Raw genomic sequence first — 108,892 nt, forward strand, 5'->3', positions numbered from 1 at the left:
CGGCGTCGTCGGCCTCAAGCTGTCGCACTGAGCGCTCGGCGCGTCGGGTAGACTTTCGCGGTTGCCCGGGCGCTTCGGCATGCCCGCGCAACGGTTCACACCCTCCTGCCGCGGAACGACCGCGGCCGTGCAGACCAGAGGAGGTGGGGTAGTGGCAGCAGAGCAGTACGAGCTGATGGTCATCCTTGACCCGAGCATCGACGAGCGGACCGTCGCGCCCAGTCTGGACCGGTTCCTCGGTGTCATCCGGAACGACGGCGGGTCCGTCGACAAGGTGGACATCTGGGGCCGTCGTCGACTGGCGTACGAGATCCAGAAGCACACCGAGGGCATCTACGCCGTGGTCAACCTGACCGCGACGAGCGCGTCCACCCAGGAGCTCAACCGGCAGCTGGGCCTGTCCGAGGCGGTGCTGCGCACCAAGGTGCTGCGCGCCGACGAGGTCAGCCAGTCCATCGGCAAGCCGAACGACAACGGCGGCGAGTACCGGCCCGAGCGCCCCGAGCGCTCCGAGCGCCGCGGCTCCCGTCCGCCCCGCACGCCCCGGAGCTGATCCGTGGCCGGCGAGACCATCATCACGGTCGTCGGGAACCTCACGAGCGACCCGGAGCTGCGGTACACCCAGAACGGGCTGGCCGTCGCGAACTTCACCATCGCCTCCACCCCCCGTTCGTTCGACCGCCAGTCGAACGAGTGGAAGGACGGCGAGGCGCTGTTCCTGCGCGCCAGCGTGTGGCGCGACTTCGCCGAGCACGTCGCCGGCTCGCTGACCAAGGGCTCCCGCGTCATCGCGTCGGGGCGCCTCAAGCAGCGCAGCTACCAGGACCGCGAGGGCAACAACCGCACCGCGATCGAGCTGGAGGTCGACGAGATCGGCCCCTCGCTGCGGTACGCGACCGCGCAGGTCACCCGCTCGAGCGGCGGTGGCGGTGGCGGTGGCGGTGGCGGCGGTTCGCGCGGCCAGGTCGGTGGCGGTGGCGGCGGCGGCGGCGGTCGTCCGCAGCAGCAGCAGGACGACCCGTGGGGCTCGCCCGGCGGCTCGTCGTCCTCGGGCGGCGGCAACGACGGCTGGAGCACCCCGGGCGCCTACGACGACGAGACCCCGTTCTGAGTTCATGGTCTTCGATCCGCGAGCGGATCGAAGACTGCCGTCGCGGCGCGCTGAGGCGCGCACCGCGGACGGCCTCGTGAATGGCAGGGGCGGAGTGATCGCCACGTCGGCGGCCTCCTGGTCCCGCTCGTCCCCCTCTTCTCAACTTCTCTCTACGTAAGGAATCCACATGGCTGGCAAGTCGCGCGGCGACAGCCGCAAGCCGCGGACGAAGGGCGGCAAGCCCGTCGCGCCCGCGAAGCGCATCAAGGTCGGGGTGATCGACTACAAGGACGTCGCCACCCTGCGCAAGTTCATCTCCGAGCGCGGCAAGATCCGCGCCCGCCGCATCACCGGCGTGTCCGTCCAGGAGCAGCGGCTGATCGCCCGTGCGGTCAAGAACGCGCGCGAGATGGCGCTGCTCCCCTACTCCGGCTCCGGCCGCTGATCGGGGGCTGAGCACATGAGCACCACCAAGGTGATCCTGACCCACGAGGTCGGCGGCCTCGGCAGCGCCGGCGACGTCGTCGAGGTGAAGGGCGGCTACGCCCGCAACTACCTCGTCCCGCAGGGCCTCGCGACCCAGTGGACGCGTGGCGGCCAGAAGCAGGTCGACGCCATCGCCAAGGCCCGCCGGGCCCGCGAGGCGGCCTCGATCGAGGAGGCCCAGGCGCACAAGCAGCGCCTGGAGGCCCAGCCGATCCGCATCGAGGTGCGCACCGGCCAGGCCGGCCGCCTGTTCGGCTCCGTGTCGACCGGCGACGTCGCGGACGCGGTGAGCGCCGCGGGCCTCGGGTCGATCGACCGCCGAGCGGTCGAGTTCTCCTCGCCCGTGCGCTCGACCGGCACGCACGAGGCCACCGTCCGCCTGCGCGACGACGTGCGCGCGACGCTGACCCTGGACGTCGCCAGCACTCGCTGAGCGACCTCCGCCCGAACGGCGCCGTCCCCTCCCGGGGGCGGCGCCGTTCGTCGTTCCCGGCCCGCCACCGACTCCTGCGGGCGACATCCGACCGCCCGGGCGCGAGGACGCGCCCGCATCGTCGGAAGCCGCCCGCCTCGGGGGAATCGGCCCGCGCTGCTCGGACCCGCCGCGCTGCGGAGCTCGGAGCGGCCCTTCAGGGCCCGCACGGGCGCGCTCCGACACCGCGGGCGGATCCGGGCGCCCGGGGTGTCGGAGCGCGCCCGTGGATCGTTCTTCAGGCTGCGGCGGCCCGTCGCCGCGGCGATGTCGGAGGCCGCGGGCACACTGATCCTGGGACGGCGCCGCGGGGTTCGACCATGCGTTGAGCCGACTTATCCCCATCTCGCCCTGTGAGTAGTCGAGCACCTGATCAGGTGCCACTCATATGTGTCGCTCAGGTTCGCCCACCGGCGGTTCTCCACAGGGACTCCACATGGGGAGAAGGGCTTCCCCCGCGCGTCCTCCACACGCCTGTGCACAGCGCCTCCCATAGTTTGCGCGGGTCGTTCGGAGCGGTCCGGCCGGGGCGCCCCGCGGAGCGCGCGGTGTCCGGGCGCGGTGGTACACCCGGGGTCGGCCCGGATCGGCCGAGCCGTGGGACGCGGGAGGGGGAGCAGCGCATGTCGATGACGGAGTGGGACACGGTCCCGCCGGAGTGGGACGAGCCCGGGCAGCAGCAGCGCAGGGAGCGCACGCCGCCGCACAACCTGCTCGCGGAGCAGAGCGCCCTCGGGGGCATGCTCCTGTCGACCGACGCGGTCGCGGACGTGCTCGAGGTCGTGATCGGCGCCGACTTCTACGTGCCGAAGCACGAGGTCGTCTTCCAGGCGATCCTGAGCCTGTACTCGCGGGGGGAGCCGACCGACGCGATCGCGGTCGGCGACGAGCTGGGGCGCACGGGCGACGTGCAGCGCGCCGGCGGCGAGGCCTACCTCCACACGCTGACGAACATCGTCCCCACGGCCGCGAACGCCGGCTACTACGCGCAGATCGTCGCCGAGCAGGCCGTGCTGCGCCGCCTCGTCGAGGCCGGCACGCACATCGCGCAGCTCGGCTACGGCGCCGAGGGCGACGCGATGGACCTGCTGAACCAGGCGCAGGCCGAGGTCTTCGCGATCGCCCGCGAGCAGGCCGCGGAGGACTACGCGCCGCTCTCCGAAGCCGTCACCATCGCCATCGACGAGATGGAGGCCGCGAGCGGCCGGGACGGCGAGCTGACAGGGGTCCCGACCGGCTTCCGCGGGCTCGACGAGCTGACGAACGGCCTGCACCCGGGCCAGATGATCATCATCGGCGCGCGACCCGCGATGGGGAAGTCGACGCTGGCGCTCGACTTCGCCCGGCACGCGAGCGTCAAGGCGAACATGCCGACGATCTTCTTCTCCCTGGAGATGGGGCGCAGCGAGATCGCCATGCGGCTCATGGCCGCCGAGGCGACGATCTCGATGCAGGACATGCGCAAGGGGCGCCTCGGCAGCGACGACTGGACGAAGATCGCGGCGACCCGCGGCCGGATCAACGACGCCCCGCTGTTCATCGACGACAGCCCGAACATGACGCTCGTCGAGATCCGTGCGAAGTGCCGGCGGCTGAAGCAGAAGGTCGGGCTCCGGCTGATCGTCATCGACTACCTGCAGCTGATGACGAGCGGCAAGCGGGTCGAGAGCCGGCAGCAGGAGATCAGCGAGTTCTCCCGCGCGCTGAAGCTGCTCGCGAAGGAGCTGGGCGTCCCGGTCATCGCCCTGTCGCAGCTGAACCGCGGATCGGAGCAGCGCGCCGACAAGCGCCCCGCGATCTCGGACCTGCGCGAGTCCGGCTCGATCGAGCAGGACGCGGACATCGTGATCCTGCTGCACCGCGAGAGCGCCTACGACCGCGACCAGCCGAACCCCGACGCCGACCTGATCGTCGCGAAGCACCGCGCCGGCCCCACGGACACGATCACCGTCGCCTTCCACGGCCGGTACAGCCGCTTCGCGGACATCGCGGTCGCCTGACCCGCGCCGCGGCGCTGTGCAGCGCGCAGCAGCACGGGCGGTGTCGCGCAACGCCGCCCGTGTCGCTCAGGGCTGCACAGCATGGCGCGGAGGCGTCGGGGAGCGCGCGGTGACACGGGCCGTGTTGCGCAACGGCGACCTCGTCGCTGGGCGCTGCACGGGCCGTTCAGCGGCGGGCGGGGCCCGGCGGGCGGGGCGGCGGGCACGTCGTACGCTGGGGAGTCGGCCGCGGGACCTGCGGGCGAGGAGGGGACCGTGACCACGACGACCGGCCGCACGGCCCGACGCACTCCCGTCGCCGCGCCCGCGAGCCGCGCGGTGATCCTCGCGGTGCTGGCAGCGGTGGTCACGTTCAGCACCGAGCACCGCCCCGCCTACCGCGTCGAGCTCGGCATCGTCGCCCTCGGCGTCTTCCTGCTCGGGCAGGCGGTGCTGCTCGCCGCCTGGTCGCCGCGCCTGGCGAGCACCCGCACGGGGCTCGCGCTGCTCGTGGCCCGCGCCTCGGTGTCCCTCCTCGGCGCGGTGCTGCTGCTGGCCGCGCCGGGCGGGGGCATCGACGTGCTGCGGCCCGTCCAGGTGCTCGTCTTCCTCGTCGTCGGCGGCCTCGAGGTGCTCGGCGCGCTGCTGCGGGCGGAGGGCCCTGACGCCTTCGGCGACGGGATCGTGATCGGCGGCCTGCAGGTCGTCGTCGGGCTGATGGTGGTCATCCTCGATCCCGACGTCGCGTTCTCCGTCGGCGTGCTCAGCGCATGGGCCGCGCTGTCCGCGGTCTACCTCGGCATCGCCGCCGCGAACCTCCATGTGAAGCGGAGCCGCGCATGAGCCGTCCAAGCCTCCGCGAACGCCTGAAGCCGGTCGAGCTGGTCGGGTTCGCCGCCGTGCTCGCCGTGTTCACCGGCGGCATCGCGCTGATCGGCACCCGCGACCTGCAGCTCTCGGTGATCCTCGCCGGCGTCGCCTTCATCGTCGCGCTGCTCGTGCTCGCGATGCTGGCGCTCGCCGCCGGCGAGCCCGCGGATCCGGAGGACACCCGTCCGCTGCAGGACCGCCGGGACGAGGAGCGCAACCGCGACGCCTGAGCGTCAGCGGACGTGGTCGACGAGCCGCTCCGCGAGCCCCGTGTAGCCGGCGGGCGTCAGCGCCGCGAGCCGCTCCGCCGCCGCCCGCTCGAGGCCGAGCCCCTCGACGAAGGCGCGCATCGTCGCGGCGTCCACCCGGCGCCCGCGCGTCAGCTCCTTGACCAGCTCGTAGGGGTTCTCGTGCGTGCTGCGTCCGGCGACGACCTCGGCGCGGACGACCGTCTGCACGGCCTCCCCCAGCACCTCCTGGTTCGCGTCGAGGTCGTCGAGCAGCCGCTGCCGGTCGAGGTCGATCTCGTCGAGGCCCCGGGCGATGTTGTCGAGGGCGACGAGCGCGTGGCCGATGCCGACGCCGATGTTGCGCTGGGTCGTCGAGTCGGTCAGGTCCCGCTGCCAGCGGGAGGTCACGAGCGTGCGGGCGAGGGTGCCGAGCACGCCGTCCGCGAGCTCGAGGTTCGCCTCGGCGTTCTCGAAGCGGATCGGGTTCACCTTGTGCGGCATGGTCGAGCTGCCGGTGGCGCCCGCCTGCGGCACCTGCTTCAGGTAGCCCTCCGCGATGTAGAGCCACACGTCGGTGCAGAGGTTGTGCAGGACCCCGTCCACGTGGGTGAGCCGGCCGTACAGCTCCACCTGCCAGTCGTGCGACTCGATCTGGGTGGTGAGCGGGTTCCAGGACAGCCCCAGGCCCTCGACGAAGCCCCGGGCGAGGCCCTGCCAGTCGATCTCCGGCGCCGCGACGACGTGGGCGGCGAAGTCCCCGGAGGCGCCGTTCGCCTTGCCCGTGATCTCCACCGCGAGCACCTGCGCCCGGAGCCGGGCGAGGCGGTGCACGAACACCGCGAGCTCCTTGCCCATCGTCGTCGGCGTCGCGGGCTGCCCGTGGGTGCGGGCGAGCATCGGCGCGTCCGCCCACCGCTCCGCGAGCCCGCGCAGGCGGGAGACGACCAGGTCGAACGCCGGCAGCCACACCTCGTGGAGCGCGTCCCGGACCGTGATCGCGACGGCGAGGTTGTTGATGTCCTCGCTGGTGCAGGCGAAGTGCACGAGCTCGGCGAGCCGCCCGAGGCCGAGCGCGTCGAGCCGGGCGCGCACGAGGTACTCCACGGCCTTCACGTCGTGCCGGGTCACCGCCTCGAGCCCGGCCAGCTCGGCGACCTCGGCGTCGCCGAAGGCGTCCGGCAGGCCGAGCAGGGCCGCGCGCTCGTCGGCACCGAGCGGAGCGGTGCCCGCGACGCCCGCGTCCGTCAGCGCGACGAGCCAGGCGACCTCGACCCGCACCCGGGCGCGGTTCAGCCCGGCCTCGGAGAGGTGGGACGAGAGCGCGGACGTGGCGGCGCGGTAGCGGCCGTCGAGCGGGGAGATCGGCTGGTCGGACAGCGGGGGCATCGGGTCCTCCTTCACGGCCTGCAGGGCCGGTCGATCCTCCCAGACCCTCGGGTTCCGCTCCTCCCCAGGCCGCTCCTCGGGCCGCAGGGGGGGTGCGGGTCGCGGTCCGGGCGCTGCGGGCCGCTCGGGCGCGGCACCCTCTCGGCATGCCCGACGACCTGCTCGACCGGATCCTCGGCACCGGAGGCGACCCGCGTGACGCCGCCGCGATCGAGGAGGCCCGGGCGATCGGCCGGGCGCTCGGGTCCGTCCCGCTGCCCGACCCGGTGCTGCCCGGATGGCAGTCGCTCTGCGCGGGCGAGTACGCCGAGGCCGTGCGGGTGCTGCAGCGGGTGATCGCGCTCGCCCACGACGCCCTCGCGGTGGCGCCCGCCGCGCGATGAGCGCGCCGCCGTCGGTCGGCGGTCCCGTCGCGGTCGACACGGGCGAGATGCTGCGCGCCGCCGCGGTGCTCGGCGGGGCCCGGAAGGGGCTGCGCGGCCTCGCCGCCCGGGCGCGGGCCGCTGCGCTCGGCGCCTCGCCGCACGTCTCGGGCGCCCTGCACGAGGCGGCCGACCGCCTGGACGACGCCGAGCGCCAGGCCGCGCTCGCGGCGGACGGGCTGCGGACCGCCGCGCAGCGCTACGGGTGGACCGAGCACGCGATCGCCCGCTCGCAGCAGACCGGCTTCGCCCTCGCCGGCGCGATCGAGGGGCTCGGGCTGCGGATCGCGCCGGCGCCGACGCTGCTCGCCGACGCGCTCGTCAGCGGCGGCTTCCTCGCCCAGCAGGCGCTCGACGAGTGGATCCGCACCGGCAGGATCGCCCCGCAGTCCGACCCCGAGGTCGTGCGGTGGCTGCAGCTGCGGCTGTCCTCGCTCGACGACACCGTGCGCGGCCTGCTCGGCGTCGAGACCCCGCGCGACCTCCTCGTGGACGACCCGGGGTCGCCCTTCGGCACCGAGGCGATCGGCGCGCTGCTCGCGGCGATGATCTGGCCGACGGCGCACCCGATCGCCGTGCGTCGGACCGCGTCCTCCCCGACGGCGCGACCGGGCTCGCTCGAGGAGCTGGGGCGGCGCCTGCCCGACGGGGCCTCGCCCGAGGGTCAGGTGCGGGTCGAGCGGTACGAGGACGGCGGCCGGGCGCGCTGGATCGTCTACAGCGCCGGCACCGTCACCTTCGACGTGCGCAGCGGCGAGGAGCCCTTCGATCTGGAGTCCGACGTGCGCGGGGTGGCGGGCACCCCGACCGACGCGCAGCGGGCGGTGCTGGACGCGATGCGGCAGGCGGGCGTCGGGCCGGACGACCCCGTCCTGCTCGTCGGGCACTCGCAGGGCGCGCTGAACGTGCTGCGCATCGCGGAGCGCGGCGACTACGCGGTCGAGGGCGTGGTGCAGTTCGGCGGCCCGACGGAGCAGATCCCGGCGCCGCCCGGCGTCGACGTGCTGCAGGTGACGCACGACCAGGACCTCGTGCCGGCGCTCGGCGGCGTGCCCGCGGCGGCGGGCGCGGGCACGGTGGTGGTGCGGCGATCGCTGCCGGACGCCGCCCTGCGGCCCGTCTACGGCAGCGGGGCGGCCGCGGCGTTCCCCGCGCACGACATGGTCGAGTACCGCCGCACCGTCGCCGCTGCGGAGGCGTCCGGCTCCACCCGGATCGCGGCGCTGCGGACGCGGTGGACGGGCTTCCTCGGCGGCGAGGAGGGCACCGCGACCCGCTACGCCGCGCGACGGATCGTCCCGGACGGCGGGGAGCCGGTCAGCGCTCCCGGTCGTCCCCGCTCAGCGGGCGCAGCACCAGCCCCACCAGCCAGCCGATGACGCCCAGCACCAGCGCGCCGAGCACGCCCCACCAGAACCCGTCCACGACCAGCCCGAAGCCGATGGCGTCGCTCAGCCAGGCGACGAGCAGGAACAGCAGCCCGTTCACCACGAGCGAGATCAGCCCGAGGGTGAGGAGGTACAGCGGGAACGCGACGATGCGGATCGCGGTGCCGAGCACGCCGTTCACCACGCCGAACAGCAGCCCGAGCAGCAGGAACGTCAGCACGCTCGCGACAGCGTCCCCGCGGTCGTAGGCGACCACCCGGACCCCGCTGCTCCAGCCGACGGCGGCGAACAGCAGCGTCGTCAGCCAGAGGGCGATGGCGTTCACGATCACCCGCACGACGAAGCGGCGCATCCCCCCACTATGGCGCACCGGACCCTGCGCCCGCCCTCCTGCATGCCCGCCGCGGCATGCAGGAGGGCGATCGCGCGCCCTGCGGATACAGTGACGGCCGGGCCGGAGCGCCCCGCGCCAGGTGCCCCGACCCGGGTCGCGCCCCGCGGGGGAGAGGAGCGGCATGGCAGCGGATCCCGAGACGGTGTCCGTGCTCGACGAGCACGGGGCCCTGCAGCCGACGGCGGCGGCGGAGCCCTATGCGGAGCGGGCGCTGGGGGTGCCGACCGAGACGAAGCTGCGGTTCCTCGAGGACATGGTGACGACGCGCGCCTTCGACGTCGCGGCGGCGAACCTGCAGCGCCAGGGCCACCTCGCGCTCTGGGTGCCGAGCTACGGCCAGGAGGCGGCGCAGGTCGGCTCGGGCCGGGCCGCCCGACCGCAGGACACCTTGTTCCCCGCGTACCGCGAGCACGCCGTCGCGATGGTCCGCGGCCTCGACCCCCTCGCGATCATCCGGCTCTACCGGGGCGCGACCCACGGCGGCTGGGACCCGGCGGCGAACGGGAACTTCCGCGTCTACTGCCTGGTGATCGGCTCCCAGACCCTGCACGCGACCGGGTACGCGATGGGCGTGCAGCTCGACGGGCTGGCCGGCACCGGCGACCCCGAGCGCGACGAGGCGGTGCTCGTCTACTTCGGCGACGGCGCGACCGCGCAGGGCGACACCAACGAGGCGCTGGTCTTCGCGGCGAGCTACGCGACCCCGCAGGTCTTCTTCATCCAGAACAACCACTGGGCGATCTCGGTCCCCGTCGAGCGCCAGTCCCGGGTCCCGCTCTACCGCCGCGCCTCGGGCTTCGGCATCCCGGGCGTCCGGGTCGACGGCAACGACGTGCTCGCCGTGCACGCGGTGACGGGCGCGCTGCTCGACGACGCGCGGGCCGGCCGCGGCCCCGCGCTGATCGAGGCGCTGACGTACCGCATCGGCGCGCACACGAGCAGCGACGACCCGACGAAGTACCGGTCGGAGGAGGAGCTGCAGCGCTGGACGCTGCGCGACCCGATCCTCCGGCTGCGCCGCCACCTCGAGCACGACGGCGTCGGCGCCGAGGTGCTCGACGAGATCGACGCGCGCGCCCAGGACGTCGCCGCGGACGTACGGCGGCGGGCGCTCGAGCTGACGGACCCCCCGCTCAGCCTGATGTTCGAGCACGTCTACAGCGAGGAGCACCCGCGCATGCGGGAGCAGCAGGCGTGGCTCGAGCGCTACGAGTCCTCGTTCGGAGGTGGCGCATGACCTCGATGCCGATGGTGAAGGCGCTGAACGCGGGGCTCCGCCGCGCGCTGGCCGAGGACGACCGGGTGCTCATGATGGGGGAGGACGTCGGCACGCTCGGCGGCGTGTTCCGCGTCACGGAGGGCCTGCAGGCGGAGTTCGGCGACAAGCGGGTCTTCGACACCCCGCTCGCCGAGTCAGGCATCGTCGGGGCGGCGATCGGGCTCGCGATGCGCGGCTACCGGCCGGTCTGCGAGATCCAGTTCGACGGCTTCATCTACCCGGGCTTCGACCAGATCACCTCGCAGCTCGCGAAGGTCACGAACCGGCACGAGGGCGCCCTGACGATGCCGGTCGTGATCCGGGTGCCCTACGGCGGCCACATCGGCGCTGTCGAGCACCACCAGGAGAGCCCGGAGACGCTGTTCGCGCACACCGCCGGCCTCCGCGTCGTCTCGCCGTCCACCCCGAACGACGCCTACTGGATGATCCAGCAGGCGATCGCCTCGGACGACCCGGTGCTGTTCTTCGAGCCGAAGGGCCGGTACTGGCCGAAGGGCGAGGTCGACACCGAATCCCCCGCCGTGCCGCTGCACGCGAGCCGGGTCGTGCGCACCGGCACCGACGCGACGCTGATCGGCTACGGGCCGATGGTCAGCGTGCTGCTCACCGCGGCGGAGATCGCGGCCGAGGAGGGGCGCAGCCTCGAGGTCGTCGACGTCCGCTCCCTCTCCCCGATCGACTGGGGCCCCGTCGTCGGCAGCGTCGAGAAGACGGGCCGCGCGGTCGTCGCCCACGAGGCGTCGGAGTTCCTCGGGATCGGCGCGGAGATCGCCGCCACCGTGACCGAGCGCGCCTTCTACGCCCTGGAGGCCCCGGTGCTGCGGGTCGCCGGGTTCGACATCCCCTTCCCGCCGGCGCGGCTCGAGAAGCTGCACCTGCCCGACGCGGACCGCGTGCTCGACGCCGTGGACCGCGCCTTCGCGTACTAGGAGGAACCGCCGTGACCACCTCCCGATTCGCCCTGCCCGACGTCGGCGAGGGCCTGACCGAGGCCGAGATCGTCAGCTGGAAGGTCGCGCCCGGCGACCAGGTCGGCGTGGACCAGGTGATCGTCGAGATCGAGACCGCGAAGTCGCTCGTCGAGCTGCCGTCGCCCTACGCCGGCACCGTCGACGCGCTGCTCGTGGCCGAGGGCGACACCGTCGCGGTCGGCACGGACATCATCGCCGTCGCCTCCGGCACCCCCGAGCAGCTCGCGGCGCCGCTGCGCACCCCCGCGCAGGCCGCGGCGCCGAACGAGGTGCAGGTGCGCGAGCCCGAGGAGCAGACGGAGGAGCGCAGCGGCGCCGTCCTCGTCGGCTACGGCGTGGACGCACGCGCGAAGAGCCGCCGCTCACAGCGGACCGCCTCGCACGGCTCGCAGGTGCCGCCGAAGGAGGCCGTCGCCGCCCCGGTGAAGCCCCCGATCCGGAAGCTCGCGAAGGACCTGGGCGTCGACCTCGCCCGCGTCGCGCCGTCCGGCCCGTCGGGGGAGGTCACCCGGGACGACGTGCTGCGCGCCAAGCAGCAGGTCAGCGTCTTCCGGAACGTCGAGACCCCGGAGTGGCCGGAGGACCGCGAGGAGCGCATCCCCGTGAAGGGCGTGCGCAAGGCCACCGCGGCCGCCATGGTGCGGAGCGCCTTCACCGCGCCGCACGTCAGCGTCTTCGTCGACGTGGACGCGACCCGGACGATGGAGTACGTGCGCCGCCTGAAGGCGTCGCCGGACTTCGCGAACGTGAAGATCTCGCCGCTGCTCGTCATGGCGAAGGCCGTGATCTGGGCGGTGCAGCGCAACCCGACGGTCAACTCGACCTGGACGGACAGCGAGATCGTCGTCCACCACTACGTGAACCTCGGGATCGCGGCCGCGACGCCGCGGGGGCTCATCGTGCCGAACGTGAAGGACGCGCAGTCGCTCTCGATGCGGGCGCTCGCGGGCTCGCTGGAGCAGCTGACGATCACCGCCCGCGACGGCCGGTCGACGCCGGCGGACATGGCGGACGGCACGATCACCATCACGAACCTCGGCAGCTTCGGCGTCGACACCGGCACGCCGATCCTGAACCCGGGGGAGGTGTCGATCGTCGCGCTGGGCACGATCCGGCAGAAGCCCTGGGTCGTCGACGGGCAGGTGGTCCCCCGCTACGTCACCACGGTCGCCGCGAGCTTCGACCACCGCGTCGTCGACGGCGACGTGGCGAGCCGCTTCGTCGCGGACCTCGCGAGCGTCGTGGAGGAGCCGGCGCTGCTGCTCGACTGAGCCGCAGCATGCGCCGCCGGTCGAGTCGAAGCGGCGCCGTCGGTCGAGGTGCGAGCGCAACGAGCCTCGAGACCACCCGCATCCGCGAGCGCGGGTGGTCTCGAGGCTCCTTCGTCGCACCTCGACCGGCGGTGGCGGCTCCTTCGTCGCACCTCGACCGGCGGTGGCGGCTCCCTGGTCGTGCCTCGACCGGCGGTGGAGGCTCCTTCGTGGCACGGCGGCCGGCGGAGGAGCGGATTCGATAACGGTTCTCAGTACCGCTAGGGTCGGAGCATGCGCCGCCTGCTCCCCCTCGCCCTGCTGCCCGCGCTCGTCCTCGCGGGGTGCTCCGGCACCGCCGGCTCGCCCGCCGCGTCGTCGTCGGCGAGCGACGGCCGGGTGTCCGTCGTGGCGTCGACCGACGTGTGGGGGGACGTCGTGAAGCAGGTCGGCGGCTCGGACGTCGCCGTCACCTCGATCATCGACGACCCGACGCAGGACCCGCACGAGTACCAGGCCACGACCCGCGACCAGCTCGCGGTGAGCCGCGCCGGGCTGGTCGTCGTGAACGGCGGCGGGTACGACGACTTCCTCTCGCAGCTGCTGAAGAACGCGCCGGGCTCGACGAAGACCCTGAACGCCGTCGACGCGTCCGGCCTCGACACCGAGCCCGCGGACGGGGAGTTCAACGAGCACGTCTGGTACGACCTGCCCGCCGTGTCGAAGGTCGCCGCCGCCGTCTCGGCGGAGCTGAGCCGCATCGATCCGAGCGGCGCCGCGACCTTCGAGTCGAACCTGCAGACCTTCCAGGGCAGGCTGAAGGACCTGGAGGCCACGGCGGCCGACATCAGGAGGACCGCGGAGGGCAAGGGCGTGGCGATCACCGAGCCCGTGCCGCTGTACATGACGGAGGCGCTCGGGCTCGTGAACAAGACGCCGGAGGCGTTCAGCGAGGCCGTCGAGGAGGGCGACGACGTCGCTCCCGCCGTGCTGAAGGAGGAGCTCGACCTGCTGCGCGAGCAGCAGGTGGCCGTGCTCGCCTACAACGAGCAGACGTCCGACAGCACGACCGAGCAGGTGCTCGCCGCCGCGAAGCGCGCGGGCGTGCCCGTGGTCGGCGTGCGCGAGACGCTGCCGTCCGGCAAGGACTACCTGGCCTGGATGCAGGACGACCTGCAGCAGTTCCGCAGCGCGGTCGCGTGACCGCTCCGCTGCAGCTGGAGGGTGCGGGTCTCGCGTTCGGGGCCCGCACCCTCTGGCGCGACGTCGACCTCGAGGTCCGACCGGGCGAGTTCATCGCCGTGCTCGGCCCGAACGGCTCGGGCAAGACCACCTTCCTCAAGGCGGTGCTCGGGCTGCAGCCGCTGTCGGCCGGCTCGGTGCGCGTCTTCGGCCGACGCCCTGCTCGGGGCGACCGGCGCATCGGCTACATCCCGCAGCAGCGGCTGCTCGACTCGTCGACCCCGGTGCGCGGCCGCGACCTCGTCGGCTTCGGCGTCGACGGCGCACGCTTCGGGCTGCCGCTCCGCCGGCGCGCGGACCGGCAGCGCATCGACCGGATCGTCGCGGACGTCGGCGCCGAGGGCTTCGCGGACCGCGCGGCCTGGCGGCTCTCCGGCGGCGAGCAGCAGCGCCTCCGCGTCGGGCAGGCGATCGCCGCCGACCCGGCGCTGCTGCTCTGCGACGAGCCGCTGATCTCGCTCGACCTCGCGAACCAGGCCGCCGTCAGCGCGCTCATCGAGCGGCAGCGGGTCGAGCACGGGGCCGCCGTGCTGTTCGTCACCCACGACGTGAACCCGGTGCTCGACCACGTCGACCGGGTGCTGTACGTCGTCGGCGGCCGGGTGCGCATCGGCCCGCCGGACGAGGTGCTCACGACCGAGGTGCTGAGCGACCTGTACCGCACGCGCGTCGACGTGGTCCACGTGCAGGACCGCATCCTCGTCGTGGGCGCCGGCCGCGAGCACGAGGACCACCACCACGCGGAGCCGCCCCGATGAGCGCCATCTTCGACTTCAGCGACTACGGGGCGCTGCTCGGGCTCGTCACCAACTCCCTCATCGCCGGAGCGCTGCTCGGGATCGTGGGCGGGCTGATCGGCTTCTTCGTGATGGCGCGGGACCTGCCGTTCGCGGTGCACGGGGTGAGCGAGCTCTCGTTCGCCGGCGCGGCGGGGGCGCTGCTGATCGGGTTCGACGTCGTCGCCGGCTCGACCGTCGGCGCGATCATCGCGGCCCTGCTGATCGGGGTGCTCGGCCCCCGGGCTCGGGAGCGCAACTCCGTGATCGGCGTGCTGATGCCGTTCGGCCTGGGGCTCGGGATCCTCTTCCTCGCGATCTACCCGGGACGGTCCGCGAACCGCTTCGGGCTGCTCACCGGGCAGGTCGTCTCCGTCGACGGCGGGCAGGTCGTCGAGCTGATCGCCGTGCTCGCCGTGGTCCTCGTGGCGCTGCTGGTCGTCTGGCGCCCCCTGCTGTTCGCGAGCGTCGACGAGGACGTCGCCATCGCCCGCGGCGTGCCGGTCCGTGCGCTCGGGATCGTCTTCATGGTGCTGCTCGCCCTGACCGTCTCGGTGGCCGTGCAGACGGTCGGCGCCCTGCTCGTGCTCGCCCTGCTCGTCACGCCCGCAGCCGCCGCGCTCCGGATCGCGTCCGGCCCGCTCGCGGTGAGCCTGCTCAGCATGGTCTTCGCGACCGTGTCGATCGTCGGCGGCATCCTGCTCGCGCTCGGCGCCGCGATCCCGATCAGCCCCTACGTGACGACGATCTCGTTCCTCATCTACCTCGTGTGCCGTCTCGCCGGGAGGAGCCGGTCGGGACGCGTACGCTCCGACGCATGAAGCGGCGGACCTGGCAGCGCACCGCGGTGCGGGAGGCCCTCGCCGAGCGCGAGCACTTCGTGAGCGCGCAGAGCCTGCACTCGCAGCTGCGCGAGGGCGGCTCCCCCATCGGGCTCGCCACGGTGTACCGCGCGCTCGCGGACCTCGCCGAGGAGGGCGAGGCGGACTCGCTGCAGGCCGAGGGCGAGCAGCTGTACCGCGCCTGCACCTCGCCGGGGCACCACCACCACCTGATCTGCCGGTCCTGCGGCCGCACCGTCGAGATCGAGGCGGACGACATCGAGGAGTGGGCCGCGCGGACCGCAGCCGCCCACGGCTTCCGCGACCCGCAGCACGTCGTCGACGTCTTCGGCACCTGCGAGGCCTGCCACGCGAGGGCCTGAGCCCCTCCGCGCTGACGGCTCAGCGGCGGCGCGCCGCGGATCTGGGCTAGACTCTCCGATCGGCCGCGTCGCGGCAGTGGTCCCGTCGCACCCGGCGGGGCTGCAGACAAGTGATCTTGGGTGCGCGTGCCGACGCACGCGCACGGTACAAGGAGGAACCCATGGCAGGAACCTGCCAGGTGACCGGCGCCGGCCCCGGCTTCGGCAACACCATCTCGCACTCGCACCGGCGCAACCGCCGCCGGTTCGACGTCAACGTCCAGAAGAAGACCTACTACGTGCCGTCCCTCAAGCGGAACGTCACGCTGACCGTCTCGGCCAAGGGCATCAAGGTGATCGACGCCCGCGGCATCGAGAGCGTGGTCGCGAGCATCATCGCGCGCGGGGAGAAGATCTGAGATGGCCAGGCAGCAGGACGTCCGTCCCATCATCAAGCTGAAGTCGACGGCCGGCACGGGCTACACGTACGTGACCCGGAAGAACCGCCGCAACAACCCCGACCGCATCGTGCTGAAGAAGTACGACCCGGTGATCCGAAAGCACGTCGACTTCCGCGAGGAGCGCTAATGGCCAAGAAGAGCAAGATCGCGCGCAACGAGCAGCGCGCCGTGGTGGTGGAGCGCTACCGCACGAAGCGCCTCGAGCTGAAGAAGCAGCTCGTGGACCCGAACGGGACGGACGAGTCCCGCGAGGAGGCCCGCGTGGCCCTGCAGAAGCTGCCGCGCGACGCGTCGCCGGTGCGCCTCCGCAGCCGCGACGCCGTCGACGGCCGTCCGCGCGGCGTGCTGTCGAAGTTCGGGATCTCCCGCGTCCGCTTCCGCGACATGGCGCATCGGGGCGAGCTCCCGGGCATCACGAAGTCCTCCTGGTAGGTTGCCGAGCGGCTTCACGCCGACACGCCGGAGGCCCGACCGGTACCGACTCACGCCGCACCCATGCGGCCGGACCGTCCGACACGAGGAGGACGACTTTCAGATGGCAGACAACACCGTGAACCGCACCGACCTGGTGGCGGCGATCGCCAGCGAGTCCGACCAGTCGCAGAGCGCCGTGAGCGGCGTGCTCGACGCGTTCTTCTCGACGGTCGCGAAGTCCGTCGCCGACGGCAAGAAGGTGACGATCCCCGGCTGGCTCGCGGTGGAGCAGACCGAGCGCGCCGCCCGCACGGGCCGCAACCCGCAGACGGGTGAGCCGATCGAGATCGCCGCGTCGAAGTCGGTCAAGATCAGCGCCGGCAGCAAGCTGAAGGCCGCCGTCAAGTAGCCCTCGTCCACGACGAGCACGAAGGGCCCGTCCTCCTCGCGGAGGACGGGCCCTTCGTCGTCCCCGGGGCGGAGCCGCTCCCCCGGCGCGCGTACCCTCGGGGGACGATGGTCCTCACGCGCTCCTCCAGCCGCCGGGACGCGGCCCCCGTCGGGTCCGGAGCCCGCGCCGTGCGGATCGGCTGGCCCGCGGCCGTCCTGCTCGTGGCGGTGCTCGCCCTCGCCGCCTCGCTCGCGATCGGCGGCGGGGCCGCCGGGCCGGACGCGCTGCTCGAGGCGGCGCGTCCGCTCGCCTCGCTGGTCCTCACCCTCGCCGCCAGCGTCACGCTCGGCGCGGTGCTGCTCGCCGCCTTCGCCTGGTCCCCCGAGCGGCCGGGCTGGTCCCGGCTGCTGGACGGCGCGGCGGCGGCGGCGGGCGTGTGGACGGTGGCGTCCGGCAGCAGCCTCCTGCTCGGCTACCTCGCGATCGGCCCGCGCATCGGCTCCCCCACCTTCGGGCCGAACCTCATGCTCTACCTGACCACGGTCGACGAGGGGCGCATCTGGCTCGGCGGCACCATCGGCGCCGCGCTGCTGACGACGCTGCTGATCGTGGTGCGCTCGCACACCGGCGTGGGCCTGATGGTGCCGCTCACCGCCGCCGGCCTCGTGCCGCTCGCCCTGCTCGGCCACGCGGCCACCGCCGCGGGCGACCACAACACCGCCATCACGGCGCTCGCGCTGCACGTCGTGGGCGCCGCCGCGTGGCTCGGCGGGCTCGGCGTGCTGCTCGTGGTCGGGCTCGGGCTGCGGGGAGCGCCGCTCGCCGACCTCGCCGAGCGCTACTCGGCGATCGCGCTCGTGGCGTTCGTCGTGGTCGGCTACTCGGGGATCGTGTCCGCCTCGATCCGGACGCCGGAGCCAGCGATGCTGCTGACGCCCTACGGCCAGCTGATCCTCGTGAAGTCGGCCGCGCTGATCGCCGCGGGGCTCTTCGGCGCGCTGCACCGCACCGTCACCATCCCCCGCCTGAAGTCGGGGCCGGGACGGGCGCCGTTCCTGCGGCTGATCGGCGTCGAGCTGCTGGTCCTCGGCATCGCGGCGGGCTTCGCCGCGGGGCTCGGCGCGACGGCGCCTCCCGACCAGGACCTCGCCCCGGTCACCACGCCCGCCGAGGTGCTGACCGAGTCGCCACTGCCGCCGCCCCTCACCGTCGGCTCGCTGCTGACGGAGTGGCGCTTCGACCCGCTCTGGGTCGTGGGCTGCCTGCTGATGGCGGCCTTCTACCTCGTCGGCGTCCGCCGCCTGCGCCTGCGCGGCGACGCCTGGCCGGTCGGCCGGACCGTGTGCTGGCTGGCGGGCACCGCCGTGCTGTTCTGGCTGACCAACGGCGGCCTGAACCGCTACCAGGAGGTGCTGTTCAGCGCCCACATGCTGCTGCACATGGCGCTGACGATGCTCGTGCCGCTGCTGCTCGTGCCGGCCGCGCCGGTCACCCTCGCGCTGCGCGCGATCCCCCGCCGCACCGACGGCACCCGCGGCGGTCGCGAGTGGCTGCTGCTCGGCGTCCACTCCCGCTTCGCCACCGTCGTCGCGAACCCCGTCGTCGCGGCCGTGCTCTTCGCCGGCTCCCTGGTGGCCTTCTACTGGTCGCCGCTGTTCTCCTGGGCGACCACGGACCACCTCGGGCACGAGTGGATGACGGTGCACTTCCTGATCACCGGCTTCCTGTTCGTGCAGTCCCTGATCGGGATCGACCCGGTGCCGTTCCGCTTCCCCTATCCGATCCGGCTGCTCGTGCTGCTCGCGACGATGGCGTTCCACGCGTTCTTCGGGCTGGCGCTGATCCTCGGCACCGGGCTGCTGCTGCCGGACTGGTACGGCGCGATGGGCTGGGGCACGAGCGCGCTGGCGGACCAGCGGCTGGGCGGCGGCATCGCGTGGAGCGTCGGGGAGATCCCGACGCTCGTGCTCGCGATCGTCGTCGCGGTGTCCTGGGCGCGGAGCGACGACCGGGAGGCGAGGCGCCGGGACCGCCACGCGGACCGCACCGGGGACGCGGACCTCGCCGCCTACAACGCGATGCTCGGCCGTCTCGGCGGCGGAGCGTGAGCGGCGCGGGCGCAGCCCTCGACGTCGCGCTCACCCCCGCGCAGCAGGCCGTGCTCGACGCGGTCGGCGGCGACGACCCGACCCCGCTGCTCGTGACCGGGCGGGCCGGGACGGGCAAGTCCACGGTGCTCCACCGGATCGTCGCGGCCGAGCGGCGCAAGGTGGCGGTGTGCGCCCCGACCGGCGTCGCGGCGCTGAACGTCGGCGGCCAGACGATCCACTCCCTGCTGCGGCTGCCGGTGGGGCTGATCGGCACCTCGCGGCTGCACCACGACCGCGAGCAGCGGAAGCTGCTGCAGGCCCTCGACGTGCTGATCGTGGACGAGGTGTCGATGGTCAGCGCCGACCTGCTCGACGGGATCGACCGGGCCCTGAAGGAGGCCCGCGGACGGCGTGACCCGTTCGGGGGAGTGCAGGTGGTGCTGTTCGGCGACCCGTTCCAGCTGGCCCCCGTCCCGGGGGGACCGGAGGAGCGCGCCTGGTACGAGCAGCGGTACCGCTCGCTCTGGTTCTTCGACGCGCACGTCTGGGAGCAGGTGGGGCTGCGGACGCTCCACCTGGACCTCATCCACCGGCAGCAGGACGAGGAGTTCCGCCGCCTGCTCACCGCCGTGCGGCACGGGTCGGTGACCCGCGAGATGGCCGCGAGGCTCAACGAGGTGGGCGCCCGCGCCGTGCCCGCCGACGCCCCGCTGACCCTCGCGACGCGCAACGACACCGTCACGGCGATCAACCGGGTGGCGCTCGACGCGCTGCCGGGCCGCGAGGCGGTGGCGCTGGCCGAGGTCGAGGGCGAGTTCGGCGGTCGCGCGTTCCCCGCGGACGAGGAGCTGCGCCTGAAGGTCGGCGCCCACGTGATGATGCTCCGGAACGACAGCGAGGGCCGGTGGGTGAACGGCTCGATGGGGATCGTGTCGAAGCTGGCGCGCGGGAACCTCGAGGTCGAGATCGACGGGGTGAGCCACGAGGTCGAGGCCGTCACCTGGGAGCGGCACCGCTACACCTACGCGGCCGGGTCGGACGAGCTGGAGCGCGAGGTGGTCGCGGAGTTCCGGCAGCTGCCGGTGCGCCTCGGCTGGGCCGTCACCATCCACAAGGCCCAGGGCGCGACCCTCGACGCGGCGCGCATCGACCTCGGGCGGAAGGCGTTCTCCCCCGGCCAGACGTACGTGGCGCTCAGCCGGCTGACCTCGCTGGAGGGGCTCTACCTCACCCGGCCGCTGATCCCCGGCGACGTCATCGTCGACCCCGACGTGCGGCGCTGGGTGCAGGAGCGACGGGCGGCCGCCGCCACCGCCTGAGGCGATCGGCCCGCCCCTCAGTGCACGTGGCCCGCCCCGACCGCGGTGCCGGCGAGGCTCGTCGCCGCGATCGCGGCGACGACGAGCGCGGCCGCGGCGGTGCCGACGAGGAACCGCGCCGGGCCCGGTTCGGCCCCGCTCCCCCGCCGCAGGCGCAGCGCCAGCGCCGCGGTCGCGATCAGGTCGAGCACCGCGGCGCCCGCCGTCGCCCCTGCGGGCGGCAGCACGGATCGCACGGGTGCGGCGGGTGCGACGGGTGCGGCGGTGACGGCGCCCGTCGCGTGAGCGTGCCCGACGGCGACGAGCAGCACGACCTGCGCCCCGACGAGCAGCGCCAGCACGCCGAGCGCTGCGGCACCCCGGGAGGCCTCCGGTCGGGCGAGGTCGACGATCCCCCACAGCACCTCGGCGGCGCCCGCGGCCGTCAGCAGCACGAGTGCCAGCGGGTCGGACCCGGCGGCGATCCCGAGGTGGACCAGGCCGGCTCCGATCGCGGCGAGGCCGGCCCAGGAGCGCACGGGGTCAGACGACCGAGGCGCCCTCGGGCTCCGGCTGCTCCCGGTCGCGGGTCGCGCCCTTGTCGGCGCCCAGCGAGGTCGCGAGCAGCAGCAGCGCGCTCGCGAGGTGCAGGATGTGGTCCGGGGTGTTCAGCGACAGGAAGTTGATCGCCGAGCGGCCGTCGTCGGGCGCAGCGAGGAAGAAGCCGACGATCCCCAGCAGCAGGTAGGCGGCGCCGATCACGCCGTTCGCCGCCTTGGCCGAGGCGGCGGTGCCCGTGCCCGCGATGATCAGCGCCACGCCGATCAGCAGGTGCACCACGTTGTGCAGCGGGTTCACCTCGAAGATGCCGAGGATCGCGTTCGAGCCGTCGCCGGGGCCGGCGAAGGGGACGCCGTTGGTCCAGAAGAAGCCGAGCAGCCCGACCAGCAGGTAGACCGTGCCGAACCCGACGGCGACGATCCGGTTCGGGGACTGGTGGAACGCCGTCCCCGGGTTGATCTGGTTCACCTGCACGACCGAACGCCTCCTGACCGGTCCCTGGGCGGGACGCGTCCACTGTGGCAGGCCAAGTCGAGTGTTCGCCACCGCCGGCGTGCCGGGACGCTCGCCCGCCGCGCCGTAGCGTGACGGGATGAGCGACGAGCCGACTCCCCAGCCCACGATCGCGGTGACCCTGCCGGAGGACGTCGAGCAGGGCGTGTTCGCCGACTTCGCAGCCATCTGGCACACGCCGAACACCTTCGTGCTCGACTTCCTGTCGTTGACCGGTCCGGGGCCGCAGGCCCAGCAGGGCCCGGACGGCGCGGTCGTGGGCGTGCTGCCGGCGCGGGTCGGCGCGCGCGTCCGGATCCCCGCCGACCAGGTCTTCCAGCTGATCCGCGCCCTGCAGGAGCAGGCGGACCAGTGGCTGGCGGAGACCGGCCGCTCCGAGCCCCCGGAGTCCTGGCTCCCCGCCGTCTGACTCCCCTACCCACCCGCGCCGGACGCTGCGGGAAACGCGAGCCCTCGAGCAGGACATCCGCCCTGCAGCAGGACATCCGCCCGTCGCTTCTCCTGCTGAGCGGCGGATGTCCTGCCGCAGGGAACGGGTCAGGGGAGGGTGCCGGCGCGCAGCTGCACGTGGCCGTGGTGCCAGGAGGCCGCGGAGACGTCGGTCGCGTCCTCCTCGACCGCCTGCCACGGGTGCGCGTCGAGCCGGCCGAGGCCGACCGCGGAGATCAGCGGGGCCCAGGCGCGGATCGCCGTGCCGCCGTCGGGCCGGCCGATGTCCGCCACCGCGATTCGGGCGCCCGGCCGCGCCGCCGCGACGCCGCGCGCCCAGGCGGCGCGCCAGTCCGGGATGAGGGACAGCGTGTTCACCGCGAGCACCGCGTCGACCGGGCCGACATCGGGCGGCAGCACGGAGCGCGCGCGGGTGAGGTCCGCCTGCACCAGGCGCACCTCGGGCCAGCCGCGCCGCTGCCGCCCCGCCGACCTGCGCAGCATGGCGGGGGAGTCGTCGACGGCGACGACGAGGCCCGAGGGGCCGAGCGCCCGCGCGAGCGGCGGCAGGTCGAGCCCGGTGCCGGCGCCGAGGACGACCACCGAGTCCCCGCGCCGGAGGCGCAGCCGCGCGATCGCCTCGAGCCGCGCGGGACGGTAGAGGGGGCGCTCGCCCGACAGCACGTCGTAGCCGATCGAGGTCAGGACTCCGTAGCGCCGCACGGTGCCGATCGTGGCGAGCGACGCTGGGAACCCGCGGGAACAGGTTTCCCACGCCTCGTTTCCCGAGGCGTCCCCGAACGGGGCGAGAGGGCCGATCTGGAGCGGGTGACGGGAATCGAACCCGCGCTACCAGCTTGGGAAGCTGGAGTTCTGCCATTGAACTACACCCGCGACGCACCCCGGAGGGCGCGGGCCCACTGTAGCAATAGGGTCGGGGCGTGCTCCTGTCGGACCGCGACATCGCCGCCCAGCTCGACTCTGGACGGGTGCGACTCGACCCCTACGACGCCGGGCTGCTGCAGCCCTCCAGCTTCGACGTGCGGCTCGACCGCTGGTTCCGGCTGTTCGACAACCACAAGTACGCGGTCATCGACCCCGCCGAGCACCAGCCGGAGCTGACCCGGCTGGTCGAGACGAAGCCGGGGGAGCCGTTCATCCTGCACCCCGGGGAGTTCGTTCTCGGCGCGACCTTCGAGTCGGTCACGCTGCCGGACGACATCGCGGCCCGGCTCGAGGGCAAGAGCTCCCTCGGGCGGCTCGGCCTGCTGACGCACTCCACGGCGGGCTTCGTCGACCCCGGGTTCACCGGCCACATCACGCTCGAGCTCTCGAACGTCGCGACGCTGCCGATCAAGCTGTGGCCCGGCATGAAGATCGGGCAGCTCTGCTTCTTCCGCCTCAGCTCGCCCGCCGAGAAGCCCTACGGGTCGGGGGAGTACGCGAGCCGGTACCAGGGGCAGCGGGGGCCGACGGCGTCCCGGTCCTACCTGAACTTCATGCGGACCGACGTGACGTCGAGCGACGCGGGTGCGGCCGGCGCCTGAGCCTCAGGCGCGCTGCGCCGCCATCGCCTCGAGCTGCAGGTTCAGCCACGGGCTGAACGCCCAGGGCGCCGCGGCGGTCGCGGCCTCGAGGTCGGCGCGGTCGATCCAGCGGAACTCGACGACCTCGTCCGGGTCCGGCAGCACGTCGTCGTCCGTCCGCGCCGAGAAGACGGGGCACACCTCGTTCTCGACCACGCCGGACGCGTCGGTCGCGCGGTAGCGGAAGTCGGGCAGCAGCGGCGCGACGTCGACGAGCACGACGCCCAGCTCGTCGAGCGCGCGACGCGCGATCGCCGACTCCATGGACTCGCCGGGCGCCGGGTGGCCGCAGAAGGAGTTCGTCCACACCCCGGGCCAGGTGCGCTTGGACAGCGCCCTGCGGGTCACGAGGAGGCGCCCGGCGCCATCGACCACGTGGCAGCTGAAGGCGAGGTGCAGCGGGGTGTCCGCGTCGTGGACGGTGGCCTTCGGGGCGGTTCCGATCGGCTCGCCGTCCTCGTCCACCAGCACGACCTGCTCGTCCGGTTCCGTCATCCGCTCCGCTGTACCCTTGCCTCGTGCCCGCCAGCGACGCCCCCGCGCGGGGGCGCCGGGGCGTCAGCGTAGCGGCCGGCCGCGGGATGCGGTGATGGCGGCGCTCACCTCCCTGCAGCGCTACGACCGCGCCGCGAGCCGCAGCGCGGCGGTCGTCATCGGCGAGTACTCGACGTCCTTCGGCCTCGCCGTCCGCCTGCTGCCGCGCGCGACGCGGGGCCACATCCGCGACGTCTACGCGCTCGTGCGCCTCGCCGACGAGGTCGTCGACGGCGTCGCGTCCGCCGCGGGGCTGCGGCAGGAGCAGATCGCCGAAGCGCTCGACGCGCTCGAGGCGGACACCTACCGCGCGATGTCGACCGGCTACTCGACGAACCTCGTGGTGCACGCGTTCGCGCAGACCGCCCGCGAGGTGCGGATCGAGCGGGAGATCGTCGCCCCGTTCTTCGCCTCGATGCGGATGGACCTCACCCGGGCCGCGCACACGGGCGACAGCTTCGCGGAGTACGTCGACGGGTCCGCGGAGGTCGTCGGCCTGATGTGCCTGCGCGCGTTCGTCGCCGCGGGGCCTTCCCGCAGCCCGGCGCAGCTCGAGGTGCTGGAGACCGGCGCGAGGCGGCTCGGCGCGGCGTTCCAGAAGGTGAACTTCCTGCGCGACCTCGCGGCGGACGCCGACGGCCTCGGCCGCGCGTACTTCCCCGGCGTCGACGTGCAGCACCTCGACGAGGGGACGAAGACGCGGCTGCTCGATGACATCGACGCCGACCTCGAGGCCGCCGCGCGCACGCTGCCGCTGCTCGAGCGCGGCCCCAGGCGCGCGGTCGCGCTCGCGCACGGGCTCTTCGCCGAGCTCTCCCGCCGCCTCCGCGCCACCCCCGCGGCGGCGCTGAAGACGACGCGGGTGCGGGTGCCCGACCCCGTGAAGGCGCAGCTCGCCGCGCTCGCCGTCGCCGACCGGCTGCCGAGGCGGTCGTGAGCGCGCCCTCCGGCGGGCGGGAGCCCGGGCGCGCGGTCGTCATCGGCGGCGGCATCGCCGGCCTGTCCTCCGCGGCGCTGCTGGCGGAGGAGGGCTGGCAGGTCGTGCTGCTCGAGGCGCGGGACGTGCTCGGCGGGCGGGCGGGGGAGTGGGACCACGCCGGCTACCGCTTCGAGACCGGACCGTCCTGGTACCTGATGCCCGAGGTCTTCGACCACTTCTTCCGGCTGCTCGGCACGAGCGCCGACGAGCAGCTCGAGCTGCAGCGGCTGTCGCCCGGCTACCGCGTGGTGTTCGAGCCGAAGGGCGGCGAGCCCGCCGAGGTCGTCGACATCGCCGCCGACCGGGCCGGCAACCTCGCGCTCGCCGAGCGGCTGGAGCCCGGGGCCGGGCCGCGGCTCGCGGCCTACCTCGACAGCGCGCGCTGGGTGTACGACACCGCGCTGCGCCGCTTCCTCTACACGACCTTCGCGTCGCTGCGCCCGCTGCTCGTGCCCGAGGTGCTGCGCGGGCTGCCGCGCCTCGTGCCGATGCTGACGGAGTCGTTGCACCGGTACGTCTCCCGCCGGTTCCGGGACCGACGGCTCGGGCAGATCCTCGAGTACCCGGCGGTCTTCCTCGGCAGCTCGCCGTTCCGCACGCCCGGCATGTACCACCTGATGAGCACCCTCGACCTCGAGGGCGGCGTGCTCTACCCGAAGGGCGGCATCAGCGCCCTGATCGAGGCGGTCCGCCGGGTTGCGGTCGAGCGCGGCGTCGAGATCCGCACGAGCACGCCGGCGACCCGGATCCTCACGGAGGGCACCGCCGCGACCCGGCCGCACGTGACCGGGGTCCGCACCCCGGGCGGCGACGTGCCGGCGGACCTCGTCGTGAGCGCCATGGACCTCGAGGCGTCGGAGCGCGCGCTGCTGCCCCCGGCGCTGCGCACCTACGGCCCCGAGTGGTGGGCCGACCGCGAGCCGGGACCGTCGGCGGTGCTGGTCCTGCTCGGCGTGCGCGGCGAGCTGCCGGAGCTGCTGCACCACACGCTGCTGTTCACGGAGGACTGGCACGCGAACTTCTCGGCCGTGATGCCGCCGAAGGGGCGCCCCCCGGCACCGCTGCCCGACGAGCTGTCGCTGTACGTCTGCCGCCCGAGCGCCACCGACCAGGTCGCGCCGGACGGGCACGAGAACCTCTTCGTGCTCGTGCCGATGACCGCCGACACGACGATCGGGCGCGGAGGTGTCGACGGCGCGGGCGCACCGGCGGTGGAGGCGATCGCCGACCGCGCGATCGCGCAGCTGTCGCGGTGGCTCGAGGTGCCGGACCTGGCGGAGCGCATCGAGGTGCGGCGCACGATCGGCCCGGCGGACTTCGCCGAGGACCTCGCGGCCTGGCACGGCACCGCGCTCGGCCCCGCGCACACGCTCGCCCAGAGCGCACTCTTCCGCGCGGGGAACGTGTCGAAGCGGGTCGACGGGCTGCTCTACGCGGGCGGCTCCACCATCCCGGGCATCGGCCTGCCGATGTGCGTGATCAGCGCGGAGCTCGTGATCAAGCGGCTGCGCGGCGACACCTCCACCGGTCCGCTGCCCGAGCCGCTGCGCCCGTGACGGGGCTCTACCTCGGGGCGCTGCTGGTCTCGATCGCCGGGCTCGTCACCCTCGACCTGAGGTTGAGGCTGTTCCTCTTCGCCGCTCCGGCGCGCGCCGCGGTCGTGCTCGTCGCCGGGGTCGCGGGCTTCCTCGCGTGGGACGCGGCCGGCGTCGGGCTCGGCATCTTCTTCGAGGGCCCGAGCACCTGGCTGGTCGGCGTCGACCTCGCGCCGGACATCCCGCTCGAGGAGCTCTTCTTCCTGATCCTGCTCTGCCTGTCCGCCATGCACGCCTTCCTCCTGGCGCAGCGCCTGCTCGGGCGCGGCACCGTCCGGTCCGGCGGTGAGCGCGCGTGACGACGTACCTGCTGCTGTCGCTCGCGGTGCTCGTGCCGGTGTGCGCGCTGGCCCTCGTCGTGCTCGTCCGGCGGCGCGCGCTCGCGCCCGCCCTGCTCGGGCTCGCGGTGCTGCTCGTCCTCACCGCCGTGTTCGACAACGTCATCGTCGGCACCGGGATCGTCGCGTACGACGACGCACGGATCCTCGGGGTGCGGCTCGGCGTCGCGCCGATCGAGGACTTCTCGTACGCGATCGCCGCCGTGCTCGCGCTGCCGGCCCTGTGGCTCGCGCTGGAGCGGCGGCCGCGATGATCCGGCACCTGTTCTGGTCCTCCCGGCCGCTGTCGTGGATCAACACGGCGTACCCCTTCGCGCTCGCGTACCTGCTGCTCGCGCGGCCGGTCGACCCCGTGCTGCTCGTCGTCGGCACCCTCTACTTCCTGATCCCCTACAACCTCGCGATGTACGGGGTGAACGACGTCTTCGACTACGAGTCCGACCTGCGGAACCCGCGCAAGGGCGGGGTCGAGGGTTCCGTGCTCGCCCCCGCGCTGCACCGGCCGACGCTCATCGCGGCCGCGGTGACGAACATCCCGTTCCTCGTCGTGCTGGTGGTGCTCGGGAACCCGGCGTCGTGGCTCGTGCTCGCGATCAGCGTCTTCGCCGTGATCGCGTACAGCTCCAAGGGGCTGCGGTTCAAGGAGCGGCCCGTGCTCGACTCCGTCACCTCCAGCACCCACTTCGTCAGCCCGGCCGTCTACGGCGTCGCGCTCGCGGGTGCCGCCGTCGATGCGCGCACCGTGCTGCTGCTCGCCGCCTTCTTCTGCTGGGGGATGGCGAGCCACGCCTTCGGCGCGGTGCAGGACGTGCCGGCCGACCGCGAGGCCGGCATCGGGTCCATCGCCACCGCGCTCGGCGCTCGCGCCACGGTGGGGATCGCCGCCGCCCTCTACCTCGCCGGGGGCGTGCTCGCCGGCCTCTCCGGCTGGCCGACCGCGCTCGCGGGCCTCCTCGCCCTGCCCTACCTGGCGATGGTCGCGCCCTTCCTCCGGATCACGGACGGGACGGCGGAGACCGCGAACCGCGGCTGGCGCCGCTTCCTCGCCATCAACTTCGGGGCGGGCTTCGGTGTGACGATGCTGGCGATCGCGGCCTCCGCGCTCGCCTGACCGCCGCCGCGGGGGAGGATCGTCCCGTGCGGCGCAAGCAGGTCCATCGGATCGAGCCGGGGGACGGCCAGGAGTCGGTGTGGGACTACCCGCGACCGCCCGCGGTCGAGCCGACGGGCGACCGGGTCGTCGTCGTGCTCGGCGGCCGGACGATCGTCGACACGACGGAGGCGGTGCGGGTGCTCGAGACGAGCCATCCGCCGGTCTACTACGTGCCGGCGGAGGCGATCCGGGCCGACGTGCACATCGCGCAGGGCATGAGCCTCTGCGAGTTCAAGGGGATGGCGCGGTACCTGACGATCGCGGCGGGCGACCGCATCGCGGTGCGCTCCGCCTGGACCTACCCGGAGCCGTGGCCGGGGTACGAGGACCTCGCCGGCATGGTCGCCGTCTACCCCTCGAGGATGGACCGCTGCGAGGTCGCGGGCGAGGTCGTCGCGCCGCAGGAGGGCGACTTCTACGGCGGCTGGATCACCTCGAAGGTCGTCGGTCCGTTCAAGGGCGCCCCCGGCACCCTCGGCTGGTAGCCGTCGGTCACTGTTCGTGCTGCTCTGACGCGCGCAGAGCAGCACGAACACCGACCGACCGGGTCAGGCGGGGCGGCCGACCCGGAGCGGCAGCAGGAGCAGCAGGCCGACCAGCAGCACGACCACGATGCCGAGCATGCCGAAGGCGGTGGCGCCGAAGACCGCGGCGAAGAGGCCGAACATCGCGGGCGCGAGGAACGAGGCGGCGCGACCGGTCGTCTGGTAGAGGCCGAACAGCTCGCCCTCCGTCTCCGGCGTCGTCCAGCGTGACAGCAGCGAGCGGCTCGCGGACTGCGCCGGCCCCACGAAGGCCGTGAGCGCGAGCCCGGCGATCCAGAACACCGTCGGTCCGCCGTCCCGCAGCAGGAAGACGGCGAGGCCGGCGACGACGAGCCCGATCAGGGCGACGACGATCACCCGCTTCGGGCCCCACGCGTCGTCGAGGCGGCCGGACAGCAGGGTGCTCACCCCCGCGACCACGTTCGCGGCGATGGCGAAGACGATCACCTCGCCGCTCGTGAACCCGAACACCTGCGCCGCGACGATGCCGCCGAAGGTGAAGACGCCGGTCAGGCCGTCCCGGAAGACCGCGGACGCGACGAGGAAGCCGAGCACGGTCCGGCGGTCCCGCCAGAGCGCGCCGATCAGCCGGAAGACGGCGCGGTAGGCGTCGAGCACGGCCGGCCGGCGCTCGGCGACCGCGGGGATCTCCGGGACGGCGAGCAGCACCGGCACGCTGAACACCGCCATCCAGACGGCGCACACCAGCGCGACGACCCGGATGTTCAGCCCGCCCTCCTCGGTCACGCCGAACAGGTGGGTCCCGCCCGCGATCAGGGTCGTGTAGACGAGCACCAGCAGCACGATCCCGCCGAAGTACCCGGCGGCCCAGCCGAGCGCCGAGACCCGCCCGCGGGCGGCGGGCGGCGCCACGCGCGGCAGCATCGCGTTGTAGTTGACCGACGCGATCTCGAACACGAGCGTGCCGACCGACACGAGCACGACGCCGAGCACGAAGTACTCCGGGGCCCCGACGACGAGCGACATCGCCGCCATGGCGAGGACGACGACGAGGGTGGTCCCGGCGAGCCATCGCCGTCTCGCGCCTGCCGCGTCGGCGAGGCCGCCGAGCGCCGGGGCGAGCAGCGCGACCGCGATCCCGGCGATCGCGATGCCGAGGCTGAGGCCGCTCGTCAGCCCGGCCTGCGCGCGCACGTAGGCGGCGGAGCCCTCCTGCAGCGCCGGGTCCACGAAGTACCCGCTCGTCAGGTAGACGGTGAAGACGAAGGTGGTGATGACGGCGTTGAACGCGGCGCTGCCCCAGTCCCACGCGGCCCAGGCGAGCACGCGCCGGTCGGTCGAGCGCCGGGGGACGACAGCCGTCATGGCGCCAGGCTAGGGAGCGGGCGCGGCCGGCGGCACCCCTCCAGCGGGGCGCCTCGGCGCGCGCTCGGCCCCAGTCAGGGAGCCGAGGCGCCACCGGAGCGCCGCGAGGAGGGAGAATCCTCGCTCGTGAGCGACACACGGGGTGCTGTGGAGACCGATCCCTCCGTCTGCTACCGGCATCCCGGTCGGCAGAGCTGGGTGCTGTGCCAGCGGTGCGGCAGGACGGTGTGCCCGGAGTGCCAGATCCAGGCGCCCGTCGGGGTGCACTGCCCCGAGTGCGTCGCCGAGACCTCCGGCGCCGTCACCTGGCGCCCGAACAACGTCGCGCCGATCAAGCCCCAGCGCCGACGCCGGCAGGCGCAGCGGGTGCGCACGCTGCTGCAGCCCGCGGGCATCACCTGGAACGCGCCGACCGCGATGCTCGGCACCGCGATCGCGCTGTTCCTGATCGGCGCCTTCACCGACCTGCCGTTCCGCCTGCTCGCGGCGCTGCCCTCGGGCTTCGGGTCGCTGCTGCCGTTCCCCGAGCTGCAGCTGTGGCGCTACGTGACCGCCCCGTTCGTCAGCTCCGCGGGCTCGATCGGCTTCGGGTCGATCATCTTCTTCGCGCTGTCCGCCGTGTTCTTCTGGTTGAGCGCGCCGCAGCTGGACCGCATGCTCGGCACGCGCACGTTCCTGATCGTCGTCGGCGTCGCCAGCGTGGTCGGCAACGCCGCCACCGTGATCTCGGGCCAGCCGGGCCTCGGCCTGTACACGATCCTGTTCGGCTCGTTCGGCGCGCTGCTCGTGGCGGTCTGGGACGACCGGCAGGTGCGCAGCCAGATCCTGATCATGATCGCGGTCAACCTGCTGCTGTCGATCGTGCTCTCCGGCGGGCTCTCGCTGCCCGGGCTCGTCGGCGGCATCGTCGGCGGCGCCGGGGCCCTCTACCTGCTGCGCAGCGCGCCGAGCCACTGGAAGCCCCGCACCCCGGCGCTGATCATCGGCGCGACGTGCGCCGGGCTGATCCTGGTCGCGGCGCTCCGCGGCGGCGTGCTCGGCTGACCCGGCTCCGCCGGTCGCACCTCCACCCCGCCGGTCGAGGTGCGCCGAAGGAGCCTCGAGCGATGTCCTGAGGTCCTCGAAGGGACCACCCGGGGACCGTGGGAATGCCCGAGCCCGCTTCGAGTTGAGCACCAGTGGCTCAACTTGAAGGTGCGTCGACTGGACCTCTCAGGTGACGCGTCGTAGGGTTGAGTCATCACGACGCAAGTCGTGTGGAGACTTCACCCGCAACAGAAGGAGCACCCCATGGCACGTGCCGTCGGAATCGACCTCGGCACCACCAACTCGGTCGTGTCCGTCCTCGAGGGCGGCGACCCGACGGTCATCGCCAACGCGGAGGGCCTGCGCACCACCCCGTCGGTCGTCGCGTTCACGAAGGACGGCGACGTGCTGGTCGGCGAGACCGCCAAGCGCCAGGCCGTCACGAACGTCGACCGCACCATCTCGTCCGTCAAGCGCCACATGGGCACGTCCTGGACGACCCAGGTCGACGGCAAGTCGTACACGCCGCAGGAGATCTCGGCGCGCATCCTCGGCAAGCTGAAGCGCGACGCCGAGCAGTACCTGGGCGACACCGTGACGGACGCGGTCATCACCGTCCCCGCCTACTTCAACGACGCGGAGCGCCAGTCGACGAAGGACGCGGGCGAGATCGCGGGCCTCAACGTGCTCCGCATCATCAACGAGCCGACCGCCGCGGCGCTCGCCTACGGCCTCGACAAGGGTCGCGAGGACGAGCTGATCCTGGTCTTCGACCTCGGCGGCGGCACCTTCGACGTGTCCCTGCTCGAGGTCGGCAAGGATGAGGGCTTCTCGACCATCCAGGTCCGCTCGACCGCCGGCGACAACCGCCTGGGCGGCGACGACTGGGACCAGCGGGTCGTCGACCACCTCATCAAGCGCTTCAAGGAGTCGACGGGCGTCGACGTCTCGAAGGACAAGATCGCGCTGCAGCGCCTCAAGGAGGCCGCGGAGCAGGCGAAGAAGGAGCTCTCCAGCTCCACCTCGACCTCCATCACGCTGCCCTACCTCTCCCTCACGGAGAACGGCCCGGCGAACCTCGACGAGACGCTGACCCGCGCCCAGTTCGAGAACATGACGGGCGACCTGCTCGACCGCACCCGCAAGCCGTTCGAGGACGTCATCCGCGAGGCCGGCGTCAAGGTGGGCGACATCGCGCACGTCGTGCTGGTCGGCGGCTCGACCCGCATGCCCGCGGTCTCCGAGCTGGTCAAGAAGCTGACCGGCGGCAAGGAGCCGAACAAGGGCGTGAACCCGGACGAGGTCGTCGCCGTGGGGGCCGCCCTGCAGGCCGGCGTGCTGCGCGGCGAGCGCAAGGACGTCCTGCTGATCGACGTCACCCCGCTGTCCCTCGGCATCGAGACCAAGGGCGGCATCATGACGAAGCTGATCGAGCGCAACACGGCGATCCCGACCAAGCGCAGCGAGACCTTCACGACGGCCGACGACAACCAGCCGTCGGTGGCGATCCAGGTGTTCCAGGGCGAGCGCGAGTTCACCCGAGACAACAAGAACCTCGGCACCTTCGAGCTGACGGGCATCGCCCCGGCGCCCCGGGGCGTGCCGCAGGTCGAGGTCACCTTCGACATCGACGCGAACGGCATCGTGCACGTGTCCGCGAAGGACAAGGGCACCGGCAAGGAGCAGTCGATGACCATCACCGGCGGGTCCAGCCTGCCGAAGGAGGACATCGAGCGCATGGTCCGCGAGGCGGAGGAGCACGCCGCCGAGGACAAGCGCCGCCGCGAGGCCGCCGAGGTCCGCAACTCCGGCGAGCAGCTCGTCTACTCGATCGAGAAGCTGATCAAGGACAACGACGACAAGCTGCCCGCCGACGTCAAGGACGAGGTGCAGGCCGACGTCGACGCGCTGAAGAGCGCGCTGGCCGGCGACGACGACGCGGCCGTGAAGACCGCGTTCGACAAGCTGAACGAGAGCCAGACCAAGCTGGGCCAGGCGATCTACGCGCAGTCGCAGCAGGAGCCGGGCGCGCCCGAGGGCGACCAGCCGACCGCGTCGGAGTCGTCCGCGGACGACGAGGACGTGGTGGACGCCGAGGTCGTGGACGAGGACGACAAGCGATGACCGACGAGAACCGCGAGCCGGAGGGGGCGCCGGGCGACGGCGCCCCCGAGGGGCAGCAGCCCGAGTCGGAGTTCATCGCCGCCGAGGGGCCGGACGTCGAGACGTCGCTGACGGACGCGGACGAGGCCTTCCTGGACGGCGCCGGCGACATGCCGGCGGAGTCGGCGGGCGCGCAGCAGGAGGACGAGCACCTCGCCGACCTGCGTCGCGTGAGCGCCGAGTACGCGAACTACCGCCGCCGCACGGAGCGGGAGCGCGAGGCCATCAAGGAGCGCGCGACCGGCGACGCCGCGCGCGCGATCCTGCCGGTGCTCGACGACCTCGACCGGGCGGAGGCGCACGGCGACCTCGCCGAGGGCGGCCCGCTGACCGCGATCGCGCAGAAGCTGCGCGCCGCGGGCGGCCGGCTCGGCCTCGTGCCGTTCGGCGAGAAGGGCGAGGCGTTCGACCCGCACCAGCACGACGCGATCTTCCAGCGGGAGAGCGCGGACGCGACGGCGCCGACGATCTCGGACGTCGTGGAGCGCGGCTACCGCATCGGCGACACCGTGATCCGGGCGGCCAAGGTCGTCGTCGAGACCCCGGCGGGCTGACCCGTGGCGAGTCAGGACTGGTTCGAGAAGGACTTCTACCGGGTCCTCGGCGTGGACAAGTCCATCTCGCAGGCGGACCTGAAGAAGGCCTACCGGAAGCTCGCGCGGCAGTACCACCCGGACTCCAACCCGGGGGACACGGCCGCGGAGGCCCGCTTCAAGGAGATCTCCGAGGCCTACAGCGTGCTGTCGGACGAGCAGCAGCGGCAGGAGTACGACCAGATCCGCGCCATGGGCTCCGGCGCCCGCTTCACGGCGGGCGGCGGGGGCTCGGGCGGCGGCCAGGGGTTCGAGGACGTGTTCGGCGGCCTGTTCGGCCAGGGCGCCCGTCGCGGGCAGCAGACCCGCGGCGGGGGCTTCGAGGACGTCTTCGGAGGGCTGTTCGGCGGCGGGGGCGGCTACGGCCAGCCGTCGGGCGGGTTCCGGGGCTTCGGCGGCCCGACGCCCGGCCGGGACGTGACCGCGACGACCTCCATCGACTTCCTGACCGCGACGCGGGGCGACACCGTCACGCTGTCCGGCGGGGAGGGGCGGCCGATCCAGGTCCGCATCCCGGCCGGCGTGACCGACGGTAAGAAGCTGAAGCTGCGGGGCAAGGGCGAGCCGAGCCCCGACGGCGGCCAGGCGGGCGACCTGGTGCTGACGGTGCGGGTCGACAAGCACCCGGTCTTCGAGCGGGACGGCCTGAACCTGAGGGTGAACGTGCCGGTGACGTTCGCGGAGGCGGCGCTCGGGGCGACGATCGAGGTGCCGACCCTCGGCGGGGACCCGGTGCGGCTGAAGGTCGCGCCCGGCACCTCGAGCGGCCGCGTGCTGCGGGTGAAGGGGCGCGGCGTCACGACGTCGAAGGGCTCCGGCGACCTGCTGGCGCGGATCGAGGTGGCGGTGCCCTCGCACCTGTCGGGTGCGCAGCGGGAGGCGCTCGACGCCTTCGTCGCGGCGGGCACCGGCGAGAACCCCCGCGGCGACCTCCTGGCGAAGGCCCGCGGATGATGCTGCACCGTCGGTCGAGGTGCGGAGCGCAGCTGCGCTCGCACCTCGACCAGCGGACGGGTCGGGGGAGGCGCTGATGGACGCGGACGACCCCGTCTTCCCGATCGCCGCGGCCGCGGAGCTGGCCGGGATGCACCCGCAGACGCTGCGGCAGTACGACCGGCTCGGGCTGGTCGTCCCGCAGCGCACGGCCGGGCGCTCGCGCCGCTACTCGCTGCGCGACGTGGCGCAGCTGCGCGAGGTGCAGCGGCTCTCCGGCGAGGGCGTGTCCCTCGAGGGGATCCGGCGCGTGCTCGACCTCGAGAACGAGGTCGTCGCGCTGCGGGACCGCGTCCGCCGGCTCGAGCAGGCGCTCGCGAACGAGCTGCTGAACCGCCCGGGGAACCGCGTCTTCGCGTCCTCCGCGCAGGGCGACGTCGTGCCGCTGCGCCAGGGCGTGCGGGCGCAGCGCCGCACCGAGCTGGTCGTCTGGCGGCCGCAGGAATAGCACCTGAGCGCCATGCGCTCAACTTCACGAAGACCTGTCCGAGCACGTCGAAGGAGTCCACATGGCGAACATGCGAGGGGCGCAGCCGCCCCAGGAGAAGGCGAAGACCGCGCTCGAGCAGTACGGGATCGACCTGACGGCGATCGCGCGGGCCGGCAAGCTGGACCCGGTGATCGGGCGGGACGCCGAGATCCGACGGGTCAGCCAGGTGCTCACCCGCCGCACGAAGAACAACCCGGTGCTCATCGGCGAGCCCGGCGTCGGCAAGACCGCGGTGGTCGAGGGGCTCGCCCAGCGCATCGTCGCGGGCGACGTCGCCGACAGCCTGAAGGACAAGCGGCTCGTCTCGCTCGACCTCTCGGCGCTCGTGGCCGGCGCGAAGTACCGGGGCGAGTTCGAGGAGCGGTTGAAGGCCGTGCTCGGCGAGATCGACGCCTCCGACGGGCGCATCATCACCTTCATCGACGAGCTGCACACCCTGATGGGCGCGGGCGGCGGCGAGGGCAGCGTGGCGGCCGCGAACATGCTGAAGCCGATGCTGGCGCGCGGCGAGCTGCGGATGATCGGCGCGACGACCCTCAACGAGTACCGCGAGTACATCGAGAAGGACGCCGCGCTCGAGCGGCGCTTCCAGCAGGTCTTCGTGGGTGAGCCGACCGTCGACGACACCGTCGCGATCCTCCGCGGCCTGAAGGAGCGCTACGAGGCGCACCACAAGGTCGCCATCGCGGACTCGGCGCTCGTCGCCTCCGCGGCGCTGTCGAACCGCTACATCACCGCCCGGCAGCTGCCCGACAAGGCCATCGACCTGATCGACGAGGCCGCGAGCCGGCTGCGGATGGAGATCGACAGCGCACCGGTCGAGATCGACGAGCTGCGGCGCTCCGTCGACCGGTTGAAGCTCGAGGAGCTGGCCCTCAAGCGCGAGAAGGACGACGCCTCCCGCGCCCGGCTCGAGCGGCTGCGGGAGGACCTCGCGAAGCGGGAGTCGAACCTGAAGGAGCTGCAGGCCAGGTGGGAGCGCGAGCGCGCCGACCTCAACCGGGTCGGGAACCTGAAGGAGAAGGTCGACGCGCTGCGCATGCGCGCCGAGCGGGCGCAGCGCGAGGGCAACCTGGAGGAGGCGTCCCGCCTGCTCTACGGGGAGATCCCGGTGATCGAGCGGGAGCTCGCCGCCGCCGAGCAGGCGGAGGAGCGCGAGGACCAGCCCCGCATGGTGAACGAGCAGGTCACCGACGAGGACATCGCGAACGTCGTCGCGCAGTGGACCGGCATCCCGGTGGGGCGTCTGCTGCAGGGCGAGACCCAGAAGCTGCTGAACCTCGAGACCGAGCTCGGCCGGCGGCTGATCGGGCAGAAGCCCGCGGTCCGTGCCGTCGCCGACGCGGTGCGGCGCACGCGCGCGGGCATCGCGGACGGCGCGCGACCGCAGGGCTCCTTCCTGTTCCTCGGCCCGACGGGGGTCGGCAAGACCGAGCTGGCACGGGCGCTCGCGGAGTTCCTCTTCGACGACGAGCGCGCGATGGTGCGCATCGACATGAGCGAGTACGGCGAGAAGTTCGCGGTCTCGCGGCTGGTCGGCGCCCCTCCCGGGTACGTCGGCTACGAGCAGGGCGGCCAGCTGACGGAGGCGGTTCGCCGCCGCCCCTACAGCGTGATCCTGCTCGACGAGGTCGAGAAGGCGCACCCGGAGGTGTTCGACATCCTGCTGCAGGTGCTCGACGACGGGCGCCTCACCGACGGGCAGGGCCGCACCGTCGACTTCCGGAACACGATCCTGATCCTCACCTCGAACCTCGGTAGCCAGTACCTGACCGACCCCTCCCTCTCCGAGTCGCAGAAGGAGGAGACGGTGCAGGCGATGGTGCGGCAGGCCTTCAAGCCCGAGTTCGTGAACCGGCTGGACGACATCGTCGTGTTCCAGGCGCTGACGGAGGAGGACCTGGGGCAGATCGTCGAGCTGTACATCGACCGGCTGGGGCGGCGCCTCGCGGACCGGCGCCTGTCGCTCGCGGTGACCCCGGAGGCACGGGCGTGGCTCGCCGAGCGCGGGTTCGACCCGCTGTACGGCGCCCGCCCGCTGCGGCGGCTCATGCAGCGCGAGATCGACGACCGCCTTGCACGGGCGCTGCTCGCCGGCGAGGTGCGCGACGGCGACACCGTCCGGGTCGACGTCGCCCCGCTCGGCGACGAGCTGTCGGTGGGTCGCTTCGAGGTCGCCGTCGGCTCCTGAGCCGCGGAGGAGGCGTGCTGGAGGTCGTCGGGGTCGCGCTGCTCGTCGTCGCCGTGCTGGGCGGGCTCGCCGTCGGGCCGTGGCTGGTCGCCGCGCTCGTCGCGCGACGGCGGCGGCAGCCCGACCTCGTCGTCGTCTTCGGTCGACGGGCGTCGACCTCCGCGCTCGTGCTCGGGGTGCTCGCGGTGCTGTTCTCGATCGGCCGGCTGCTCGGCGGCGTCCCGCTGACGGCGGGGCTGGTGGGCCTCGGCGCGGCGGGACTGCTGCTCGTCGCCGCTGGCGTCGCCCTCCGCCGCCTGCCCCTCGCGTGAAGCGGGTGGTCTCGACGGGCTCGACCAGCGGGTAAGGGGTCAGTCGCGGGCGAGGACCAGCTCGTCCAGGGGGCGGCGCGTGCGCGGGGCGGTCTCGCGCTCGCGGTAGCGCTCCGGCAGCGTGACGGGGTCGCCGATCGTCCCGACGGCGGTCGCCGTGATCGGCACGAGCTGCTGCGGCAGGTCGAACTCCGCCTGCAGGGCCGCGACCTCGATCCCGCCCATCGGGTGCACGTGCAGCCCGAGCGCGTGCGCCTGCACCGCGAGGTTCGCCATCGCCTGACCGGTGTCGTACTCCGCCCAGCGCAGCGTCCTGCCCTCGGCGTCCTCGGTGCTCACGACGGCGAGCACGAGGGCGGAGGCGTTCGGCGCCCACGCGCGGTTGAACCCCATCAGGTGCCGCTCGATCCGGTCGAAGGTCGTCGTGCCGCGGCGCCCGGCGATGAACCGGGCGGGCTGCGAGTTCTGCGCCGAGGCCGCCCAGCGCGCCGCCTCGAGCAGGCTCGTCAGCTGCTCGTCGGTCACCTCGGCGGTCGGGTCGAACGCGCGCGGCGACCAGCGCATCGCCAGCAGCTCCTCGATGGGCGCGGTGGTCTCGGCGCGGCGGTCGTCCAGGTCGGTGGTGGTCATCGGTCCTCCTCGTGCTCGGCGGCACGCCATCGGGCCGAGGGGTCCAGCGCCCGCGGGGGCGCCGGCATTCCCGCTCAGCCGAGGCCGACGAGCGCGCGGGCCTCGGCGGCGGCCGGCTCGGCGGCGTAGACGCCGCGCACGGCGAGGGTGACGACCCGCGACCCGACGATCCGCGGCCCGCGGAGCGCCACGCAGTCGTGCTCGGCGCTCGCGGTCACGAGCACGCCGGCGGCGCCCAGCCCGGCCTCGATCGCGGCGGCGACCTCGTCGGTCACCCGCTCCTGCAGCTGCGGCCGGGCGGACACCGTCTCGATCGCGGCGACCAGGGCCCCGAGCCCGGCGACGCGCTCGCCCGGCAGGTAGGCGATCGACATCTCGCCGGCGAAGCGGAGCAGGTGGTGCTCGCAGGTGGAGCGGAACGGGATGTCGCGGAACGCGACCGGGCCCCGCGCGACGACCTCCGGCACGCCGGCCGCCTGCAGCGCCGGCACCGGGTCGACGCCGACCCCGGCGAACAGCTCGGCGCCGAGCCGCGCGACGCGGTGCGGGGTCCGCTCGAGCACGGGGGAGGCGGGGTCGAGCCCGTAGGCGGCCAGGTACTCGGCGACCGCGCGCTCGGCGCGCTCCAGGTCCGGCATCAGCCCTCCTCCGGCAGCGCCGCGACGAGGTGGCGGACGCGTCCGCGCCCGGGCAGCTCGGCGTCGGGGTCGGCCTCGAGCCAGGGCCGCAGCACGAAGCCGCGCTCGTGCGCCCGGGGATGGGGGAGCACGAGACCGGGCTCGTCGACCCGCAGGTCGCCCATCGCGACGAGGTCGAGGTCGAGGGTGCGGTCGCCCCACCGCTCCGCCCGCACGCGGCCGAAGACGGTCTCGATGCCGAGCAGCGCGTGCAGCAGCTCCCTCGGCGGCAGAGAGGTGCGGCCGACGAGCACCTGGTTGCGGTACCGCGGGCGCGACGGATCCGGTCCCTGCGGCGTCACCGCCACGGTCTCGTGCGAGGACGAGACCCGGTCGACGACGAGCCCGCGCAGTCGGCGGAGGGCGTGCACGGCGTCGTCGAGGGTGCGCTCCGCGTCGCCGAGGTTGGCGCCGAGCGCGATCACGACGGGGACGTCCGCCGCCGCGCGGACCCGCTCCACCCGCACCGCGACGCCGCCGAAGGGGACGGGGATCGGCGCGGACGGCTTGTGCACCGTGACCACGACGCGCTCCACGCGGGCGTCGGCGAGCACGAGCGCGGCGATCCGGTCCGCCAGCGTCTCGATCAGGTCGACGGGGTCCGCGCCCACCTCCGCGACGACGCGCTCCGCGAGCTCCCCGTAGTGCACGGTCGCCGTCACGTCGTCCGTCGCCGCCGCGACGGCGAACGGCAGCGTCAGCTCCAGGTCGACGACGAACTCCTGGCCCCGCTCGCGCTCCTCGGGGAGCACGCCGTGCCGTCCGGAGGCGCGCACCCCGGTGAGCAGGATGCGGTCGCCGCCCGGCACCGGGTTCATGCGGCACCGCGCATGCGGGCCGCGACGGCCAGCGCGGCCCGCGTCGCGGCGACGTCGTGGACGCGCAGGCCCCAGACGCGGTCGCCGACGAGGGCGGACAGCACCGCGGTCGGCAGGTCCCGCTCCACCGCGGTCGCGCCCTCGGGCAGCACAGCGCCGAGGAACCGCTTGCGGGACGCGCCGACGAGCAGGCGCGTGTCCGGGAAGGCCGCGGCGAGCACGTCGAGGCTCCGCAGCAGGGCCCAGCTCTCGTCGGCCGTCTTGGCGAAGCCGATGCCGGGGTCGACGACCAGCCGGTGCGCGGGCACGCCCGCGGCCTCCGCCGCCGCGACCCGCAGCTCGAGGTCCGTCACGACGTCCGCCACCACGTCCCCGTAGCCGCCGTCCGCGGCGGCCTGCCCGCGGGAGTGCATCACCACGTAGTCCGCCTGCGATCCCGCCACGACAGCGAGCATGTCCGGGTCGCCGGCGCCGCCCTCCACGTCGTTCACGATCGTCGCGCCGGCCGCCAGCGCCGCGGCCGCGACGGAGGCCCGGCGCGTGTCGATGCTCACGCGGACGCCGGCGGCGACGAGTCCGCGGACGACGGGCAGCACCCGCCGGGCCTCCTCCTCGGGGTCGACGGGCGTCGCACCGGGCCGGGTCGACTCCCCGCCGACGTCGACGACGTCCGCACCGGCCGCCACGAGCGCGAGGCCGTGCGCGACGGCCGCGTCCGGGGCCTGGTGCAGGCCGCCGTCGCTGAAGGAGTCCGGCGTCGTGTTCAGCACGCCGAGCAGGAGGGGAGCGGCAGAGGGGGTCATCCGGCCGCTCACGCTAGCGCGGCGCCGGTAGGGTGCGCCGCGTGCTGATCCGGGACGCCACCGCCGAGGACTGGGCCGCCGTCTTCCCGTTCTTCTCCGCGATCGTGGCGGACGGCGAGACCTACGTCTACCCGGACGGCCTGTCGTCGGACGAGGCGCGGGCGCTGTGGCACGACGGATCGCACGTGGTCGTGGCGGAGGTCGACGGCCGGGTGGTCGGCTCGGCGAAGGCGGGCCCGAACCGGCCGGGGCGCGGCGCCCACGTGGCGACGGCGAGCTTCATGGTCGACCCGGCCGCGCGCGGCGCGGGCGTCGGTCGTGCGCTCGGCGAGCACGTGCTGCGCTGGGCGGCGGAGCAGGGGTTCCGGGCGATGCAGTTCAACGCGGTCGTCGAGTCGAACACCGGAGCCGTGCACCTCTGGCGCTCCCTCGGCTTCCGCATCGTCGGCACGGTGCCCGAGGCGTTCGACAGCAGGCGCCACGGACTCGTCGGCCTGCACGTGATGCACCGCCCCCTGCCCTGACCCGCCCCTGTCGCGAATTCGCCCGTGGGTGACGGATTCGCCGCTGCTGAGCGCCGAGGACGTCACTGCGCGCCGAACACTCGCGGCGTGGGCGCTCAGGCGAGGTCGAGCGGCAGGTGCAGCACGCGGGCCGCGACCACCACGACGCCGTAGACGACGTAGAGGCCGAGCGCCGTGCCGAGGACGTGCTCGCGCACGCTGCCGGCGTGGCCGAGCACCGGCACCGCGATGTAGCCGTTGCCCTTCCAGATGGCGCTGAGCACCGGGATGCGCGTCCAGAAGTCGGGCGGCCGCAGGGCGACCGGCCAGGTGGGGGAGGGCACGCCCTCGATGGTGAGCAGGTCGCCCGCGATGTGGGTGAGGAACCCGAGCCCGACCGCGATCGGGAACCAGACCGCGTTGTCGGGCGAGAACAGCACGACCGCGACCGCCGCCGCGAGTCCGACCGCCCAGGCCGTCGACCAGCGCTTCACGAGGTCGCGCGCCTTCACCGCGAAGCAGATCAGCGGGATCGTCGCGATCGCGGGGCCGATCGGCACGAGTCCGAGCAGGGGCACGACCGCCGTGAAGCGGCCGGCCAGGACCGCGAGCAGGGTGACGAGCGCCGCCGCGAGCACCGAGTGGAAGCCGTGCCGGTGGCCGCCGCTGGCCTCGCCGATGCCGCGGGCGACCAGCTTGCCGAGCACGGGGACGGAGTGCGCGATCGTGCCGCTGTGGTGGTCCGCGTCCGGCAGCAGCGCCGCGCCCGCGCAGACGACCGCGCCGGCCAGCACGCCCGCGGGCGCGAGGGGGTAGACGTCCGTGCCGAACGCGGGCAGCGCCGCGGTCGCCGCGAGCCAGACCGCGGCACCGCTCGTGGCGTGGTTGACCCCCATCACGCCGACCATCGTCATCGGCGCCGCAACCGGCGGCCCGCCGCCGCGCGGGGGTCTCGCGGATCCGCAGCTCCCGCGCGGATCCGCGAGAGTCCGCGGGAGGAGCGTCCTAGAGGGCGGCGCGGACGGCGGCGACGAAGTCGTCCACGTCCTGCTCCGTGGTGTCGAAGGCGCACATCCAGCGCACCTCGTGGTGCGCGCGGTCCCAGTCGTAGAACCGGTAGCGCTCGCGCACCCGGTCCGCCGCGGCGGGGTCGATGCGGGCGAAGACGGCGTTCGCCTGGGTCGGGTAGGCGAACCCGACGCCGTCGAGAGGCTCGAGCGCGGCGCGCAGGCGGGCGGCCATCGCGTTCGCGTGCGCGGCCGTGCGGACGCCCAGGCCGTCCTCGAACAGCGCGAGCAGCTGCGCGGAGGCGAAGCGCATCTTGCTGGAGAGCTGCATGTTCAGCTTGCGCAGGTAGACGAGCCCGTCGACCCGGTCCGGGTCGAGCACGACGATCGCCTCGGCGCCGAGCAGGCCGTTCTTCGTGCCGCCGAGGCTGAGGACGTCGACGCCGGCGTCCGCGGTGAAGTCGCGCAGCGGCAGCCCGAGGGCCGCCGCGGCGTTCCAGATCCGCGCGCCGTCCATGTGCACCGCCATGCCGCGCTCGTGCGCGAAGTCCGCGACCGCCCGCACCTGCTCGGGGGTGTAGACGGTGCCGAGCTCGGTCGACTGCGTGATGGAGACCGCGAGCGGCTGCGGGCGGTGCTCGTCGCCCCAGCCCCAGGCCTCCGTCTCGATCGCGGCGGGCGTCAGCCGGCCGTCCTCGCCGGGCACGACGAGCAGCTTCAGGCCGCTCACGCGCTCGGGTGCGCCGCCCTCGTCCGTGTGGATGTGCGCGGAGCCCGTCGCGATCACGGCACCCCAGCGCGGCAGCAGCGCGGTCAGAGCGGTGACGTTCGCGCCGGTGCCGTTGAACACGGGGAAGACCTCGGCGCGCTCGCCGAGCTCGGCCCGGACGACCTCGCCGAGCCGCGCGGTGTAGTCGTCCTCGCCGTAGGCGATCTGGTGGCCGCCGTTCGCGTCGGTGATCGCGGCGAGCACCTCGGGGAGGGCGCCGGCGTAGTTGTCGGAGGCGAAGGTGCGGATGTTCGGATCGTGCAGTCTCACCGCACCATCCTGGTGCGCGCCGGCACCGGTCAGGACCGCGTCGTGAACCGCAGCTGCTCGTTCGCGTAGTCGAGGGTGATGCTGCCGAACCGGCTCAGCTGGTCGGAGCCGAGCAGCCCCGCGATCCGCGAGTTCCCGCCCGAGCCCATCGAGAACGGCAGGGCGCCGATCGAGGTGGGCTGCAGGTCGACGCCGTGCGTCGACCACTGCTCGATGCGCACGAGCGGCACGCGGTCGGAGCCCGTGACGCCGCTCACCTGCGCCTGCTGCCCGGTCTCCGGCAGGTCGAGCTGCTGCGCCAGCTGCTGGTTGATGCCCGACGTCGCGGCGCCCGTGTCGAGCACGAAGGGGTAGGGCCCCTTCCCGTCGATCATGACCGGCACGATCGCGAGCGTCGCGCCGTCCTGCCGCACGATCTGCAGCGGCACGGTCACCTCCCCGGCCGGGGTGGCGCCGGCGGTCGGAGCGCTCGCGGCGGTGGAGGGCCTGGCCACCGGGGCGGGGCCGGCGACGATCGTGCAGGCCGACAGCGGCAGCACCGCCGCCAGGGCCACGGCGACGGCTGCGGCCCGCGTCCTCATCCCCATCGCCCCATCATGGTCGGGCGGGCCCGAGGAGACTCGGGATCGGAGGGACCTGTCAGGTGCTTCTCCCGCGATCTCCGGTTGCGGGACGCGGTCGGAGGAGCCGCCGCGCTCAGGTCCGCGAGAGCGGCCGCTCCGCGTGTGCGGGCGGCGGTGCGGCCGCCGCACGGGCCGGCGCGCCGGCGGGACGGCGGGGCCACAGCGCCGCCCGTCCCAGCAGCGTGAGCATCGCGGGCGTCATCACCGGCCGCACGATCAGGGTGTCGATCAGCAGGCCCACCGCCATCGTGAAGGCGATCTGCTGGAACGCGGTGAGCGGGACGATCCCGACCGCCGCGAAGGTGGAGGCGAGGATGACGCCGGCCGCGGTGACCGCTCGGGCGGTGCCGGGCAGGGTCTCGAGGATCGACTCGCGGAGCGGCAGCTGCCGGGCCCGCCGCCAGATCGCCCCGACCGTGAAGACGGTGTAGTCGGCCCCGAGGGCGAGCAGCAGCACCGCGGTCGAGAACGGCGCGTAGAAGGTGAGACCGGGCTGGCGCAGCACGTCCTGGAACAGCAGCACGGTCAGCCCGAGCGCGGAACCCATGCTGAGCAGCCCGGCGAGCAGCACCACGAGCGGCGTGAGCAGGGACCGCAGGTAGAGCGCCAGGATGAGGAACTCGATGAGCACGGCCGCGATCAACGTGTCGCGCAGGGACTCGTTCGTGAGGCTCGCCACCTCGGACGCGATGCGGGTCTGCCCGGTCACGTCGACGCGGACGTCCTTCAGGCCCGCCGCGGACACGAGTTGCGGCAGGTTCCGCTGCAGGGTCCGCAGGTCCCGCACGGCGTTCGCGCCGAGCGGGTCGCTGTCGAACACGACGATGTAGCGGGCGGCGTTCCCGTCCGCCGAGTAGACGACGCCGAGGTTCGCGCGCAGCGGGTTCTCCGCGGGGCCGAGCACGCGGGCGACGCCGGGCTGCAGCTGGAGCGCGAGCTGCAGCGCGACGAGCTGCACCCGCTGCGTCTCCGCGACGCCGTCGCCCTCCACGAGCACCTCGACCGGGGCGGTGATGCCGCGGATCCCGGCGCGGTCGAGCACCCGAGCGCTCACCTGGACCGGGTCGCCCTCGGGCAGGCCCGAGGTGAAGGAGAGCGACAGCCGCGCGTGCAGCACCGGCAGGGCGGCGAGGGTGAGGACGATCACCGCGACGACGAGCGCGCCGCCGGCCCCCGGCTTGGTCGTGATGACCCGCAGCCCGCGCCCGAACAGCCCCACGCGCCCGGCGCGCTTCGCCCGGTGCCGCTCGGCGCGCCGGACGACGGCCGCGGACCCGCGCAGCGAGAACATCCGCGTGCCGACGAGCGTCATCAGCGCGGGCGCCAGCGTGAGGGCGACGAGCACCGCCGCCACGACCGTCACCGCGAGCGAGGGGCCGAGGGAGCGGAAGAACTCGAAGGGGCTGACCAGCAGCGCGATGATGCCGCCCGCGACGGTGACGCCCGCGATCCCGATCACCGGGCCGTCGTCCCGCAGCGCCGCGTCCGCGGCCGCGAACCGGTCCATGCCCTGCTCGACATACATCCGGAAGGACGAGAAGAGCAGCACGCAGTAGTCGGTGATGACGCCGATGAAGAGGGCCGCGAGCACGGGCTCCAGCTGCTGCGGCACGGAGAGCCCGAACTGCCCTGCCGTGCCGGACAGCACGCGGTAGAAGATCAGGTAGCCCGCGCCGCCGCTGACCAGCACCATCAGCGGCGCGAGCAGGGACCGGAACGTGAAGCCGACGATGAGCGTGATGACGAGCAGGCTCGCCAGCTCGAAGCGCGGCAGGGCGGCGGCCAGCTGCTCGCCCTGCGCCACCTGCGCGGGCACGAATCCCGTGATCGACACGTCGACCCCGGGCTGGGCGAGGCCCTGCACCACCTCCCGCTTGTACTGCCGGGCGAGCGTCATGGTCTGCCAGATCGAGGTGCCGGGCGACAGGAAGAGGTAGGTCACCGCGGTGTCCGCCGAGACGAACGGCACCGGGACGGCCGCGATGATCGAGCCCGGCTCCGTCGCCGGTCCGTCGAGCACCGACGGCCTGGTCGTCTTGTACGCCTGCCCGGCGAGGACCGCCCTGGTGTTCAGCGAGAGCCCGTCCGGGGCGTGCGCGACGATGGTGGTGCCGGAGAGCACGGGGACGCGGAACGACTGGAGCGCCCGCTCCTCGACCTGCAGCGCGGGGCTGTCCGCGGGCAGCAGGTTCGAGAAGCCGGCGTCGCCGCCGAGCGCGCGCCCGACCGGCAGCGCGGTGAAGACGAACAGGCCGATGAGCGCCCAGGCGACGAGCACGACCCAGCGTCCGCGCACGACGGAGGTGCGGTGGGCGTGGCCGACCGCCGCACCGACCCTGCGCCCGAGCGCGGCGAGGAACGCCCGGGGCCCGCGGCGGGCAGCGGCGGACAGCGACGGGTCGGGCGGCGGCGGTGCCTCGGGCGCCGGCGGCCGCACCTCGGACCAGCGCCGGCCGAGCGGCTGCGGCGAGGTGCGTCGCGGGGGCCTCCGGGCCAGCAGCGCCCGCCCGGTGACCACGGCGACGACCAGGGCGAGGAGGGCGATGAGCCGGCCCCATGCGCCAGGACCGCTCATCTTGCGAGGATGGCGCCGCGGAGGCGCCCGCGGCAAGTCGAGCCGCGGAGTCCCGGCGTTCGGTCAGGCAGCGGCGGAGGACGCGGTGTCGCCGGTGATCCCGGCGGTCGACTCGATCGTCGGCCGCAGCTTCTTGCCGAGCGCCTCGTAGAACATCGACAGCGGGAACTCGTCGTCGAGCACCTGGTCCGTCCAGCCCTTCGGCGGCCCGACGAGCACCTCGTCGGGGAGGCCGCGGGCCCAGCGGCTGGCCGGGTGCGGGGTGAGGGTGCTGCGGACGAGGTCGTAGGCGGCGAGCCAGTGCGCGGTCTTGGGCCGGTCGATGGACGCCCAGTACAGCTCGTTGATCGCGTCGGACAGGGCGACGACGGTGTCGGGCAGGCGGTCCCACTCGATCGCGAGGCTCGTGTCGGTCCAGTGCAGCACGCCCCGGCGGTGCAGCCAGGCGAACAGCAGCTGGCCGCCGAGGCCGTCGTAGTTGCGCACGCGCGACCCCGTCAGCGGGAAGCGGAAGATCCGGTCGAAGAGGATCACGTACTGGGCGAGCGCGGCGTGCTCGCGGGTCACGGCGTCCGTGCCCTCCGCGCGGACCAGCCGGACGCACTCGCGGAACGCCGTCAGGTCGCACCGCAGCTCCTCCAGCGAGTAGAGGAAGAACGGCATCCGCTGCTTGATCATGAACGGGTCGAACGGCAGGTCGCCGCGCATGTGCGTGCGGTCATGGATCAGGTCCCAGAGCACGAAGGTGCGCTCGGTCAGCGCCTGGTCGTCGAGCAGGCGGGCGGCGTCCTCCGGCAGGTCGAGCCGGGTGATCGCGGTCGCCTCGGCGACGACGCGGCGGAAGCGCGCGGCCTCGCGGTCGGCGAAGATCGCCCCCCAGGTGAAGGGGATCAGCTCGGGCATCGCGACGGTCTCGGGGAACAGCACTGCCGAGTCGGTGTCGTAGCCGCCCGTGAAGTCGACGAAGCGGATCGGCACGAAGAGCGCGTTCGAGTAGGCGTCGCGCTCGAGCGCGGCGATGAAGTCGGGCCAGAGCACGTCGACGAGCACGGCCTCGAGCAGCCGGTCGGGCGAGCCGTTCTGCGTGGTCATGGGGAAGACGACGAGGTGGCGCAGGCCGTCGACCCGGTCCCGCTGCGGCTGGAAGGCGCCGAGGGAGGCGCGGAAGTCGGGGACCGCGAAACCGCCCGAGGCCCAGGCGGCGAGGTCCTCGTCGAGCGCCGCGAGGTAGGCGGCGTCGTGCGGGAAGGCGGGCGCCAGGTCGCGCACGGCGTCGCGCACGGCGGTCATGAGGCGGGCGGCCTCGTCCGCGTCGGCGCCCTCGGCCAGCGCGCCGTCCTTGCGCTGCAGCGGTCGGAAGGCGCCGACCGCGTCCTTGAGGCGCAGCCATGCCGGGTGTTCCCGGCCGACGGTCGTCGCAGGGGTGTCGAGCAGCGTCATGTCGCCTCCAGGGTCGGCAAGCGACGGTACGACCTGCGCGGGAGCGCGATCATGCGCCCGCGGTGCACGGATCTGCCACTTGCGCAACGATGTTGCGTCCCCAGTCGGCGTGGGACGGCCGAGTCAGGCCGCGAGCGTCTGCTCCCGGCGAGAGCCGCGTCGGCGTCGGCGCTGCCGATCGACGTGGATCGGTGGCGTGAACCACGGGGTGCCGTCGGGGTCGAGCTCGGCGTCCCATCCCCGCTCCATGAGGCGGTTGGGCCCACGGAGCCGGTTCCGGCGCGACGCGTCAGCGGCGTGACGGCCGTGCCGACGGGGAGGGAAGGCGCAGAGCGGGAGACCGTTGGCGAGGTCGGTGCCGCGCCCGTGCTCGTGCCGGGTCGCCCACCTGCCGAGGTGATGGATCTCGGTCATGGCGAGCGGCAGATCGCAGGACGGGAAAGCGCAGCCGTCGTACCCGGCGTAGATCGCGTAGCGCTGCGCCTTCGTGAAGAGCCGCCGTGACGTGCCCTGGTCGAGCAGCTGCGACGCCCCGCCGAACACCTGGGGGATGAGGTCGGCGTTCACGGCCAGCCGCCGGGCGCTCGCCGCGGAGATCGGGGTGTCGATCCCGTCGAGCGTCGCGCTCCCCTCGCCGGTCAGCAGGTCGGTGAGGTCGATCCGGACCAGCACCGTCGTGTCGACTCCGGCCTGGTCGCCCTCGTCGGCCCGCAGCGAGTCCTTGCAGATCGACGTGAAGGCGTCGAGCCGCGTGACCATCGGATCCGGCTGCGCGCCACCGGGCCGTGGTGCCGTCGGGTCCGAACCCTCCGCTTGCGACGGCTCACGCCGAGGGTTCGTCTTCGTGCGCACGGCGGCCAGCCAGTAGGCCGCGCGCTCCGGGTCGAGCTCGGCGACGACCCGGAGCAGGCCGTTCCGCAGCCTGGTCTCCCGGATGGACGCCTTCGCCTTCAGTGCCTCGTCTCGGTCGTCCGCCCCTGCCGGATCGGCCTTCTCGACCAGACGACGGCACTCCTTCGTGAAGGTCGCGACCGAGCAGTCGCCCGAGACGGCCCGCTCGACGAGGGCTGCCTCGAGGGCGTCGAGCTCGGGCGAGGTGAGCGCGTCGCGAAGGGCCTCGAGGGTGTCGTCGATCAGCAGGGCGAGGGACAGCGACAGGTCGCCCGCGAGCACCGCCTCGGCCACGTGGGGGCGCTCCGGCGCCCCCTTGGCACCGGTCCGACCGGTTCCTCGCCGGATGATCTCGCTCGCCGCGACGTGCGCCGACGCCTGTCCGAAGGGCATCCCCGCCGCTGCCGCGACGAGTCCACGGGCGCTCCGGGCGCCGAGTCGCTGCGCCAGGGAGGGTCCCGTCCGACCTCCGTCGCGACGCGCGATCTCGCCTGAGACGAGCGCGGCCAGTCCCTGACCGGCCTGCACGAGCGACTGCACCGCGGGCAGCAGAGCGACGAGGTCCGTGTCCTCTGCGGCGCTCAACGCACCGAGGCCCGAAGGGGTCCGCCGGCCGAGCGCGACGACCGCGGCTAGGTGCTCGCGCAGGACATCGGCTGGATCGGCCATGCTCCGACAATAGTACATGTGTTCTATAAAAGCAAGAGCAGGAGAGGGGTGTATGGATCGAGTGTTCGCATGAACGCGCGGAGGCCGAGTGATGCAGTGCTGCGCCACCAGAATGGGGAAGTGACGGGCGTGCTGCAGGGGTTCGCCGTCATCGCCGTCATCATCGGCGTCGGGTTCGTGCTGGGGCGCAGCGGGGTGCTCGGCGAGGGCGGGCAGCTGGTCCTCAGCCGCTTCGTCTTCTTCGTCGCGGCGCCCAGCCTGCTCTTCACGGTCGTGGCGACCGCCCGCCCCGACGTCCTCTTCTCCGCCGTCACCGCCGTCTCGGCGCTCGCGGCGATCGTCGCCGCGACGGCCTACGCCCTGATCGCCCGGCTGCTCTGGCGGCGGCCCGTCGCGTCGGTCACGGTCGGTGCGCTGTCGTCGGGGTACGTCAACGCCAACAACATCGGGCTGCCGGTCGCCGTGTACGTGCTGGGCAGCCCCGCCTACACGGCACCGGTGATCCTGCTGCAGCTGGCCGTGTTCGCCCCGGCTGCGCTGGTCGTGCTCGACGCCTCGACCGCGACCGGCCGTCGCACCGCCCGCGCGGCGGTGCTGGCCTCGCTGCGCAACCCGCTGATCGGCGCGGCCCTCCTCGGCCTCGTCGTGGCGGTCGGCCGCGTGCCCGTGCCGCCCCTCGTGCTGGAGCCGCTGCGCCTGCTGGCGGGGGCCTCCGTGCCGCTGATGCTGGTCGGGTTCGGGATGTCGCTCGTCGGCGCCCGGCCGCTGGCCGCCGGCGAGCAGCGGCGCGAGGTCGTGCTCGCCTCCCTGATGAAGCTGCTCGTGATGCCGGCCGTCGCGCTCGCGATCGGCGCGCTCGTCCTCCACCTCGACACGGCCGCGCTGCACGTGGCCGTGGTCCTCGCCGCCCTGCCGACGGCGCAGAACGTGCTGGTCTACGCCACCCGGTACGGCGCCGGCGTCGTGCTGGCCCGCGACGCCGGGCTGATCACGACCGTCGGCGCGCTGCCGGTGCTCGTGCTCGCCTCCGTGCTGCTCGTGCCGTGAGGCCGCGGGCGGCGGATCAGGTGCGGACGAGGAGGTTGACGATGTCGCCGGGCTCCAGGACCGTCGCGGGCTCGACCGCGTGGACGAGGTCGCCCCGCGTGTAGGACACCGGCGACGCGCCCTCGGGCCAGGCGACGTCGGCCACCGCCCGGCCCGCCGCGGCGCCGGACGGCGACACCTCGACCTCGACCACGCGGAACCCCGGCAGCGGGGTGTCACTCGTCTGGGGCGGGAGGTCGTGCCGGCTCTCGGGCAGCAGGGCCCGGCGCACGGCGCGCACGACGCTCGACGCCGTGATCCAGCCGAGGATGCGCGAGCCGTCCCCGGACACGACCGGCATGCCCTCCCGGCCGTAGGCGTCGAGCTGGCGCACGACCTCGGCGACCGGCTCGTCCTCGAAGACCGCCTGCGGCGCCCGCTCCTGCCGCACGCGCCCGATGGCCCCGAGGTCGAGGTCGGGGGCGACGGCCTCCGTGTCCTCCGCGCGGTCCGGGATGCGCGGCGCCTCGGGCAGCGGCCGCATCGTCTGCTGCGCCGTCAGCCGGGCGAACGCCTGCCAGGGGGCGGACCGCTCCAGGTCCTGCCCCCGCCGCAGCAGCTTCGTCGTGTAGACGGTGCCGTAGGACAGCTCGCGCGACACCGCGGTCGCGATGCCGACGGTCAGCATCACCGGCAGGGCGAGCAGGAAGTCGCCCGTCATCTCCACGACGCTCGCCAGCGCCGTGAGCGGGGCGCGCGTGGCGGAGCTGAAGACGCCCGCCATGCCCATCGCGGCATACAGCGCCGGATCGCCCGCGGCCGGGCCGAACAGCTGGTCGACGACCAGGCCGAAGGCGGTGCCGGTCATCAGCCCGATGAAGAGGGAGGGGGCGAAGACGCCGCCGGAGCCGCCGACGGCCAGCGTGAGGCTCGTCGCCACCACCTTGCCGATCACGAGCAGCAGCAGGAACCAGAGGGCGTAGTCGCCCGCGAGCGCCTTGAACATCACGGGGTAGCCGACGCCGTACATCTGCGGCAGCGCCAGCAGGACCAGACCGACCGCGACCCCGCCGACGACCGGCCGCGCCCACTCCGGTCGTCCCGCCCACAGGCGGTCCGCGAGGTCCTCGACCGCGTACAGGGCCTTCGAGAAGCCCTGCCCGAGGAACGCGGCGATCACCGCGAGCACGGCGACGAGCAGGTAGTCCTGCGGGTGCTGCAGCACCGTCGTCACGGGGTACTGCTCGAGGAACGGCCGCCCGCCGAGGAACGGGATCGCGATCGCGTCCGCGACCATCGCGGAGAGCATGACCGAGAAGAGCGCCTCCGCGGAGAGCTCGCGCAGGATGATCTCCGCGCCGAAGAAGACACCGGTGATCGGTGCGTTGAAGGTCGCGGCGATGCCGCCGCCGGCGCCGCAGGCGACCAGGATGCGGAGGCGGCTCTCCGGCAGGCGCACCCACTGGCCGAAGCTCGACGCGAGTGCGGAGCCGATCTGCACGATCGGCCCCTCGCGGCCCACCGAGCCGCCGGACCCGATCGTGACGGCGGACGCCAGCGCCTTGACCGCGGCCACCCGCGGCCGGATCCGTCCGCCCTGCTCGGCGACCGCGATCATCACCTCGGGGACGCCGTGCCCCCGCGCCTCGGGGGCGAACCGGCTGACCAGCGGGCCGACCACCAGCCCGCCGACGACGGGGGCGAGCACGAGGAAGCCGAGGCCGAGCCAGGGGGCGTGGGCGCTGCCGACCCAGCCGTCCTGCCCGAACTCCGCCTGCCCGGTGAAGACCCAGGTGATGCCGTTCACGAGCAGCCGGAAGACCACCGCGCCGAGCCCGGCGCCGGCGCCGACGACGAGCGCGAGGGCGAGCAGGCCGAGCCGTGTCTCCCGCACCACGGCTCCGGGCGCGAGCCGCGATCGGCGCGGCGCGGCGGACGTGGCGACGTCGGACATGGAGACCCTCCAGGCGATCGGTGCGGGGCGCGCCCGTGCAGGGCACGACCGAATATTGTTGCATAAGCGCAAATACCGTGGCCGGGAGTGCTACCAGCGACCGCGGCGGCCGCGCCGGACCCCGAGGGCTGGGAAGACGCTGACACGTCACCGGACTCCTCTAATGTGGCCGGCTGCCCACCTCGGAGGATCCATGACCGCCGTCGCACCCCGCACCACCCCGCTGCCCGTCCTGACCCCGCAGCACCTGGTGCCCGCCGAGCAGCCGACGATCCACTTCCTCGGCGTCTCAACCGGCTCCTCCTCGATCCAGCGCGTCTTCCCGGCCTGGGCCGCGGCGCTCGGCCTCGACGACGCGGTGCTGCAGGGCGTCGACCTGCCCGTCGGCGCCCCGGCCGCGGACGTGCGGCGGCTCGTCGAGTTCGTCGCCGGCGACCCGCTCGCCGCGGGCATGCAGATCACGAGCCACAAGGTCGCCGTGTCCCAGGCGGCGGGCGACCTGTTCGCCGTCCGCCGCCCGCTCGCGACGCTGATGGACGAGATCAGCCTCGTGACGAAGGAGGAGGACGGCCTCCACGGCTTCGCGAAGGACCCCCTGACCGGCGAGCTGGCGCTCGACGCGATCGTCCCCGACGGCTACTGGGCCGAGACGGGCGCGTCCGCCGTGCTGCTCGGCGCCGGCGGTGCGGGCACGGCGCTCGCGTGGTGCCTGGCCCGACCGGAGCGCGGGTCGCAGCGGCCCGCCGAGCTCGTCGTGACGGACCGCGACGAGCGCCGGCTGCAGCACCTGGCCGAGCTCGTGCGGGCGATCGGGTCGGACGTGCCCCTGCGCCTCGTCCACGTCGAGGCCGCGGCGGATGCCGACGAGGTGGTCGCGGGCCAGCCCGTCGGCTCGCTCGTCGTGAACGCGACGGGTCTCGGCAAGGACCTGCCGGGTTCGCCGCTCGGCGCCGACGCCGTGCTGCCGGAGCGCGCGATCGCGTGGGACCTCAACTACCGCGGCGACCTCGAGTTCCTCGGCACCGCGGGTGGCCAGGCCGACCGCGGCGTGCGCATCGAGGACGGCTGGACCTACTTCGTGCACGGCTGGCTGCAGGCCGTCCGCGAGGTGTTCCACGTCGACGTCCCCACGGCCGGCCCCGAGTTCGACCGCCTCAGCGCCATCGCCCGCGAGGTCCGCTGAGGTCCGCTCGGTCGGTGTTCGTGCTGCTCTCAAGGCGTCGGAGCAGCACGAAGACTGACCAAGGGGTCACCGGAGGGCGCGGCGGACGTGCTCCACGATCGCGTCGGCGGCGGCCTCGACCTGCTCGAGCGTCGCGAGGAAGTCGTCGTGGCCGCCGTACCAGGGGTCCTCGACGTCCAGCTCGGCCTCGCTCACGGTCTCGAGCGAGGGCGCGGCCGGGTCGAACGAGCGGTACATGCGGACGTCCGCAGCGTCCTCCGGCGCCAGCGTGCGGAGCCGGCGGGCGTGCTGCGCCGTCATGGCGAGCACGAGGTCGCGGTCCGCGAGGTCCGCGCGGGTCACCTGGTGCGCGGTGCGGTCCGGCACCGCGTAGCCCGCCTCCCGCAGCACGCGCGCCGCCCGCGGGTCGATCGGGTTGCCGAGCTCCTCGGACGAGGTCCCGCCCGAGTCGACCTCGACCGCGTCGCCGAGCCCGGCCGCCTCGAACCGGTCGCGCAGCACGACCTCCGCGATCGGGGAGCGGCAGATGTTCCCGGTGCAGACCGTCATCACGCGGTAGGGCGTGCTCGGGTGCCGGAGCGGTGCGTCGGGCATCAGAAGATCATCGGGCGGTCGTCGTCGAGCGGGCTGTCGAGCTCCAGGTCGACCACGACGGGCACGTGGTCGCTCGGCGCGTCGCCCTTCCGCTCGTCCCGCTCGATCGCGGCGCCGGTCACCGCGTCCTGGAAGCCGGGCGAACCGAGCACGAAGTCGATGCGCATGCCCTCGTTGCGCGGGAAGCGCAGCTGCTTGTAGTCCCAGTACGTGTACCCCGTCGGGACGAGCGGGCGCACGACGTCGGCGAGACCGAGGCCCTCGAAGCGGCGGAACGCCTCCCGCTCCGGCTCGGAGACGTGGGTCGCGCCCTCGAACGCGCGCAGGTCCCACACGTCCTCGTCGAGCGGCGCGATGTTCCAGTCGCCCATCATCGCGAGCGCGCCGCCCTCGTGGTCCCCGAGCCAGCGCTGCGCCACGTCCGCCAGCCGGTCGAGCCACTCGAGCTTGTAGGGGTAGTGGGGGTTGTCGAGCTCACGGCCGTTCGGCACGTAGAGGCTCCAGAGCCGCACGTCGTCGCCGACCGTCACCGCCATCGCGCGCGCCTCGAGCGGCAGCGAGCCGTCGGGCAGCGGCTTGCCGAAGCCCGGCATGCCGGGGAAGTCGAGCTCGACGTCGGCGAGGCCGATGCGGCTCGCGAACGCGACGCCGTTCCACTGGGAGAGCCCGTGCGTCGCCACCTCGTAGCCGGCGGCCTCGAACGGCTCGTGCGGGAACTGCGCGTCCTTGCACTTGATCTCCTGCATCGCGAGGACGTCGACGTCCGCCCGCTGCAGCCAGTCGGTGACCCGGCCCACCCGGGCCCGGATCGAGTTCACGTTCCAGGTCGCCACACGCACGGGATGCGACGCTACCGAAGGCCTCGCGAGAGGCCGGAGGGGAGCACCCGTGAGCCTGGAGCACGACGTCGTCCGCGCCTACATCACCCTGTCCGGGCGCGGCCGCCCCTGGCGCTCCACCGAGGCCTTCGAACGCGCCCTCGCCCGACGTCCGGCCTGGCCGGCGCGACCGCCGGCCGCGCTGCCCGGCGTCTCGATCGCGCAGCGGGACGAGCCCGAGGGGCGCGTGGTCCGCCTCACGCCGCGCGCCGCGACCGGTTCGGTCGTCGCGCTGCACGGCGGCGGGTACGTCTTCGGGCCCGAGCCGCAGCACTGGACGCTCTGGCGCCGGATCGCGGTGGCGAGCCGGCGGGAGGTCGTCGTCCCCCTGTACCGCCTCGCGCCCGAGGGCACGGCCGCCGTCGCCGTGCCCTGGGTCGCGGGGCTCGTGCGGCGGTCGGCGGGGCCCGTCGCGCTGCTCGGCGACTCCGCCGGGGGCGGGCTGGCGCTCGCCGCCGCGCTCGTGCTGCGGGAGGAGGGCCTCCGGCCGCCCCTGCTGCTCTCCGCGCCGTGGCTCGACGCGACGATGCGGCGGCCGTGGCGGCTGCAGCGCGATCCGTGGCTCGCGCGGCCGGGCTTCGAGGTCGCGGCGGACCGCTGGCGCGGCGACCTGCCCGTCGACCACCCGTTCGTCAGCCCGCTGCTCGCGGACCTGGGCGGCATCGGCCCCGTCGTCGTCGCGAGCGGTACCCGCGACCTGCTGCACGAGGACGCCCGGCGGGTGCGGCAGCGCGCGCCCGGACCCGTGCGGCTGCTCGTGGGGGAGGGACTGATCCACAACTACCCGCTGCTGCCGGTCCCGGAGGCCCGGCCCGCGGTCCGGGCGTTCGTCGACGCCCTCCGCTGAGGCCGGCGGCGGCTCTCTACGATGGAGGCTCGTGACCTCCGCGCGCGACCAGCTGATCGAGCACATCAAGGCCGACGCCGTGTTCCACGGCGACTTCACGCTGACCTCCGGCAAGAAGGCGTCGTTCTACGTCGACCTGCGCCGCGTCAGTCTCGACCACCGGGTCGCGCCGCTGATCGGGCAGGTGATGCTCGACCTGATCGCCGACGTGCCGGACGTCGCCGCCGTCGGCGGGCTGACCATGGGCGCGGACCCGATCGCGACCTCGATCCTGCACGCCGGCGCCGCCCGCGGCGTGCCCGTCGACGCGTTCGTCGTGCGCAAGGAGCCGAAGGACCACGGCCGCGGTCGCCAGGTTGAGGGCCCGGACGTGGCCGGCAAGCGGGTCGTCGTGGTCGAGGACACGTCGACCACGGGCGGCTCGCCGCTGAAGGCGATCGAGGCGCTGCAGAAGGCGGGCGCCGAGATCGCCGCCGTCGCGGTCGTCGTCGACCGCAGCACGGGTGCCCGCGAGGTGATCGAGGGCGCGGGGCACCGCTACCTCGCCGCGCTCGACCTCGCCGACCTCGGTCTCGCGTGACCGGTCCGCTGGACGCGGGCGGAGCCGCGCTGCTCGCCGAGGTCGAGCGCAGCGGCTTCGTGGAGGCGCAGCACTCCGGCGCCGCCGTCGTCGTCGATCCGGACGGCGCCGTGCTGGCCTCGGTCGGCTCGGCGGACTCCCTGATCTACCCCCGCAGCGCGCTCAAGCCCTTCCAGACGGTCGCCGCCCTGCGCGCCGGCGCGGTGCTCGACGAGCGGGACCTCGTGATCGTCACGTCGAGCCACGCGGGCGCCGCGCACCACGTCGACGCCGTGCGGCACGTGCTCGCGGACGGCGGGCTGACGGAGGACGACCTGCGGTGCCCGGTCGCCTGGCCGTCCTCCCGCCGCGAGGCCGCGGACCTCGTGCGGCGGGGGCTGGGCGCCAGCCGCATCGCGATGACCTGCTCGGGCAACCACGCCGGGATGGTCCGCGCGACCGCCGCGCTCGGGCTGCCGGTGGCGGACTACCTCGACCCGACGGGGCCCGTGCACGCGCTCGCGGTCGAGGTGCTGCGGGAGCACGGCGGCGCGGAGCCGCTGCATCCCGGCACGGACGGCTGCGGCGGACCCGTCTGGGCGGTGCCGCTCGTCGCGCTGGCCCGCGGGTACGGCTCGCTGCTGCAGGCGGAGCCGGCGCTCGCGGACGCGATCCGCGCACACCCCGAGCTGATCGAGGGCGCGGGCGGGGAGGCCGGCACCACCCGCGCGGTCGAGCGGCTCGGCGTCGCCGCCAAGTCGGGGGCCGAGGGCGTGTGGTGCGCCGTCACCCCGGACGGCGTCGCGGTCGCGGTGAAGGTGCTCGACGGCTCGCCGCGGGCGGCGGCCGCTGCGGCGGTCGCGCTGCTCGCGGGGACGGGGGCCGTCGACGCGGGCGCGGCGGAGGCCTGGCTGGCCGACCCGTCGCTGGCGGTGCGGGGCGGCGGCGCCGAGGTGGGGCGGGTGCGGCCGCTCGTCTGAGGCGCCCTCAGCGACGGCGTCGCCGTCCCGCCCGCAGCCGGTCGAGCATCATCGGCAGGCGCTCGGGCGGCGGGGGAGCGGCGTGGGCGCGGCGGTCGGTCAGCACGACCACCGAGCCCGGCAGCAGCTCCCGCAGGTGCGCGCTGAACCCGGTCCCGTCGACGTCGAGGCTGCCGGGATCGAGCAGCACCAGGTCCGGCGCGCAGGTCGCGGGGCCGTCGACGACCTCGAACCCCGCCGCGACGAGCGCCGGCCGCAGCGCCGCGCGGACGGCCGGGTCGTCCTCGACCACCACCACGACCGACCGGCCGTCGTCGACCCGGGCGGAGGCGTGCGCGCTCATGTCCGCACCCGGGCGCCGCCACCGGCGGCGGCCCGCGCGGGGCGGAGGCGCTCCAGGGACCAGCGCGTCGTGCTCCAGAGGGCCTCCAGCACGATGCGCCGCGACATCTTCGAGGCGCCGTGCTGCCGCTCGACGAAGGTGATCGGCACCTCGACCACCTCGAGGCCCCGCTGGTGGGCGCGGCGCACGAGGTCGATCTGGAAGCAGTACCCCTCGCTGCGCACCTGCGCGAGGTCGAGGCGGCGGAGCGCGTCGGTGCGGAAGACCCGGAAGCCGCCCGTCACGTCCCCGTAGGGCAGCGAGAGCATCGCCCGCGCGTAGGCGTTGCCGGCGCGCGACAGCAGGACCCGGTGCCACGCCCAGTTGCGGACGCGGCCGCCCGGGATCCAGCGGGAGCCGAGCACGAGGTCCGCGCCGCGCTCGGAGGCGGCGAGCAGGGCGGGCAGGTCGAGGGCGCGGTGGGACCCGTCGGCGTCCATCTCGACCACGGCGTCGTACCCGAGCGCCAGCGCCCACTCGAAGCCGGCCAGGTAGGCGCGGCCGAGCCCGTCCTTTCCGGCCCGGTGCAGCACGTGGACCGCCGGGTCCTCGGCGGCGAGGCCGTCGGCGATCCGGCCGGTGCCGTCGGGGCTCGCGTCGTCGATGACGAGGACGTCGGCCTCGGGTTCGGCGGCGCGCACAGCGCCGACGACGCGGGCGATGTTCGCCGCCTCGTCGTAGGTGGGGATGCAGATCAGGGTGGACATGCGGCTCCGATCGGTCAGGAGTCAGGTGGTGGGGCGGAGGACCCAGCGCCCGTCGCGGGCGAGGGGCGGGGCCGCGTGGAGGGCGGCCAGGGACGTACGGTCGAGGCCGGTGTCGCGGCGGACGAGGATCGTCGCGTCGCCGGCCCGCAGGAACCGCAGGACGAGCTGCTGCCAGGCCGGGTCCTCCCGCCGCGGCGGCTGCACGGTGTCGCCCGCCGGCAGCGTCGCGGGGTCGTACGTCCAGCCGGTGACGTCGGGCCAGACCGGGCAGCGCGGCATGGAGAGGTCGCGGCTGAGGGAGTCCGTGACGATCAGCACCGAGGGGTCGTCGGTCGTGATGCAGACGTCGTCCGCCTGCACGGCGCGGACGAACGCCGCGGGGACGGCGACCCCCGACCTGCTGCGGGCGTCGATGTGCGTCCCGCCGATCACCACGGCGGCGCCGACGAGCGCGACGAGCGCGGCGCGGGCGCCGTACCGGGCGGGCACGAGCCCGAGCAGGCGCTGCGCGCCGACCCCGGCGCAGAGGGCGAGCGGCGGGGCGGTCAGCGAGCCGTAGTGCTCGAACCAGGAGGGGGAGGCGATCAGCACGGCCGCGTCGGCGGCGAGCAGCAGCGCGAAGACGCGGGCGCCGCGGGTGACGAGCGCGAGCGCGGCGGCCGCGGCGGCGAGGACGACCGCGACCTCGACGATCCCGCGCAGCGGCAGGCCGTGCAGCCGCTGCACGCCGAGCATCCCGGCGACGCGGGGCAGCATCGCGGGGTCCCGCGGCCGACCCAGCTGGTCGAGCACCACCTCCCGGAACATGGCGCCGGGGTCGAGCGCGAAGAACGGCAGGCAGACCGCCACGATCGCGATGGCGGCGCCGAGCAGGAAGCGGCCCCGCCGGTCCGTGCCGAAGACGGCGATGACGAGGACCGGGACGACGTACCAGATCTTCACGTCGGCCGCCGCGCCCGCGGCGAGGCCGGCGGCCAGCACCCGGGCGTCGGAGGGCCGCTCGCGCCGCAGCAGGAGCAGGGCGGCGAGGATCCCGAGGCTGCCGAGCGCCTCGAGCAGCACCGACCGCTCCACCCACGCCGCGGGCAGCAGCACCGCGTAGAGCAGGCCGCCGACGACCGCGGCGGTGGTGCCGAAGCGCTTGAGGATCAGGACGACGAGCGCCGCGTTCAGCGCGCCGACGAGCTCGAAGGCGATGCGTGCGACGACGTAGCCGGTGGTGTCGTTCGTGACCGCGCCGAGCGCGGCGAACGGCGCCGCGGCCAGCACGATGCCGGGCGGGTGCAGCAGCAGGAAGTCGGCGTAGGGCACCCGGCCGTGCACGAGCGCGTCGGCGGCGGAGTAGTAGACCCCGTCGTCGTAGGAGCCGATCCCGGTCAGTCCGCCGCCGCGCAGCAGGAAGCCGATCCGCACGACGAACGCGAGCACGCCCACCGCGATCGGCAGGGCGACGCCGAATGCGGGCCGGAACGACCGCCTCCGCGGCGGCGTCGGGGTCGCTCCGGGAAGGAGCGACGTGGCAGCGGACATGGACGCACCGTCTCGGCGGGGCGGCAAGAATTCGCGCAGAAATCGAGACCGCGCGGACCGGTCGAGCGCCTCATGGCGCATTCATCGGATCGTGCGAGGGGGCTCACGTTCTCGGCCGGTCGCACGCTTCGTCGCTCCCCTGGCGAGGTGCGTTCGCGCACCCCCGGTCGCGGGCCCAGCACATCGGCGCCATCGTTCGGCAGCGGATGTGTCGGAGCCGATTCAGGCGCTCGCTTCGACGGGGCGCGGAGGCGCCACCTCCTCGCCGCTGAAGATGACGTCGACGGTCTGCAGGGCGAGACCGATGACGCCAGCGGCGTCACCGAGCCTCGTCTTCGTGATGAAGAGGTCACCGGTGAGCAGCGGTGCGGCCTGCTGATAGACCCGCTCGCGGATGCCGGAGAAGAGGACCTCGCCGCTGTCGGCCAGCTGTCCGGAGACGACGACGGCGCGCGGGTTGAGGACGCCGACGAGTGTGGCGACGGCGTCCCCGACGACACGCCCCGCTGCGCGCACTCGTGCCAGTGCGACCTCGTCCCCGCGCTCGAGAAGCGTGACGACGTCGCGGGTGCTGCTGGTCGGGATGCCGACGCGTTCGAGGTCCCGTCGGAGCGCCCAGCCGCCGGCGTAGGCCTCGACGCAGTCGAGGTTGCCGCAGCGGCACTGTCGCGCCTCCGGGTCGCGGCTGACCGACCGCGTGTGCCCGATGTCGCCGGCCGCGCCCTTGTCACCACGGATGAGCCGACCGTTGGAGACGAGGCCGGCTCCGACCCCGCTGCCGAGCTTGAGCGCGATGACGTTGTCGAGTCCGAGCGAGCGGGCTTCGGCGACGGCTCTGGCGTTGGCATCGTTCTCGACGACGACGGGTGCGTCGTAGTGGGGTGCGAACCATCCGGCGATGTCGAAGCGGTCCCAGCCGCTCATGATGGGGGGATTGACGACCCGTCGTGCGGCGTACTCGACAGGGCCGGGCACACCGATGCCGATGCCCCATACCTCGAGCGTCGGTCGGAGGCCGGCGAAGGCCTCGATCACCGCGGTCAGCACCACCTCCGGCCCCTCGGACACCTCGATGGTCCGGCTCGCGGTCGCGAGCGGCCGTCCGGTGAGGTCGCAGACCGCGGCGGTGAAGCCGGAGGCTCCGATGTCCGCCGCGAGCACGCAGGCCCGCTCGGTGTTGAACCGGAACTTGCTCGAGGGGCGTCCACCGGTGGACTCGCCACCGCCGATCGGCTCGATGAGGCCGACGTCGAGCAGCTGCGCCAGTCGCTGGTTCACCGTCGAGCGGGACAGGCCCGATGCGTCGATGACGTCGATCCGACTGAGCTCCCCGCGATGACGGAAGAGGTCGAGCACGTCACCGCTGAGTCCACGGGTCGTCTGCATCAGTACCCCCTTGACTCGATCCTACAGAGAACACCAACCGAAACCTGGCCATCTTTCGGTTTGACACCACACGAAAGTCTGGTTACTTTCGGGTCATCGGCACACGGTGGTGCCCTCCCACAGCAAGGAACCGCATGCACAGCAACGTTGCTTCTCGGCGCCGAGCCGCCCTCCTGATCGCGCCGGTGGCCACGCTGGGGCTCCTGCTCGCCGGCTGCTCGGGGAACAGCACCGCACCGAGTGCCGCCGCAGGCGCGGACGGCTCCGCCAAGCCGAAGGTCGCGGCGGTCATCAAGGGGCTCGACAACCCCTTCTTCCAGGCCATGCAGAACGGGATCGAGGGCACGGCGAAGGCCGACGGAGTCTCGGCGACGGTGCAGGCGGCAGCCGACATCGGGGACACGACGGGTCAGGCCGACAAGCTCACGACGCTGGCGGGGCAGGACTTCAGCTGCTTCGTCGTCAACCCGATCAGCGGCACGAACCTCGTGCAGGCTCTCGCTCCGGTCGGGGCGGCGGGGAAGACGATCGTGAACATCGACCAGCCGATCGACGCCACCGCGGCGAAGGCCGCGAACCTGAAGGTCGCGACCTACATCGGCACCGACAACAAGAAGGCCGGCGGGAAGGCCGGGGACTTCGTCACCAAGGCCGTGCCCGCGGGTTCGGAGGTCGCCATCATCGGCGGCATCGCGGGCGACGTCACGAGTGCGGCCCGCATCGACGGGTTCAAGGCAGCGGTCGGGTCGAAGGTGAAGGTCGTGCAGGAGGCGGCCGCCGACTGGAAGCGCGAGCTCGCGCTGACCCGTGCCACCGACATCATGGAGGCGCACCCGGACGTCAAGGCGTTCTTCGCCGCGAACGACGACATGGGGCTGGGCATCGTGAAGGCGGTGCAGAACGCCGGCAAGACCGGTGACATCACCGTGGTCAGCGTCGACGGCAACAAGGACGCCCTGCAGTCCGTGAAGGACGGCGGGCTCAGCGCCACGGTCGCGCAGTACCCCTACGCGGTGGGATCCCTGGGCGTGCAGGCGTGCGAGGTCGTCGCCGACGGCAAGACCCTCCCGTCGAACATCGAGTCCCCGACCGCGCTGGTGACGAAGGACGACGCCGACACGGCGATCTCGAAGTTCCCGCAGCCGTTCGAGGAGTTCGACAACCCGCTGACGAGCCTGCTCGGCAAGTAACCGCTCGGGTCGGTGCGCACTGCCGCGCAGGGCGCACCGACCCTTCACGTCCGATCTCCCGACGAAGAGAGCCCGTCCGAGCCCGTGAACACCACGACAACTGCCACCGCCCCCGATGTGCAGCGCACCACACCCGCCGACGTGCTGCGCGATGCCCGCCACCTGAGCTTCTGGGCCGAGCACGCGGCCCCGATCGGGCTCGTCGCCCTGATCATCGTCTTCTCGATCCTGTCGCCGAGCTTCCTCACGCTGGGGAACATCTCGGCGATGCTGACCGCGGCCGCGATCCTGGTGATCCTGGCGGTCGCCCAGTCCTACGTGATCACGACAGGCGGCATCGACCTGTCGATCTCGGCCACCATGACCTTCGGCGCGATCTGCTTCGGCCTCGCGTTCAGCGGAGGGCTCGGCTTCTGGCTGTCGGCTCTGGTCGGAGTCCTCGGTGCAGCGGTCATCGGCATCGTCAACGGCCTGCTCATCGCCTCCGGCAAGGTCACCGACTTCATCGCCACCCTCGGCACGCTCTCGGTGGCCACCGGCCTGGCGCTCATCTTCAGCAACGGCCGCCCGATCTCGGTGCTCAGCCCCGAACTGCTGCAGCTGACGACCGGGCGGATCGGGATCGTCGGCTACCCGTTCATCATCGCCGTCGTCATCGGCATCATCGCCTGGGTCGTGATGTTCCGCACCCGCTTCGGCCTGCACGTGCAGGCCGTCGGCGGCAGCGAGGAGGCCGCGGTCGCCAACGGGCTCAGCGCGAACCGGGTGCGCATCGCCGTCTACCTGATCTCCGCCGTCCTGGCCGGCATCGCCGCGCTGCTGCTGGTCGCTCGCGTCGGCGCTGCCGAGCCGGCGATCAACACGTCCTACCTGCTCAACTCGATCGCCGCCGTCGTGCTGGGCGGAGTGAGCCTCACCGGCGGCAAGGCGAAGATCGTCGGCCCGATCCTCGGCGCCCTGCTGCTGACCGCCCTCAGCAACGGACTCACGCTGCTCGGGGTGTCCCAGTTCTACCAGCCGCTCGCGGTCGGCCTCGTGGTCGTGCTCGCAGCCCTGCTCACGAGGTTCCAGAAGCGATGACCAGCACGACGACCACCGACACCGACCTCGACCTCGTCCTGTCCGCCGAGGGCATCACCAAGAGCTTCGGCAGCGTCCACGCCCTCCGCGGCGCCTCCATCTCGATGCGCCGGGGCGAGGTCACCGCGCTGATCGGTGACAACGGCGCCGGCAAGTCCACCCTGGTGCGCTGCCTGTCCGGGATCCACCGCCCGGACGAAGGCTCCATCACGATCAACGGCAGCCTCGTCGACTTCCACACGCCTCTGGAAGCCCGCAACGCTGGGGTCGAGACGGTGCAGCAGAACCTCGCGCTGATCGAGGACCTGTCGGTCTGGCAGAACTTCTTCCTCGGACGGGAGCGGACTCGCGGGTTCGGGCCGTTCCGCTTCCTCGACAGCAAGGCGATGCGCAGCAAGGCGGACGAGATGCTCGGCGGCCTCGCCGTGAACGTCCCTCCGGTCACCAGCAAGGTCCGGCGGCTCTCCGGTGGACAGCGGCAGGCCGTCGCGATCGCCCGAGCCGCCGGCTGGGGCAGCCCGATCGTCATCATGGACGAGCCGACCGCCGCGCTCGGGGTGCAGGAGACCGCTCGAGTCGAAGGCGTGATCAAGCGGCTGCAGGACAGCGGTGTCGCCGTCCTGCTCATCAGCCACAACTTCGATCAGGTGCTGCGCCTGTCCCAGCAGGTCTGGGTGATGCGCAGCGGCACCGCGGTCGCCGGCCGTCGCGCCGTCGACACGAACGGTGACGAGCTGGTCGCGCTCATCACCGGCGCGAAGGCGGCCTGACCAGCGATGAGCGCCACCACAAACCCGCTCGGGGTGCACGCTCGCACCCTCTCGCGCGACTGGACCAGGGAGGGGGCCGAGCTGGCGGTGCGCCGCACGCTCAACGCCGGGTTCGACTTCCTCGAGATCCCGGCTCCGGTCGTCGGAGAGCTGGATGCGGTCGCCACGCGGCGCCTGCTGGAGTTCAACGACCTCGACGCCACGGTCTCGCTGGCGCTGACTCCTGAGCAGGACATCAACTCGACGGACGAGGCGTCCTCCCGTCGCGGCGAGGAGGCGCTGATCTCTGCGGTGCGGTTCGCTGCTGCCATCGGCGCCACCTACGTGGGCGGGGTGACCTTCTCCCAGCTCGGGCGCTACCGGAGCCTTCCGACCGCGCCCGCCCGCCGCAACGCGCTGGCGGTGCTGGGCCGGGTCGCCCGCCTCGCGGCGGAGGACGGCGTCACCGTCGGGGTGGAGTACGTCAACCGCTACGAGAGCAACCTGCTCAACACGGCGGAGCAGACCGTCGCATTCCTCGACGAGCTGGACGAGCCCAACGCGGTGCTGCACCTCGACACCTTCCACGCCAACAGCGAGGACCCGTCCGTGGCGGCCGCGGTAGAGACCGCCGGTCACCGTCTGGCCTACATCCACGCCTCGGAGAGCCACCGCGGTGCGCTCGGCAGCGGCTCCCTGGACTGGAACGGCTTCTTCGAGGCACTCCAGCGCATCGGGTACCGCGGCCCGATCACCTTCGAGTCCTTCTCGCCGACCGTGGTGAGTCCTGAGATGACCGTCGAAGTGGGGCTCTGGCGGGCCCCATGGACCTCGGCGGACGCCGTCGCGACCGACGCCCGAACCTTCCTGTCCCTCCACCTCGCCGCGCTGCGCGGCCTCGCCACGACCTCGATCGGAACACCGTGAACAATCCTCTCGGCATCCACGCCCTCGTCTTCGCAGGCGGGACCACCACGGACGAGGTGGACACGATCACCTCCGGCGCGCATCGCGCCGGCTACGACATCATCGAGTTCTCCCTCCACGGCCTCGCGGATCTCGACACCACCGCGACCCGAGCGATGCTCGAGGACCGCGGCCTGACTGCGATCTGCTCGCGCGGGCTGGCGCCGGACGCGGACGTGTCCAGCGACGATCTCGCCGTCGTGCAGCGCGGCGCAGAGCTGCTGCACGAGTCGTTGCAGGCGACCGCCGCCATCGGAGGGATCCGCCTCACCGGCGCCCTCTACTCAGCGTTCGGCAAAGCCGCTGCACCGCTCACCGGGGCGGGCCGCCGGAACGTCATCGCCGTGCTGAAGGACCTCGCCGTCGAGGCCCGCCGGCTCGACGTCGTCCTCGGGCTGGAGGTCTGCAACCGTTATGAGACCAACGTCGTGAACACGGCCGGAGAGGCGCTGCGGCTCGCCGACGAGATCGGCGAGGACAACGTCGACGTCCATCTGGACATCTACCACATGAACATCGAGGAGAAGAACTTCCGCGACCCCGTGCTGCTGCTCGGGGACCGGCTCGGCTACGTCCACGTCGGGGAGAACGACCGGGGATACCTCGGCTCCGGGCACCTCGACTTCGACGCCTTCTTCGACGCCCTGCGCGAGGTCGACTACCGCGGCGGCATCACCTTCGAGTCGTTCTCCTCCGCCGTGGTGTCCCCGACCCTCTCCAACGACCTGTCCATCTGGCGCAACCTCTGGACCGACTCCGACGACCTCGCCGCGGCCGCTCACCGATTCCTGGCCGAGCGCCTCGCCCGGGTCCCGGCGTGACGCTCGGCTTCCCGGAGGCACTGCTCCGCGCGGAGGAGCTGGCCGCGCAGTCCGAGCGGCGCGTGGTCCTGGGCATCTGCGGTTCCCCCGGCGCCGGCAAGACCCTGCTGGCCGAGCGACTCGTCGCGGGATTGAATCGACGTCGTCCCGGTTCCGCGGCGCACGTGCCGATGGACGGGTTCCACCTCGCAGACAGCACCCTGGAGCGTCTCGGTCGTCGGGAGCGGAAGGGTGCGCCGGACACCTTCGACGGGTGGGGATACGCCGCACTGCTCGAGCGCCTCGGGGAGGGCGGTGAGGACCCGGTCTACGCGCCCGACTTCGAGCGAGACCTCGAGGAGCCGATCGCGGGCTCCATCGAAGTTCCCGGCACCGCTCGGGTCGTGGTGTCAGAGGGCAACTACCTGCTGCTGCCCGACCGTCCGTGGTCCAGGGCGCGTGCCGCGTTCAGCGAGGTGTGGTTCTGCGTCCTGCCCGACGAGCTGCGGATGCGACGGCTCGTCGCCCGGCACATGCGCTTCGGCCGCAACGAGCGGGACGCCGCGCAGTGGGCCGAGGAGGTCGACGGCCCGAACGCGCGCCTGATCGAGCAGTTCCGTCACACGGCGGACCTCGAGGTCTCGACCGCCGAGGTGTACACCCCTGCCGAAGTGATTCCGGAGACCGCCAGTAAGGTTCCCTGAGCCTCTCCGTCGCCGCCGTCGCGCACAGGGGGGCCGTGTGCGACCCGGCTTCTCGGGTCCGCCGACCCGGGGAAGCGCCCCGACGCGCGACAGCGCTCGTACCCCTGCGCCTGGTCGCCGGAGTCGCGGCCCCGGCTCACCCGCAGCCGCGGACCCGGGTGACGAGGTCGGTCGGGGTGCGGACGGTGCGGACGACGCCGAGGGCGGTGCGATGCCGGACGAGGAGGCCTCGCACCGAGGCGTCCTCGTTCCGTGGTCATCGGCGTGCAGCTCCGGGTCGCGGCGGTCCGCTGGTACCTCGATTCCGTCTCGCGCCCCGTCCGGCCGGAGCCGGCGCCAGCGGGCGAGTGCTGGGTCCGTCAGGACTTCTGAGGGCCGGGTCGCGGAGCCGGATCGACCTCGGCCGCGCTACCGCTCCGGCGAGAGGTCGTAGGTGACCCACGGGGTCGCACGTGCGACCCCGTCGTACAGACGGCGCGCCGCGGCGTTGTCCTCGGCGGTGATCCAGCGCACCACGGAGCAGCCTTCGCTCGCCGCGCGGGAGGCGAGCGCGGTCACCAGGGCGCGACCGACGCCCGCGCCACGAGCGGCGGGGTCGGTGAAGAGGTCGTCGAGGTAGAGCCCCACCGTGCCGGACGAGGGGCGGTGGAACCGCCGCCAGTGCGCGAGGCCGACGACCTCGCCCTCCCGCTCGGCCACCAGCCCGCGGACCTCGACCTCGTCGTCGTGCAGCCAGGTCCAGACGCGCTCGACCACCTGCTCGTCGGGCGGCAGCCGGTAGAACTCGCGGTAGCCGCGGTAGAGCTCCGCCCACCTGCGGAGGTCGCCGGGGGACACGTCCCGGACCGCGATCGCCTGCTCGGTCACCCGAGCAGCGTAGGAGCCCCGTCGCCGCCGGTCGGGCTCAGGCCGGCGGCGCCGGTCGAGCAGGTCGCCGGAGGGTGAACACCTCGCCGATGCGGCTCCATTCGTCGCGACCGAGCCGTGCGAGGGGCGCGAGGTCCGCGATCGCCGGCAGGTCGTCGTCGGCGAGGACCGACTCGTGGACCTCCGCGGCCACCACCCGGCCGAGCACGAGGGTGCAGTCGCCGACCGGCACCGTCCCGTGGAGGACGCACTCCAGGGCGACGGGGGACTCGGCGACCCGGGGCGGGGCCACGGCCGTCGACGGCGCCGCCTCGACGCCCGCCAGGGCGAACTCGTCGACGTCGCTCGGCACGGGTGCGCTCGTGGCGTTCACCTGCTCGGTCAGGTCGGCGGGTGCGAGGTTCACCACGAACTCGCCGGTGGCGAGCACGTTGCGCAGGGTGTCCTTCTCGCCCACCGAGGTGAACTGCACGACGGGCGGGTCCACCGAGGCGATGGTGAAGAAGGAGTGCGGCGCGAGGTTGCGGGTTCCGTCGGCGCCGACGGTGCTCACCCAGGCGATGGGCCGCGGCACGACGACCGCCTTCAGCAGGGACGAGAAGGCGCGGGCGTCCTGCTCCGACGGCTCGAACCGCCGGGTCGCACCGGGCTCGTCGCTCATCCGCCGCCTCTCGTCATCTCGTCCGGGAAGTGTCCCGGGTCGCACCTGTCGCTCGCCGATGCGAGACGCCTGCGGGCGGCGGGAGGGGACGTTCAGCCTCGCCTGACCGACACTCGCGCAGTGCGGCCGGAGCTCCCGGCCCCGTGTCGGAAGGACCCCGCCCCGTGCGCAAGACCCTGTTGATCATCCTCTGCTTCTTCTTCCCCTTCGTCGCCGTGCTCATCGCGGAGGGCCCGAGCATCAGCGTCCTCTGGGCGTTCCTGCTCCAGCTGCTCGGCCACGTGCCCGGCGTGATCTACGGCATCTATCGCATCGTGCAGGACTGAACTGGTCGACCGGGTCCGGCGGGCGGCGGCGCTCACCGGGCCCGTCGTGCCCGCTCGAGCAGGGGCGGCGACCCTCGAAGGGGGAGGGGACAGACCGGGCGTTCTGTCCGTAGGTTCTTCCTCGGGCGGTCACCCAGCCGCCCGCACCGTCACCCCGGTGCCGCACGACCTCGCGTCAGTCCCCAGCACGACGCGGACCACCTGACCGCGGACCCCCATCCGCGGACGACCGGCGGACCTCCATCCGTCGATCACGGTTCGAGGACATCGCCGGGCGGTCGCCCTTCCCCCGAGGAGGCCGCCCGGCTCCTCCATGCCCGAACGAGCATGGAGGCCGCTCGCGCTTCCGCGAGGGCGTCCGGCCCCCTCAGTCCTCCGGGCCGGAGGAGAGGACCGGGCCCGCGTCGAGCAGGTCCGCGACGGAGCCGAGGACCTCGTCCGGGCGGAACGGGTAGCGGTCGATCTCGGCCCGGTCGCTGATGCCGGTCATCACGAGGATCGTGTGGAGCCCGGCCTCGATGCCCGCGACGATGTCGGTGTCCATCCGGTCGCCGATCATCGCGGTCGACTCGCTGTGCGCACCGATGCGGTTCATCGCGCTGCGGAACATCATCGGGTTCGGCTTGCCCACCACGTACGGCGTCCGGCCGGTCGCCCGCGTGATGAGCGCCGCGATCGCGCCGGTCGCAGGCAGCGGCCCCTCGCTCGACGGGCCGGTCGCGTCCGGGTTCGTCACGATGAAGCGGGCGCCGCCGCCGATCAGCCGGATCGCCTTCGTGATCGCCTCGAACGAGTAGTTGCGGGTCTCGCCCACCACGACGTAGTCGGGGTCGGTCTCCGTGAGGATGTAGCCGGCCTCGTGCAGCGCGGTGGTGAGCCCCGCCTCCCCGATCACGAAGGCGCTGCCGCCCGGGATCTGCGAGGCGAGGAAGTCGGCGGTCGCCATCGCGGAGGTCCAGATCGCGCGCTCCGGCACGTCCAGCCCGGACGCGCGCAGCCGCGCCGCGAGGTCCCGCGGCGTGAAGATCGAGTTGTTCGTCAGCACGAGGAACGGCGACCCCTGGTCGGTCCACTGCCGGATCAGCTCGGCGGCGCCCGGGACCGCCTGGTTCTCGTGCACGAGCACGCCGTCCATGTCGGTCAGCCAGCACTCGACGTCGGACCGGGAGGTGCTCACCCGGGTCAGCGTACGGGGCGGGACCCCGTCGTCGACCGGTTCGTGAGCGTCGCCATCAGCTGCTCCATGGGCCCCCGGCCGACGAACCGGCGCCACAGCACGGCGAAGACGATCGAGGCCGCGGCGATCCCGACGAGCAGCCCCCAGTACTGGAAGGCGCCGGCGTCGTCGCGGGGGATCGCGAGGAAGACCGCGAGGGCGATCAGCTGCCCCGTGTAGATGGTGAGCGGCATCGCGCCGGCGTCCGCGAGCGGGGACAGCACGCGGGCGACCGCGGGCACCGAGCCGAGCACCAGGAGGGCGCCGATCGCCGTGACCGCGACGCCGCCCGAGCCGAGCACCTCCCAGGTCGTGTCCGAGTGCGCGGTCGCGTCCTGGCGCAGCATGGCCGCGCCCCCGTAGCCGACGACGCTCGCCGCGGCGCCACCCGCGACCATCGCGAGGCGCGTGCCGCGGCGGGTGAGGTCCGAGCGTGCGAGCAGCAGCCCGACGGCGACGTAGGCGGCCCAGACGACGTCCGGGTAGTAGCCGGTGACGAGCCACTGGCTCGGCCAGAGCAACGGGTTCGTCCCCACGAATGCGGCGTACCGGTCGGCGTCGACCGCCTGCACGAGCGCGGCGCCCGCGGTCGCAGCGACGCCGGCCACGACGGCGAGCACCCAGCGCGGCGCGAAGAGCACGGGCAGCAGCAGCAGGAACAGCACGCCGTAGTAGTCGAGGATCACCGCGATCGGCGTCCCGAGCGCCCAGAGGCCGCGGCCGAGCACGATCAGCCAGACCCCGCGCAGGGCCACCGTGATGCGCGCCCGGGTGCGGTCCTCCACCGGCGTCGCGCCGCCCGTGATGAGCCCGAGCGAGACGCCCGCGAGCGTGGCGAAGAGCACGGACGAGCGGCCGTCGGCGAGGCCGTCGCTCGTGCCGTCCGGCGCGAAGTGCGCCCACAGCATGCCGAGGACGGCGAGCGCGCGGGCGACGTCGACGCCGACCAGCCGCCGCTCCACCGCCATCCGTCGAGGGTAGGCGGCGGAGCCGACGGGGCCGGGTGCGCTATCCATGGACGATGGTCGACTGGCTCTCGGACTACGTCCCGACTGCGGCCCTGCTCCTGCTGGAGGTGGGGCTGCTCGTCCTCGCCCTGGTCGTCGCGCCGCGGAACCGCCGCCCGTCCTCCGGCCTCGCCTGGATCCTGCTCATCGTCACGCTGCCGCTGCTCGGGCTGCTGCTCTTCGCGGTCATCGGGTCGCCCGAGCTGCCGAAGGCCCGCCGCGACAAGCAGCGGACGATGGACCAGCGCATCGAGGAGCGCACCCGTGCGGTCGCGCACCGCGTGACCGGCAGCGGCGCCCCGGCCTGGCTGCCGCCCATCGCCCGGCTGAACCGCGAGACCGGCTCCCTGCCGCTCGTGGACGGCAACGTCGTGCACCTGCTGCCGCACCTGGACGACCAGCTCGCCGCGATCGTCGCCGCCGTCGACCGGGCCGAGCGCTTCGTGCACGTCGAGTTCTACATCCTCGCCCTCGACGACACGACCCGCCCCTTCTACGCGGCGCTCGCCCGCGCGGTGGAGCGGGGCGTCGAGGTCCGCGTGCTCGTGGACCACCTCGGGTCGCTGAAGTACCCCGGGTTCAAGAAGGGGCTGAGGGAGCTGACCCGCACCGGCGTGCGGTGGCACCTGATGCTGCCCGTGCAGCCGTGGAAGGGCCGCTACCAGCGGCCGGACCTCCGCAACCACCGCAAGCTGCTGGTCGTCGACGGGCTCATCGGCTTCGTCGGGTCGATGAACATGATCGACCCGGGCTACCAGACGTGGTCGAACCGGCGCCGGCACCTCAGGTGGCGCGACCTGATGGCGGAGGTGCAGGGCCCGGTCGTGGCGGAGATCGAGGCGATCTTCATCACCGACTGGTTCAGCGAGACCGACGAGCTGCCGCCGGTCGCAGTCCCGATCGACGCGGTCGCCGAGGACGAGGACCCGGGCACGCTGCTGGCGCAGATCGTCCCGTCGGGGCCCGCGTTCGAGTCGGAGAACAACCTCGCGCTGTTCAACTCCCTGATCTACGCCGCGGAGCGCCGCATCTCGATCACGAGCCCCTACTTCGTGCCCGACGAGTCGCTGCTCGCCGCGATCCTCACCGCGGTGCAGCGCGGCGTCGAGGTGGAGCTGTTCGTCAGCGCTATCGGCGACCAGTTCTTCGTCCACCACGCCCAGCACTCGTACTACGAGGCGCTGCTCGGCGGCGGGGTGCGGATCTACCAGTACGCGGCGCCGACGGTCCTCCACTCCAAGCACGTCTCGATCGACGACGAGGTCGGGCTGGTCGGGTCCTCGAACATGGACATCCGCTCGTTCCAGCTCGACCTCGAGGTGATGATGCTCGTCGCGGGCCGCGCGTTCGTCGACGAGCTGAAGGCGGTGGAGGACGAGTACCGCGCCAGCTCGACCGAGCTGACGCTGGACGAGTGGCGCGGACGCGGCGTCCTGCACGAGGTCGTCGACAACATCGCCCGCCTCACCTCCGCCGTGCAGTAGCCGGGTCAGGGGAGCAGCAGCACCTTGCCCGTCGTGCGGCGGCCCTCGAGGGCGCGGTGCGCGTCCGCCGCCTCGTCGAGGGGAAAGCGGGCGCCGATGCGGACGTCGAGCGCTCCCGAGGCGAGCGCGTCGAACAGCTCGCCGTAGCGCCACGACCGCTCCTCGGGGGTCTGGAGGAAGTCGCCCATGGTCGGCCGGGTGAGCACGAGGCTGCCCCCTCGCTGCAGGGCCGCGGGGTCGATCGGCGGCACGGGGCCGCTCGCCGCGCCGAACAGCGCCAGGAGGCCGCGCGGGCGCAGCGCCGCGAGCGACCCCTCCCAGGTCGCCGCCCCGACGCCGTCGTAGACGACGTCGACGCCCCGGCCGCCCGTGCGCTCGCGGACCCGGTCGGCGAAGCCGTCGTAGTCGAGCACGACGTCGGCACCCGCGCCGCGGGCGAGCTCCGCCTTCTCCGCGCCGCCGACCGTCGCGAGCACGGTGGCGCCGCGGGCCTTCGCCAGCTGGATCAGCAGCAGGCCGACGCCGCCCGCACCCGCGTGCACGAGCAGGGTCGTGCCGTCCGCGACGGCGTGCACCGAGGTGACCAGGTAGTGCGCCGTCAGCCCCTGCAGCGGCAGCGCGGCGGCCGTCTCGAGGTCGACGCCGGCGGGCACGTGCGCCGCGGCCGCGGCGGGCACGATCGCCGACCCGGCGTACGTGCGCCGGCCCTCGGCGGTCGCGACGGCGTCGCCCGCGCGGAACCCGGTCACGCCTGGCCCCACCGCGGCCACGCGGCCCGCGCCCTCCGTGCCCGGCACGTGGGGCAGGTCGATGGGGTAGGCGCCGCTGCGGCGGTAGACGTCGACGAAGTTCACGCCCGTCGCGGCCAGCTCGACGAGCAGCTCGCCCTCCCCGGGAGTCGGCACGTCCTCCTCCGCAGGGAGGAGCACCTCCGGCCCGCCCGTCCGCTCGACCCGCACCACCCGCATCCGCTCGGCCATGGGCGGCAGTCTCGCCCGTGCGGCTGCGCCTAGCCTCGACCGGTGTTCATCGGCATCGACCTCGCCTGGGGGCCGAACGGCCGCACCGGGCTCGCGGAGGTCGGCGAGGACGGCCGGCTGCTCGACTCGACGAGCGTCCGGACGGACGACGAGATCGCCGTGTGGCTCGAGGGGCGGCGACCTGCGGTAGTGGCGATCGACGCGCCGCTCGTGGTGCCGAACGAGCGCGGCTCGCGCCTCGGGGAGCAGCAGCTGGGCGCGGTGTTCGCGAGGTTCCACGCAGGGGCGCACCCGACCAACCGCGGCACCCTGTACATGGATGCTCCTCGCGGCATGCGGCTCGCGCAGCGCTTCGGCTGGTCCGTGGATCCCGCGCACCGCGGCAGCCCGGCTGCGCCGACCGCGCTGGAGGTCTACCCCCACCCGGGCATGGTCGGGCTGTTCCGGCTCGGGCGGGTGATCCCGTACAAGAAGGGCGCGGTCGACGGGCGGCGTCGAGCGTTCGCGCTGCTGCTCGACCTGATCGAGGGCCTGGAGCCGCTGCGGGTGGCCCGGTCGCCGGCGTGGGCCTCGATCCGAGCGCGCTTCGCCGAGGCGCGGCGTCCCGTCGACCTCGACCGGCTGGAGGACGAGGTCGACGCGGTGTTCTGCGCGCACCTCGCCTGGCTCTGGGCGAGCACCCCCGGCGCGCTCCGGGTGTACGGCGACCTGGAGCACGGCTACGTCGTCGCCCCGCCGCCGCCCACGCATTCGCCGGGCCCGCTGGCGGCGCTCGCGGATCCGCAGAACTCGCCCGACACGCCGCCCCTCGAGCCCGATCCTCGGCGCGCCGAGGAGGAATTGCGGATCCGCGAGACCGAGGGGGAGCCGCAGCTCGAGGTCGGGGTCGGGCCGCACCCGCTGCCGTGGCCCGAGGACGACCGGTACGACCCCGAGCTGCTGCGGGACGGGGACCGCCGCAACGTCGTCGACCGCTACCGGTACTGGCGCCGCGAGGCGATCGTCGCGGACCTCGACACCCGCCGGCACCCGTTCGCGGTCGCGATCGAGAACTGGCAGCACGACGCGAACATCGGCTCTATCGTGCGGAGCGCGAACGCCTTCCTCGCCGACAGCGTCCACATCGTGGGTCGCAGGCGCTGGAACCGGCGGGGCGCCATGGTGACCGACCGCTACCAGCGGGTCGTGCACCACGACGACGTCCCCGGCCTCCTCGCCTGGGCGCGGGAGGCCGGGATGACGGTCGTCGCGGTCGACAACGTGGCGGGCTCCGTGCCCGTCGAGAGGTACCCGATGCCGGAGCGCTGCCTGCTCGTGTTCGGGCAGGAGGGCCCGGGGTTGAGCGCGGAGGCGCTCGCCGCCGCCGACGCGGTGGTCGAGATCCCGCAGTACGGCTCGACCCGCTCCATCAACGCGGCCGCGGCGGCCGCGGTCGTGATGCACGAGTGGATCCGTCGCTGGGGGCGGTAGATCCGCCGCTGGCCGGGGTGGTCTCGAGGCTCGCTGCGCTCGCACCTCGACCAGCGGTGCGACCCCCCCGTCGGTCGAGGTGCGACGGAGGAGCCTCGAGACCACCCGCGCGAAGCCTCAGCGCTTCGCGGGGCGGTTGGCGCGGAGCACCTCCAGCCGGGTGCGGTACTCGACCTCGTCGATCTCGCCCTGCGCGAAGCGCTCCGACAGCGTCGCCTCGGGGGAGCGGTGCGGGCCGGCCGCAGGTCCCCCGTACTCCGCCCAGCGGCGGCGGCGCGAGCGGCTGAAGAGGATCGCCAGCACGACGATCACCGCGAGCCAGAGCAGCGGGATCAGGAAGAAGAAGGGGAACGGGCCGGGGCCGGGGCCGTAGTGCCAGGGCGCGGTCGCAAGTGCGGTGAGCATGGTGCCTCCATCGGTGGATCGGGTCCGGGTCGGACCGTGGCTCCACACTCCGCCGATGCGGCCCGCGGCGCGTCCGTCGACGGGATGCACCTGCGCTGCTCCCGGCGGAGCAGCGCAGGCGCCGAGGAGGGCTACTCCTGCCAGCCGGGTGCCACCAGGCCGGTCTCGTAGGCGGTGACCACCAGCTGCACGCGGTCGCGGGCGCCGAGCTTGCCCATCACACGCGACACGTGCGTCTTCGCCGTCAGCGGGCTGAGGAAGAGCCGCGCCGCGATCTCCTCGTTCGTCAGCCCGCGGCCGACCAGCTCGAGGACCTCGCGCTCGCGCTCCGTCAGCACGGCCAGCCGCTCGGGCTGCTCCGTGCGCTTCAGGCCCCGCGACACCCGCTCGAGCAGGCGGCGGGTGGGGCCGGGGCTCAGCAGCGCGTCGCCCTCCGCGGCGACCCGCACGGCCCGGATCAGCTCGGCGGGGTCGGTGTCCTTCACGAGGAAGCCGCTCGCCCCCGCCCGCACGGCCTCGGCGACGTACTCGTCCAGCTCGAACGTCGTGACCACGACGACGTGCACGTGCTCGAGGCCCGCCGTGCCGACGATCCGCTCCGTCGCCCACAGCCCGTCGCCGTCGGGCATGCGGATGTCCATCAGCAGCACGTCCGGGCGCAGCCGCTGCGCCGCGGCGACCGCGTCCCGGCCGGTCGCGGCCTCGCCGACGACCTCGATCCCCTCCTGCGCGTCGAGCAGCGCCCGGAAGCCGCCGCGCACCAGCGCCTGGTCGTCGGCCAGCAGCACGCGGATCATCGGGGCTCCTCGGTCGGGATGCGGGCGACGACCTGCAGGCCGTCGTCGTGGACGCGCACGTCGAGCGTGCCGCCGAGCTGGGCGGCGCGCTCCCGCATGCCGGTCATGCCGTTGCCGGCATGCGGTTCGTCGGGCCGGTGGCCGGAGCGCCGGTCGCGCACCTCGGCGACGACCGCGCCCGGCTCCTCGCGCAGCGCGACCGCGATCGAGGCGCCGGGAGCGTGGCGTCGCGCGTTGGTGAGCGACTCCTGCACGATCCGGTACAGCGCGAGCTGGACCGGCTGCGGCAGCGGCCGGGTCAGCCCGTCCTCGACCTCGACGCGCGCGCCGTCGCGGCGCAGGCCGTCCAGCAGGGCGGGGAGGGCGGCGAGACCGGGCTCCGGCGCGAGCGGCGCGCGCTCGTCCCCGCGCAGCACGCCGAGCACGCCCCGCACCTCGTCGAGCGCGGAGCGGCTGGCGTCCCGGATCGCGGTCAGCGCCTCGGTCGCGGCGGCGGGCCGGTCGTCCGCGAGGTGCAGCCCCACGCCCGCCTGCACCGAGATGGAGGAGAGGGAGTGCGCGAGCACGTCGTGCAGCTCGCGGGCGATGCGCACCCGCTCCTGCTCCACCGCGATCCTCTGCCGGTCGGCGGCGCGCCGCCGCTCCTCCTCGACGCGGCGCCGGCGGGCGCTCCGGAACGAGCCCGCGCCGAAGGCGAGCACGAGCAGGAAGGCGGAGCCGAGCGCCCGCCCCCAGACGGCCGGGGACGAGGTGACGAGCAGCAGCGTCAGCGGCACGAGCACGACCGCGGCGACCACGGCCGCGGCGGCCGCCCTCGCGTCGCGCGCCGCGGCGAAGGCGACGGCGACCGCGAGCGGCAGGACCGCGACCGGCGGCCCCGGCACCAGCAGCAGCGCGATCAGCTGCAGGGCTCCCGCGACGAGCACGGCGGCCCCGGGCAGGCGCCGCAGCAGCAGCACCGCGGCGACCGTCGCGACCGCGAGCAGCCCGAAGACCGCCGCCGAGGGCGCCGCGAGGCCCCGCGCCGGCCCGGCGCCGCTCAGCGCACCGACGGCGAGCAGCACCTGCGGCACGGCGGCGAGCGGCAGCAGCACGCCGAGCCTCGGCCCCAGCGCTCCCCGGTGCTCCACCGTCCGACCGTAGCGACGGGCGGCCGCTGCCGCGTACGCCGCGGGGAGTACCCGCCCGTGCGACCCTGGTGGGGTGAGCGACGTGCTGGAGGACGTCCGCGTCGACGAGCGGCTGCGGCTCGGGCAGCCGTGGACCCTCGTCGTGTGGGACGACCCGGTGAACCTGATGACCTACGTCACCTGGGTCTTCACCAGCTACTTCGGCTTCGCGCGGGAGAAGGCGGAGCGGCTGATGATGCAGGTGCACGTGGAGGGGAAGGCCGCGGTCGCGTCCGGGAGCCGCGAGGAGATCGAGCGGCACGTCGAGGCGATGCACGGGTACGGGCTGCACGCGACGATGCAGCAGGTCGACTGAGCGTGCAGATCCTCGGGGAGTTCCGCCGGCACGACGGCGCGATCGAGCGCCGCTTCACGAAGGCGGAGCGTCGGATGATGGGCAACCTCGTCGGCGGCCTCGTCGACACGCTCGCGCAGACGGACGAGCTGAAGTCCTACGACGACGCCGTGCTGCGCCGCCTGCTGCCGGCGGCGGCGCCCGACGACCCGGACGCCTCCGCGGAGTTCGCCGCCGCGACCCGGGGTCGGCTGGCGGAGGCGAAGTCGGCGGGCGCCCGCCGCGTGACCGCGGACCTCGAGGCGGCGCCCGGCGGCACGGTCCGGCTCGACGAGGAGGGCGCCGTCGTCTGGCTGAAGACGCTCGGCGACCTGCGCCTCGCGCTCGCGGAGCGCGTCGGCTTCGACGCCCTGACGGGCGGCCGCACCCCGCAGGCGCTCGTCTACGGCTGGCTGACCTGGCTCCAGGGCAGCCTGGTGGAGGCGCTCGACCAGTAGGGCGGGCGCCCGCTCAGCGGCGGCGGCGGACTGGGATGCCGAGGAAGCGGGGGCCGTCGGCGCGCGGCGCGGGCACGCGGTCGGTGTCGACCGCCTCGAGCGCGGGGGCGAGCGCGCGGACCGCGGTCTCGAAGCGGTCCGTGAGCGTCTCGTCGGAGGCGGGGCAGTGCGCGCACGTGCCGCTGAAGCGCACGCGGACCCGCGCGTCCTCGACCTCGACCAGCTCGAGCGCGCCGCCGTGGGAGCGGATGTAGGCGCCGACGTCGCCCGCCAGGACCTCCTGCACGGCGGCGCGGAGCACGTCGCCCGCATCGGCGCCGGTCGCCGGGGCCCAGCCGTCGGGGTCGGCGAGCGCGGTCTCGAGCCCGGCACGCACGACGGCGCCGTCGGCCCGCCACTCCCGGCCCGCTGCCAGGACGGTGCGCACCGCGGCCGGCTCGACGACCACCTCGGCGAGGAGGCCGCGCTCGAGCAGCGTCGCGAGCGCCTCAGGCACCCGGGCGGGTGCGCCGACGAACGGCAGCGACCCGGCCGGCACGATCCAGCGCACCTCGAGCGGTGCTCCGGGCACGGCCTCGGGGTGCAGCGCGACCGCGGCGGTCACCCCGTCACCGCCGAGGCGATCCGGTAGGCGGCGAAGCCCGCGATCCAGGCGAGCGCGAACATGTACCCGAACGCGATCGCCGGCCAGCGCCACGAGCCGGACTCGCGCCGCAGCGCGCCGACGGTCGACATGCACTGCAGGGCGTAGAGGAAGAAGACGAGCAGTGCCGCGAGCACCGGCGGCGTGAACAGCGGCTCGCCCGCGCGCGGCCCGTCCTGCACGGTCAGGCCGGTCAGCGCGCTGCTCGGATCCGCCGGATCCTTCGCCGCCGCGACCTGACCGAGGGTCGAGACGAAGGTCTCGCGGGCCGACAGCGACGCGAGCACCGCCACGTCGATCCGCCAGTCGAACCCGAGCGGCTCGAAGACGGGCTCGACGAAGCGCCCGACGTCCGAGGCGAGGCTGTGGTCGATGACGTAGGAGGCCGAGGCGGCCTGGTCGCCGGGGTCGACGCCGGCGGCCCGCAGCTCGGCGTCCCCGCGGAACGGCACGTTCAGCAGCACCCAGAGGATCACCGTGGTGACGAGGATGATCTTCCCCACCTTGCGCAGGAAGGTGAGGCACGAGTCGCGGACCGCGAGGGCGACGGACCGCGCCGACGGGATGCGGAACGGCGGCATCTCCATGTAGAAGGGCAGCAGCGGCCCACTGCGCCCGCGGCCGATCCGCGAGAACGCCCAGGCCGCGACCATCGCGGAGACCGCGCCGAGCAGGTACAGCGCGAACATCACGACGCCCTGCAGGCCGATCGGCCCGAAGCGCGCGTCGGCCGGCACGAGCAGCCCGATCAGCAGCACGTAGACCGGCAGCCGGGCCGAGCAGGTCATCAGCGGCGCGCCCATCATCGTGGCGATGCGGTCGCGCGCGGACGGCAGCGTGCGGGTCGCCATGATGCCGGGCACGGCGCACGCGAGGCTCGACAGCAGGGCCACGAACGCGCGGCCCTCGAGACCCGCGCGCGCCATCACCCGGTCCATGAGGAACGCGGCCCGGGCGAGGTAGCCGACGCCCTCGAGCAGCGAGATCATCAGGAACAGCAGCGCGATCTGCGGCAGGAAGACGAGCACGCCGCCGACGCCGCCGATGAGGGCGCCGGAGACGAAGCTCGCCAGCCAGTCGATCGGGATCGCCGCGCTCGCGAACGCGCCGAGCGCGCCGAACGCGGTCTCGATCGCGTCCTGCACCGGGGCGGCGACCGTGAAGATCACCTGGAAGAACGCGAACATCGTGACGAAGAAGATCGCCGTGCCCCAGACCGGGTGGAGCAGCACCGCGTCGGCCCGCCGCGTGCGGCGGTCGAAGCCGGGCATGCGGTACCCCGCCCGCTGCAGCACGGACGCCGTCCAGCGCGCGGTCTCCTCCGGGGCGGTGGGCGGCAGCACGACGGGCGCGCTCCACTCGCTCGGCGCGGCGAGCAGCTCGCGCAGCCGCGGCAGGTCGCGGCGCGAGCCGGCGACGGCGCTCACGACCGGCACCCCGAGCGCCCGCTCCAGGGCCGCGACCTCGACCCCGCCGCCGCGGCGTGCCAGCTCGTCGGTGAAGGTGAGGACCACGCACACCGGCGCCCCCGCCTGCAGCACCTGGGCGAGCAGGCCGAGCGAGCGTCCGAGCACCGTGGCGTCGAGCGTCACCACGATCCCGTCGGGCCGGGGCGCACCGGCCGCCGGATCGAGGACGTCCACCACGATCTGCTCGTCGAGGCTGATGGGATCGAGGCTGTACGTGCCGGGCAGGTCCTCGAGCAGCACCGGGCCGCGGTCGGTGCCGACGACGCCCTGGTAGCGGGACACCGTGACCCCGGGGTGGTTGCCGGTCTTCGCCCTGAGGCCCGTGAGGCCGTTGAAGAGCGTGCTCTTGCCGGAGTTCGGGCTGCCGACCAGCGCGAGCCGGCGCGAGGGTGCGGGGGCGTCCGCGGAGGCGGGGCCCGCGGTGCGGGTGCTCACGCCGCGGGGCTGACGTCGATCAGTCGGGCCTGCTCGCGGCGCAGCGCGATCTCGTAGCCGGCGACGGTCACGATCAGGGGGTCGCCCATGGGCGCCCGCCGGATCGCCTCGACCTCGGCGCCGGGGACGAAGCCGAGGTCGAACAGCCGGCGCACGACCGCGCCGGGCGCCGCGGCGGACAGGCCGGTGACGACCGAGCAGCGGCCGCACGGCAGGTCGGCCAGCGAGCCGTCCTCGTGGCGGGCCGCGGCGGACGGGATGGCCCGCTCGTGCAGGCGCGCTGCGTGCAGCGACACGATCCCTCCTCCGCCGGAGCCGTCAGGTTAGGACAGGCTAACCTCTTCTTGCGCCCGCGCAAGCGCCGATCAGCCGCCGAGCAGGCTCGGCTGCAGGTCCCGCAGCGTCCGGTGCCGCGTCATCCGGGCCGTGATGGCCGCGGTCAGCGCGACGGCCGCGACGAGCCAGACCCCGAGCACGCCCGCGTCGACCGCGGCGAGCGCGAGGTCGCCGCCGTACATCGTCTGTCGCAGCGCGTCGACGGCGTAGCTCATCGGCAGCGCGTGGTGCAGCGCGGCGAGCGGCGCGGGCAGCGTCTGCCATGGGAACGTGCCGCCCGCGGTGACCAGCTGCACGAGCATCAGGACCAGCCCGAGGAACTGGCCGACGCTGCCGAGCGCGGCGTTCAGCAGCAGGAGGATCGCGGCGAAGGCGCCCGCGGTGAGCAGCAGCAGCCCGAGGGTGAGCACCGGGTGCACGATGCGGATGCCGAGCGGCCCGGTCGCGATGAGGAGCAGCACCGCCATCTGCACGGCGCCGAGCAGCGCCGGGGTCAGCCACCCGGCGAGCGCGATCCGCACGGGCCGCCGGACGGCGGTGATCGCGCGTCGCGAGAGCGGCCGGAGGATGAGGAACAGCGCGTACGAGCCGATCCAGGCGGCGAGGCTGAGGAACAGCGGGGCGAGGCCCGCGCCGTAGGAGCCGGCGCTCGCGGTGTTCCGCGTCGAGACCGCGACCGGGTCGCCGATCGCCTCGGCCTGGGCTGCGCGCTCGCGGGCCGTGGTCGCCGGGATCGCGACGGTGCCCCGCTCGAGGCCGTCGCGCAGCGAGCCCGCCCCGTCGACCAGCCGGTGGGTCCCCGCCTGCAGGCCGGTGCTGCCCTTCGCGACGGTGCCCGCTCCGGACGCCACCTGCGCAGTGCCGTCGGCCAGCGCCTCGGTGCCGGCCCGCAGCGAGGCGGCGCCGGAGGCGAGCCGGTCCGTGCCGCCCGCCAGGGTCGAGGCGCCGGAGCGGAGCGCGCGGGCGCCGTCGGCGACGCGTCCCGCGCCGGCGGAGGCCTTCGCGGCCGCCGAAGAGACGGTGGACGCCCCCGAGGCGACGGTCCGGGCGCCGCCTGCGACCCGGCCGGCGCCGTCCGCGAGGGACTCGGCCGTCCCAGCCGCCTGCAGCAGCGCGTCGCGCGACGGCGCGAGCACCGCGACCGCCTGCTGGATCTGCGCGGGCGAGAGCCCGTCCGCGGCGAGGCGCTGCGCGAGCGCGTCGGCGGTCGCGGTGGAGCCGGCGGCGCGGCGCAGGGCCGCGCCGAGCGCCCGGTCGCCGTCCGCGACCTGCGCGGCGCCGTCCGCGACCTGCCGGGCCCCGTCCGGCAGCGCGCGGGAACGGGTGGCGAGCGCGTCGAGGCCGGTGGCGAGCGAGCCGGCGCCGTCGGCGACCTGCCCGGCGCCGGACCGGAGCCGCTCCGCGCCGTGCGCGGCCTCCGTCGACCCGGCCGCGAGCGACGACGCTCCCGCGGCGGCGGACCGGGCACCCCGTGCGGCCGACGCGGCCCCGTCGGCGAGGCGGGTGGAGCCGGACGCGAGGTCCTGCGCCCCGCGCTCGGCCGAGGCGGCGCCGTCGGCGAGGTCGGAGGCGCCCGAGGACGCGTCGGAGAGCCGCGAGCGGATCGTCGAGAGCGAGCCGAGGAACCGCGTCGCAGCGGCGCGGCCGACCTGCGCGGCGACCGCGTCCCGCACCTCGGTGGCGACGCTCTTCGCGATCGTCGACGACAGGTAGCCGTTCGCGTCGCTCGTGCTGAGCGAGATCCGCGCCCGCTCCGGCGCCGTCGTGGCGCCGGAGGCGAGGGCCTGCGAGAAGCCGGCGGGGAAGGTGAGGACGAAGTCGACCCGCCCGTCCGCGAGCTCGGTGCGGGCCTCGTCGGCCGTCAGCTCGCGCCAGGCGAAGGCGCGGTCGGACACCAGCCGGTCGGCGACGTCGCGCCCGCGGTGCACGGTCCGCCCGTCGTCGGTCGCGCCGCGGTCGGCGACGACGAGCCCGGCGGGCACGCTCGAGAAGCGGCCGTACGGGTCCAGGTTGCCCCACAGGTAGAACCCGCCGTAGAGCAGGGGGACCGTCATCAGCGCGGCGAAGGCGAGGACGCCGAGGCGCGTCGAGGTGAGGCGGCGCAGCTCGCTGCGCAGCAGGGTGAGGACCGTCATCGGTGGCCTTCGGTCGAGAGGGGTGCCGGGCTCGTGCCCGGCAGGGAGTCGAGGACGGCGGCGCCGCCGATCACGAGGACCGGGAGGCCGCGGGCGGTGAGCTCGTCGGCGAGGCGCCGCCACGCGGTCGCGTGGCCGCCGTGGCGCTCGGGCGAGGTGAGGACGATCAGCCGCACGCCCTCGCGGAGCGCCGCCAGCTCGAGCAGCAGGCGCAGCCGGTCCGCCGGCGGCAGGTCGGTGATCGGCGCGCGGCGCCAGCGCTCCAGGCCCAGGCGCGTCAGCTGCGCCTCCACGTCGGCGCGCCGCGCGCGGCGCCCGGCGAAGAGCAGCTCCTCCCGCACCACCGCGCCGACGGGCAGCGTCGGGGCGGGCTCGGCCACGACGGGGGTGTCCACCAGGGCGACCGCGTCCCGCAGCGCGCGGGGGTCCTCGATGCCGTCGAGCAGCACCTGCCCGCGGTCGGGCACGAGGCGCCCGCCCGCGATCAGGGAGGCGAGCAGGGGGCCGCGCTCGCCCTCGGCGGCCGCGAACGCCGGCCGGTCCGCGCCGAGCGCGACGCTGATCGGCGGCAGCGTCGGCGTCGCCTCGTCGCCCAGCGCGACGCCGAGCAGCTCGAGGGCCGTCATCGGTCGCCGTCCCGCAGCAGGCGGCCGGCGTGGGACTCCAGCAGCGCGGCGGCCTCCCGCCAGGACAGGCCGAGCGCGCCGAGCCCGGCGAGGATGACGAGCCGACGGCCCTCCTCCCGCCCGAGCGACGCCCGCACGCTCTCGTCCAGCGCGGTGAACGCGGCGCCCTCGACGAGGCGCGCCACCGTCTCCGGCGGCAGGTCGTCCCGGGCGATCCCGGCCGCCGCGGCGGCGGCGGCGTCCTCGACCAGCCGGCGGTGCAGCGGCGCGAGCGGGTCGGCGAGCACCGTCTCGCGGAGCGGCCCGCGGACGACGGAGAGGGTCATCGCGCGCACGGCCTCCACGTCGTCCCAGACGAGGCGCCCCACCAGCGCGATGTCGACCACCGGGTCGTCGTGCCGGGACGCGGCGGCCGCATCGGCGACGCGGCGCGCGCCCGCGGTCGCGAGCTCGGCGACCAGCGCCTCCCGCGACGGGAAGTGGCCGTAGACGGCCCGCCGGGTGAGCCCGGCCGCCGCGGCGATCGCCTCCAGGGGCGCGTCGGGGTCGAGCCGCAGCTGCGCGCGGGCCGCGTCGAGCAGGGCCGCGCGGTTGCGCACGCGGTCTCCGCGGAGGGGTCGGGGGGACTCGGGCACGACGCGATGCTAGCCCTGAAGTTGCACACCCATGTGCAACTTGTTCCAGGGGTCACGGGTGGCGCGTCGGGGCCGCCCGATAGGGTCGAGCGTCAAGAGGAAAGGAATCCTCCTATGCCCGCAGTCGTGCTGATCGGTGCCCAGTGGGGCGACGAGGGGAAGGGCAAGGCGACCGACCTGCTCGCCGGCCGCGTCGACCACGTCGTCAAGTTCAACGGCGGCAACAACGCCGGCCACACCGTCGTGATCGGCGACAAGAAGTTCGCCCTCCACCTGCTGCCCTCCGGGATCCTCAGCCCCGGCGTCGTCCCGGTCATCGCGAACGGCACGGTCATCGACCTCGAGGTGCTCTTCCACGAGCTGGAGGCGCTCACCGCCCGCGGTGTCGACGTCTCCCGGCTGCGGGTCTCCGCGAACGCGCACGTGATCACGCAGTACCACCGCACCCTCGACAAGGTGACGGAGCGGTTCCTCGGCAAGCGCCAGATCGGCACGACCGGCCGCGGCATCGGCCCGACCTACGCCGACAAGATCAACCGCATCGGGGTCCGCGTGCAGGACCTGTTCGACGAGGGGATCCTGCGCCAGAAGGTCGAGGGCGCCCTCGACCTGAAGAACCACCTGCTGCTCAAGATCTACAACCGCCGCGCCATCACGGTCGACGAGGTGGTGGACGACCTGCTGCAGTACGTCGAGCGGCTGCGGCCGATGGTCGCGGACACCTCGCTCGAGCTGAACCGGGCGCTCGACGAGGGCCGCACCGTCCTGTTCGAGGGCGGCCAGGCGACGATGCTCGACATCGACCACGGCACGTACCCGTTCGTCACCTCGTCGAGCGCGACGAGCGGCGGCGCCGCGACCGGGTCCGGCGTCGCGCCGACCCGCATCGGGCGGGTGATCGCGGTCGCGAAGGCGTACACGACGCGGGTGGGCGCGGGCCCGTTCCCGACGGAGCTGTTCGACGAGTCCGGCGACTTCCTCCGCTCCCGCGGCTTCGAGTTCGGCACCACCACGGGGCGTCCGCGCCGCTGCGGCTGGTTCGACGCCCCGATCGCCCGGTACGCGCAGCGGATCAACGGCGTCACCGACTTCGTGCTGACGAAGCTCGACGTGCTGACGGGGCTCGAGCGGATCCCGGTCTGCGTCGGCTACGAGGTCGACGGCCGCCGCCTCGACGAGGTGCCGGTGAGCCAGAGCGACTTCCACCACGCGAAGCCGGTGTACGAGGAGCTCCCGGGCTGGAGCGAGGACATCACCGGCGTCCGCGAGTTCGACGACCTGCCGAAGGCGGCGCAGGAGTACGTGCTCGCGGTCGAGCGGATGATCAACGCTCCGATCTCGGTGATCGGCGTGGGCCCCGCCCGCGACGGCGTGATCGTCCGCCGCGACCTGCTCGGCTGAGCCGCCGCGCGTCTTCGCCCTCCGGGCGGCTTCCCGGCGTGGGCGGTGAGAGTGGTCGCATGCGCATCGTGATCATCGGGGCGACGGGGCACGTCGGCGGGTACCTGGTGCCGCGGCTGGTCGAGGCGGGGCACGACGTGGTCGCGATCAGCCGGGGGCGGCGGGAGCCGTACCGGGAGGACCCGGCGTGGGAGCGCGTGGAGCGGCTCGCGGTCAACCGGGACGCGGAGGACGCGGACGGCGTCTTCGGGCGGCGCGTCGCGGATCTCGGCGCCGACGTCGTGATCGACATGGTCTGCTTCACCGAGGAGTCGGCGCGGCAGCTGCTCGACGCGATCCGCGGCACCGGTGCGCGCCTGCTGATGTGCGGCACGATCTGGGTGCACGGCACGACGACCGCAGTCCCGGCGCTCGAGCACGAGGACCGCGACGCCTGGGGCGACTACGGCGTCGGCAAGAAGGCGATCGAGGACCTGGTGCTCGCCGAGGCGGGCCGGCCCGACGGCGTCGGCGCCCAGGTGCTCCACCCCGGGCACATCAGCGGCCCGGGCTGGGGCGTCATCACGCCGGCGGGCAACCTCGACCCCGAGGTGTGGCGTCGCCTCGCGACGGGGGAGCCGGTGCTGCTGCCGGGGCAGGGCCTCGAGACGCTGCACCACGTGCACGCCGACGACGTGGCGCAGGCGTTCCAGCTGGCGGCCGAGCGCCCCGACGCGGACGGCCGGGCGTTCCACGTGGTGTCGGCGCGGGCGCTGACGCTGCGCGGCTACGCGGAGGCCGCCGCGGCCTGGTGGGGGAGGGAGGCGGTGCTGGAGCACGCCGACCTCGACGCGGTCGTCGCGGCCTACGGCGGGCACGGCGACGCGACCCGTGAGCACGTGGCCCGCAGCCACTCGATGTCGATCGACGCGGCGCGGGAGCACCTCGGCTACGCGCCGCGCCACACGTCGCTCGACGCCGCGCGCGAGGCGGTCGCCTGGCTGGCCGCGCAGGAGGGCTCCGGCGTCCCGCCCCTGCCCTGATCGCGTCCCTCGCGGATCCGCAGTTCCTTCGCGGATCCGCAGTTCCGGATCGACACGCCGCCTTGCCAGATCGATCCGCGGCGTGTCAGCGAAGAGATGCGGATCCGCGAGACCCCCGTAGGGTCGAGGCATGACGGACGTCGCCGCGACCGCCGAGGGCGCCGAGGTGCTGGGCGAGCTGACCGCGCTGCGCGGCAGCATCGACAACATCGACGCCGCGCTGGTGCACCTGCTCGCCGAGCGCTTCAAGTTCACGCAGCAGGTCGGGCGGCTGAAGGCCGCGGCGGGTCTGCCGGCCGCGGACCCGGACCGGGAGCGGCAGCAGGTCGCGCGGCTGCGGGCCCTCGCGGAGGACGCCCACCTCGACCCCGCCTTCGCGGAGGCGTTCCTCGCCTTCATCGTCGCGGAGGTCATCCACCACCACGAGCGCCTGGCGGACGATCACCGCTGAGGGTCAGGTCGGCGACTGCTCCAGCCAGTGGTCGACGCTGCGGTGGTCGGGCCGGAAGCCGTGCCGGGCGCCCCAGATGACCGCTTCGACCCGGTTCGAGACCCCGATCTTGCGGTAGGCCGCGCGGATGTGGGTCTTGACGGTGTTCGGGCTCAGGTGCACGAGTTCGGCGATATCGGCGTTCGAGAGGCCCTGCGCGATGAAGGCGAGGATCTCGGACTCGCGGTCCGTCACGCCCTCGGCGCGTCCCGGCCAGTCGAGGCCGTCCGCCCTCGTCCGGCGCGTCTCGGACCTGCCGACGACGAGCTCGCCTGCGGCGATCTGCTGCAGGGCGTCGACCAGCTCGGACGCGGCGAGGCTCTTCGCCAGGTAGCCGCGGGCGCCGGCCTCGAGCGAGGCGTCGATCTGCTGCTGCCGCATGTCCCACGTGTACACCGCGACGTGATGGTTCATGGGGTTGTCGACCATGCGGGCGACCGCGTGCGCCTCGGGCTCGCGCTGCGCGAAGGCGTCGAGCAGCGCGACGTCCACGGGTTCGTCGACGCGCGCGTGCACGCCGATCTCGACGATCTCGACACGGTCGGCGTACCGCTCGAGCATGCGGCCGAGGCCGGCGAGGACGACCTCGTAGTCGTCGATCAGCGCCACGCGGATCGGGCCGCGCCTCCCTGAGTGTCCGCTCACAGCCCGACCCTCTCACCCCTGCGGGTGATGTTCATCCCCCCGGCGGGTGGTTTCGTGTCCGCCGGTTGTGGTCGGCCCATGCGCAGACCGTACCCAGCGGTACTTCGAGTTCTTCGGGGTGCGTTCTCAGCGGCCGGTCGGAGACCGGTGGAAAGGTTGACTCCATGCAACAAATTGTTCAGGGACCGTTCTGGGCGGCCTCGCTCGATCAGGGCCAGCGGGTGGTGATCTACTACTTCCTCGTCATCGCGGGGCTCGCGCTGCTGGCGCAGTTCGTGCGCACCTGGACCGGGATGAAGGAGGTCGGCACCAAGTACCGGCCCGCCATGTTCGCGAGCCTCGGCGTCACCGGCGTCGCGTTCCTCTCCTACGTCGTGCTGACGATCAAGTTCGACCTCGGCTACACTCAGAGCGGCGGCAGCGCCGACGGGACCGGGGCGATGTGGACGCCGACGAAGGACGCCATCTGGTCCTGGGCGCCCCGCTACATGGACTGGTCGATCACGGTGCCGCTGCTGATGGTGCAGCTCGTGGTCGTCTCCAGCCTGGTCGGCGCGGCCGCGACGAAGTTCCGCACGATCGCCATGGCGAGCGCCTGGCTGATGATCTTCACCGGCTTCATCGGCGGCGTCGCGATCGACAACGGCGGCAGCGTGCCCGCGCTCGCCATCTGGGGCGTCATCAGCGGGATCTTCATGGTGATCCTCTACGTCGTCATCATCACGATGATCGTGCTCGCGCGCCGCAACCTCTCGGCGCCGGTGTCGCGGACCTACCTGCTCGCGGCCGTGCTGCTGATGGTGATCTGGTTCGCCTACCCGATCGTGTTCGGCCTGCAGGGCCTCGCGGTCAGCGGCGGGCTCACCGTCGCGGCGCAGGTGATCCTGTCCGTCGCCGACATCATCGCGAAGGTCGGCTTCGGCGCGCTGATCCACAAGATCGCGCTGCAGCGCACCGCGGAGGACGTCGACGCGGGCGAGGACGTGCACGACGAGTCCATCTACATCTCGGGCGCCAAGGAGTCGGCGGCGGTCCTGCCGCCGACCGCGGCGACCACGGTCGGGACGGGCGCCACGGGCGCCCGCGGCCGCCGGGCATGAGCCGCCGGCCGGGACGACCCGACCTGGTCCGGACGTCCCGGCCGGTCCGCCGCACGCAGCCCGTCGACACGGGCCGCGTGCGGCGGCGCGCCATCGACCTCGCAGCCGACGCCGCGACCACCGTGGTCGTCGGCGGCGGCTGCGCGGGGCTCGCCCTCGGGGTCGCGCTCGCGGAGCGCGGCGTGCCGGTCGTCGTGGCCGACGAGCGCCCGCCCGGTCGCGACGGCCGCACCTGGTGCCACTGGGACACGGGCGAGTCGCTGCTGCCCGAGGCGTCGACCCGCGCCTGGGACCGCTGGGAGGTCCGCGCGGGAGGCGCCGCCGTCGTCGCCGCCGACCCCGCGCACCCCTACCGCCTCGTGCGGGCGCACGACTACCGCGCCGCAGCCGCGGCCCGCCTCGCCGCGGCCTCCGCCGGTGCGCTGCGCACGGGGGTGCGCGTCGAGGACGTGCCCGAGCACTTGAGGCACGGCGACCCGCTCGTGGTCGACGCGCGCGGGCCGCTGCCGGCAGCGCCCGTCCCGCCGGGCAGGACCGTGCTGCACCAGCGCTTCGTCGGCCGGTGGGTCCGCACCGCCCGGCCCGTCTTCGACGACGGCGTCGTCACGCTGATGGACTTCGACCGCACCGCGCCCGGCGAGGACGTGCGCTTCTTCTACGTGCTGCCGGTCGCCCCCGACCTCGCGCTCGTGGAGTGCACCGTCTTCGCCCGCGACCGCCGACGGCCCCTCGGGCTCCGCGACCGCGTCGACGCGTACGTGCACGAGCGCTGGGGGCTCGAGGCGGGGGAGTGGACCGTGGAGGGCGAGGAGGCCGGGTCGATCCCGATGACCGACGCGCCGCCTCCGCCGCAGGTCGACGGCGCACCGCTGTTCGGCGTGCGCGCCGGCCTGACGCGGCCGAGCAGCGGCTACGCCTACACCCGGATCCAGCGCGCCGCCCGCGACGCCGCGGCGGCGATCGCGCGCGGCGAGGCGCCGGCGACCCCGCGGGACCGCCCGCGCACGCGGCTGCTCGACGCGGTGTTCCTGCGCTTCCTCCGCGACCGGCCTGAGCTCGCCGGCGACGTCTTCGTCGCCATGTTCGCGAAGCTGCCCGGGCCGCTCACCGTCCGCTTCCTCACGGAGCGCTCGAGCCCCGTCGACGACCTGCGGATGGTGCTCGCGCTGCCGAAGGTCCCGTTCCTGCGCGCCGCGGCCGCGACCGCCCGCGAGCGCGTGCTCCACCGCTCGTGACCGCGGCGCTCGCCCCCCGCACCAGGCCGACGCTGCCCGGCACGCTGGAGCGCGGGCTGCTCGCCCCGACCACCGCGGTCTTCCTCGCCGTGGCCGCCGGCTTCGTCGTGCTCGACGCGGCGGGCGTCGTCGTGCCGCCGGCCGTGCAGGCCGTGCCCTTCGCCGCGAGCGTGCTGCTGTTCGGGCTGCCGCACGGTGCGCTCGACCACCTCGTGCCCGCGCGGCTCGACCGCCGCATCGGCGTCGCCCGCTCGATCGCCACCGTCGTGCTGCTCTACGCCGTGCTCGGCGGCGCGACCGCGCTGCTCTGGGCCCTGGCGCCGCTGCCCGCGTTCATCGTGTTCATCGGCGTCACCTGGTTCCACTGGGGCCAGGGCGACCTCTGGGTGGACCGCGCCCTGCGCGGCGCCCGCGCCTCCCGCCTCGACGGCGCGCTCACGGTGGCGGTCCGGGGAGCCCTGCCCATGCTCGTCCCGCTCGTCGCGCACCCGGCCGACTACCTCGGCGTCGTGTCGGGGACGACGCGGCTCATCGACCCCGCGAGCGGCGGCCCCGGCTCGGTCGCTCCCGCCCTCCGGGTCGGCCTCGCCGCCGCGCTCCTGCTGCTCGTCGTCGCGCACCTGCTCGTCCGTCGGCGGGTCGGGGGCCCCGTCCGCGCCGCAGCCGCGGAGATCGCGGTGCTCGCCCTCTTCTTCGCCGCCGTCCCGCCCGTGCTCGCCGTCGGCCTGTACTTCACGTTCTGGCACGCGGTCCGCCACATCGTCCGGCTGGAGCTCCTCGAGCCCGGCGGGGCGGAGGGGCTGGCTCGGGGGCGGCTGCTCGCGCCGTTCGGGCGGTTCATGCGCGACGCCTGGCCGGTGACGCTCGCCGCGGTCCTGCTGCTGGCGGGCCTCGCGCTCGTGCTCCACGACGCCGGGCTCGGCACCTACCTCGTGCTCATCGCCGCGCTGACCACGCCGCACACCGTGATCGTGACGTGGATGGACCGGGTCGGGCTGCGCGCCCGTCGCGGCTGACCTCGCCGGACGTCAGGCCTGCGCCTTGAGGACGTCGACCTCGGCCCCGGGCATGAACGGGTCGAAGCCGTGCGCGAGCAGCCACCGGACGGCGATCAGCGAGCGCAGCGACCACCACGCGCGGACGACGTCTGCGTCGGCGCCGCCGTAGCCCTCGAGGACCGAGGCCAGGCGCTCCTCGTGGCCGAGGGTGAGCACGGCGAGGTCGGCGTTCGCGTCGCCGACCCCCGCGCCCGACCAGTCGATGACCCCGGTGACGCGGTCGCCCTCGACGAAGACGTGCTCGAGCTGCAGGTCCCCGTGGGCGAAGACCGGCCGCCAGGCGCGCAGCGCCGCGGCGGCGCGCTCGCGGTTCGCCGCGACCAGCGCGGCCGGCAGGACGCGCTCCTCGACCAGGGCGGCGCACTCCGCGTCCAGCCGGGCCGCGGTCTCGGCTCGGGTGGCGCCGGACCACGCGGGCAGCGGCGCGTCGTGCAGCGCCCGGACCGCCGCACCCGTCGCCCGCCAGGCCGCGTCGGACGCGGGCGAGGGCGCTCCCAGGCGACCGAGCGCGGTGCCCGGCACCGCGGTCAGCGCGAGGACCGGGGAGCGGCGCCAGGCGATGCGGGGCACGGGCACCGGCGCGAGCGCCATGGCCGCGACCTCGCGATCGATGCCCGCGTCGTCCGGGTCCACCTTCAGGAACAGGTCGCCGACCCGCAGCGTCGCCCGCGCGCGGTGCACGACGACCACCTCCACGTCCGTCACGTGCTGCAGGGTCGCTGCTCCGGCTGGCACGGCGCTGACGGGGCCCCCGCTCGCGCGCCCCCGGGAGGGGCATCACCGCATCGGGGGCTGCAACGCGTGCACGATCCGGCGTTCGATCACCTCATGACGATGCAGGGCCGAGCCGTCGCCGTGGGCGGGCTGCGGGAGATCCTCGTTCCCGGCGGCGGTCGGCTGGGCGGCGTCGCCCCCGTCGGACCGGTCGGCTTCCCGGTGCTCGACCCCGGCTCCCTCAGCATCGACCACGACCTCCTGCGCACCGGCAGCCTCGAGACGTACCTCGCCGAGGGCTGGATGCCGCTCGAGCGCCTGCCGGGCCGCGTCCTCGTCGGCACGAGCCTGCCGCCCGGGCACCACGTGCTCGACGGCCTCGCCGCGCGCCTCGGCGCGCCCGTGCAGCTGGTCGCGCTCGCGCCGTGGGCCCTGCGGGAGCACGTGCTCGCGGTCTTCGACGGCGAGGTGGCCGACGCCGCGGCGAACCGGCTGTGGCGGGAGCAGCCCGTCGTGAGCGCCCGGATCGTGCTGTCGCGCGGCCAGCGGACCGCGCTGTGGGCGGCGCTCGCGGTCGTCGTGCCGCTCGTCGTGCTGTTCCCGCGGCCCGCCGCGGCGCTCGCGCTCGGCATCGGCAGCGCCGTCTTCCTGGCCGCCACCGGCTTCAAGCTGATCGTCGCGATGCGCGGTGCGCGCTTCGACGTCGTCGAGCAGGTGACGGCGGAGGAGGTCGCAGCGCTGGACGACGCGGGCCTGCCCGTCTACACGGTGCTGGTCCCCGTGTTCCGAGAGGCGAACATCGTGGCCCAGCTGGTCGAGAACCTCGGCGGCCTCGACTGGCCGGCGTCGCGGCTCGAGGTGCTGGTGCTCGTCGAGGAGGAGGACGACGAGACCCGCGCCGCGATCGAGGCGGCGTCCCCGCCCGAGCACTTCCGGATCGTGACCGTGCCGGCCGGGGCGCCGCAGACGAAGCCGCGCGCCTGCAACGTCGGCCTCTCGCTCGCGACCGGCGAGTACCTCGTGATCTACGACGCCGAGGACACGCCCGACCCCGACCAGCTGAAGAAGGCGCTCGTCGCCTTCCGGCGCGGCGGCGACGACCTCGTCTGCGTGCAGGCCGCGCTCAACTACTTCAACGCGACCGAGAACGCGCTCACCCGCATGTTCACGCTCGAGTACAGCTACTGGTTCGACTACATGCTGGCCGGCCTCGACGCCTCCGACCTGCCGATCCCGCTCGGCGGCACGTCGAACCACTTCCGCACCGACGCGCTGCGTCGTCTCGGCGGCTGGGACCCCTTCAACGTCACGGAGGACGCGGACCTCGGCGTGCGCGCCTCGGCGATGGGGTACCGGGTCGGCGTCATCAACTCCACCACGATGGAGGAGGCGAACACGTCGATCCCGAACTTCGTGCGGCAGCGGAGCCGCTGGATCAAGGGCTACATGCAGACGACGCTCGTGCACGCGAGGCAGCCGCTCGAGCTGATCGCCCGGATCGGGCTGCGCCGCTTCCTCGCCTTCGCCCTGCTCATCGGCGGCACCCCCGCGGTGTTCCTCGGGGTGCTGCCCAGCTACCTCGTCACCGGCGCCGTGCTCCTCATGCCGGCGTCGATCACGGCGGGGCTGTTCCCCGCGTGGGTGCTTTGGCTGTGCCTGCTCAACTTCGTCCTCGGGAACTCCCTGATGATCTACCTGTCGATGATGGGGCCGTACAAGCGCGGCAACTTCAACCTCGTGCTCTGGTCGCTGCTCAACCCCGTCTACTGGGTGCTGCACTCGATCGCCTCCTACAAGGCCCTCTGGCAGCTGGTGACGCGGCCGCACTACTGGGAGAAGACCGCGCACGGACTGACGACCCATGTCGCTTGACGCGCCGGTCCGGGATCCGCTGCCGACGTTCCAGGGCCGGATCCACGAGCTCCACACGCCGCGCGCCCGGTCGCGCCACGCCCGCTGGCCGCGGGACCCGGCGGCCAGGATGCTCGCCCGCGTCCTGCTGTCGGCGCCGTTCCTCGTCGTCGCCGTGCTGGGGGAGCTGGGCGGCGGGGTCGCGGACACGCCGAACGCCCTGCTGCTGACGCGCTCGCTCGCCCTGCCCTGGGACCGCTTCGATCCGGCCTGGGTGGGGAGCCTGTACCCGCCGATCACGACCGTGATCGCGGCGGCCGCGCCGGGCGGGTCGCTCGGGCTGTCCGTCGTCGGCGCCCTCGCGGCCGGCGTCCTGCTGCACATGCTGCTGGAGCAGATGCACCGGCGCGGGTTCTCGGCGACGTCGATGGCGGTGCTGGTGCTCGCCCTCGCGGCGAACCCGCTCTACGGCTACGCCGCGACGCAGAGCCTGCAGGTGTTCCTCGGCCTCGGGCTGTTCGGCCTCGGGTTCGCCGACCTCGTCCGCTTCACCGACGAGCGGGACACGCAGAGCGGCTTCATCGCCGGCATCACGCTGATGCTCGCCGCGCTCTCCGACGCGAGCGGCATCGTCTACGTGCTCGCCGCGGCGCTCGCCGCCCCGCTGCTCTCGATGCGCAGCGGGTACCGGGTCGGCCGCACCTTCGCGAACACCCTCGTCGTCCTGTTCCCGACGATGTGCGCGTTCGGCGGGGTGATGCTGCTCGAGTGGATCTTCGCCGGCGACCCGTTGCGGGTCGTCCGGGGCATCGCGAGCATCGACGGGGCGCGCCTCGCGATCTTCGAGCAGATGTTCACGACCCCGCTCGGCTGGCTCTGGCTCGCCTCGCTCGGCGGCGCCTGGGCGATGGCGCTCATCACCGGCCGCCCGCAGGCCGTGCCGCTGCTGCTGCTGCTCTACAGCGCCGTGATCGGCGCCTACCTGCTCGGCCTCGTGCCGTACTCCGCGGCCGGCACCCTGTACCTGATCATGGCGCTCGCCGCGATCGGCCTTATCCCCGCGGCACCGACCGGCCGCCTCACCGTCACGGTGAACCTGATCGCGCTGCTCGTGCTCGCCGACGCCTGGGTGCAGGGCTTCACGCGGCCCGTCGTCGTGGAGTGGATGGAGGCGGTCGTCGCCGCGCTCGCGCGCTGACGGCTCACTCGTCGAGGGCCACGACGAGGGCCATGCCCCACCGGACGTCGTCCCCGATCGCGAGGTCGAACCCGCGCACCTCGGCCCCGCGGGCCCGCTGGACGGTCGCGACCGTCGGGGTCGGGCCGCACCGCGCCGTGGCGGTGGCGAGCACGTGGACGGCCGGGCGCTCCGGCGTCGATCCCCGCAGCGTCCAGCGGTAGCGGCCGGTGCCCGCGCACTGCACGACGATGCTGAGCGGCCGCGCCGCGGTGGACGCCTCGCGGGCCGGGGCGTAGCGCCGGGCGAACGGCCCCGACCCCTGCTGGAGCCAGGCGATCGGGCGCCGGCCGTCCCACACGTCGAGCTGCGGCAGATCGCTGCCCTGCACCGCGCGGACGACCAGCCGCACGTCGGTCCGACCGGGCGTGGCCAGGCGGCTGATCGCGTCCCGGTCGGCGACCGCGTAGGGGCCGCCCGTGACGAGCGGCTGCGCGAGGTCGCGGGGCTGCTCGGCCCGGTCCACGGCTGCGGAGGCGGTGGCCGCGGCACCGACCGCCACCAGGGCGGCGAGCCCGAGCGCCGCGGGAGCGAGCGCCCGTCGCCGGCGACGCGCGGACCGGGCGGGCGGGTCGTCCCGCGTCGCAGCCGCCGCCGGTGCCGTCCGCTCGAGCAGGGCGGTGTACCGCTCGACCGCGCCCGCCGGCGGCGACGGCCGGTACAGGTCCTCCCGCAGCCGCCGCAGCTCGGGCCCCTCCGCCGTCCGCTGCTGCACCCCGGCAGTGTGCGCGCCGAGGCTGGGCGGCGGGACCGGACGGGTCAGGCCAGGCGCAGGGCCGCGGCCGCCGGGCAGTCGAACGGGTCCGCGTGCCGGATGCCCACGCGGTGCACCGACCTGATCACGTCGCGCATCGCGACCGGGAGCGTGCGCTCCAGGTAGGGGACGCCGATCTCGGCGCAGTAGTCGCGGATCATCGCCCGGCCGCGGCGCAGGTTCGCGCTCGGCATGCTCGGGAACAGGTGGTGCTCGATCTGGTGGTTGAGCCCGCCCATGGCGATGTCGACGAGGCGACCGCCATTGATGTTGCGGGAGGTGAGCACCTGGCGACGCAGGTAGTCGACGCGCTGCGCGTGGTCGATCAGCGGCATGCCGATGTGGTTCGGCGCGAACGCGCCGCCCATCAGGAAGCCGAAGGCGAGCAGCTGCACGACGAGCGCGCTGAGCCCGATCACCGGGCCGGCGGCGAGCACGAGCAGCAGCGGGAAGCCGATCAGGCGGACGGCGAGGAAGGCGATCTCCGCGGGGCGCTGCTTGACCTCGCCGCGTCCGAGGACCATGCGCAGCGTCTTCGCGTGGAGGTCCAGGCCGGTGAGCGTCATCGCGGGCAGGAAGAACCACCCCTGGTGCCGCATCAGGAACGCGGCCGGGCCGCGACGCGAGGCGGCGTCCTCGGGCGTGAACACGATCAGGTTCGGGTCCATGTCCGTGTCCTTGCCGAGGGTGTTCGGGTTGCCGTGGTGGCGGGTGTGCTTGTGCATCCACCAGCCGTAGCCGAGGCCGACGACCAGGTTGGCGACGACGCGGGAGAACCACTCGTTGGCCCTCCCCGAGGCGAAGACCTGGCGGTGCGCGCCGTCGTGGGCGAGGAAGCCCGCCTGCGCGAAGACCGCGCCGAACCAGACGGCGACGGCGAGCTGCCACCACGAGTGCCCGAGCAGCACGACGGCGGCGATGCCGGCGCCGAGGGCGAGCACGATCAGCAGCGAGCGCACGAGGTACGGGCCGTACCGCCGCTCGAGCAGCCCGGCCGCCTTGATCCGGCGCGACAGCTCCGCGTACTCGCTCGCGTGCGCGGCCTGCGCGCCGCCGGGCGCGACGCGGCGGGGCCGGGTCGTGCGGACGGCGGGAGGGGCGGTGGTGCTCATGGTGGCGACGCTACGGACGGGGCCGCGCGACCGCGTCCCTCCCCGGAACCGTCCTGCCCGTAGTACGGGGGTAGGGGGTGGCCGCCGGTCGCGCTCCGGCCGCTTCCCGGTCACTCCCCGGGGACGACCAGGCCCGACTCGTAGGCGACGACGACCGCCTGCGCGCGGTCGCGGAGGCCGAGCTTGCCGAGCACGCGGCTGACGTGCGTCTTCACCGTCTGCTCGGCGATGAAGAGCGCCCCGGCGATCTCGCGGTTGCTGCGGCCGCGCGCGACCTCGCGCAGCACCTCCCGCTCCCGGTCCGTCAGCCCGTCCAGCTCGGCCATGGAGGTCTGCCCGGCGGGCCGAGCCGCGAACCGCTCGATCAGCCGCCGCGTCACGCTGGGGGCGAGGAGGGCGTCGCCGCGCGCCACCACGCGCACGGCCTCCACCAGCTCGTCCGGCAGCGCGTCCTTCAGCAGGAAGCCGCTCGCGCCCGCGCGCAGCGCCTCGAGCACGTAGTCGTCGACGTCGAAGGTGGTGAGCACGACCACCCTCGGGCGCGGCTCCGGCCGGTCCGGGGCCAGCAGCGCCCGGGTCGCCTCGAGCCCGTCGAGCACGGGCATCCGCACGTCCATGAGCACGACGTCCGGAGCGGTCGCCTCGGCCAGCCGCAGCGCCTCGGCGCCGTCCGCGGCCTGCCCGACGACCTCGAGCCCCTCCTGCGCGCCCAGCAGCGCCGCGAAGCCGGCCCGGACCATCGCCTGGTCGTCGGCGATGAGCACGCGGATCGTCATGCCGTCCTCCCGGCGCGCAGCGGCAGCACGGCGCGGACGGCGTAGCCCCCGTCGTCCTCGGGTCCGAACCGCACGGTGCCGCCGGCGCTCGCCGCGCGCTCCGCCATCCCCACGAGGCCGTGCCCGGGGCGGATCGGTCCGGCGGTCGCGGCGCCGGCCGCGTTCACGACCGCGAGTCGGAGCGCGTGCTCGGTGCGGTCGAGCGTCACCCGGACCGGGGCGCCGGACGCGTGCCGCAGCGCGTTGCTGATCGCCTCCTGCACGATCCGGTACGCGGCGAGGGCCGTGACGGGGCCGATGCCCGCCGCCCAGTCGCCGTCCGGGGTCTCGAGCACGACGCCGGGTCCCGCCCCGCCCGCCTGAGCGACGAGCGCCGGCAGGTCGTCGAGCCCCGGCTGCGGGCGGAGGTCGGCCTCGTCGGTGCCGCGCAGGACCCGCAGCAGCCCGCGCATCTCGTCGAGCGCCTGGCGCGACTGCGCCCCGATGCGGTCGAGCTCGTCGATGGCCGCGTCGCCGAGGTCGGCGTGCCGGAACCGCGCCGTCGAGGTCTGCACCGCGATCAGGGACAGCCCGTGCGCGACGACGTCATGCAGCTCGCGGGCGATGCGGGCGCGCTCCTCGGCCAGCAGCCGCCGCTCCGCCTCCTCCGCGACCATCCGGCGCTCGTGCAGCAGCTCCGAGCGCACCCGGCGCCACTGCGCGAGCAGCAGCGCCACGACGATCGCCCCGGCGGACACCGCCCCGAAGACGGTCAGGACGACCGGGACGACCGGGTCCCCGGGCCGCAGCACGGCGGCGAGCGCGGCGGAGGCGCCGAGCGCCAGCACCCAGTGCAGCAGCGGCACGAGCAGCCGGGCGCGCGCGGCGACCGCGGCGAGCACCAGCGTGTGGGTCACCATCATCGCGGGCCACCACGGCCAGATCCCGGCTGCGGGCGCCGACAGCGCCTGCAGCGCGAGGGCGGCCGCGAGGCCGAGCGGCGCCGCGACGTTGGGCACCCGCGTCGCGAGCGGCAGCGCGGCCGAGTGCGCGACGGCGAGGAGGAACGCGAGCGGCACCGCGATCCCGTGGACGGCGGATCCGAGCGCGGCCTCCACCAGCACCAGCACCACCGCGGTCACGAGCGCGGCGCCCCTGAGCACCCGGTCGATGCGCAGCAGGCGCGCCTGCTCGAGCACCGCGCGGAGCCCGCGTCCCGCGACGGCGACTGCGCGGCGCAGCGGCGCCGACGCGCTCACGGAAGCGGTCATGCGTCCCCTTCCGCCGCGGGAGCCTCAGCGTACGGCGGCCGGCGGCGGCCCGGGGCGGGCGACCCCGGCAAAGCGCTGAGCGGCCGCACAGGCCTCCGCATCGACGTGCCAGGGTCGCCGGATGCGCACGACCGCCCCCGCCCCCTCCCCTGCACCGATCGCCGGCCGCTGACGTGGGCGCCGGCGGGTCGGGCGGGCGCCGCGCCGTCGTGCGAGAGGGCTTCCAGACCCGTCTGTGGCCGCTGCCGGTGATCGGCCTGGTCGTCGCGGTGCTGCTCGGGGTCGCGGTGCCGCTGCTGGACGAGGCGCTCGACGACCGCATGCCGACGGTGCTGCGGACCGTCCTGTTCAGCGGTGGTCCGGACGCGGCCAGGACGGTGCTGAGCGCGGTCGCGGGCTCGCTGATCACGGTGACCTCGCTCACCTTCTCCCTGACGGTCGTGACGCTGCAGCTGGCGAGCAGCCAGTTCTCGCCTCGGCTGCTCAGGACGTTCTCCCGCGACCGGTTCGTGCACGCGGTCCTCGCGGTGTTCCTCGGCACGTTCGCCTACACGCTCGTGGTGATGCGGACGATCCGGAACGACGGGGACGCCGGCGGGCTGTTCGTCCCCGAGCTCGGCGTCACGCTCACGGTGCTCGCCACCCTCGCGGCCGTCGTCTGCATCGTGCTGTTCCTCGCCCACCTGTCGTCGCAGATCCGGGTGGAGATGATCCTCGAGCGCGTGCGGAAGGAGACCGAGACCACGATCGACCGCTCGCTCGACCGTCGCGGATCCGCGCCCGACAGCCCGCCGGCGCCGCCGCGCCCGCCGCACGACGCCGCCCTGCTGATCGCGCCCCGCACCGGGGTGCTCGCGAGCGCCGACGAGGACGCCCTGCTCCAGGCGGCGGCCGACGCCTCGGCCGTGGTCCTCGTCGAGGCGCAGCCCGGGGACTCGGTGGTGGCGGGCACGCCGGTCGGGCGGTGCTGGGCGTCGAGGGGCGACCCGCCGACCGGCGAGGCGCTCGACCGGCTGCGGACGCGGGTGCTCGCCGCGCTGCAGATCGGCCCGGAGCGGACCGCCGCGCAGGACGTGGCGTTCGGCCTGCGCCAGCTGGCCGACGTCGCGGACAAGGCGCTGTCGCCCGGCATCAACGACCCCACCACCGCCGTCCACGCGCTCGGTCACCTGTCCGGGGCGCTCTGCCACGCGTTGCGCCACGAGCTCGGCCCGCGACTGCTCCGCGACGAGCACGACGCCGTCCGGGTGGTCCTGCGGCGCCCGGGCTTCCACGACCTGCTCGACGACGCGATCGCGCAGCCGCGCCGCTTCGGCGCCGACAGCCCGGACGTGCTGGGGCGGATCGCGCGGCTGCTGCAGGAGGTGGCCTGGTGCGTGCCCGACGCCGACGCTGCCGCCTCGGTCCGGCAGCAGGTGGTGCGGACGCGGCAGACGGTGCGGGACGCCGGCCTGCCCGCGACGGAGGACGCCGAGCTCGAGCGCGAGCTGGCGCGGGTCGAGCAGGTGCTCGAGGGGCGGTGGCCGGCGTGACCGGCCGCCGCCAGTCGCGTGCGGCCCGGGGTCAGCGCCCGACGCGCGATCCCAGTCGCGCAGGCAGGGTGTTCTCGGCCGCGGTGCGGAGCTTGTCCAGCGTGATCGAGTACCGGTCCTGCACCTCGACCGCGCCGCTCTCGGCGTCCGTGACGCCGATGCGCAGCGCGGGGACCCCGCGGCCGGCGCAGAGCCCGGTGAAGCGCACGTCCTCCTCCCGCGGCACCGCCACCAGCACCCGCGCCTGCGACTCGCTGAACAGCGCGGTCGCGGCGTCGACGCCGTCGCGGGCCAGCAGGTCGTCCAGCCAGACGCGGGCGCCGACGCCGAAGCGCAGCGCGCCCTCCGCCAGGGTCTGGGCCAGGCCGCCCTCCGACAGGTCGTGCGCCGCGGACAGCAGCTGCTGGTCGGCCGCGGCCGCGAGCAGCCCGGCGAGCGCGCGCTCCGCCTCGAGCCGCACCGCCGGCGGGCGCCCGCCGAGGTGGTCGTGGACGACCGACGCCCAGGCGGACCCGTCCAGCTCGAGCGCGGTCGTCCCCAGCAGGTACAGGTTGAGCCCGTCGTCCTGCCAGCCGGACGGCACCCGCTTCGCGACGTCGTCGATCACGCCGAGCACCCCGACGACCGGCGTCGGGTGGATCGCGGTGTCACCGGTCTGGTTGTACAGGGAGACGTTGCCGCCCGTGACCGGCACCTGCAGGGCGAGGCACGCGTCGGACAGGCCGTCGATCGCCTCGACCAGCTGCCACATCACGTCGGGGTTCGTCGGCGCGCCGAAGTTCAGGCAGTCGGTGACCGCGAGCGGCACCGCGCCGGTCGACGCGACGTTGCGGTACGCCTCGGCGAGCGCGAGCTTCGCGCCCTCCCGCGGGTCGAGCAGGCAGTAGCGGCCGTTCGCGTCGGTGGCGATCGCGACGCCGAGCCCCGACTCCTCGTCGACGCGGATCATGCCGCCGTCGTCCGGGAAGGACAGCGCGGTGTTGCCGAGCACGTAGCGGTCGTACTGGTCGGTGATCCAGCCCGGGGAGGCGAGCGACGGGCTCGCGGCGAGCGCGAGCGCCTGCTCGCGCAGCACGGCCCCGTCGTCGGAGCGGGGCAGCGACGCGGCGGTGTCCGCCTGCAGTCCGTCCTGCCAGGCCGGCCGGGCGTAGGGCCGGTCGTAGACCGGGCCGTCGACCGCGACCGTCGTCGGATCGACGTCGACGATCAGCTCGCCGCGCCAGCGGATCTCGAGCCGTCCCGTGCCGGTGACCTCGCCGAGCACGCTCGACTCGACGTCCCACCGGCGCACGACCTCGAGGAACGCGTCGAGCCTGTCGGGAGCGACGACCGCCATCATCCGCTCCTGGCTCTCGGACATGAGGATCTCCTCGGCCGTCAGCGTCGGGTCGCGCAGCAGCACCGAGTCCAGGTCGACGCGCATGCCGCCGTCGCCGTTCGCCGCGAGCTCGCTGGTGGCGCAGCTGATGCCGGCCGCGCCCAGGTCCTGGATCGCCTCGACCAGGCCGCCGGCGAAGAGCTCGAGGCAGCACTCGATCAGCACCTTCTCCGCGAACGGGTCGCCGACCTGCACGGCGGGGCGCTTCGTCGGGCCGGCGGCGCCGAACGTGTCGGAGGCGAGGATGGAGGCGCCGCCGATGCCGTCGCCGCCCGTGCGGGCCCCGAAGAGGACGACCTTGTTGCCGGCGCCGGTGGCGTTCGCGAGGTGCAGGTCCTCGTGCCGCAGCACCCCGACCGCGAGCGCGTTCACGAGCGGGTTGCCCTGGTAGACGGCGTCGAACACGGTCTCGCCGCCGATGTTCGGCAGGCCGAGGCAGTTGCCGTAGTGGGCGATGCCGGCGACGACGCCGTGGACGACGCGCAGCGTGTCCGCCTCGTCGAGGTCGCCGAACCGCAGCTGGTCCATCACGGCGACGGGCCGGGCGCCCATCGAGATGATGTCGCGCACGATGCCGCCGACGCCGGTCGCGGCGCCCTGGAACGGCTCGATGTACGACGGGTGGTTGTGGCTCTCGACCTTGAAGGTGACCGCCCAGCCCCGCCCGATGTCGACGACCCCGGCGTTCTGGCCCATCCCGACCATCATGTGAGCGCGCATCGTCTCGTCGACCTTGTCGCCGAAGCGGCGGAGGTGCCGCTTGCTGGACTTGTAGGAGCAGTGCTCGCTCCACATGACGGAGTACATCGCGAGCTCGCCGCTCGTCGGTCGTCGGCCGAGGATCTCGCGGATGCGCGCGTACTCGTCGTCGCTCAGGCCGAGCGCCGCGTAGGGCTGCTCCCGGTCGGGTGTCGCCGCGGCGTGCTCGACCGAATCGACGTGGACCGCGGGCGCCTCGCTCGTCACGGTCGTCGAGCCTACGGGCCGCGCCGGGCGCCGGGGGATGCGGCCGTCACCGCACCACGAGGGCCTCGAAGGCGGGGTCGAGCAGCCGGACGCCCTCGTCGTGCACGAGCAGCTGGGCCCGCACCGGTGCGTCGGTCGACGCGAGCGCGGCGACCCAGTCGGCCTCCTGCATCCGCAGCTCGGCGCCGCCCGGCCGCTCCCAGGCGACCACGACGGCCGTCGCGCCGGTCTCGTCGACCAGCTGCCCGAGCATCCGGGAGAGGCGCGCGACGTCCTCGGGGTCGGGGTCGACCGGCATCTCGTCGATCGCGACCGCGGCGAGGGCGCGGTGCTCGTCGTCCAGCGGGAACAGCCACGTCTGACGCCGCAGGGCGGATTCCAGCAGGGTGCCGGCGGCGTCCAGCACCGCGCGGTCCGTGTCCCAGGGGGTGTCTCGGTCCATGCCGGCGAGCCTGCGCCCGGCGAGGTGCGCCGCGGAGGGCGGATCGGGCAGCGGTGGACGGGACCGGGCCTGGGGAGGAGCGGTGCGGTGGCTGGCGCGGCTCCGTGACGCCTCAGGGGCGGCGGGCGGGCGGCGACGCCGGCAGCGTCTGCTCCGTCCCGCTCCGACGCGGAGCGCGGAGCCTGCTCAGGAGCACGACGGCGCTGCCCGCGGTCAGCGCCCAGAAGGCGCTGCCGATCCCGCCGAGCACGACGCCCGACGCCGCGACGACGAGGGCGACCGCGCCCGCGAGGCGATCCCGCTCGTCCTCGAGCGCACGGGCGAGGGCGCCGGCGAGCGGACCGAGCAGCGCGATGCCGGCGAACGCGGCGAGCAGGCCGGGCGGGGCCGCGCTCGCGACGGCGACGACGAGCGGGGTGAGGGCGCCGAGGAGGAGGTAGCCGGTGCCGGAGGCGAGGACGGCGATCCAGCGGCGCGTGCGGTCGGCCCCGGCGTCCGGCCCCGCGGTGAGGGTCGCGGTGATCGCGGCGAGGTTCACCGCGTGGGCGCCGGCGAGGGCGCCGAGCGCGGTGGCGCCGCCGGTCGCGAGCAGGGCCGGTCGCCAGGGCGCCTCCCAGCCGAGCGCGCGCAGCACCGCGGCGCCCGGCAGGTTCTGCGCGGTCATCGTCACCAGGTACAGCGGCACGGCGATCCCGAGCACCGCCTGCACGTCGAGCACCGGTGCGACGGGCAGCAGGCGGGGCAGCGGCGCGGGGAGGGCGATCGGGCTCGTCGGGCCGCCGACGACCAGCACCGCGAGGCCGGCGGCGAGCGCGCCGGGCACGGCCCAGCGCGGCGCGAGCCGCTGCAGCACGATCCAGGCGAGCAGCATCGCGCCGATGCCGATCGGGTCGTCCGGCAGGGCGACGAACGGCCGCACGCACAGCCCGAGCAGGACGCCCGCGAGCATCGCGTTGGCGACCGCCGACGGGATGAGCCGGACGAGCGCGCCGAGCCGGGGCACCAGCCCCGTGACGGCGAGCATCAGCCCCGTCACGACGAAGGCGCCGACCGCCGCCCCGAACCCGCCGCCCGGAGCGCCGGCGGTCACGAGCAGCGCGGCGCCCGGCGTCGACCAGGCGAGGGCGACCGGGCGGCGGGTGACGAGCGCGAAGCCGATCGAGCCGACGGCGATCGCGAGGCAGAGCGCCGAGAGGCCCGAGGCGGCCTGCTCCGCGGTCGCTCCGACCGCTCGCAGCCCCGCGAGGACGACGGCGAAGGTGGAGGAGAAGCCGACGAGGGTGCTGACGAGCCCGGCGACCACCGGCTGCACCGCGCCCGAGCGTTCCGTCACGGAACGACCCTAGCGTTCCGTCGCGGAACACTAGGGTCGGACGGTGGGCGATCCGGAGGACCGCGGCGCGGGCGTCGGGCAGCGGCTCCAGGCGGCGCGGCAGGACGCGGGGCTGTCGCTCTCCGAGGTGGCCCGCCGCGCGGGCGTCGGCAAGGGGTCGCTCTCCGAGCTGGAGCGCGGGCTGCGGCCGGCGCGCCTCGAGACCCTGTGGGCGCTGAGCACGGCGCTCGGGGTACCGCTCGGCCGGCTCGTCGGCGACGACCCGGAGCCCGCCCGCGGCGCCGCCGTGCACGCGCGCCTGATCGACCGCTGGCGCTCCGACGCGCTCTTCGAGCTGTACCGCGGCACGGTCGGGCGGCGGCTCCAGCGCTCGCCCGCGCACGGCCCCGGGGTCGTCGAGGTGCTCACGGTGCTCGCCGGCCGCCTCGAGGCGGGGCCGGAGGGGTCGCCCGCGGTCGCCGCGACGGGCGGGAGCCTGACCTTCGACGGGTCGCTGCCGCACACCTACCGCGCGCTCGAGACCCCCTGCGAGGTGCTCATCGTCATCCGCTACGGGCCGCCTCCGCAGGCCTGACCGCGCCGGCCCCGACCTCAGGAGCGCAGCATGGCGTGCAGGCGGCCGAACGCCTCCTGCTGCAGGTCGGCGAGCGAGCGGGTCTCGCCCTCCTCGATCCAGCGGGCGAAGGCGAGCCGGAACACCGTCACGCCGTTCTCCGCCGCGAGCAGCGCCTCCGCCGGATCGACCCCCCGGTCGCGGAGCGTCGCCGCCATCGCCTCGGCCAGGAGCGAGAGCTTCAGCAGCTCGCGCTCCTGGAGCCGCGGCTCCGCGTCGATCACGGCCTGACGTCCGCGCGACCACGGCCGCCGGTCGTCGGTGAAGTACGCCGCTGCGACGTCGATCGCCCTCGCCACGGCGGTCATCGCGTCGCCCTCGGCGGTCTCGAGCGGCTCGAGGAAGGCGCGCTCGAACGCCTCCTGGCCGCGGAAGAGCACCTCCCGCTTGTCCCCGAAGTGGCGGAAGAACGTGCGTTCCGTCAGGCCCGCCTCCGCCGCGATCTCCGCCACGGTGACGCCGTCGAAGCCGCGTTCGCCGAACAGCCGCAGCGCGGCCAGCTGCAGGCGCTCGGCCGCGCCGCCCTCCCAGCGGGCCATGCTCCGGAGCCTATCGCGTCAGTCGCTGACATCGGATGCTACGGTGACGTCAGTATCTGACATGAGGAGGACGGCATGAAGGTGTTCGTGACGGGCGCGACCGGCTGGATCGGCTCGGCGACGGTGGACGAGCTGCTGCACGCGGGGCACGAGGTCGTGGGACTGGTGCGCTCGGACGCGGCCGAGGCCGAGCTCGTCGCGAAGGGCGCGACCCCGCTGCGCGGCGACCTCGACGACCTCGACGCGCTGCGGCGCGGCGCGGAGGCCGCCGAGGCGGTCGTCCACCTGGCGAACAAGCACGACTGGGCGCACCCGGAGGAGTCGAACCGCGCCGAGCGGGCCGCGGTCGAGACGCTCGCGGGGGTGCTCCGCGGGTCGGACCGGCCCTTCGCGCTGGCGAGCGGCGTCGCCGGGCTCGCGCAGGGGCGCGCGGCGGTCGAGACCGACGACTCCCGCGCGGTCGGGCCCGACTCGCCGCGGGGCGGCACCGAGCGGCTCGCGCTCGGGACGGAGGGGCTCCACGCGATCGCGCTCCGCTTCGCGCCGACCGTGCACGGGATGCGGGACCACGGCTTCGTCTCCGTCGTCGCCGCGACCGCGAGGCGCACCGGGGTGTCCGCCTACGTCGGCGACGGGGCGCAGGCCTGGTCGGCCGTGCACCGCTCCGACGCGGCCCGGCTCGTGCGGCTCGGCGTCGAGGGGGCGCCCGCAGGCTCCCGCCTCCACGCGGTGGCGGAGGAGGGCGTGCCCGTCCGCGAGATCGCCGAGGCGATCGGGCGCACGCTGGACGTGCCTGTGCGCTCGATCGACCCCGAGGACGCAGCAGCCCACTTCGGCTTCCTCGGCGGGTTCCTCGCGATGGACCTGCGCGCCTCGAGCGCAGCGACCCGAGCGCTGCTCGGCTGGGCGCCGACCGGCCCGACGCTGCTCGAGGACATCGCGGCGGGCGCCTACTCGGCCTGATCCGCTCCTCCCCAGGCGCCGACTCGCGGTGATGACCGCATCGGCGCCTGTTCGGTCCGCGCGGTGCGCCGCCCGGTGCCTACGGTCCGTCTCGACGGAGGGAGACGGCGATGCAGGTGCTGGTGGCGACGCGCGAGTCGCAGGGGCGGCGGGGGCGCGATCTGTGGCGGGGCTGCGTGGAGGGCGAGCCGGTGCGGCCCGTCGAGGAGCGGTGCGGCGACGAGCGCGGCAGCGGCTGCTCGTGCGAGACGGCGTTCATCGGGGTCCGCTCCGGCGGCCTCACCAGCACGGCCGTCGCCCGCGAGGTGCGCGGGCTCGGCCGCGCCGCCTACGCCGCGGCCCTGCGCCGGAGCCTCACCCCTGTCGAGGCGTCGTGGATCGTGGTGCCGCGGTACGCGGAGGAGCTGGCGCGGGTGGCGGCCGGACTCGTCGGGCTCGGCGTGGTCGAGCGCTGGGACCAGTGGCTCACGCCGCGGTTCGACGCGGACGGCGGGCTGAAGGAGGACGTGACGACGATCGCGGACGACGCCGAGCTGCTGGCGCAGCTGGACGAGGAGGCGGAGATCGGCGACCGGCTCGCGATGGTCGAGCGGGAGGCCTCGGGCGAGTTCGACCGATGAGCTCGGGCGGGACCGCCCGCTCCGGGTCAGGCGGCGAGGACCGCCTGCAGGGCGCTCGTGAAGATCCGGAGCCCGTCGGTGCCGGAGCGCATGGCCGCGGCGGTGTCGGGGCCGAAGCCCGGCTCGACCGCGTGCTCCGGGTGCGGCATCAGACCCACGACGTTCCCGGCCTCGTTCGCGACACCCGCGATCGCGTTCAGCGACCCGTTCGGGTTCACGTCGACGTAGCGGAAGACGACCCGGCCGGTGTCCTCGAGCATCAGCAGGGTCTCGGCGTCCGCGACGTAGCCGCCCTCGCCGTTCTTCAGCGGGATCACGACCTCCTCGCCGGGCTCGAACGCGTTCGACCAGGCGGTCGACGTCTGCTCGACGCGCAGGCGCTGGTCGCGGCAGACGAAGGCGCCGTGGTCGTTGCGGACCAGCCCGCCCGGCAGCAGCCGGGCCTCGGTGAGCATCTGGAAGCCGTTGCAGATCCCGAGCACCGGCACCCCGCGGCGCGCCGCGTCGACCACCTCGGTCATGATCGGGGAGATCGCCGCGATGGCGCCGCAGCGCAGGTAGTCGCCGTAGCTGAAGCCGCCGGGCAGCACGACCGCGTCGACGCCGTGCAGGTCGTGGTCGCCGTGCCAGAGCCGCACGGGCTCGGCGCCCGCGAGGCGGACCGCGCGGCGGGCGTCGCCGTCGTCGAGGGAGCCGGGGAAGGTGACGACGCCGACGCGCGTCACGCCGGCACCTCGACCGGCTCGGCCTCGCGCACCGACACCACGTCCTCGATCACGAGGTTCGCGAGCAGGGTCTCGGCGATCTCCCGCGCCTCGGCGAGCCGCGCCTCGGTGACCGGGCCCTCGACCGTCAGCTCGAAGCGCTTGCCGACCCGCACGCCCGGCCAGCCCTCGCGGCCGAGGCGCGCGAGGGCGCCCGCGACGGCCTTCCCCTGCGGGTCCAGCAGCTCGGCCTTGGGCATGACCTCGACGACGATCACCGGCACTCCGCGAGTCTACCGAGAGGCCGCACGCCCGTTCCGCGCCGTCAGTCGGCGGCGGCCAGCCGGTCGAGCAGCTCGCGGTAGCGGTCCGCGGTGCGCGCCACGACCTCGTCGGGCAGCCGGGGCGGGGCGCCGGTGCCGTCCCAGTGCGCGCGCAGCCAGTCGCGCACGATCTGCTTGTCGAAGCTGACGCCCCGTCGCCCCTCGGCGTAGGCGTCCGCGTCCCAGTAGCGGCTGGAGTCGCTCGTGAGCACCTCGTCCGCCAGGACGATGCCGCCGTCCCCGGCGGCGCCGAACTCGAGCTTGGTGTCGGCGAGCAGCAGGCCGCGCGCACCCGCGACCTCCGCCGCCCGCCGGAAGACGTCGAGCGAGGTCGCGCGGAGCGCCTCCGCGGCGGGCCCGCCGACCAGCTCGACCACGCGGTCGAAGGCGATGTTCTCGTCGTGGTCGCCCTGCGCGGCCTTGAAGGCGGGGGTGAAGATCGGCTCCGGGAGCAGGTCGCCCTCCTGCAGCCCCTGCGGCAGCCGCACCCCGCTGATGGAGCCGCGCTCGACGTACTCCGCGTACCCGCTGCCGGTGACGACGCCGCGGACGACGCATTCCACGGGGTGCATGTCGAGCCGTCGCACCAGCATCGAGCGGTCCCGCACCGCGTCCGGCACGCTCGACTCGTCGTCGAGCAGGGCGTTCGGGACGTCGGGGAAGCGGGCGAGCCACCAGCGCGTCAGCGCGGTGAGCATCGCGCCCTTCCCGGGGATCGGCGTCGGCAGCACGACGTCGTAGGCGCTGACGCGGTCGCTCGCGACGAGCAGCAGCGCGTCGTCTCGGCCCT

118 protein-coding genes, 1 tRNA gene and 1 pseudogene (2 of these 120 running past the window's edge) are annotated in these 108,892 nt (G+C 74.3%); 68 read left to right on the plus strand and 52 right to left on the minus strand.

Annotated features, from left to right (window positions below):
• The 8 genes from ACFSBI_RS03045 to ACFSBI_RS03080 form a co-directional block, all read left to right on the plus strand.
• Positions 1-31, plus strand: the final stretch of a protein-coding gene (locus tag ACFSBI_RS03045) for a DMT family transporter (protein WP_377931905.1). 284 nt of this gene lie to the left of the window's left edge; only the last 31 of its 315 coding nucleotides appear in the window; its start codon lies beyond the left edge, outside the window; its stop codon occupies positions 29-31.
• Between the two features lie 144 nt (positions 32-175).
• Entirely contained in the window at positions 176-553 is a 378-nt protein-coding gene (rpsF, locus tag ACFSBI_RS03050; RefSeq protein ID WP_377932154.1) for a 30S ribosomal protein S6, read from the plus strand.
• Positions 554-556: 3 nt separating this feature from the next.
• Positions 557-1,111 carry a single-stranded DNA-binding protein gene (locus ACFSBI_RS03055; RefSeq protein ID WP_377931907.1) on the plus strand — a complete coding sequence of 185 codons (555 nt, stop codon included), beginning with the start codon at positions 557-559 and terminating at the stop codon, positions 1,109-1,111.
• 169 nt (positions 1,112-1,280) lie between these two features.
• The gene (gene rpsR, locus ACFSBI_RS03060; protein ID WP_119480461.1) at positions 1,281-1,538 is read left to right on the plus strand and encodes a 30S ribosomal protein S18; all 258 of its coding nucleotides are present in this window, start codon (positions 1,281-1,283) and stop codon (positions 1,536-1,538) included.
• Positions 1,539-1,553: 15 nt separating this feature from the next.
• Positions 1,554-2,012 carry a 50S ribosomal protein L9 gene (rplI, locus tag ACFSBI_RS03065; RefSeq protein WP_377931909.1) on the plus strand — a complete coding sequence of 153 codons (459 nt, stop codon included), beginning with the start codon at positions 1,554-1,556 and terminating at the stop codon, positions 2,010-2,012.
• Between the two features lie 668 nt (positions 2,013-2,680).
• Positions 2,681-4,051: a replicative DNA helicase gene (gene dnaB, locus ACFSBI_RS03070; RefSeq protein WP_377932156.1), complete on the plus strand. Its 1,371-nt coding sequence runs from the start codon at positions 2,681-2,683 to the stop codon at positions 4,049-4,051.
• Between the two features lie 255 nt (positions 4,052-4,306).
• Positions 4,307-4,873 (plus strand): hypothetical protein, encoded by a 567-nt coding sequence (locus tag ACFSBI_RS03075; protein ID WP_377931911.1) that lies wholly within the window; start codon positions 4,307-4,309, stop codon positions 4,871-4,873.
• Positions 4,870-5,130, plus strand: a complete 261-nt coding sequence (locus tag ACFSBI_RS03080) for a hypothetical protein (protein WP_377931913.1) — start codon at positions 4,870-4,872, stop codon at positions 5,128-5,130. The genes ACFSBI_RS03075 and ACFSBI_RS03080 overlap by 4 nt, the downstream gene beginning before the upstream one ends.
• A gap of 3 nt (positions 5,131-5,133) precedes the next feature.
• Here the strand turns inward: ACFSBI_RS03080 and purB are convergent, their stop codons facing one another.
• Entirely contained in the window at positions 5,134-6,516 is a 1,383-nt protein-coding gene (gene purB, locus ACFSBI_RS03085; protein ID WP_377931915.1) for an adenylosuccinate lyase, read from the minus strand.
• A gap of 146 nt (positions 6,517-6,662) precedes the next feature.
• Here purB and ACFSBI_RS03090 point away from each other — a divergent pair, with 146 nt between their 5' ends.
• Together ACFSBI_RS03090 and ACFSBI_RS03095 are read left to right on the plus strand one after the other, a co-directional pair.
• A complete protein-coding gene (locus ACFSBI_RS03090) occupies positions 6,663-6,899 on the plus strand; it encodes a hypothetical protein (protein ID WP_377931917.1) in 237 nt (78 codons plus the stop codon).
• Entirely contained in the window at positions 6,896-8,317 is a 1,422-nt protein-coding gene (locus ACFSBI_RS03095) for a hypothetical protein (protein WP_377931919.1), read from the plus strand. The genes ACFSBI_RS03090 and ACFSBI_RS03095 overlap by 4 nt, the downstream gene beginning before the upstream one ends.
• On the opposite strand, the gene ACFSBI_RS03100 is transcribed toward ACFSBI_RS03095, so the two are convergent.
• The gene (locus ACFSBI_RS03100) at positions 8,256-8,678 is read right to left on the minus strand and encodes a phage holin family protein (protein WP_377931921.1); all 423 of its coding nucleotides are present in this window, start codon (positions 8,676-8,678) and stop codon (positions 8,256-8,258) included. The genes ACFSBI_RS03095 and ACFSBI_RS03100 overlap by 62 nt on opposite strands.
• Positions 8,679-8,841: 163 nt before the next feature.
• Here ACFSBI_RS03100 and ACFSBI_RS03105 point away from each other — a divergent pair, with 163 nt between their 5' ends.
• The 13 genes from ACFSBI_RS03105 to ACFSBI_RS03165 all read left to right on the plus strand — a co-directional run bounded on the left by ACFSBI_RS03105 (position 8,842) and on the right by ACFSBI_RS03165 (position 20,096).
• Positions 8,842-9,957, plus strand: coding sequence for a thiamine pyrophosphate-dependent dehydrogenase E1 component subunit alpha (locus ACFSBI_RS03105; protein ID WP_377931922.1), 1,116 nt, complete (start codon positions 8,842-8,844; stop codon positions 9,955-9,957).
• Entirely contained in the window at positions 9,954-10,928 is a 975-nt protein-coding gene (locus tag ACFSBI_RS03110) for an alpha-ketoacid dehydrogenase subunit beta (protein ID WP_377931924.1), read from the plus strand. The genes ACFSBI_RS03105 and ACFSBI_RS03110 overlap by 4 nt, the downstream gene beginning before the upstream one ends.
• Before the next feature lie 11 nt (positions 10,929-10,939).
• Complete coding sequence (locus tag ACFSBI_RS03115) at positions 10,940-12,241, plus strand: dihydrolipoamide acetyltransferase family protein (RefSeq protein WP_377931926.1); 1,302 nt, start codon at positions 10,940-10,942, stop codon at positions 12,239-12,241.
• Between the two features lie 273 nt (positions 12,242-12,514).
• On the plus strand, positions 12,515-13,423 hold the full coding sequence (locus ACFSBI_RS03120) for a metal ABC transporter solute-binding protein, Zn/Mn family (protein ID WP_377931928.1): 909 nt from the start codon (positions 12,515-12,517) through the stop codon (positions 13,421-13,423).
• A complete protein-coding gene (locus ACFSBI_RS03125; protein WP_377931930.1) occupies positions 13,420-14,220 on the plus strand; it encodes a metal ABC transporter ATP-binding protein in 801 nt (266 codons plus the stop codon). Before ACFSBI_RS03120 ends, ACFSBI_RS03125 begins: the two co-directional genes overlap by 4 nt.
• Positions 14,217-15,059, plus strand: coding sequence for a metal ABC transporter permease (locus ACFSBI_RS03130; protein ID WP_377931932.1), 843 nt, complete (start codon positions 14,217-14,219; stop codon positions 15,057-15,059). Before ACFSBI_RS03125 ends, ACFSBI_RS03130 begins: the two co-directional genes overlap by 4 nt.
• A complete protein-coding gene (locus ACFSBI_RS03135) occupies positions 15,056-15,442 on the plus strand; it encodes a Fur family transcriptional regulator (RefSeq protein WP_377931934.1) in 387 nt (128 codons plus the stop codon). The genes ACFSBI_RS03130 and ACFSBI_RS03135 overlap by 4 nt, the downstream gene beginning before the upstream one ends.
• A 161-nt stretch (positions 15,443-15,603) precedes the next feature.
• Positions 15,604-15,840: a 50S ribosomal protein L28 gene (rpmB, locus tag ACFSBI_RS03140; RefSeq protein ID WP_377931936.1), complete on the plus strand. Its 237-nt coding sequence runs from the start codon at positions 15,604-15,606 to the stop codon at positions 15,838-15,840.
• 1 nt (position 15,841) lies between these two features.
• Positions 15,842-16,009 (plus strand): 50S ribosomal protein L33, encoded by a 168-nt coding sequence (gene rpmG / locus ACFSBI_RS03145; RefSeq protein WP_375387415.1) that lies wholly within the window; start codon positions 15,842-15,844, stop codon positions 16,007-16,009.
• Positions 16,009-16,314 (plus strand): 30S ribosomal protein S14, encoded by a 306-nt coding sequence (gene rpsN, locus ACFSBI_RS03150; RefSeq protein ID WP_377931939.1) that lies wholly within the window; start codon positions 16,009-16,011, stop codon positions 16,312-16,314. The genes rpmG and rpsN overlap by 1 nt, the downstream gene beginning before the upstream one ends.
• A gap of 103 nt (positions 16,315-16,417) precedes the next feature.
• On the plus strand, positions 16,418-16,705 hold the full coding sequence (locus ACFSBI_RS03155; protein ID WP_377931942.1) for an HU family DNA-binding protein: 288 nt from the start codon (positions 16,418-16,420) through the stop codon (positions 16,703-16,705).
• Between the two features lie 107 nt (positions 16,706-16,812).
• Positions 16,813-18,795, plus strand: a complete 1,983-nt coding sequence (locus ACFSBI_RS03160) for a bifunctional copper resistance protein CopD/cytochrome c oxidase assembly protein (protein WP_377931944.1) — start codon at positions 16,813-16,815, stop codon at positions 18,793-18,795.
• Positions 18,792-20,096: an ATP-dependent DNA helicase gene (locus tag ACFSBI_RS03165; protein ID WP_377931946.1), complete on the plus strand. Its 1,305-nt coding sequence runs from the start codon at positions 18,792-18,794 to the stop codon at positions 20,094-20,096. Before ACFSBI_RS03160 ends, ACFSBI_RS03165 begins: the two co-directional genes overlap by 4 nt.
• 17 nt (positions 20,097-20,113) lie before the next feature.
• Here ACFSBI_RS03165 and ACFSBI_RS03170 read toward each other — a convergent pair whose 3' ends face one another.
• Positions 20,114-20,614 carry a hypothetical protein gene (locus tag ACFSBI_RS03170; RefSeq protein ID WP_377931948.1) on the minus strand — a complete coding sequence of 167 codons (501 nt, stop codon included), beginning with the start codon at positions 20,612-20,614 and terminating at the stop codon, positions 20,114-20,116.
• A gap of 4 nt (positions 20,615-20,618) precedes the next feature.
• The gene (locus tag ACFSBI_RS03175; protein ID WP_377931950.1) at positions 20,619-21,110 is read right to left on the minus strand and encodes a DUF4383 domain-containing protein; all 492 of its coding nucleotides are present in this window, start codon (positions 21,108-21,110) and stop codon (positions 20,619-20,621) included.
• Between the two features lie 118 nt (positions 21,111-21,228).
• Between ACFSBI_RS03175 and ACFSBI_RS03180 the strand changes: the two genes are divergently transcribed.
• Positions 21,229-21,558, plus strand: a complete 330-nt coding sequence (locus ACFSBI_RS03180; protein ID WP_377931952.1) for a DUF3467 domain-containing protein — start codon at positions 21,229-21,231, stop codon at positions 21,556-21,558.
• 128 nt (positions 21,559-21,686) lie between these two features.
• Here the strand turns inward: ACFSBI_RS03180 and ACFSBI_RS03185 are convergent, their stop codons facing one another.
• Positions 21,687-22,301 (minus strand): class I SAM-dependent methyltransferase, encoded by a 615-nt coding sequence (locus ACFSBI_RS03185; RefSeq protein ID WP_377931953.1) that lies wholly within the window; start codon positions 22,299-22,301, stop codon positions 21,687-21,689.
• Positions 22,302-22,398: 97 nt separating this feature from the next.
• Positions 22,399-22,472 (minus strand) — tRNA-Gly (locus ACFSBI_RS03190).
• Between the two features lie 47 nt (positions 22,473-22,519).
• On the opposite strand from ACFSBI_RS03190, the gene dcd reads away from it, so the two are divergent.
• Positions 22,520-23,125, plus strand: a complete 606-nt coding sequence (dcd, locus tag ACFSBI_RS03195) for a dCTP deaminase (RefSeq protein ID WP_377931955.1) — start codon at positions 22,520-22,522, stop codon at positions 23,123-23,125.
• A gap of 3 nt (positions 23,126-23,128) precedes the next feature.
• Here dcd and idi read toward each other — a convergent pair whose 3' ends face one another.
• Complete coding sequence (gene idi / locus ACFSBI_RS03200) at positions 23,129-23,659, minus strand: isopentenyl-diphosphate Delta-isomerase (protein WP_377931957.1); 531 nt, start codon at positions 23,657-23,659, stop codon at positions 23,129-23,131.
• Positions 23,660-23,753: 94 nt separating this feature from the next.
• Here idi and ACFSBI_RS03205 point away from each other — a divergent pair, with 94 nt between their 5' ends.
• The 6 genes from ACFSBI_RS03205 to ACFSBI_RS03230 are packed head-to-tail and all read left to right on the plus strand — an operon-like array spanning position 23,754 to position 28,248.
• Positions 23,754-24,635 carry a phytoene/squalene synthase family protein gene (locus ACFSBI_RS03205; protein WP_377931959.1) on the plus strand — a complete coding sequence of 294 codons (882 nt, stop codon included), beginning with the start codon at positions 23,754-23,756 and terminating at the stop codon, positions 24,633-24,635.
• A complete protein-coding gene (gene crtI / locus ACFSBI_RS03210) occupies positions 24,632-26,233 on the plus strand; it encodes a phytoene desaturase family protein (RefSeq protein WP_377931961.1) in 1,602 nt (533 codons plus the stop codon). Before ACFSBI_RS03205 ends, crtI begins: the two co-directional genes overlap by 4 nt.
• Positions 26,230-26,571, plus strand: a complete 342-nt coding sequence (locus tag ACFSBI_RS03215) for a lycopene cyclase domain-containing protein (protein ID WP_377931963.1) — start codon at positions 26,230-26,232, stop codon at positions 26,569-26,571. The genes crtI and ACFSBI_RS03215 overlap by 4 nt, the downstream gene beginning before the upstream one ends.
• Positions 26,568-26,864 carry a lycopene cyclase domain-containing protein gene (locus tag ACFSBI_RS03220; protein WP_377931965.1) on the plus strand — a complete coding sequence of 99 codons (297 nt, stop codon included), beginning with the start codon at positions 26,568-26,570 and terminating at the stop codon, positions 26,862-26,864. The genes ACFSBI_RS03215 and ACFSBI_RS03220 overlap by 4 nt, the downstream gene beginning before the upstream one ends.
• Positions 26,861-27,721 carry a prenyltransferase gene (locus ACFSBI_RS03225; protein ID WP_377931967.1) on the plus strand — a complete coding sequence of 287 codons (861 nt, stop codon included), beginning with the start codon at positions 26,861-26,863 and terminating at the stop codon, positions 27,719-27,721. Before ACFSBI_RS03220 ends, ACFSBI_RS03225 begins: the two co-directional genes overlap by 4 nt.
• Positions 27,722-27,747: 26 nt before the next feature.
• Entirely contained in the window at positions 27,748-28,248 is a 501-nt protein-coding gene (locus ACFSBI_RS03230; protein WP_377931969.1) for a DUF427 domain-containing protein, read from the plus strand.
• Positions 28,249-28,311: 63 nt separating this feature from the next.
• Here the strand turns inward: ACFSBI_RS03230 and ACFSBI_RS03235 are convergent, their stop codons facing one another.
• The gene (locus ACFSBI_RS03235; protein WP_377931971.1) at positions 28,312-29,634 is read right to left on the minus strand and encodes an MFS transporter; all 1,323 of its coding nucleotides are present in this window, start codon (positions 29,632-29,634) and stop codon (positions 28,312-28,314) included.
• Positions 29,635-29,760: 126 nt separating this feature from the next.
• On the opposite strand from ACFSBI_RS03235, the gene ACFSBI_RS03240 reads away from it, so the two are divergent.
• The 7 genes from ACFSBI_RS03240 to ACFSBI_RS03270 all read left to right on the plus strand — a co-directional run bounded on the left by ACFSBI_RS03240 (position 29,761) and on the right by ACFSBI_RS03270 (position 37,401).
• Positions 29,761-30,678, plus strand: a complete 918-nt coding sequence (locus ACFSBI_RS03240) for a rhomboid family intramembrane serine protease (RefSeq protein WP_377931973.1) — start codon at positions 29,761-29,763, stop codon at positions 30,676-30,678.
• Positions 30,679-30,924: 246 nt separating this feature from the next.
• Positions 30,925-32,784, plus strand: a complete 1,860-nt coding sequence (dnaK, locus tag ACFSBI_RS03245) for a molecular chaperone DnaK (protein ID WP_377931975.1) — start codon at positions 30,925-30,927, stop codon at positions 32,782-32,784.
• Positions 32,781-33,377 (plus strand): nucleotide exchange factor GrpE, encoded by a 597-nt coding sequence (locus ACFSBI_RS03250; protein WP_377931977.1) that lies wholly within the window; start codon positions 32,781-32,783, stop codon positions 33,375-33,377. Before dnaK ends, ACFSBI_RS03250 begins: the two co-directional genes overlap by 4 nt.
• A gap of 3 nt (positions 33,378-33,380) precedes the next feature.
• Positions 33,381-34,370 (plus strand): DnaJ C-terminal domain-containing protein, encoded by a 990-nt coding sequence (locus ACFSBI_RS03255; RefSeq protein WP_377931980.1) that lies wholly within the window; start codon positions 33,381-33,383, stop codon positions 34,368-34,370.
• 76 nt (positions 34,371-34,446) lie between these two features.
• Positions 34,447-34,857: a heat shock protein transcriptional repressor HspR gene (locus ACFSBI_RS03260; RefSeq protein ID WP_377931982.1), complete on the plus strand. Its 411-nt coding sequence runs from the start codon at positions 34,447-34,449 to the stop codon at positions 34,855-34,857.
• A 61-nt stretch (positions 34,858-34,918) separates the two neighbouring features.
• Complete coding sequence (locus ACFSBI_RS03265; protein WP_377931984.1) at positions 34,919-37,090, plus strand: ATP-dependent Clp protease ATP-binding subunit; 2,172 nt, start codon at positions 34,919-34,921, stop codon at positions 37,088-37,090.
• A 14-nt stretch (positions 37,091-37,104) separates the two neighbouring features.
• Positions 37,105-37,401, plus strand: a complete 297-nt coding sequence (locus ACFSBI_RS03270; protein WP_377931986.1) for a hypothetical protein — start codon at positions 37,105-37,107, stop codon at positions 37,399-37,401.
• A gap of 39 nt (positions 37,402-37,440) precedes the next feature.
• Here the strand turns inward: ACFSBI_RS03270 and ACFSBI_RS03275 are convergent, their stop codons facing one another.
• From ACFSBI_RS03275 to folP, 4 genes are all read right to left on the minus strand, one after another.
• A complete protein-coding gene (locus ACFSBI_RS03275; protein WP_377931988.1) occupies positions 37,441-38,031 on the minus strand; it encodes a nitroreductase family protein in 591 nt (196 codons plus the stop codon).
• Between the two features lie 74 nt (positions 38,032-38,105).
• A complete protein-coding gene (gene folE, locus ACFSBI_RS03280; protein WP_377931992.1) occupies positions 38,106-38,669 on the minus strand; it encodes a GTP cyclohydrolase I in 564 nt (187 codons plus the stop codon).
• Positions 38,669-39,526: a 2-amino-4-hydroxy-6-hydroxymethyldihydropteridine diphosphokinase gene (gene folK / locus ACFSBI_RS03285; RefSeq protein WP_377931995.1), complete on the minus strand. Its 858-nt coding sequence runs from the start codon at positions 39,524-39,526 to the stop codon at positions 38,669-38,671. Before folK ends, folE begins: the two co-directional genes overlap by 1 nt.
• Positions 39,523-40,329, minus strand: coding sequence for a dihydropteroate synthase (folP, locus tag ACFSBI_RS03290; protein ID WP_377931997.1), 807 nt, complete (start codon positions 40,327-40,329; stop codon positions 39,523-39,525). Before folP ends, folK begins: the two co-directional genes overlap by 4 nt.
• A gap of 41 nt (positions 40,330-40,370) precedes the next feature.
• Here folP and ACFSBI_RS03295 point away from each other — a divergent pair, with 41 nt between their 5' ends.
• On the plus strand, positions 40,371-40,853 hold the full coding sequence (locus ACFSBI_RS03295) for a GNAT family N-acetyltransferase (protein ID WP_377931999.1): 483 nt from the start codon (positions 40,371-40,373) through the stop codon (positions 40,851-40,853).
• 95 nt (positions 40,854-40,948) lie between these two features.
• On the opposite strand, the gene ACFSBI_RS03300 is transcribed toward ACFSBI_RS03295, so the two are convergent.
• The 6 genes from ACFSBI_RS03300 to ACFSBI_RS03325 form a co-directional block, all read right to left on the minus strand.
• Positions 40,949-41,746 (minus strand): metal-dependent hydrolase, encoded by a 798-nt coding sequence (locus ACFSBI_RS03300; RefSeq protein ID WP_377932001.1) that lies wholly within the window; start codon positions 41,744-41,746, stop codon positions 40,949-40,951.
• 91 nt (positions 41,747-41,837) lie between these two features.
• Positions 41,838-42,878 carry a threonine aldolase family protein gene (locus ACFSBI_RS03305; RefSeq protein WP_377932003.1) on the minus strand — a complete coding sequence of 347 codons (1,041 nt, stop codon included), beginning with the start codon at positions 42,876-42,878 and terminating at the stop codon, positions 41,838-41,840.
• Positions 42,879-42,907: 29 nt separating this feature from the next.
• Positions 42,908-43,465, minus strand: a complete 558-nt coding sequence (locus ACFSBI_RS03310) for a retropepsin-like aspartic protease (protein ID WP_377932005.1) — start codon at positions 43,463-43,465, stop codon at positions 42,908-42,910.
• 109 nt (positions 43,466-43,574) lie between these two features.
• Positions 43,575-46,076, minus strand: a complete 2,502-nt coding sequence (locus tag ACFSBI_RS03315) for an MMPL family transporter (RefSeq protein ID WP_377932007.1) — start codon at positions 46,074-46,076, stop codon at positions 43,575-43,577.
• A gap of 63 nt (positions 46,077-46,139) precedes the next feature.
• Positions 46,140-47,516 (minus strand): DUF6421 family protein, encoded by a 1,377-nt coding sequence (locus ACFSBI_RS03320; protein WP_377932009.1) that lies wholly within the window; start codon positions 47,514-47,516, stop codon positions 46,140-46,142.
• A gap of 123 nt (positions 47,517-47,639) precedes the next feature.
• Positions 47,640-49,076, minus strand: a complete 1,437-nt coding sequence (locus tag ACFSBI_RS03325) for a DUF222 domain-containing protein (RefSeq protein ID WP_377932011.1) — start codon at positions 49,074-49,076, stop codon at positions 47,640-47,642.
• Positions 49,077-49,196: 120 nt separating this feature from the next.
• Here ACFSBI_RS03325 and ACFSBI_RS03330 point away from each other — a divergent pair, with 120 nt between their 5' ends.
• Positions 49,197-50,123 (plus strand): AEC family transporter, encoded by a 927-nt coding sequence (locus tag ACFSBI_RS03330; RefSeq protein ID WP_377932013.1) that lies wholly within the window; start codon positions 49,197-49,199, stop codon positions 50,121-50,123.
• Between the two features lie 16 nt (positions 50,124-50,139).
• Here ACFSBI_RS03330 and ACFSBI_RS03335 read toward each other — a convergent pair whose 3' ends face one another.
• Entirely contained in the window at positions 50,140-52,056 is a 1,917-nt protein-coding gene (locus ACFSBI_RS03335) for a chloride channel protein (protein WP_377932015.1), read from the minus strand.
• Positions 52,057-52,249: 193 nt separating this feature from the next.
• Between ACFSBI_RS03335 and ACFSBI_RS03340 the strand changes: the two genes are divergently transcribed.
• Positions 52,250-53,239, plus strand: coding sequence for a shikimate dehydrogenase (locus ACFSBI_RS03340; RefSeq protein WP_377932017.1), 990 nt, complete (start codon positions 52,250-52,252; stop codon positions 53,237-53,239).
• A gap of 66 nt (positions 53,240-53,305) precedes the next feature.
• Here the strand turns inward: ACFSBI_RS03340 and ACFSBI_RS03345 are convergent, their stop codons facing one another.
• Positions 53,306-53,833, minus strand: a complete 528-nt coding sequence (locus tag ACFSBI_RS03345) for a low molecular weight protein-tyrosine-phosphatase (protein WP_377932019.1) — start codon at positions 53,831-53,833, stop codon at positions 53,306-53,308.
• Positions 53,833-54,672, minus strand: a complete 840-nt coding sequence (locus tag ACFSBI_RS03350) for an exodeoxyribonuclease III (RefSeq protein ID WP_377932021.1) — start codon at positions 54,670-54,672, stop codon at positions 53,833-53,835. The genes ACFSBI_RS03345 and ACFSBI_RS03350 overlap by 1 nt, the downstream gene beginning before the upstream one ends.
• Positions 54,673-54,721: 49 nt before the next feature.
• Here ACFSBI_RS03350 and ACFSBI_RS03355 point away from each other — a divergent pair, with 49 nt between their 5' ends.
• From ACFSBI_RS03355 to ACFSBI_RS03365, 3 genes are read left to right on the plus strand one after another with little or no spacing between them, the layout of a single operon-like run.
• A complete protein-coding gene (locus ACFSBI_RS03355; RefSeq protein WP_377932022.1) occupies positions 54,722-55,558 on the plus strand; it encodes an alpha/beta hydrolase fold domain-containing protein in 837 nt (278 codons plus the stop codon).
• A gap of 31 nt (positions 55,559-55,589) precedes the next feature.
• Positions 55,590-56,138, plus strand: coding sequence for an orotate phosphoribosyltransferase (pyrE, locus tag ACFSBI_RS03360; RefSeq protein WP_377932024.1), 549 nt, complete (start codon positions 55,590-55,592; stop codon positions 56,136-56,138).
• Complete coding sequence (locus ACFSBI_RS03365; RefSeq protein ID WP_377932026.1) at positions 56,135-57,097, plus strand: asparaginase; 963 nt, start codon at positions 56,135-56,137, stop codon at positions 57,095-57,097. Before pyrE ends, ACFSBI_RS03365 begins: the two co-directional genes overlap by 4 nt.
• A 7-nt stretch (positions 57,098-57,104) precedes the next feature.
• On the opposite strand, the gene ACFSBI_RS03370 is transcribed toward ACFSBI_RS03365, so the two are convergent.
• From ACFSBI_RS03370 to ACFSBI_RS03385, 4 genes are all read right to left on the minus strand, one after another.
• The gene (locus ACFSBI_RS03370) at positions 57,105-57,440 is read right to left on the minus strand and encodes an ANTAR domain-containing protein (RefSeq protein ID WP_377932028.1); all 336 of its coding nucleotides are present in this window, start codon (positions 57,438-57,440) and stop codon (positions 57,105-57,107) included.
• Positions 57,437-58,186: a polyprenol monophosphomannose synthase gene (locus ACFSBI_RS03375; protein WP_377932030.1), complete on the minus strand. Its 750-nt coding sequence runs from the start codon at positions 58,184-58,186 to the stop codon at positions 57,437-57,439. Before ACFSBI_RS03375 ends, ACFSBI_RS03370 begins: the two co-directional genes overlap by 4 nt.
• 21 nt (positions 58,187-58,207) lie before the next feature.
• Positions 58,208-59,716 carry a hypothetical protein gene (locus ACFSBI_RS03380; RefSeq protein ID WP_377932032.1) on the minus strand — a complete coding sequence of 503 codons (1,509 nt, stop codon included), beginning with the start codon at positions 59,714-59,716 and terminating at the stop codon, positions 58,208-58,210.
• Positions 59,717-59,938: 222 nt separating this feature from the next.
• Positions 59,939-61,102 carry an ROK family transcriptional regulator gene (locus tag ACFSBI_RS03385; protein ID WP_377932034.1) on the minus strand — a complete coding sequence of 388 codons (1,164 nt, stop codon included), beginning with the start codon at positions 61,100-61,102 and terminating at the stop codon, positions 59,939-59,941.
• A gap of 134 nt (positions 61,103-61,236) precedes the next feature.
• Here ACFSBI_RS03385 and ACFSBI_RS03390 point away from each other — a divergent pair, with 134 nt between their 5' ends.
• The 6 genes from ACFSBI_RS03390 to ACFSBI_RS03415 all read left to right on the plus strand — a co-directional run bounded on the left by ACFSBI_RS03390 (position 61,237) and on the right by ACFSBI_RS03415 (position 66,591).
• Positions 61,237-62,292 (plus strand): sugar ABC transporter substrate-binding protein, encoded by a 1,056-nt coding sequence (locus tag ACFSBI_RS03390; RefSeq protein ID WP_377932036.1) that lies wholly within the window; start codon positions 61,237-61,239, stop codon positions 62,290-62,292.
• Between the two features lie 84 nt (positions 62,293-62,376).
• Positions 62,377-63,372 carry an ABC transporter permease gene (locus ACFSBI_RS03395; RefSeq protein WP_377932038.1) on the plus strand — a complete coding sequence of 332 codons (996 nt, stop codon included), beginning with the start codon at positions 62,377-62,379 and terminating at the stop codon, positions 63,370-63,372.
• On the plus strand, positions 63,369-64,142 hold the full coding sequence (locus tag ACFSBI_RS03400) for an ATP-binding cassette domain-containing protein (protein ID WP_377932040.1): 774 nt from the start codon (positions 63,369-63,371) through the stop codon (positions 64,140-64,142). The genes ACFSBI_RS03395 and ACFSBI_RS03400 overlap by 4 nt, the downstream gene beginning before the upstream one ends.
• Positions 64,143-64,148: 6 nt before the next feature.
• A complete protein-coding gene (locus ACFSBI_RS03405; protein WP_377932042.1) occupies positions 64,149-65,048 on the plus strand; it encodes a sugar phosphate isomerase/epimerase family protein in 900 nt (299 codons plus the stop codon).
• Entirely contained in the window at positions 65,045-65,908 is an 864-nt protein-coding gene (locus ACFSBI_RS03410; RefSeq protein ID WP_377932043.1) for a sugar phosphate isomerase/epimerase family protein, read from the plus strand. The genes ACFSBI_RS03405 and ACFSBI_RS03410 overlap by 4 nt, the downstream gene beginning before the upstream one ends.
• On the plus strand, positions 65,905-66,591 hold the full coding sequence (locus ACFSBI_RS03415) for a nucleoside/nucleotide kinase family protein (protein WP_377932045.1): 687 nt from the start codon (positions 65,905-65,907) through the stop codon (positions 66,589-66,591). The genes ACFSBI_RS03410 and ACFSBI_RS03415 overlap by 4 nt, the downstream gene beginning before the upstream one ends.
• Before the next feature lie 408 nt (positions 66,592-66,999).
• Here ACFSBI_RS03415 and ACFSBI_RS03420 read toward each other — a convergent pair whose 3' ends face one another.
• Both ACFSBI_RS03420 and ACFSBI_RS03425 read right to left on the minus strand, forming a co-directional pair.
• Complete coding sequence (locus ACFSBI_RS03420) at positions 67,000-67,458, minus strand: GNAT family N-acetyltransferase (protein ID WP_377932047.1); 459 nt, start codon at positions 67,456-67,458, stop codon at positions 67,000-67,002.
• Positions 67,459-67,495: 37 nt separating this feature from the next.
• The gene (locus ACFSBI_RS03425) at positions 67,496-68,119 is read right to left on the minus strand and encodes a flavin reductase family protein (protein ID WP_377932049.1); all 624 of its coding nucleotides are present in this window, start codon (positions 68,117-68,119) and stop codon (positions 67,496-67,498) included.
• Between the two features lie 164 nt (positions 68,120-68,283).
• Here ACFSBI_RS03425 and ACFSBI_RS03430 point away from each other — a divergent pair, with 164 nt between their 5' ends.
• Complete coding sequence (locus ACFSBI_RS03430) at positions 68,284-68,445, plus strand: YqaE/Pmp3 family membrane protein (RefSeq protein ID WP_377932051.1); 162 nt, start codon at positions 68,284-68,286, stop codon at positions 68,443-68,445.
• 367 nt (positions 68,446-68,812) lie between these two features.
• On the opposite strand, the gene ACFSBI_RS03435 is transcribed toward ACFSBI_RS03430, so the two are convergent.
• Positions 68,813-69,580: an HAD-IIA family hydrolase gene (locus ACFSBI_RS03435; RefSeq protein ID WP_377932158.1), complete on the minus strand. Its 768-nt coding sequence runs from the start codon at positions 69,578-69,580 to the stop codon at positions 68,813-68,815.
• Positions 69,581-69,627: 47 nt separating this feature from the next.
• Positions 69,628-70,629, minus strand: a complete 1,002-nt coding sequence (locus tag ACFSBI_RS03440) for a DUF418 domain-containing protein (RefSeq protein WP_377932053.1) — start codon at positions 70,627-70,629, stop codon at positions 69,628-69,630.
• Between the two features lie 53 nt (positions 70,630-70,682).
• On the opposite strand from ACFSBI_RS03440, the gene cls reads away from it, so the two are divergent.
• Entirely contained in the window at positions 70,683-72,152 is a 1,470-nt protein-coding gene (cls, locus tag ACFSBI_RS03445; protein ID WP_377932055.1) for a cardiolipin synthase, read from the plus strand.
• Between the two features lie 5 nt (positions 72,153-72,157).
• On the opposite strand, the gene ACFSBI_RS03450 is transcribed toward cls, so the two are convergent.
• The gene (locus ACFSBI_RS03450; RefSeq protein ID WP_377932057.1) at positions 72,158-73,132 is read right to left on the minus strand and encodes a quinone oxidoreductase family protein; all 975 of its coding nucleotides are present in this window, start codon (positions 73,130-73,132) and stop codon (positions 72,158-72,160) included.
• 42 nt (positions 73,133-73,174) lie between these two features.
• Here ACFSBI_RS03450 and ACFSBI_RS03455 point away from each other — a divergent pair.
• Both ACFSBI_RS03455 and ACFSBI_RS03460 read left to right on the plus strand, forming a co-directional pair.
• Positions 73,175-73,828: pseudogene (locus ACFSBI_RS03455) on the plus strand (DUF429 domain-containing protein); the annotation flags it as partial.
• Between the two features lie 144 nt (positions 73,829-73,972).
• Positions 73,973-74,602, plus strand: a complete 630-nt coding sequence (locus tag ACFSBI_RS03460) for a TrmH family RNA methyltransferase (RefSeq protein WP_377932160.1) — start codon at positions 73,973-73,975, stop codon at positions 74,600-74,602.
• Positions 74,603-74,719: 117 nt separating this feature from the next.
• Here ACFSBI_RS03460 and ACFSBI_RS03465 read toward each other — a convergent pair whose 3' ends face one another.
• The 3 genes from ACFSBI_RS03465 to ACFSBI_RS03475 all read right to left on the minus strand — a co-directional run bounded on the left by ACFSBI_RS03465 (position 74,720) and on the right by ACFSBI_RS03475 (position 76,934).
• Positions 74,720-75,007, minus strand: coding sequence for an SHOCT domain-containing protein (locus tag ACFSBI_RS03465; RefSeq protein WP_377932059.1), 288 nt, complete (start codon positions 75,005-75,007; stop codon positions 74,720-74,722).
• A gap of 131 nt (positions 75,008-75,138) precedes the next feature.
• Positions 75,139-75,804 carry a response regulator gene (locus ACFSBI_RS03470; RefSeq protein WP_377932061.1) on the minus strand — a complete coding sequence of 222 codons (666 nt, stop codon included), beginning with the start codon at positions 75,802-75,804 and terminating at the stop codon, positions 75,139-75,141.
• Positions 75,801-76,934 (minus strand): sensor histidine kinase, encoded by a 1,134-nt coding sequence (locus tag ACFSBI_RS03475; protein ID WP_377932063.1) that lies wholly within the window; start codon positions 76,932-76,934, stop codon positions 75,801-75,803. Before ACFSBI_RS03475 ends, ACFSBI_RS03470 begins: the two co-directional genes overlap by 4 nt.
• 73 nt (positions 76,935-77,007) lie before the next feature.
• Here ACFSBI_RS03475 and clpS point away from each other — a divergent pair, with 73 nt between their 5' ends.
• On the plus strand, positions 77,008-77,289 hold the full coding sequence (gene clpS / locus ACFSBI_RS03480) for an ATP-dependent Clp protease adapter ClpS (protein WP_377932065.1): 282 nt from the start codon (positions 77,008-77,010) through the stop codon (positions 77,287-77,289).
• Between the two features lie 2 nt (positions 77,290-77,291).
• A complete protein-coding gene (locus tag ACFSBI_RS03485; RefSeq protein ID WP_377932067.1) occupies positions 77,292-77,765 on the plus strand; it encodes a DUF2017 family protein in 474 nt (157 codons plus the stop codon).
• Positions 77,766-77,778: 13 nt separating this feature from the next.
• On the opposite strand, the gene ACFSBI_RS03490 is transcribed toward ACFSBI_RS03485, so the two are convergent.
• From ACFSBI_RS03490 to ACFSBI_RS03515, 6 genes are all read right to left on the minus strand, one after another.
• The gene (locus ACFSBI_RS03490) at positions 77,779-78,369 is read right to left on the minus strand and encodes a NifU family protein (RefSeq protein ID WP_377932069.1); all 591 of its coding nucleotides are present in this window, start codon (positions 78,367-78,369) and stop codon (positions 77,779-77,781) included.
• Positions 78,366-80,312 carry a ferrous iron transporter B gene (gene feoB / locus ACFSBI_RS03495; RefSeq protein ID WP_377932071.1) on the minus strand — a complete coding sequence of 649 codons (1,947 nt, stop codon included), beginning with the start codon at positions 80,310-80,312 and terminating at the stop codon, positions 78,366-78,368. Before feoB ends, ACFSBI_RS03490 begins: the two co-directional genes overlap by 4 nt.
• Positions 80,309-80,608: a FeoA family protein gene (locus tag ACFSBI_RS03500; protein WP_377932073.1), complete on the minus strand. Its 300-nt coding sequence runs from the start codon at positions 80,606-80,608 to the stop codon at positions 80,309-80,311. Before ACFSBI_RS03500 ends, feoB begins: the two co-directional genes overlap by 4 nt.
• A 69-nt stretch (positions 80,609-80,677) precedes the next feature.
• The gene (locus ACFSBI_RS03505) at positions 80,678-82,783 is read right to left on the minus strand and encodes a YhgE/Pip family protein (RefSeq protein WP_377932075.1); all 2,106 of its coding nucleotides are present in this window, start codon (positions 82,781-82,783) and stop codon (positions 80,678-80,680) included.
• A complete protein-coding gene (locus tag ACFSBI_RS03510; protein ID WP_377932077.1) occupies positions 82,780-83,409 on the minus strand; it encodes a hypothetical protein in 630 nt (209 codons plus the stop codon). Before ACFSBI_RS03510 ends, ACFSBI_RS03505 begins: the two co-directional genes overlap by 4 nt.
• A complete protein-coding gene (locus tag ACFSBI_RS03515; protein ID WP_377932079.1) occupies positions 83,406-84,044 on the minus strand; it encodes a TetR/AcrR family transcriptional regulator in 639 nt (212 codons plus the stop codon). Before ACFSBI_RS03515 ends, ACFSBI_RS03510 begins: the two co-directional genes overlap by 4 nt.
• A gap of 114 nt (positions 84,045-84,158) precedes the next feature.
• Here ACFSBI_RS03515 and ACFSBI_RS03520 point away from each other — a divergent pair, with 114 nt between their 5' ends.
• The 3 genes from ACFSBI_RS03520 to ACFSBI_RS03530 all read left to right on the plus strand — a co-directional run bounded on the left by ACFSBI_RS03520 (position 84,159) and on the right by ACFSBI_RS03530 (position 86,918).
• A complete protein-coding gene (locus ACFSBI_RS03520) occupies positions 84,159-85,445 on the plus strand; it encodes an adenylosuccinate synthase (protein ID WP_377932081.1) in 1,287 nt (428 codons plus the stop codon).
• Positions 85,446-85,504: 59 nt separating this feature from the next.
• Positions 85,505-86,467 (plus strand): NAD-dependent epimerase/dehydratase family protein, encoded by a 963-nt coding sequence (locus ACFSBI_RS03525; protein ID WP_377932083.1) that lies wholly within the window; start codon positions 85,505-85,507, stop codon positions 86,465-86,467.
• Between the two features lie 130 nt (positions 86,468-86,597).
• A complete protein-coding gene (locus tag ACFSBI_RS03530) occupies positions 86,598-86,918 on the plus strand; it encodes a chorismate mutase (protein WP_377932085.1) in 321 nt (106 codons plus the stop codon).
• A 3-nt stretch (positions 86,919-86,921) separates the two neighbouring features.
• On the opposite strand, the gene ACFSBI_RS03535 is transcribed toward ACFSBI_RS03530, so the two are convergent.
• On the minus strand, positions 86,922-87,602 hold the full coding sequence (locus tag ACFSBI_RS03535; protein ID WP_377932087.1) for a response regulator transcription factor: 681 nt from the start codon (positions 87,600-87,602) through the stop codon (positions 86,922-86,924).
• 164 nt (positions 87,603-87,766) lie between these two features.
• Here ACFSBI_RS03535 and ACFSBI_RS03540 point away from each other — a divergent pair, with 164 nt between their 5' ends.
• The 3 genes from ACFSBI_RS03540 to ACFSBI_RS03550 are packed head-to-tail and all read left to right on the plus strand — an operon-like array spanning position 87,767 to position 90,953.
• Positions 87,767-88,702 carry a bacteriorhodopsin gene (locus ACFSBI_RS03540; protein WP_377932089.1) on the plus strand — a complete coding sequence of 312 codons (936 nt, stop codon included), beginning with the start codon at positions 87,767-87,769 and terminating at the stop codon, positions 88,700-88,702.
• Positions 88,699-89,937 (plus strand): lycopene cyclase family protein, encoded by a 1,239-nt coding sequence (locus ACFSBI_RS03545; protein WP_377932091.1) that lies wholly within the window; start codon positions 88,699-88,701, stop codon positions 89,935-89,937. Before ACFSBI_RS03540 ends, ACFSBI_RS03545 begins: the two co-directional genes overlap by 4 nt.
• Entirely contained in the window at positions 89,934-90,953 is a 1,020-nt protein-coding gene (locus ACFSBI_RS03550; protein ID WP_377932093.1) for a Brp/Blh family beta-carotene 15,15'-dioxygenase, read from the plus strand. The genes ACFSBI_RS03545 and ACFSBI_RS03550 overlap by 4 nt, the downstream gene beginning before the upstream one ends.
• A 12-nt stretch (positions 90,954-90,965) precedes the next feature.
• Here ACFSBI_RS03550 and ACFSBI_RS03555 read toward each other — a convergent pair whose 3' ends face one another.
• Entirely contained in the window at positions 90,966-91,700 is a 735-nt protein-coding gene (locus tag ACFSBI_RS03555; protein ID WP_377932095.1) for an aminoglycoside phosphotransferase family protein, read from the minus strand.
• A 123-nt stretch (positions 91,701-91,823) separates the two neighbouring features.
• Between ACFSBI_RS03555 and ACFSBI_RS03560 the strand changes: the two genes are divergently transcribed.
• A complete protein-coding gene (locus tag ACFSBI_RS03560; protein ID WP_377932097.1) occupies positions 91,824-93,581 on the plus strand; it encodes a glycosyltransferase in 1,758 nt (585 codons plus the stop codon).
• Positions 93,571-94,758 carry a hypothetical protein gene (locus ACFSBI_RS03565; protein WP_377932099.1) on the plus strand — a complete coding sequence of 396 codons (1,188 nt, stop codon included), beginning with the start codon at positions 93,571-93,573 and terminating at the stop codon, positions 94,756-94,758. Before ACFSBI_RS03560 ends, ACFSBI_RS03565 begins: the two co-directional genes overlap by 11 nt.
• A gap of 4 nt (positions 94,759-94,762) precedes the next feature.
• Here ACFSBI_RS03565 and ACFSBI_RS03570 read toward each other — a convergent pair whose 3' ends face one another.
• The 4 genes from ACFSBI_RS03570 to ACFSBI_RS03585 all read right to left on the minus strand — a co-directional run bounded on the left by ACFSBI_RS03570 (position 94,763) and on the right by ACFSBI_RS03585 (position 98,689).
• A complete protein-coding gene (locus ACFSBI_RS03570) occupies positions 94,763-95,512 on the minus strand; it encodes a hypothetical protein (RefSeq protein ID WP_377932101.1) in 750 nt (249 codons plus the stop codon).
• Between the two features lie 44 nt (positions 95,513-95,556).
• A complete protein-coding gene (locus ACFSBI_RS03575; protein WP_377932102.1) occupies positions 95,557-96,663 on the minus strand; it encodes a fatty acid desaturase family protein in 1,107 nt (368 codons plus the stop codon).
• Between the two features lie 110 nt (positions 96,664-96,773).
• Positions 96,774-97,439, minus strand: a complete 666-nt coding sequence (locus ACFSBI_RS03580) for a response regulator (protein WP_377932104.1) — start codon at positions 97,437-97,439, stop codon at positions 96,774-96,776.
• Complete coding sequence (locus tag ACFSBI_RS03585; protein ID WP_377932106.1) at positions 97,436-98,689, minus strand: sensor histidine kinase; 1,254 nt, start codon at positions 98,687-98,689, stop codon at positions 97,436-97,438. The genes ACFSBI_RS03580 and ACFSBI_RS03585 overlap by 4 nt, the downstream gene beginning before the upstream one ends.
• 173 nt (positions 98,690-98,862) lie before the next feature.
• On the opposite strand from ACFSBI_RS03585, the gene ACFSBI_RS03590 reads away from it, so the two are divergent.
• Entirely contained in the window at positions 98,863-100,221 is a 1,359-nt protein-coding gene (locus ACFSBI_RS03590) for a DUF2254 domain-containing protein (protein ID WP_377932108.1), read from the plus strand.
• 31 nt (positions 100,222-100,252) lie between these two features.
• On the opposite strand, the gene purL is transcribed toward ACFSBI_RS03590, so the two are convergent.
• The 3 genes from purL to ACFSBI_RS03605 form a co-directional block, all read right to left on the minus strand.
• On the minus strand, positions 100,253-102,565 hold the full coding sequence (gene purL, locus ACFSBI_RS03595) for a phosphoribosylformylglycinamidine synthase subunit PurL (protein WP_377932110.1): 2,313 nt from the start codon (positions 102,563-102,565) through the stop codon (positions 100,253-100,255).
• 46 nt (positions 102,566-102,611) lie between these two features.
• Positions 102,612-103,007 carry a hypothetical protein gene (locus ACFSBI_RS03600; protein ID WP_377932112.1) on the minus strand — a complete coding sequence of 132 codons (396 nt, stop codon included), beginning with the start codon at positions 103,005-103,007 and terminating at the stop codon, positions 102,612-102,614.
• A gap of 112 nt (positions 103,008-103,119) precedes the next feature.
• Positions 103,120-104,340 (minus strand): benzoate/H(+) symporter BenE family transporter, encoded by a 1,221-nt coding sequence (locus ACFSBI_RS03605; protein WP_377932114.1) that lies wholly within the window; start codon positions 104,338-104,340, stop codon positions 103,120-103,122.
• 43 nt (positions 104,341-104,383) lie between these two features.
• Here ACFSBI_RS03605 and ACFSBI_RS03610 point away from each other — a divergent pair, with 43 nt between their 5' ends.
• Positions 104,384-104,914 carry a helix-turn-helix domain-containing protein gene (locus tag ACFSBI_RS03610; protein ID WP_377932116.1) on the plus strand — a complete coding sequence of 177 codons (531 nt, stop codon included), beginning with the start codon at positions 104,384-104,386 and terminating at the stop codon, positions 104,912-104,914.
• A gap of 17 nt (positions 104,915-104,931) precedes the next feature.
• Here ACFSBI_RS03610 and ACFSBI_RS03615 read toward each other — a convergent pair whose 3' ends face one another.
• Positions 104,932-105,492, minus strand: a complete 561-nt coding sequence (locus ACFSBI_RS03615; RefSeq protein WP_377932118.1) for a TetR family transcriptional regulator — start codon at positions 105,490-105,492, stop codon at positions 104,932-104,934.
• A 75-nt stretch (positions 105,493-105,567) separates the two neighbouring features.
• Here ACFSBI_RS03615 and ACFSBI_RS03620 point away from each other — a divergent pair, with 75 nt between their 5' ends.
• Complete coding sequence (locus tag ACFSBI_RS03620) at positions 105,568-106,455, plus strand: SDR family oxidoreductase (protein WP_377932120.1); 888 nt, start codon at positions 105,568-105,570, stop codon at positions 106,453-106,455.
• 110 nt (positions 106,456-106,565) lie between these two features.
• Positions 106,566-107,075 carry a DUF7715 family protein gene (locus tag ACFSBI_RS03625; RefSeq protein WP_377932122.1) on the plus strand — a complete coding sequence of 170 codons (510 nt, stop codon included), beginning with the start codon at positions 106,566-106,568 and terminating at the stop codon, positions 107,073-107,075.
• Positions 107,076-107,101: 26 nt separating this feature from the next.
• On the opposite strand, the gene purQ is transcribed toward ACFSBI_RS03625, so the two are convergent.
• The 3 genes in view from purQ to ACFSBI_RS03640 are tightly spaced (at most 41 nt apart) and all read right to left on the minus strand, a layout consistent with a single transcriptional unit that may run on beyond the window.
• Positions 107,102-107,800, minus strand: coding sequence for a phosphoribosylformylglycinamidine synthase subunit PurQ (gene purQ, locus ACFSBI_RS03630; protein WP_377932124.1), 699 nt, complete (start codon positions 107,798-107,800; stop codon positions 107,102-107,104).
• Complete coding sequence (gene purS, locus ACFSBI_RS03635; protein ID WP_377932126.1) at positions 107,797-108,063, minus strand: phosphoribosylformylglycinamidine synthase subunit PurS; 267 nt, start codon at positions 108,061-108,063, stop codon at positions 107,797-107,799. The genes purQ and purS overlap by 4 nt, the downstream gene beginning before the upstream one ends.
• A 41-nt stretch (positions 108,064-108,104) precedes the next feature.
• A protein-coding gene (locus ACFSBI_RS03640; protein WP_377932128.1) for a phosphoribosylaminoimidazolesuccinocarboxamide synthase crosses the window boundary here: on the minus strand, positions 108,105-108,892 show its 3' portion. The gene runs 67 nt beyond the window's last position; 788 of the gene's 855 nt are visible here — the last part of the coding sequence; its start codon lies off the right edge, out of view — the gene reads right to left on this strand; its stop codon occupies positions 108,105-108,107.

The organism is Amnibacterium endophyticum (assembly GCF_042680685.1).
GTDB lineage: Bacteria > Actinomycetota > Actinomycetes > Actinomycetales > Microbacteriaceae > Amnibacterium > Amnibacterium endophyticum.

What these genes read in the sequence shown, in the direction of transcription:
- rpsF (WP_377932154.1), top strand. Translation starts at nt 176, where the DNA reads ATGGTCATCCTTGACCCGAGCATCGACGAGCGGACCGTCGCGCCCAGT.
- rpsR (WP_119480461.1), top strand. Translation starts at nt 1,281, where the DNA reads ATGGCTGGCAAGTCGCGCGGCGACAGCCGCAAGCCGCGGACGAAGGGC.
- rplI (WP_377931909.1), top strand. Translation starts at nt 1,554, where the DNA reads ATGAGCACCACCAAGGTGATCCTGACCCACGAGGTCGGCGGCCTCGGC.
- dnaB (WP_377932156.1), top strand. Translation starts at nt 2,681, where the DNA reads ATGACGGAGTGGGACACGGTCCCGCCGGAGTGGGACGAGCCCGGGCAG.
- ACFSBI_RS03080 (WP_377931913.1), top strand. Translation starts at nt 4,870, where the DNA reads ATGAGCCGTCCAAGCCTCCGCGAACGCCTGAAGCCGGTCGAGCTGGTC.
- purB (WP_377931915.1), bottom strand. Translation starts at nt 6,516, where the DNA reads ATGCCCCCGCTGTCCGACCAGCCGATCTCCCCGCTCGACGGCCGCTAC.
- ACFSBI_RS03090 (WP_377931917.1), top strand. Translation starts at nt 6,663, where the DNA reads ATGCCCGACGACCTGCTCGACCGGATCCTCGGCACCGGAGGCGACCCG.
- ACFSBI_RS03095 (WP_377931919.1), top strand. Translation starts at nt 6,896, where the DNA reads ATGAGCGCGCCGCCGTCGGTCGGCGGTCCCGTCGCGGTCGACACGGGC.
- ACFSBI_RS03100 (WP_377931921.1), bottom strand. Translation starts at nt 8,678, where the DNA reads ATGCGCCGCTTCGTCGTGCGGGTGATCGTGAACGCCATCGCCCTCTGG.
- ACFSBI_RS03105 (WP_377931922.1), top strand. Translation starts at nt 8,842, where the DNA reads ATGGCAGCGGATCCCGAGACGGTGTCCGTGCTCGACGAGCACGGGGCC.
- ACFSBI_RS03110 (WP_377931924.1), top strand. Translation starts at nt 9,954, where the DNA reads ATGACCTCGATGCCGATGGTGAAGGCGCTGAACGCGGGGCTCCGCCGC.
- ACFSBI_RS03120 (WP_377931928.1), top strand. Translation starts at nt 12,515, where the DNA reads ATGCGCCGCCTGCTCCCCCTCGCCCTGCTGCCCGCGCTCGTCCTCGCG.
- ACFSBI_RS03130 (WP_377931932.1), top strand. Translation starts at nt 14,217, where the DNA reads ATGAGCGCCATCTTCGACTTCAGCGACTACGGGGCGCTGCTCGGGCTC.
- ACFSBI_RS03135 (WP_377931934.1), top strand. Translation starts at nt 15,056, where the DNA reads ATGAAGCGGCGGACCTGGCAGCGCACCGCGGTGCGGGAGGCCCTCGCC.
- rpmB (WP_377931936.1), top strand. Translation starts at nt 15,604, where the DNA reads ATGGCAGGAACCTGCCAGGTGACCGGCGCCGGCCCCGGCTTCGGCAAC.
- rpmG (WP_375387415.1), top strand. Translation starts at nt 15,842, where the DNA reads ATGGCCAGGCAGCAGGACGTCCGTCCCATCATCAAGCTGAAGTCGACG.
- rpsN (WP_377931939.1), top strand. Translation starts at nt 16,009, where the DNA reads ATGGCCAAGAAGAGCAAGATCGCGCGCAACGAGCAGCGCGCCGTGGTG.
- ACFSBI_RS03155 (WP_377931942.1), top strand. Translation starts at nt 16,418, where the DNA reads ATGGCAGACAACACCGTGAACCGCACCGACCTGGTGGCGGCGATCGCC.
- ACFSBI_RS03160 (WP_377931944.1), top strand. Translation starts at nt 16,813, where the DNA reads ATGGTCCTCACGCGCTCCTCCAGCCGCCGGGACGCGGCCCCCGTCGGG.
- ACFSBI_RS03180 (WP_377931952.1), top strand. Translation starts at nt 21,229, where the DNA reads ATGAGCGACGAGCCGACTCCCCAGCCCACGATCGCGGTGACCCTGCCG.
- idi (WP_377931957.1), bottom strand. Translation starts at nt 23,659, where the DNA reads ATGACGGAACCGGACGAGCAGGTCGTGCTGGTGGACGAGGACGGCGAG.
- ACFSBI_RS03205 (WP_377931959.1), top strand. Translation starts at nt 23,754, where the DNA reads ATGGCGGCGCTCACCTCCCTGCAGCGCTACGACCGCGCCGCGAGCCGC.
- ACFSBI_RS03225 (WP_377931967.1), top strand. Translation starts at nt 26,861, where the DNA reads ATGATCCGGCACCTGTTCTGGTCCTCCCGGCCGCTGTCGTGGATCAAC.
- ACFSBI_RS03235 (WP_377931971.1), bottom strand. Translation starts at nt 29,634, where the DNA reads ATGACGGCTGTCGTCCCCCGGCGCTCGACCGACCGGCGCGTGCTCGCC.
- dnaK (WP_377931975.1), top strand. Translation starts at nt 30,925, where the DNA reads ATGGCACGTGCCGTCGGAATCGACCTCGGCACCACCAACTCGGTCGTG.
- ACFSBI_RS03250 (WP_377931977.1), top strand. Translation starts at nt 32,781, where the DNA reads ATGACCGACGAGAACCGCGAGCCGGAGGGGGCGCCGGGCGACGGCGCC.
- ACFSBI_RS03260 (WP_377931982.1), top strand. Translation starts at nt 34,447, where the DNA reads ATGGACGCGGACGACCCCGTCTTCCCGATCGCCGCGGCCGCGGAGCTG.
- ACFSBI_RS03265 (WP_377931984.1), top strand. Translation starts at nt 34,919, where the DNA reads ATGGCGAACATGCGAGGGGCGCAGCCGCCCCAGGAGAAGGCGAAGACC.
- ACFSBI_RS03275 (WP_377931988.1), bottom strand. Translation starts at nt 38,031, where the DNA reads ATGACCACCACCGACCTGGACGACCGCCGCGCCGAGACCACCGCGCCC.
- folE (WP_377931992.1), bottom strand. Translation starts at nt 38,669, where the DNA reads ATGCCGGACCTGGAGCGCGCCGAGCGCGCGGTCGCCGAGTACCTGGCC.
- folK (WP_377931995.1), bottom strand. Translation starts at nt 39,526, where the DNA reads ATGAACCCGGTGCCGGGCGGCGACCGCATCCTGCTCACCGGGGTGCGC.
- folP (WP_377931997.1), bottom strand. Translation starts at nt 40,329, where the DNA reads ATGACCCCCTCTGCCGCTCCCCTCCTGCTCGGCGTGCTGAACACGACG.
- ACFSBI_RS03300 (WP_377932001.1), bottom strand. Translation starts at nt 41,746, where the DNA reads ATGACGATGGTCGGCGTGATGGGGGTCAACCACGCCACGAGCGGTGCC.
- ACFSBI_RS03310 (WP_377932005.1), bottom strand. Translation starts at nt 43,465, where the DNA reads ATGGGGATGAGGACGCGGGCCGCAGCCGTCGCCGTGGCCCTGGCGGCG.
- ACFSBI_RS03315 (WP_377932007.1), bottom strand. Translation starts at nt 46,076, where the DNA reads ATGAGCGGTCCTGGCGCATGGGGCCGGCTCATCGCCCTCCTCGCCCTG.
- ACFSBI_RS03320 (WP_377932009.1), bottom strand. Translation starts at nt 47,516, where the DNA reads ATGACGCTGCTCGACACCCCTGCGACGACCGTCGGCCGGGAACACCCG.
- ACFSBI_RS03325 (WP_377932011.1), bottom strand. Translation starts at nt 49,076, where the DNA reads ATGGCCGATCCAGCCGATGTCCTGCGCGAGCACCTAGCCGCGGTCGTC.
- ACFSBI_RS03335 (WP_377932015.1), bottom strand. Translation starts at nt 52,056, where the DNA reads ATGTCCGACGTCGCCACGTCCGCCGCGCCGCGCCGATCGCGGCTCGCG.
- ACFSBI_RS03340 (WP_377932017.1), top strand. Translation starts at nt 52,250, where the DNA reads ATGACCGCCGTCGCACCCCGCACCACCCCGCTGCCCGTCCTGACCCCG.
- ACFSBI_RS03345 (WP_377932019.1), bottom strand. Translation starts at nt 53,833, where the DNA reads ATGCCCGACGCACCGCTCCGGCACCCGAGCACGCCCTACCGCGTGATG.
- ACFSBI_RS03370 (WP_377932028.1), bottom strand. Translation starts at nt 57,440, where the DNA reads ATGAGCGCGCACGCCTCCGCCCGGGTCGACGACGGCCGGTCGGTCGTG.
- ACFSBI_RS03375 (WP_377932030.1), bottom strand. Translation starts at nt 58,186, where the DNA reads ATGTCCACCCTGATCTGCATCCCCACCTACGACGAGGCGGCGAACATC.
- ACFSBI_RS03380 (WP_377932032.1), bottom strand. Translation starts at nt 59,716, where the DNA reads ATGTCCGCTGCCACGTCGCTCCTTCCCGGAGCGACCCCGACGCCGCCG.
- ACFSBI_RS03385 (WP_377932034.1), bottom strand. Translation starts at nt 61,102, where the DNA reads ATGCAGACGACCCGTGGACTCAGCGGTGACGTGCTCGACCTCTTCCGT.
- ACFSBI_RS03390 (WP_377932036.1), top strand. Translation starts at nt 61,237, where the DNA reads ATGCACAGCAACGTTGCTTCTCGGCGCCGAGCCGCCCTCCTGATCGCG.
- ACFSBI_RS03400 (WP_377932040.1), top strand. Translation starts at nt 63,369, where the DNA reads ATGACCAGCACGACGACCACCGACACCGACCTCGACCTCGTCCTGTCC.
- ACFSBI_RS03405 (WP_377932042.1), top strand. Translation starts at nt 64,149, where the DNA reads ATGAGCGCCACCACAAACCCGCTCGGGGTGCACGCTCGCACCCTCTCG.
- ACFSBI_RS03425 (WP_377932049.1), bottom strand. Translation starts at nt 68,119, where the DNA reads ATGAGCGACGAGCCCGGTGCGACCCGGCGGTTCGAGCCGTCGGAGCAG.
- ACFSBI_RS03435 (WP_377932158.1), bottom strand. Translation starts at nt 69,580, where the DNA reads ATGGACGGCGTGCTCGTGCACGAGAACCAGGCGGTCCCGGGCGCCGCC.
- ACFSBI_RS03440 (WP_377932053.1), bottom strand. Translation starts at nt 70,629, where the DNA reads ATGGCGGTGGAGCGGCGGCTGGTCGGCGTCGACGTCGCCCGCGCGCTC.
- cls (WP_377932055.1), top strand. Translation starts at nt 70,683, where the DNA reads ATGGTCGACTGGCTCTCGGACTACGTCCCGACTGCGGCCCTGCTCCTG.
- ACFSBI_RS03450 (WP_377932057.1), bottom strand. Translation starts at nt 73,132, where the DNA reads ATGGCCGAGCGGATGCGGGTGGTGCGGGTCGAGCGGACGGGCGGGCCG.
- ACFSBI_RS03465 (WP_377932059.1), bottom strand. Translation starts at nt 75,007, where the DNA reads ATGCTCACCGCACTTGCGACCGCGCCCTGGCACTACGGCCCCGGCCCC.
- ACFSBI_RS03470 (WP_377932061.1), bottom strand. Translation starts at nt 75,804, where the DNA reads ATGATCCGCGTGCTGCTGGCCGACGACCAGGCGCTGGTGCGCGGCGGC.
- ACFSBI_RS03505 (WP_377932075.1), bottom strand. Translation starts at nt 82,783, where the DNA reads ATGACGGTCCTCACCCTGCTGCGCAGCGAGCTGCGCCGCCTCACCTCG.
- ACFSBI_RS03510 (WP_377932077.1), bottom strand. Translation starts at nt 83,409, where the DNA reads ATGACGGCCCTCGAGCTGCTCGGCGTCGCGCTGGGCGACGAGGCGACG.
- ACFSBI_RS03520 (WP_377932081.1), top strand. Translation starts at nt 84,159, where the DNA reads ATGCCCGCAGTCGTGCTGATCGGTGCCCAGTGGGGCGACGAGGGGAAG.
- ACFSBI_RS03525 (WP_377932083.1), top strand. Translation starts at nt 85,505, where the DNA reads ATGCGCATCGTGATCATCGGGGCGACGGGGCACGTCGGCGGGTACCTG.
- ACFSBI_RS03530 (WP_377932085.1), top strand. Translation starts at nt 86,598, where the DNA reads ATGACGGACGTCGCCGCGACCGCCGAGGGCGCCGAGGTGCTGGGCGAG.
- ACFSBI_RS03540 (WP_377932089.1), top strand. Translation starts at nt 87,767, where the DNA reads ATGCAACAAATTGTTCAGGGACCGTTCTGGGCGGCCTCGCTCGATCAG.
- ACFSBI_RS03545 (WP_377932091.1), top strand. Translation starts at nt 88,699, where the DNA reads ATGAGCCGCCGGCCGGGACGACCCGACCTGGTCCGGACGTCCCGGCCG.
- ACFSBI_RS03560 (WP_377932097.1), top strand. Translation starts at nt 91,824, where the DNA reads ATGACGATGCAGGGCCGAGCCGTCGCCGTGGGCGGGCTGCGGGAGATC.
- ACFSBI_RS03565 (WP_377932099.1), top strand. Translation starts at nt 93,571, where the DNA reads ATGTCGCTTGACGCGCCGGTCCGGGATCCGCTGCCGACGTTCCAGGGC.
- ACFSBI_RS03575 (WP_377932102.1), bottom strand. Translation starts at nt 96,663, where the DNA reads ATGAGCACCACCGCCCCTCCCGCCGTCCGCACGACCCGGCCCCGCCGC.
- ACFSBI_RS03580 (WP_377932104.1), bottom strand. Translation starts at nt 97,439, where the DNA reads ATGACGATCCGCGTGCTCATCGCCGACGACCAGGCGATGGTCCGGGCC.
- ACFSBI_RS03585 (WP_377932106.1), bottom strand. Translation starts at nt 98,689, where the DNA reads ATGACCGCTTCCGTGAGCGCGTCGGCGCCGCTGCGCCGCGCAGTCGCC.
- ACFSBI_RS03600 (WP_377932112.1), bottom strand. Translation starts at nt 103,007, where the DNA reads ATGGACCGAGACACCCCCTGGGACACGGACCGCGCGGTGCTGGACGCC.
- ACFSBI_RS03615 (WP_377932118.1), bottom strand. Translation starts at nt 105,492, where the DNA reads ATGGCCCGCTGGGAGGGCGGCGCGGCCGAGCGCCTGCAGCTGGCCGCG.
- ACFSBI_RS03620 (WP_377932120.1), top strand. Translation starts at nt 105,568, where the DNA reads ATGAAGGTGTTCGTGACGGGCGCGACCGGCTGGATCGGCTCGGCGACG.
- ACFSBI_RS03625 (WP_377932122.1), top strand. Translation starts at nt 106,566, where the DNA reads ATGCAGGTGCTGGTGGCGACGCGCGAGTCGCAGGGGCGGCGGGGGCGC.